The following is a 104,208-nucleotide window of genomic DNA, read 5'->3' as shown; positions in this document are numbered from 1 at the left end:
GGCCGCAACCATCCGCATGTCGAGATCGAGCTGTCGCCCGAACGCGCCGCCGCCGGCGACCACAGCCGCATCGCCTTCCGGCCGACAAAGTGGAAACTCTTCAGAGACAACAGAGAGCAGGCTGTAGAGGCAGAAATAGATGTGGGGCAGCGGGCGGCCGAGGAAGCCGGTGAAACCGTAGCCTTCGAACTTGCCCGCACGGGCACTTGACTTCATCACCGACCATACGCCGGCGAAGCGCGCTTGAGCTTCGCCGGCCGATTTCGGTTTGCTTCGATATGCGCTAAGCAGGGACGCCCGCGGCCGACAATGGCCTCGGAAACGGAGAGAAGCGCATGACGATCGTCGACGACCTGAAACAAGCCTTCGGCGATATCGTCCTGACAGGAACAGAGATTGGCGAACGCCATCGCAGTGACGCCAGCCTGACCGGCCGCGAACTGCCGAAGGCCGTTATCCGACCTACAAGCAGCGAAGAGATCGCCGAAGTCCTCCGCCTCTGCAACGAGAACGGCCGGGCAGTCGTCGTCCAGGGCGGCCTGACCGGGCTTGCCGGCGGCGCCAATGCCGGCAGCGACGCGGTGGTGATTTCGCTCGAACGTTTTACCGGCATCGAGGAGATCGACCCGCAGGCAGGAACCATGACGGTGCGCGCCGGCACGCCGCTCGAGGTTGCGCAACGCGCTGCAGAAGACGCCGGATTCCTGTTGCCCATCGATCTCGGTGCCCGCGGCTCCTGCCAGATCGGCGGCAATCTCGCCACCAATGCCGGCGGCATCCGTGTGCTTCGCTACGGCGTCACCCGTGACAACGTGCTCGGCCTCGAAGTCGTGCTGGCCGATGGGACTGTCATCTCGTCGCTCAACAAGATGATCAAGAACAACACCGGCTACGATCTCCGACAGTATTTCATCGGCTCCGAGGGAACGCTCGGCGTGATCACCCGCGCGGTCCTCCGTCTGCGGCCACTGCCAGCCGGCCGGCTGACGGCGCTCTGTGCCCTCGACAGCTTTGATAATGTGGTTGCCTTTCTCACACATTGCCAGCGCCGCCTGCCGGGGCTCTCGGCCTTCGAGGCCATGTGGCAGAACTATTTCCGCTTCAACGCAGAGGCGGAAAAGCAAAGGCTCTTTGATGAAATTCCGCCTTTCGCCGTGATCGTCGAACAGGATCTCCTGGGTGACGACAGCGAGCGCGATGCGTTCGAGGCCCTTCTCGGCGAAGCGCTCGAAGCCGGCATTATCAGCGACGCGCTGATTGCCCAGTCGGAGAAGGAAAGCCGCTCGTTCTGGAGCATCCGCGAGGGCCACGCGATGGACCAGTTGCTGCCGTCGCTCATCAATCTCGATGTCAGCCTGCCGATCGGCGATATCGGGCGCTTCGCCGAGGACTGCGGCAAGGCTCTTTCTGCGCGGTTCCCGGCCGCCCACGTCTCCTTCTTCGGCCATGTCGCCGACAGCAACCTGCACATCGCCTTCTCGCAACCGGACAGCGACGCGGAAACGCCGCACATCGTCGATGGCATCGTCTACGAGATCGTGCGGCGCTATCGCGGCTCGATCTCGGCCGAACACGGCATCGGCACGTTGAAGCGGGAATTCCTCGACCATTCGCGCAGTCCGGCGGAGCTCGATCTCATGCGCCGGATCAAGCTGGCGCTCGACCCGAACGGCATCCTCAATCCGGGTAAGGTGCTCTGAGAGTACGACTGGAGAAGAACGGCTCCCGGGAAGAACTCTCAATAAGTCGGTTCAGAGCCAGGAGGCGGGCGTTTTCGGCAAGCGCCCATCGGGATCAATCACCTTCAACTCTGCCCCCTCGCCTGAATTCCAGCGCCAGAGTGCGACGCAAGTACCGCCAGGTGACATGAAGGACGGGTAGATCAGGCCATCGAAGCCTCGATCGCTCAGCTCCCGCTGCAGGCGATGCGTCTCCGGCAGGAGGCCGCGATCAAGCGCATCGCGCCATTCGCAGCGGTGAATCTCCTCGGTGAGATCAAGCGCGGCAAGCGTTTCGACAACCGTCAGGTCGGCGAGCCGAGCGAAGCGCAGCTCAAGCTGCGCGATCAGCGCCGGATGCTGGACGAAACCCTGATTGTACTCGGCCCAGGCGGTCGAGAGTTCGCGGGCCGCATAGATTGTCGGCACACCCAGGGGATTCCACCGTCCGCCAAAGCGCGAAGCACCGTCGCCCGAGAGCGGCGCATGCGCCCAGCGCGGGACGTAGGCGCGCCACAGGCGCACCGGCTCGCTTCCTGCCATCAGGCGTAGACACCGGAACGTACGGCTTCGAGATAGGCGAGCACCTTGTCGGCCTTGCCTTCGCCGACAAGGTCATAGGCCGTCTTTCCGGCCCAGCCTGGGATCGGCTGGTGCTTGAACCAGATCACGGCGCGGCTGTCGTCCCCCGCCATCTCGCCGGCCATGGCGAGGATGCGCACGACGTTGCTCAACGCCGCATCGACCTTGCGGGCGCTGGATTTCGCCGTCAGCGTGTTGCGCGCGACCCCGATCAGCTTCGCTAGCTCCGCAAGCGTCACGCCGAGGCGATCGGAAACCAGCCTCGCGGAGAGGACGGACGAGTGGCTCTCGCCGTAGTGGGCGGCAGAAACATTGAAACTGACAGTCATGGCAGAATCCGAGCTCTTTTTGATCATCACGTAATCAAAATAAGCTCAAAAGGCGCCCATTTCAAGGAAAGCCTATTGCCGCCAGGATGGCTCGCGCTTGTCAAAGAAAGCGCCGACACCTTCGCGGGCCTCGTCGGATTCCCAGCAATCAGCAAGCTGCTCGATGGTCGCGGCAATGGTGTCCCCGGTGATCGGTGGTCCAAGCGAACGGGCCAACCGTTTGGCCCGACCGGTCGCCTCGGGCGCCACTGCCAGATAGGGCTCGATCTCCGCTTCGACCGCCGCATCCAGGGCATCTGCCGCAGCAACGACCGTGGCCAGCCCCAGGGCGCGCGCCTCCTCAGCGCCGAACAGGCGGGCGGACATGAACAACGGCCGCGCCTTGCCCTCGCCGATCCGGGCGACGACATAGGGGCTGATGGTGGCCGGGATCAGGCCGAGACGCGTCTCCGTCAAACCAAATTTGGCGTCGGCCGAAGCGACGGCCGCATCGCAGATGCTCATGAGGCCGACGCCGCCGCCAAAGGCGTTGCCATGCAGGCGGCCGATCACCGGCTTGGCGATCTCGTTCAGCGCCTTGAACATCATCGCCAGACGCGTCGCCTCGGCGACCCGCGTCGCCCGATCGGCATCGAACTGCTCACGCATCCAGCCGAGATCGCCGCCGGCGCAGAAGCTGCGGCCTTCGGCTTCCAGTATGACGGCCCGGACCGAGCGATCGTCCGAAAGCGAATGAGCGGCTTCGGTAAGTTCGCCGATCATCTTCGCCGAAAGCGCATTGTGCTTCTGCGGTAGTGCCAAAGTCAGCCGCGCGACTCCGCGTGCGTCGGTCGCGATCCGGATCGTTTCGAGGGTCATGATCTTGTCCTCAAGGTCCGCGCGAAAGCGGCGGCCTGTTCGAGCTTCGCCGTGTCGAGGCCAGTCGAGAACCCCTTGCCGGTGACGAAGGCGTTGACGGCGAGCGTGTCGACATTGCCGGCAGCTCCCGGCGCATAGGGACATCCGCCGAGACCGCCGGCCGAGGCATCGAAGACCCGCAAACCGCGGTCGAGCGCCACGGCGATATTTTCGAGCGCGCGGCCGCACGTATCATGGAAATGTCCGGCAAGCCGCTCGGACCGAATGCGCTCCAGCACTGCAGCCAGCATCGCGTCCACCGCCTCCGGTTTGCCGCGACCGATCGTGTCGCCAAGACTGATCTCATAGCAGCCGAGATCATCGAGCAGGCCGGCGACATCGGCGGCACTGGCCGGCGCGATCGCCCCCTCATAGGGGCATTCGACCACGCAACTGACATAGCCGCGCAGCAGAAGCCCGCGCTCACGGCAGGCGTCGGCAATCGGGCGAAACCGCGCGATGCTTTCGGCGATCGAGCAATTGATGTTCTTCTGCGAGAAGGTTTCGGAAGCGGAGGCGAAGATCGCCACCTCGTCGGCGCCAGCTTCAAGTGCTGCCTCAAGCCCGCGCATATTGGGAGTCAGCACGGCGTAGCGCGTACCGGGTCGCCTGACAATGCCGGCCATCACCTCGGCGGCGTCGGCCATCTGCGGCACCCATTTCGGGCTGACGAAGCTCGTCACCTCGATCCGCTCATAGCCGCAGTCGGATAGCAGATCGACGAGGCGGATCTTGTCGGCAGTCGCAACGATACGGCTTTCATTCTGCAGCCCGTCACGTGGCGCCATTTCGACGATCGTCACGTGCTCAGGCACCGCTCCGCTCATTCTGCGCTCTCCGGCTGGAGCATCACCAGCACGGCGCCGGCGCTCACCTGTTCGCCTTCACTGACCAGTACGCTCTCGACCACGCCGGCACGCGAGGCGGACAGCGTAAGCTCCATCTTCATCGCTTCCATGACGGCGAGCGCCTGCCCCTTTTCGACCGTATCACCGGGGCGGACCCGGACGAGCTTGACGATACCGGGCATCGGCGCCGACACCTCGTCGTCGGCCACCTCGCTGGAATGACCAGTGCCAAGCGCGTCGGGCAGGCGCAGGACGTAAGTGTCACCGTTGAGGAACAGGGTGATCTGCTCGCCTTCGCGCAGGAAGCGGAACTCATGCTGCGCTCCGGAGATCTCGGCGCGGGCGCCGTCGGTAAACCGGTCGAGGATCACCACAGGCAGAGCCGCCGTTCCGGTGTGGACCGCAAACTGGTCGCGGCCGCGGGCGGCGAGCGTCACAATCGCCCGGCCGCCTGCGTGCTCGATCGTGACGTTCCTGCTGGCGTCGCCCCAGATCTGCCAATGGCCGAGTGACGACCACGGATCGGCAGATCCATCCGGCAGCAGGGCGCCGGTGGAGACGATCGCCGCCAGCGCCAGCGCCGCATCGCTTGGCGCCTTCGTTGCCGTGAGCTGATCGATGGAACGGTCGATGAGGCCGGTATCGGGATGCCCGGCGCGAAAATCCGGCTCGGCGGCAAGACGCGCCAGAAAGTCGAGATTGGTGACCGTGCCGCCGATGCGGCACGCCCTCAATGCGCTTTCGAGCTTTGCCAGCGCTGCCGAACGGTTCGGGCCATGAACGATCAGCTTGGCGATCAGCGGATCATAGAATGGCGTGATCCGGTCGCCTTGCCGGACACCGGCATCGACACGCACGCCATCTTCCGGAAAGCTCAGCGTCGTCAGCCGCCCGGTCGCCGGCAGGAAGCCGCGAGATGGGTCTTCCGCATAGATGCGGGCTTCGAACGCCCAGCCGTCGATGCCGATCTCGCTCTGCCGTTTCGGCAGCGCTTCGCCGGCGGCGGCGCGCAACTGCCACTCGACGAGATCGATACCGGTGATCGCCTCCGTCACCGGATGCTCCACCTGCAAACGGGTGTTCATCTCCATGAAATAGAACTGGTCCGGCCAGAGCCCGTCCGTCACGTCAGCGATGAATTCGACGGTGCCGGCGCCGACATAGCCGATCGCCTGCGCTGCCCGAACCGCAGCATCGCCCATAGCGCGCCGCACTTCCGCGGTCATGCCGGGGGCCGGCGCTTCCTCGATCACTTTCTGGTGGCGGCGCTGCAGCGAGCAGTCGCGCTCGAAGAGGTGCAGGATATTGCCGTGCCGGTCGCCGAAGACCTGGACTTCGATATGCCGGGGTTTCGTCAGGTATTTCTCGATCAGCACCGAACCATCGCCGAAGGCGGCTTCCGCCTCACGGCGCGCCGCCTCGAGCGCGGCCGGAAACTCGGTGGCGCTGTCGACGCGCCGCATGCCCTTGCCGCCGCCGCCGGCGCGCGCCTTGATCAGCACCGGATAGCCGACATTCACGGCTTCTTCCGCGAGGAAGTCGGCATCCTGCCGCTCGCCGTGGTAACCGGGAACGACCGGCACGCCGGACTGCTCCATCAGCGCCTTGGCGGCATCCTTCAGACCCATGGCGCGGATCGCCCGCGCGGATGGCCCGACGAAGGTGATCCCGGCCGCCTCGACGGCGTCGGCGAAATCGGCATTCTCCGAGAGGAAACCATATCCCGGGTGGATCGCATCCGCACCGACCGCGCGTGCGGCAGCGATGATGCGCTCGGCCGACAGATAGCTTTCGAGGGCCGGGGCTGAGCCGATGCGGATCGCTTCGTCGGCAAGTGCCACGTGCAGCGCGCCGACATCAGCATCGGAATAGACGGCGACCGTGCGAATGCCGAGGCGCTTGGCGGTACGCATCACCCGGCAGGCGATCTCACCGCGATTGGCAATCAGGAGTTTGGAAAACATCGGCATCCTCGGCCCCTATCGCGCAGCGATCACATCGATTTCGAGCAACCAGCCGGCATCGAAAATGCCGGCGATCGCCACGGTCATGGCGGGTGCGAGCGCGCCCAGATATTCCTGGCGGGCAGCACGGTTGGCCATGGTGTACTGGCGGTCGGCAAGCAGGACCGTCACCTTGACGATGTCGGACTTCGTCATACCCGCCGCCGTCAGCTGGGCGTCAATGTTCGCCCAGACCTGGCGCGCCTGCGCCTCGAAACCCTCCGGCAATGCGTCTTCGGCCGTCAGCGGCACCTGGCCGCTGACAAAGAGCAGGCGCTCGAAATCTTCAAGGCGCACGGCCTGCGAATAGCCGCCGCGCGGTTGAGGTGCATTCTTGGCGTTGATGTTCTCGCGCTTCATCAGCTCATCCCTACATCCTGAAGAGGCCGAAGCGCGTGTCTTCGATCGGCGCGTTGAGCGCTGCCGAAAGCGACAGGCCCAGCACATCGCGCGTCTTGCGCGGATCGACGACACCGTCGTCCCAAAGTCTTGCCGAGGCATAGAGCGGATGGCTCTGGCGCTCGAAGAGATCGAGGATCGGCTGGCGGAAACGCGCCTCCTCCTCTTCGCTCCAGGGCGTGCCCGCCCGCTTCAGCGCCTCGCTGCGCACCGTCGTCAACACACCGGCCGCCTGTTCGCCGCCCATGACAGAGATACGGCTGTTCGGCCAAGTCCAGAGGAAGCGCGGCGAAAAGGCGCGGCCGCACATGCCGTAATTGCCCGCGCCGAAGGAGCCGCCGACGAGCATGGTCACCTTCGGTACCCGCGCCGTCGCCACCGCCGTCACCAGCTTGGCGCCGTGCTTGGCTATGCCTTCCGTCTCGTACTTCCGCCCGACCATGAAGCCGGTGATGTTCTGCAGGAACACGAGCGGAATTTTGCGCTGGGCACAGAGCTCGACGAAATGCGCGCCCTTCAGTGCGGATTCGGAGAACAGCACGCCGTTGTTGGCGATGATGCCGACCGGAATGCCATGGACATGGGCGAAGCCGCAGACGAGCGTCGTACCGTAGCGCGCCTTGAACTCGTCGAAACGGGAGCCGTCGACGACGCGGGCGATGACCTCGCGGATATCGTAGGGCGTGCGCAGATCGGAAGGCACGATGCCGGCAATTTCGTGCGGATCGTAGAGCGGCGGTTCAGATGCCGTGAGTTCGACCGACAGCGGCTTGTGCCGGTTGAGCGCGGCGACAGCCCGACGCGCCAGCGCCAGCGCGTGGGCGTCGTCACGCGCCAAGTGATCGGCCACGCCGGAAAGGCGGGTATGCACATCGGCGCCGCCGAGATCCTCCGCCGAGACCACCTCGCCGGTCGCCGCCCTGACGAGCGGCGGGCCGGCGAGAAAGATCGTACCCTGGCCCTCGACGATGATCGTTTCGTCGGACATCGCCGGCACGTAGGCGCCGCCGGCTGTGCACGATCCCATCACCACAGCGATCTGTGGAATGCCGGCAGCCGACATGTTGGCCTGGTTGTAGAAGATCCGGCCGAAGTGATCCCTGTCCGGGAAAACCTCGTCCTGGTTCGGCAGATTGGCGCCGCCGGAGTCAACGAGATAGATGCAAGGCAGATGGTTTTCCGCGGCGATCTCCTGCGCGCGCAGGTGCTTCTTCACCGTCAGCGGATAGTAGGTACCGCCTTTGACCGTCGGATCGTTGCAGACGATCATGCATTCGCGGCCCGACACCCGGCCGATGCCGGTGATCAGTCCGGCCGCCGGCGCATCGCCATTGTACATGCCGTGCGCGGCCGTCATGCCGACTTCGAGGAACGGCGTTGCGGGATCGATGAGATTGGCCACCCGGTCGCGCGGCAGAAGCTTGCCTCGACTGACATGGCGCTCGCGCGCGGTTTCGCCGCCGCCGCCGGCCGCAAGCTTCACAGCCTCCTCGACCGTCACGATCGCCTCGGCCATGGCCGCCTGATTGGCCCTGAACGTTTCGGAGGACGGTGAGATGTGAGATTTCAGAACGGTCATGAGGTCCTCATAGGATCGAGTTCGGCCGCTTTCGTCTCATCCCGCTCTAGCTCGTCTCGGTGAACAGTTCCCGGCCGATCAGCATGCGGCGGATCTCGCTGGTGCCTGCACCGATCTCGTAGAGCTTGGCGTCGCGCAGCAGACGACCCGCCGGGTAGTCGTTGGTATAACCGTTGCCGCCCAGCGCCTGGATCGCCTCGAGCGCGAGCGCCGTCGCCTTCTCGGCCGCGTAGAGGATGCAACCCGCCGCATCCTTGCGCGTCGTCTCGCCACGATCGCAGGCGGCTGCCACCGCATAGACATAGGCGCGTGCCGCATTTGCCGTCACATACATGTCCGCGAGCTTGCCCTGCATCAGCTGGAATTCGCCGATCGCCTGGCCGAACTGCTTGCGCTCATGCAGATAGGGGACGACGACATCAAGGCAAGCGGCCATGATACCGAGGGGACCGGCCGACAGCACCACGCGCTCGTAGTCGAGCCCGGACATCAAAACCCGGACGCCGCCGCCGATGGTGCCGAGCACGTTTTCCTCGGGCACCTCGCAGTCTTTAAAGATCAGCTCGCAGGTGTTGGAACCGCGCATGCCGAGCTTGTCGAGCTTCTGGCCGGTGGAAAATCCGGCATAGCCTTTTTCGACCAGGAATGCGGTGATGCCGCGCGGACCGGCCGCCGGATCGGTCTTGGCATAGACGACGAGCACGTCGGCGTCGGGGCCATTGGTGATCCACATCTTGTTGCCGTTGAGCACATAGCGGTCACCGCGCTTGTCGGCCCTCAGCGTCATCGAGACGACGTCCGAGCCGGCGCCGGGCTCCGACATCGCAAGCGCGCCGACAAATTCGCCGGAGATCAGCTTCGGCAGGTAACGCGCCTTCTGGTCGTCATTGCCGTTGCGGTTGATCTGGTTGACGCAAAGATTGGAGTGGGCGCCGTAGCTGAGGCCGACCGAGGCCGACGCGCGGCTGATCTCCTCCATCGCCACACAATGGGCGAGATAGCCCATGCCGGCACCGCCATGCTCCTCGCCAGCGGTGATGCCGAGCAGGCCGAGTTCGCCCATCTCGCGCCAGAGCTGCATCGGAAACGCGTTGTTGCGATCGGTTTCATCCGCCAATGGCGCGATGCGGTCCATTGCGAAGCGCCGCACGCTCTCGCGCAATGCGTCGATGTCCTCGCCAAGTGCGAAGCTCAATCCGCCCTGAAACATGTTTATCCTCCCATCGTGCCTGCCGCGCGGTCTCCTCCCACAGCGGCCGTACGATAACGCTCCATCCTCTACGCGGATCGCGGCGAATGCAATGATATCAACGCCGCGACATGGTCGGACGATAGCACCGCGTTCCGCTAATTTCCTTCCAAAGAGGGGCGAAGCCAAGCACGATATGAAAATCCGGAGGCGCCCACCGATTGCATCCTGTGCGTGAGGCGGTCACCGGGCGCTCGCGCGCCACGTCCGTTTTGGATCGTACCACGCTCAGGTGCCCCCCCAATTCGCAAGTCCCACAAGCTGAGCGAGCACCTCATTGATCACGGCCTGCGTCGGAGGCTCGATGTCCACGGTTACGGTCAAAGGCTCGCCGACAGGGTCTTCTAGCGTCGCGAGCTGCGTGTCGAGCAGAGAGGCGGGCATGAAATGTCCCGTTCGGCGCTGCATCCGCCCGACAAGAACATCGCGATCGCCGTGGAGATAGACAAAAGCAATGGACCTGCCGGCGCTCTCGCGCAGCAGATCGCGATAACTGCGCTTCAGCGCCGAGCAGGAGACGACTACCGGCGCATCACTCGACGCGAGCTGTCGGCCGATCTCCTTCAGCCACGGCCAGCGGTCCGCATCGGCGAGCGGAATACCCGCCGACATCTTGCGGATGTTTTCCTCCGGATGCAGCGCATCACCCTCGACGAAGCGGTAACCGCAGGCAGCTGCGATAGCCTCACCGACCGAGGTCTTGCCGGTACCGGATACACCCATCACCACGATGGAACCGGGAAATGCCAGGCGGACAACAGCCTCGGACGCGTGATCGTTCGACATGGCCTTGCTCCTTGCATCTGCCGCGCTCGCTCTCCCTGATACCGTCGCGGCACCGGGTGAACAAGGCGGCTCATGCAAGTCTCAGACGATGTCTCAAACTGCAGCACGGGGGCGGGCGACGTCGTTGACGCCCTCGCCATCCGGTGCCTGGCCGTAGCTCATGCGACGCATCTGGGCGATGACCCGCTCCATCTCGTCATCGGGAAGGACCGGCGGCTCGCCGAGCGTCAACGCCTGGACATACATGCGCGATAGAGTCTCGATCTCGATGGCCAGCCACAGGGCGGATTCGAGCGTTTTGCCGAGTGAGATCTGGCCGTGCTGGCCAAGCAGGCAGGCAACGCGGTCCTTGAGCGCCACCAGCGCGTTGTCGGAGAGCGCCTGGGTGCCGAAGGTCGCATATTCGGCACAGCGGATCGTCGTGCCACCGGCAATGCCGGTCATGTAGTGGAAACTGGGAATGGTCTTGTGATGGCAGGCAAGCGTCGTCGCATAGACCGAATGGCAATGCAGCACGACGTTGATATCCGTGCGTTCCCTCAGGATATCACGGTGGAAGCGCCATTCCGACGAAGGACGAAGGCCAACATAGGTGCCGTCGAAATCCATCTCGACAAGATCTTCGGGCTGCATCGTCTCATAGGGCAGCGACGAGGGCGTGATCAGGAAACCCGTATCGGTGCGCAGCGAAATGTTGCCCGCAGTGCCCTGGTTGATGCCGCTCGAATTCATCCGCCGGCAGATGTCCACCATCTCGCGGCGGAACGACAGCGTGTCTGTCTTGGTCATCGATATGTCCTTTCGAAGTCGCGAGTGAAACTGTTGTTGTGCCCGGTGCGCGCCCGGGCCCGCCATTGCGACGCATAGACGGCGACAGCTGGCGAAAGATGCGAAACGTCGCCCGGATCGGCGAGCGAGAGCGGAGCCGGACGCTGGCGCTGGCCTTCGCTTGCAAGCAGTGCGGCGCCGGAGGCCACGCCGTAGGCATCGAGATTGAAGCGCACCCGCCGGTTTGGCATGAGCGCCGCAACGAGGCGGGCATAGAGGGGATCGCGCAGGAAGCTTCCGTCGAGCACGACCAGCGGCCCCGGCCCCAACGCCTCGACGCATTCCGTGGTCAGCAGGGAACAGTAAAGCAGCGCCAGCGCCTTGCGCTCGACCGGCGTCTCCGGCGGTGGCCCGTTGATGCGGCCGCGGCCGGCGCTTCCCGGAAAGAGACCGTCGTCGTCGCCGAAGGACGGCAGCGCCATGGTACGTCTGGCAATCAGGCCGAGCACGACATCGTCGGGCACCGGGGCCGCTGGAGGTGCGCTGCCCGCCACGTGCGAAAACTCGCGCCCGCCCATGGTGAGCACGCCGCCGAGCGGTTTGCCGAAGACGTCGCTGTTCAGCGTCATGCCGCGGTGCTCGTCGAGCCGGTCGAGGGCCGTGCGGCCGCAAAAGCCGACGATCCAGGTCCCGGTCGAAACGACGATGAAATCGGTCAAGCCGGCCGCGTGATAACGATAGTGATTGAGACTGCTGTCGTGGCCGCCCGCCAGCACCCGCAGTCCGTCCCGCAGCCCGTGGCGGCGGGCAAGCTCCGGACGCACAGGGCCGAGGACCTGCCAGGCGTCGGCGAAATCCGGCATCAACCGCTGCCAGCTGCGAGTGGTAACAATGGGCGCAAAGCGGCGTTCGGCAACGTTCCAGAGATGCGACTGTGCGCCGAGGAAGCTCGCCTCGGATACCGCAACGCCCGACAGGCGCCACGCCCAATACTGCGGCAGGCCCAGATACCAGCACGCAGCATCGACAGCACCCGGCGCGTGCTCCTGCATCCAAAAGAGCTGGCGCGCCTGATGGGTGGCGCTGTGCATCATCGCGCTGCCGCGGTCGAAGAAGGAACCGGCAAGCGGCGCGTAGCCTTGCCGGATCGCCTCCGGCAAGGGCTGCTCGTAATCGATCATCGGCAGGGCGGCACCAGCCGTCGCATCGGGGTCATCGCCGACGAGGACGCCGCCAGAGCCATGACCGGCGGCGACGAAGGTTTGCAGCGGATGACGGCTGGCAAGCGCTTCAAGGTTAGAGAAGATCCATTCGGAGAGGCTTGCGAGATCGTGATGTCGCCAGGGCGGACCGGGCAGCACCGGGTTGGCCACACTCAGCGTTTCCAGGACGACGCCATCGACCGTGACCGCGTTCAGCTTCACATTGGTCTTGCCGACATCGAGCACGGCCACCGCACCGGCTTCCTCGTCTGCCGCGACTGACATGCTGCGACCCTCCCGTCCTAACCCAAACGCACGCGGAGGCGCTTTAGATCAAACCGTATTGTTTGGCCTTGTTGCGCAGGAACGGCAGGCCGTTGCCCATGACCTCTTCCTCGTCCTTTGCGACAGGACGCCAGACGGCGAGGCCATAGGCCACCTCCGGCGGCATGTTGATGAAGCTCTCCATCGCGAGGCCGCCCTTGAAGCCGATGGCGGCAAGCGTCGCGAAGATCTCGTCCCAGGCGCAATTGCCGTAGCCGGGCGTGCCGCGATCGCTCTCGGAGAGATGGATGTATTTGATAAAATCGCGCGCATCGAGAATGCCGGTGCCGATGCCCTTCTCCTCGATGTTCATGTGATAGGTGTCGAGGTGGACGAAGACGTTATCGGCGCCGACCCGCTTGATCATGTCGACTGCCTGCCAGCCGGTGTTGATCAGGTGGTTCTCGTACCGGTTGACCGCCTCGACGCCGAGCTCGATGCCGCGCGTCTTCGCATGCTTGGCGGCTACCGTCAGTACGCGAGCGATGTTGTCGTATTCGGCCTCAGTCGGCGGCACGCCGGTACGCTCGCCGATGCCGCCATAGATGACGCCTGACAGCGCCTCGCCGCCAAGATCGGCCGTCTTGTCGATCGCCACCTTCAGGTGCTCGATCGCCGCATCGGGGCGGACGGATGCCCAGGCGTGCTCGGGCAGACCAAGCGAGCAGACGGCGCGCAGCTTGTTCTTCACCAAGAGTGCCTTGGTGTGGGCGGTGTCGACCACCGGCGGATTGAGCATCGGGATCTCGATGAAATCGACGCCGTATTTCACCGCCGCGGCGACGGCGCGCTCGGCACCGGGACGATCCCAATTCATGGTCCACATGCTCGTATGGACGCCAAAACCCTGCATGGTCACGTTTCCTTTCTGACAAATGAAATCTTGAACTTGGTGGCCACGAAGCGCAGCACCATGACGCCGGCAAGCAGCAGCCCCCAGACGGCGGTCGCCAGATGCTGGTTGGCACCGATGAGGTTGAGGCCGGAGGAAAGAAGCTGGAGCACAACCAGCGCGACGAAGACGGGAATGACCCGGCCAAAGCCGCCGAACGGATTGACGCCACCGAGGAAGCAGGCAAGCACGGTGATCAGCAGGTAGCTTTCGCCGTGGCCGATACGCACGGAGTTGAAGCGCGCCAGCATGATGATGCCGGCGATCGCACACATGGCGCCCGAGAGCGCATAGACGAGCACGATCACCTTGCGCGTGTTGATGCCGGAATAGCGTGTCGCCTCGAGGTTGGAACCGATCATGTAGGTGTTGAATCCGAGCTTGGTGCGGGAAAGCAGCACGTGCCAGGCGAGCACGCAGACGATGAAGGCGATGAGCGGGATCGGCAGCCCGAGGAACGAGCCATGGCCAAGCGGGCCGAGGAAGGCTGGAAAGCCGGAGACATCGCCGCCGCGCGTCAGGAACTCGCCGAGGCCGCGCAGGAAGATCATCATCGACAGCGAAACAAGGATCGGGTGAGCGCGCGTAAAGGCGATCACCAACCCCATGACGACGCCGCTCACTGCCCCGACGAGGATCGCCAGAACCGAACCGAGCAGGAAGGCGCCGAGACCCGCATCCACCCCGCCATTCGCTTGCAGGACCCAGGCGAGCGTCAGCCCGGCGATGTTGGCGGTAAACGTGATCGCAAGATTGAGGCCGCCAGTCAGGATCGGCAGCAGCATGGCGAGCGTCAGAAGCCCAAGTTCGGGAAGCTGGAAGGCGACTGAGCCGAAGGTGGCGGCACTGAGGAACTGCGGCGAGGCAATGCCGAAGACCAGCATGACGGCGAGGAAAGCCAGTCCTGGTCCCGCCATTTCCGGCCCAAGCAGGTTCTTTATGCGATCGACAACCGCGCTCATCGTCCGGTCCCCTTCTGGGTGAGGAAGGGCAACAGCCGTTCGATGCTGGTGTTGGAGAGCGTGATCGCGACCAGGATGATGGCGCCGATGATCATCTTGAAGGCGAAAGGCGAGACGCCCATCAGGTTGAGGCCGTTCTGCGTGATCGAGATCAGGAGCACGCCGAGCACGCAGCCGAGTACCGAGCCCTTGCCGCCGCCAAGGCGAGCGCCTCCAAGGACGACTGCCGCGAGCACATCGAGTTCGCGACCATAGAGTGCATTCGGTACCACCTCCTGCGCGTAGTGAGCCTGGATGAGGCCGCCGATGCCGGCCATCAGGCCAAGCCAGCCGAAGGCGATGAACTGCATGGCGCCGATGTTGATGCCGAAGCGGCGGGCGCCTTCTGGATTGTCGCCGAAGGCGTAGAGTTGGCGGCCGGTGGTGGTGCGGGTGATCAGTACCCAGGTGGCAATGACGCAGATCGCCATCACCAGCACCGGCAGGGTGATCTCGATCCAGGTTCCATCAGGCATCTCGCGTTCGAACAGGACGACGCGGTCCGTCAGCCAGTCCGGCAGGTCATAGATCGACACGCCTTTGGTGAAGAACATCAACAGGCCGAAATAGATGTTGAAGGTGGAGATCGTCGCCACGATCGAGATCACCCGGAAGCGGTGGATCAGGAAGGCGTTGACGGCACCAAGCAGGACGCCGATCGACCCGGCGATCAACAGCCCCGAGACCCAGCCGCCGCCACCGATCCAGCCGAGCGCGATCGCCGTACCGTACTGCACCACGGACGCTGCGACGGCGAAGGAAATATCGATGCCGCCGGCAATCAGCACCACGAGCAGCCCGACGGCGAAGATGATGTTGACCGAGCTGATGTTGAGCAGGTCGAAGGCGTTGCCGAGCGAGAAGAAGTTGGCCGTCGTGACCGATAGAACGGCGCAGATCGCGATGATGACGCCCAGTAAGGACACTTCGGTCGCATGGGTACGGACGAAGCTAGGCATAGACAGCTCCTTCGATATCACCGAGCGAAGATGTGCGCGGATCATAGCTGCCGACGATGCGGCCCTGCGCCATGTGCAGAACGCGGTCGGCGTTGAAATAGACCTCAGGCACCTCGTCGGAGATCAGGATGATCGCGAGCCCGCTCTCAGCCAATCGGGCGACGATGTCGAAGATGCCGGCGCGCGCGCCAACGTCGACGCCGACGGTCGGAGCGTCGAGGATCAAAAGCTTCGGATCGGTTGCCAGCCACTTGGCGATTGCCACACGCTGCTGGTTGCCACCGGAAAGGGTCGAGATCGCATCCTGCTGGAGGCCGATCTTGACGCCGAGATCGGCGATCCAGCGGCCGACAAGGCTGCGCTTGCGCTCTTCCGAGAGCAGGCCGCCGGAGAGGACCTTATCGAGCGAGCTGATGACGAGATTGTCGGCGATCGGCTGCGGCTGAATGAGACCGAGCGAGAGCCGGTCCTCCGAGAGATAGGCGACGCCCGCCTCGATCGCGTCGCGGTTCGAGGAGAAGCGGATCGGCTTGCCCTCGATCGAAATCGAACCCGATGCAGGCTTCAGCATACCGAAGAGCGTCAGCGCCAGTTCCGTGCGCCCGGAACCAAGCAGCCCGGTAATCCCGAGTGTCTCGCCACGGCGCACGGTCAGCGAGATATCTTCGAACTGGCCAGGGCGCGACAGTCCCTTCACATCGAGCACGGCCGGCTGCCCATCGCGCGACTTCGCACGCACCTGCTGGTCGAAGGTCTTGCCGGTCATCAGCTCGGTGATGCGCGATTGGGTCATGCTGGCGGCGGGGTAGACGCCGACCAGTGCGCCATCGCGCAGCACCGTAATCCGGCTTGAGATCTCCAGCACTTCGGCAAGCCGATGGCTGACGAAGACGACGGCGACGCCGGAGGCGGAAAGACCGCGAACGATATCGAGCAGGTGATCGGTTTCCGATTGGGTCAGCGATGCGGTCGGCTCGTCCATGAAGACGAGCTTCGCTTCGCCGACGAGAGCCCGGGCGATCGCCACGATCTGGCGCTGGGCGATTGCGTATTCCTTGAGTGGCAGATCGACGTCGAGCGTCACGCCGAGGCGGGCGAGCGCATCCTTCGCGATCTGGCGCATGCGGCCGTAGTCGACAAGCTTCGGCCAGCGACCGAGCACCGTCTGGAAGGCGATATTCTCGGCAACGCTCATCTCCGGGAAGAGCGCCAGATCCTGCCAGATCACCTGGATGCCGCGGTCCTGCGCCGTCACCGGCGACATGTGGGAGTAGGTTTCGCCATCGAACTCGATCGAAGCGCCATCGGCGGGGCGATAGACGCCGGTGATGATCTTGATCAGCGTGCTCTTGCCGCAGCCGTTTTCGCCGGCAAGGCAATGAACTTCGCCCGGGCGCACGTCGAAGCTCACATTCTTGAGCGCTCGGACGCCACCGAAAGTCATGTTGATGTCGCGCAGGGACAAAAGCGGCCTTTCGCCTCCTCCCGCGGTCGCAAGCTGGTGCATGTGTCTGTGCCCGTAAATCACGTTAAGTTGGAGCGGGATGCGGGCGGAAAACCGCAAACACGTTTCCTCAGCCCGCTCCTGTACCGTTGAAGGGACTTGCCAGGCCGGCCGGAGCCGGCCCAGCAGCCGGGAGAACCCTTAAACTTTGGACCTCAGAGGCCCATGGCCGCGAGATCCGCGACCGTCTCCTTGTTGATCGGCACCAGTTGGTCGACGATGATATTGCGGTTCTCGAAGTCGGGCTTGACCTTGCCGAGACCTTCGATCTCGTCGCCGTCCTTGACCTCCTCGCCCTTCATCAACTTGTCGGCAAGGGTGACGAAAACTTCGCCCGCCTGCTTCGGATTCCACATGAAGCCGCCTGAAATCGCGTCGGACTTCACCAGCTTCTGGCCCTGGCCGGGTGAGAAGGGACCGAGCACGAAGATCTCGCCGACCTTGCGGCGTTCTTCGACGGCGCGGCCAGCGCCGATCGGACCCTGGCTGCCGAAGGCGAGGAAGCCTTTCAGGTTTGGATGGGCGGAGATCAGGTCGAGTGCGGTCGACCGGCTCTTATCGACGTCTTCAGCAACGCCGTAGCGGTCGCCGACCAGCATCATCTCCGGATAGTTCTTCTTGATGTAGGCGATCGCCGCATCGGCCCAGGCATTGTGCAACGGCACGGTCAGCGAGCCGACGAAGACGGCATATTCGCCCTTGCCGCCCATCTTCTCGGCAAGCAGCTTGCCATGCGCCTCACCGAAGCCGGTCGAGGATGCCAGCTCGAAGTCCCAGTCGGCACCCTTCTGGCTCGGCGATTCATGGGTGATGACGATGATGCCTTTTTCCTTGGCCTTAGTGAGCACCGGCTCGAGCACCTTGGCATCGTTCGGCACCACGCCGATCACCTTCACGCCTTGTGCAATGAGGTCTTCGATGGCGCGCACCTGCAGCGCCGGGTCGGCGCTGGTCGGGCCGACCATGAAGGCGTCGATGCCGAGCTTCTGGCCGCGCTCCTTGATGCCCGCTTCCATGGCGTTGAACCAGGGGATACCACCGATCTTGACTACGACGCCGACCTTGCCGGCATCTTGAGCAAAGGCAGCCGCAGAGCTGGCAAGCGCCATCGATGTCGCCAGGGCGGCGACGAGAATATTCCTGATCATGTCTCTCCTCCACTCGTTCCCAAGAAGGAACGCGCCCGGTCGCCATCTAAGCGCCGGCCTCCAGTTTCAAACCATCACTGGCGAAGTGCTTCCTCGCCTCCCTGACAGCCGCCTCCTCAGACGGCACCAACAAATTGCACAATCGATATTTCTTGTTTGCACAATCGATGGTGCAAGAACTATTGTGCAGACTTAATCTTTCGTCAAGGGGAAATCGGCACTAAAACGATCAAGGGAGAAAACGATGACCAGCAGCAGCAAAAAGAAAGCGACGATCTACGACCTGTCGGTGTTGTCGGGGAGTTCACCCTCAACCGTAAGTGCAGTCCTGAACGGCACCTGGCAGAAGCGCCGGATCAAGGAAAGCACGGCGGAACTGATCCGCAACCTCGCTGAAACGCATCAGTATACGGCCAACCGCCAGGCGCGTGGTTTGCGCAGCTCGCGCTCGGGCCTGATCGGCCTGCTCTTACCGATCCACGACAACCGCTATTTCTCGTCGATGGCGCAAACCTTCGAGGCGCATGTCAGAAGCAAGGGACAGTGCCCAATCGTCGTCAGCGCCAGCCGCGATCCGAAGGAGGAGCGCAAGACCGCGGAGACGCTGATCTCCTATTCGATCGATGAACTCTTCATCTGTGGCGCCACGGATCCCGATGGCGTGCACGAGGTCTGCGAGGCGGCCGGCCTCAAGCACATCAACATCGACCTGCCCGGCACCAAGGTTCCTTCGGTCATCAGCGACAACTACGAGGGCGGACGGATGCTGACGGAGGCGATCATCCGTCACTTCCAAGCAACGGGCCCGCTGGAACCGCATGAACTCTACCTCTTCGGCGGCCGCAACGACCATGCCAGCCGAGAGCGTATTCGCGGGTTCCGCGCCGTCAAAAACGAACTGCTCGGCGCCGATCCGGACGAATGCATCCAGCCGACCGGTTATGCGCCGAACAATGCCAGGCTTGCCTTCGAGGCCTTCTACGAAAAGCACGGCAAACTGCCGCGCGGCCTCTTCGTCAACTCGTCGATCAACTTCGAAGGCCTGCTGCGCTTCATGGCAGGACATCCGCACGAGAACTTCGCCGACCTCGTCGTGGGCTGCTACGATTACGATCCCTTCGCATCCTTCCTGCCCTTCCCCGTCATCATGATCCGCCAGGACGTCGAGGGCATGATCACCAAAGCCTTCGACGTCATCGAGGAGGCCCGGCCCCAGCCGCGGATCCACCTCATCCAGCCCGAACTGGTGCAGCCGCGAACGGCGCTGACCGGCCCGCTCGATGCACTAAAGGACATCGAATAGGCCGCCCGACCAGTGCTTTCTCAGCCAACAGCACTTCTAAACAACAAAATCATCTGTACAGGCCACTAAATTCCACGTATTAATTGGCAATGGATGCGATTGACAGAAAAATCATCGAAATTCTCGCTGAAGATGCGAGGCGGTCGCTGACTGACATCGGCGCTGCGGTGGAGCTTTCGCCCTCCGCCGTCAACGAGCGCATTCGTCGGCTCGTCGCCAATGGCGTGATCCGAAACTTCACGCTGGAAGTCGACCATCGCGCGCTTGGCCTCGACGTGCTTGCCTTCGTCTGGGTCGGCCTGGCGCCCGATGCGGACGAGGCGGCGTTCCGCGCCTTCATGGCCGATCATCCGGCCGTGGCCGAATGCCATCACGTCACTGGCGCCTGGTCCTATTGCGTCAAGGTCCGGATGCCGTCGCTCGGCGATCTTGAGCCGTTCCTTGCCGAACTGAAGCGCCAGCGGTTCCTGGCGCGAAGCGAAACGGTGATCGCGCTGTCGACCGTGCGGGAAAGCCTGGCAACGACTGCATCGCGCGCCTGAACGGACGCGTAAAGACTGCTGAAACATTTTTGAACTGCCGCACATGTTCCATCCTTGATCTGGATGGATTGAGCCATGCCGCGGCCGGAGCCCTATGCCCATGTCTACATTGTTGTTTGGAAAAAGCCTCCTGGTCGGTCTCGCGGTCGCGGCCCCACTCGGCCCCATCGGAGCGCTCTGCATCAACCGTACGCTGGAGCGCGGCTTCTGGGCGGGCGTCGCCGGTGGGCTGGGAACAGCCGCCGCCGATGCCACCTATGCAGCGCTTGCCGCGATCGGTTTCGCCGCCTTTGCGGCGGTGCTTTCCATGATCGCAACACCGCTCGGCCTCGCCGGCGGACTGTTCATGATCTGGCTCGGCTGGAGCGGATTGCGGCCGAAACCGGTGACGGCCGCGGCCGACGTCGGCGGACGCGATCTGGTCCGCACGACCATCGCCACCTTTTTCCTGACGATGACCAGCCCGGCGACAATCCTCTCCTTCGCTGCGATCTTTGCCGGCCTCGGCCTTGCCGAAGCAGGCGATGCGTTGAGCGCCGCCATCGTCGTCGTGGGCGTCTTCCTAGGCTCGCTCGGCTGGTGGTTCTTCTTGAGCGGCGGGGTGGCGATTGCCCGAACACGGCTGCCGGACAGCTTCGTCGCCTGGGTGTCGCGCCTCTCCGGCCTGGTCCTAATTTCCTTTGGGATCATCGCCATCGCCGCCGCCGCCGAGGGGTTGGTCTAGAACAATTGGCGCAGCCTACCCGGCGCGCCAACGACTTGCAGCCTGGCCGTTTCTCATCAAGTCGCGGGCTTCACGGCCTCCACGTGCCACCACTTGGGCCGTGCGGAACGGTAGCTGTGAACGGCCGGGATCAAGTCGGCGGAATTCGTCTTGTCGAAGATGCCGAGTAGTAAGGCAACGACCGGTGCATCGTCGATCGCCCCAATGCTGCTGCCACAGGCCGGGCAGAAGGCGCGGCTGGAATAGTCGGACGAGCGGTAGACCGAAGGGGTACCGCCCGGACCGGTCCACGCAATCACGTCCTTGTCGAATTCGACCCACGCCAACGTCAGCGCGTCCGAATGGCGCTGGCACGTCATGCATGAACACGTGTGCGGCTTGCGGGGCGCTCCTTTGGCCTCGAAACGGATCGCTCCGCAGAGGCAGCCTCCGGTGAAAAGCGGTTTTTTCTTCCCAGAGGCAACGGTCGACATAGGCCAATCTCCAGCCGTGATTCGACTTACGCCACCGTACGTTGTGTCAACCGCTAAAGAAAAGCCGAGGGTCGCGGGCGAAATGCGCCCGGTTCAATAGAACCAGGCGCCGATGTCGCGAAACGCCCGCTTGCTCTGGTCGCGTCGGTTGCCCTCGGGCGCAGCCTTGCCGTCGGCAACGGGAAGACGGAAACCGAAGGGCTCGGACGGCACCCCACCACGATCGCACCAATAGGCATCGAGATCAGCCATCATCATCTTCCGTCGCTTGCGGCGACGGCGATTGATCACATGCCTTTCGTTCGAAACCGCATGGATTGAGGCCGTGTGGCCTTCCGCCACCAGCCCCTGGAGGACGAGCAGTGCCGCATCCTTGGGGCGCAGACCGCCAAGATCGCGTGTTGCCGTTATCAGCGCTCGTTTCGCGTCTTCGCCCTTCGGCCCCTGCATGCCGCCCATCGCAAGGCTGTATGTATCGTCGTTACAGCGGACGAAGACGAAACCGACCGTGCAAAGCGTGTATTCGTCACTCTGACGACGAAGCCGGATTGCGAAGGCGCCTTCGTGGCGGGCACCGCAATGATCCGCCAATTGCAGCTGAATGCGATAGTTTTCGCTGCGACCGGAGACCGTTCCCATCTCCAGCGTGCCACCGCGCCAGAGCGCCATCAGCGAGCGGCGCGAGAGGACTTCGCTTGCAACGTCGAAATGATTGAGCATCAATTCGAGCCGCTCTGGCGAGGATGCACCGTGCAGGAAGAAGGTCGGGATCGACTTGCGCACGAGATCGTCGTGCGGCAGCCCCAGACGATAGCGTTCGCCGAACTCGCCGAGAAAGGCGATCCAGCGCGCCGTAAGCAAGGGGTGGCGCACAAATCGCATCGAAAAGACGACGGCGCGTTTCAGGCTCACCCGGAGGCCGAGCTTCAGGACGTGACCCAGGATCGATACCTTGGCTTGCGACCGATCTCTGACGACCGGCCCAGAAACCGAGCGTCCGGAAGACGATAGCGGCTCACCGCCAAACGTTGTACTATCCTGAGATGACAACCGTAGATCGACGCTGTATTCCTGCCTGATTTCCAGGGACATGGTGCAATCCTTGAGAGCAAACTCTGCCGGCCGGATTATTCGGCCAGCCTCGGTTTGCCCGTGGACTGTCAAGGATTTGCGGAGAAGTGGTCGGCAATTGAGCGCGGTACCTGCGGGCCGGGCGCGACGTCCGGAGGAGCTGACGCCCTCCGCGCTCGGCGCCAGGAAGCGGCACTGCCGGCGCCGGGCCTTAGGCTGGGATGGCGCGCGGCAGGACGATCGTGATCACGGCGCCACCGCCGGCGCGGGACGCGAATTCCAGCCGCCCGCCATGCGCCTTGGCGATCGCCTGCACCACGGAGAGACCGAGACCGGTGCCTCCCGTTGCCCGCGACCGCGAGGCATCGCCGCGCCAGAAAAGATCGATCGAATGGGTCGAGACATCGTCCGGCAGTCCTGGACCGCGATCCAGCAACCGGATGAAGGCCTCGTCAGCGCCGCGTCGGCCCGTCTCGCACCGCAATACCCCGCCACTGGCTGCGTAACGCGTGGCGTTCTCGATCAGCGCCAGCAGAGCCTGGCGCAGGCGTTGCGAATCTCCCGAGACCCGGACCGGTTCCAGCGCCGTCTCGACCGACATTCCGGCGGAGCCCAGCAAGGTGCAGGACGCGCCGAGAACCTGGGAGGCCTCGGCAGCGAGATCGACCGATTGACACTGGGTGACCAGCTTCTGGCCGGCGGCGAGCGAAAGGGTGCGCAAGTCCTCGACCAGGGCGGAAAGCCCCTCCACCTGGAGCAAGAGTTGCTGGATCCTCTCCTGTTCGAGAGGAAAGACGCCGTCGGCCATGCCCTGAAGGTTGCCCTGAAGGATCGTCAGCGGCGTGCGCAACTCGTGGGCGACCGCCATCGTGTTGAAACGCAGTCGGCTTTCCATGTTTTCGAGCTCGGCCGCCAGTTCGTCGAAGGTCTTCACGAGCGTTGCCACCTCCTTGGCACCCTTGCGGATCGATCCGACGCGCACGGCGAAATCGCCCGCCCTGAGATTCTGCGTCGCCTGGGCGAGCACCTCGAGCGGCCGGCTGATCTTGCGCGCCAGCCAGTAGCCGACGAGACCGCAAAAGGTCACCGCGGTCGCCCCGAAGCCGAGGATGATTTTGTCCACCTCCCAGTTTGCCCACTCCTCGAGTTCGGGCATGGTCGAAAGCAGTTTCTGCAGCGATTCCTGGCTCGGCAGCTTGCCGGAATTGAAATCGGTATAGGCCTGAGCCGCTTCCGGCGGCATCCGCTCCAAGAGCCGCGCCTCCAGCCGCGGCTCCATGTAGTCGACGCCGGCATAGATGATGAACACGCTGATGATGAGCAGGACGATCGTCACCAGGGCCGTGAGAATGCCGAGGGGCAAGCGCGAGAGGCTGATCTTCATCTTGGCTCCACGAAGCGATAGCCGACACCGCGAACGGCACTGAAAAGACCGCTGGCGCCCAGATCCTCGAGCTTGCGCCTGAGATTGGCGATATGGGTATCGACCGTTCGGGCCAGCGCATCGCTGTCCGGCAGGCAGGCGTCGAGGATATCGGCGCGCTCGAAGGCATGCGTCGGGCGGCGGATCATGTGGGCGAGGATGCGGAATTCGCTGAGCGTCAGCGGCAGCGAGTGGCGGCGGCCGCTCTTCTCGACGAAGGCGACATGGGCATCGAGATCGACTTCCACGTTCTCGAAGCGGAGCACCGTCGCGCCGGCGCCGTTGCGGGTGCGCCGGAGCACCGCGTTGACGCGCGCCACCACCTCCTGGGGGTTGAACGGCTTGACCACATAGTCGTCGGCGCCGAGCCGCAGGCCGGTCAGCCGGTCGAGATCCTCGGCCAGCGCCGTGACCATGATGACCGGTGTATTGCCCTCACGTCGAAGCCGGGCGAGGACTTCGAAGCCGTCGAGCTTCGGCATGCGCACGTCGAGCAATACCAGGTCGGGCGACAGCACCGCATGATGCGTCAGCGCCGTCTCGCCATCGGCGGCACGTACCGTCCGGAAACCATCGCGCACCAGATAGGCGTCGAGTATCTGCGCGATCTCCGGCTCGTCCTCCGCCAAAAGGATGAGACCCTTGTCGACCATAAAGCAACTCCCTGGCCCGATGTTGTGATCAGCAGCTTATGGGCTGAATAGATTCGAGTTGCAATTCGCCCGCACAGCACTGCCGCCCTTTACCTGGCCTTCCGGATAGAGCCCCCGACAAATCTCCGCTGTTTCTTGACAATCGGCACCGAGGCGTCCGGCACACTGATAGGTGGCGCCGCCCGCCATCAACCAAAAGGTGTAGTCAAAAACCGCCCGGCTCTGCGCGTCAAGCTCTCCCTGATCCTCCACTTAGCCTTGACAAAGCAGAGCAAATGTCCGGCCCGCACACACCGACAATCTGCGAGCGACCGGCATGCCCAGCCTCTTTCCCTCCACAGTAGTATCTTCAAACAGCATCCGATGGTTGCGCGCGAGCCCACGTCAATGGACTGGGCAAGCCCGTGCCCGCGTTAACGATCAGCCCATCGCCGTTGCTGGCGCGCTGACCATTTGCGCGGCTTTTGTCTTTATGGCCTTTCCCGGTATCGATCTCGTCGTTTCGCGCTGGGCGGCGTCCGCGGCAGGTGATTTCCCGCTTTCCCGAGAGCCCGCGCTCAGGGCACTTCGCGACTTCAATCGCGTCCTGTCCTTCTGCATTCTGCCCTGCGTCCTGGCGCTGTTAATCATGCAGGCGATTGCACCGCGCCGCCGATTACTGCGGCCGCACAAGGCACTGTTCTTTCTCACCTACTACGCCATGGGCCCCGGGCTGCTCATCCAGGCCCTGAAGCGGCTGATCGGCCGCGCCCGCCCCTACGACATCACGGATTTCGGTGGCACCCTGCCGTTCACGCCCGCCTGGCAAGTCTCAAGCGCCTGTTCGCGCAGCTGTTCCTTCGCGTCCGGCGAATCCGCAACGGCGATTGCCCTCATAGCACTCGCGCTGCTTCTGCCCCTTCAGTGGCGACGCCTGGCGATCATCGCGCTCATCCCGCTGATCCTCGCCTTCTCGCTCAACCGGATCGTGTTTGGTGCTCACTTCCTCTCCGACGTCGTGCTCGCCTGGCTGTTGATGCTGTGGCTGATGACGTGGCTCTGGGCGGTCTTCGCCGACAATGGCGAACGCATCGATGCCGCCTTCCAACGGCTCGGGCGGCGGCGAAATCCGTAGACCCGCAGCCGACGCTCTACATCCGTTTCAGCTCGGAAAGACCAGCTCGACGGTCGTTCCCCTCCCCGGTTGGGAGAGGATACGGGCGTCGCCCCCGCTTTGCCGGACGAAGCCATAGACGACGGCGAGCCCGAGACCGGCACCGCCCTCCTCGTCGCGCGTGGTGAAATACGGCTCGAACGCCTTGTCCACGGCCTCCGGAGACATGCCGATCCCCTCATCGGCGACGGCGACGACGACATCGGCGTCAATGCTGGCAGCACGGATCAGGATCGTCCCGCCCTGAGGCATCGCGGCGGCGGCATTGAGGCAGAGATTGAGGATCGCCTGCTCGAAGAGGGCGGCATCGAGATGCACATTGGGCAGGCCGTCGGCGATTTCGAAGGCGAGACGGCATCTTTCCCCGACGGCGATTTCCAGCACATCCGCCATGCCACGCAACACCGCGCCGACCTCGAGTGCGCCCGGCTGGATCGGGTGCTGGCTGCCAACGGACAACATGCTGCTGGCAAGCGAACGCCCGCGATCGGCCGCCTTGCGAATGCGGGCGATGTGACGCTTCTGCCGATCGTTGAAACCGGTATCCCGTTCCAGCAGCCCCAGGCTGCCGGTGATGATGCCGATCATGTTGCCGACCTCGTGGCTCACCTGGTGCGTCATGCGCATGATGCCATCCAGCCGCTGGGCCTTTGCCGCTTCAGCCTCCTGCCGATCCATGTCGGTCACGTCCCGCGCCAGCAACACGATGCCGCGATCGGGTTGCCGCGACAGCGAAACCTCTGTCACGCGGCCCGCGTCGGAGCGATGCCGCAGCACAAGTCGGTCGCCGAGCGTGCCGGTTTCCCGATCGGCGGGCAGCATTGCCGGGTCGATCTCGGGCATCGGGCTCACGAAATTGCGAAGCGGCAGCTTCCGTGCCGAGCCCGGCCAGCCGACGAGCTCCATGACGCGACGGTTCATCGTGATTGGTTTGCCGCTGGGATCGAAGAGCGCGATGCCTTCGTTCATGTTGCGAAAGGTAGAGCGGATGGTGCGTGCGGCGGCCTCGGCCGTACGTCGGAGCCGCGAGACACGCTCGACGCTTTCGCGAAAGGCACTGAAGGCTTCGAGCAGCCGGACGAGCTCGGTCTCCGTCCCCTTGTAGGTCGGCGTATCGACGTCCCGGCGCCCCTCCGCAAGAGCGTTCATGCCGTTGGACAGCGACACGATGCCTCGCGACACGCGCATGACCGAGCGAATGGAGAAGATCGCCATGACAAGCACGAGCAGCGCAGCGACGGCGACGATGACGAGCAGGCGGCTCAGAGCATTCGAGGTCGAAACGAGATCGTCGTTGAGGCCGCGGGCGACGGCCTCACTCTGTGTTTCTGTCGCATGCGAGAGGTCGCGCGAAACGGTGTGCAATCGCGAGACGGCCGCGCGAATGGCGAACATCTCCAGGAGATATTGGGTCTGCGCTTCGAAGACCCGTTCATAGGGCGCGAGTTCGGTAGCGGAAACCCGGATATCCGGCGCCGCATGCTCAAGGCGCGGCACCGTTTCGGCAATATAGCGGCGGCGCAATTCGCCGAGCTGGAACAGGCTGTCGGAGTTGGATGCCGATTGCACAATCCCATTGAGGCGGCGGCGGAAATCGGCATCGGCCATGCCGCTGCCGGTCGCGATCTCGCCAAGCGCGGCTGCCGCTTCGGCCTTGTGCTGCTGCGCCGATTCCGCGTCGCCGGCGAGCGTCATCGTCTGCGTGCGGATGGTCTCCAGAAGCTCGACGATATGCCCGCTGGCAAAACCTTTGACCGCCGCATCGCCGTTCTGCGGCGCCATGGCGCGCAACAGCGCATCGACCTGCGCGACCACCGAGCGGCTTTCGCTCGAAACCCGGTAGGGCGAAGTGGCGTTCATCAGAAACGGCGCGCTCGACACAAGATCGGAAACCTGGCGCGACACGAGCGAGGCCTTGGCAAGGCTGGTGAACGCCTGCAGCCCGTAGGCCGCCATCTCGTCGCGCGCCCGTTGCAGACCAAAAACTGCGACCGTCGCAAGGCCGAAGACGAGCACGCAGATGAAGGCGATAGCGAACGGGAGCCGGAAGGCAATCGACGAAAGAAAAGGGCGAACGATCACGGCTTCGACTCGCCGTCGTCGGTATCGAGCACGTATCCCTTGCCGCGTCTCGTCTTGATGTGGCGCGGCAGGTCCGGATTCCGCTCGATCTTGCGCCGGAGCCGGAGCACGAGCACATCGACGTTGCGGTCGATGTAGCGGTCGCTTTCGGCGCCGAGGCGGTCGAGTATCTGCGCGCGGCCGACGGGCGTGTTCGGTGTTTCCGCGAGGATTTCCAGAAGAGCGAACTCGGCGCTCGTCAGCGACCTCGAAGGATCGTTCAGGCAAATCGCCCGGCGGCTCCTGAGATCGATCGACCAGTCGCCGAGCTTCATCGATGCCGGCTCGGTCTCACGCTCGCTTTCCCGCTCCGGCTTGAGCGAGGGATAGGTGCGGCGTAGGACGGCCTTGATGCGCGCCGTCAACTCGATCGGCTCGAACGGCTTGACGACATAATCGTCCGCCGCCGTCTCCAATCCCAGCACCCGGTCCGCAGCACTGCCTGCCGCCGTCACCATGACGATGCCGATATTGGTGCGTGCCCGCAGCCTCTGCGCAAAGGTGCGGCCCGAAGTGCCCGGCAAGTTGTGGTCGACAAGCACGAGATGCACCGCCTCGCGCGCCAGGACATTGGCCGCCGCCTCCGCCGACGGCGCGGTCAGGGGTAGCCAACCTTCTGCCTCCACCAGATCGGAAATAAGCTCCGCCATGTCCGGATCGTCCTCGACGATCAGAATCCGTATCCTCTCACTCAGCATGCACGTCCTCCCGCCCCCATCATAGGCGGGGCCGTCCCAATGTTCAAAGCAGCTCACATTATGTGATTTGTCATATTTGTAATCTTTGTAATTTTGAAACCGCGGAGAGCGCCCAAGGCTGTAAGAACGGTAACCATTCTCCGATTGCGGCAGGCGGGGAATATCGACATCCTGACTGCGGAGATTGGAACGGCAGCGTTCCAAATGGGAGGACATCGTGAGAGGCATCACCGCTATCGGCGGGTGCGTGGCCCTGTGGCTGTGCACCGCCACAACAGGCATGACGGCGCCGGCACTCACCGTGCTGTGCGGTGTCGACGAAGCGTGGTGCGCGACGATGAAGACGGCGTTCGAGACGAAGTCCGGCCTCGAAATCTCGATGACCCGCAAGAGCACCGGCGACATCCTCAACCAGCTGCGGGCCGAGAAAGACGCGCCGACCGTCGATGTCTGGTGGGGCGGCACGGGCGACACCCATCTGCAGGCCGGATCCGAGAACCTGCTCGAACCCTACAAGCCGGCGCATGAACGCGACATGCTGCCCTGGGCGCAGAACTTCTTCGCCATTTCCGGCGGCCGTTCGGCGGGTATCTATGCCGGGGCGCTTGGCTTTGCCTACAATGCCGATCTTCTGCATGCGCTGAAGCTGCCAGCACCGACCTGCTGGAAGGATCTTGCGGACAACGCCTATCGCGGCCGCATCCGCAGCGGCAATCCGAATTCCTCCGGCACCGCTTTCACCACGCTTGCAACCCTTGTACAGCTTTTCGGCGAAGACGAAGCCTTCCGTTTCCTGTCCGCGCTCAATCGCAACATCGACCAATACACGACGGCCGGCTCCGCTCCGGTGAAGGCGGCGGCGCGCGGCGAAACGCTGATCGGCATTTCCTTCATGCACGACGCCGTCACGCAGAAGCAGGCGGGCTCGCCCCTCGTTATCGTCGCACCCTGCGAGGGCACCGGCTACGAGATCGGCGCCGTCAGCATCGTCAAGGGTGCTCGGCATCTGGAGGCCGCGAAAAGCTTCGTCGATTTCGCCTTGAGCCCGGAGGGTCAGGGTACGGGGGCGGCCTCCGGACAGAACCAGGTGCCGTCCAATGCGCGCTCGAACCTGCCGCTCGCCGCACCCGATATCTCGATGATCAAAATGGTGGATTACGACTTCGCCACCTTCGGCTCGCCGGAAGAACGAAGTCGATTGCTCAAAAGGTTCGACGCGGAGATCACCACGACGAACTGACCGGGCCGAATAAACTTGAGCGAGATGCGAGCGGAAAACCGCACAGACTTATCCTCATCTCGCTCCAGCAAACCACAAATCCGAAACCGTGAACGTGCTGCCCGGCGGGCAGGCCGATGGCCGCGCCGTGTCTCGTTCGCGCCCGCATAAACCAAGGCAACAGGAGGATGCCCCAATGAAAACAACGACCCTTTCCCTCATGCTTTTTGCCGGCACGGCGCTCGCCGCGCTGCCGGCTCAAGCCGCCGGCAGCCTCAACCTCATCTGCTCGGCAGACGTGGTGATCTGCGAGCAGATGACCGGCGATTTCCAGAAGGAGACCGGCATCAAGGTCAACATGGTTCGCCTGTCGTCCGGCGAGACCTATGCCAAGATCCGCGCCGAAGCCCGCAACCCGAAGACCGATATCTGGTGGGCCGGCACCGGCGACCCGCATCTGCAGGCGGCCTCCGATGGCCTGACGCTCGAATACAAGTCGCCGTTGCTCGATCAGCTTCAGGATTGGGCGAAGAAGCAGGCTGAAGGCTCGGGCTATCGCACGGTCGGCGTCTATGCCGGCGCGCTCGGCTGGGGCTACAACACCGAGATCTTCTCAAAGAAGGGCCTGAAGGAACCGAAGTGCTGGGCCGACCTGCTCGACGCCTCGCTGAAGGGCGAGATCCAGATGGCGAACCCGAACTCTTCCGGCACCGCCTATACCGCGCTCGCCTCGTTGGTGCAGATCATGGGCGAGGACCAGGCCTTCGACTATCTGAAGAAGCTCAACGGCAACATTGCGCAATATACCAAGTCGGGTTCCGCACCGGTGAAGGCGGCGGCGCGCGGCGAAGCCGGCCTCGGCATCGTCTTCATGCACGACGCCGTCGCCCAGACCGCCGAAGGCTTCCCGGTCAAGTCGATCGCGCCCTGCGAAGGCACCGGCTACGAGATCGGCTCGATGTCGATCATTCGCGGCGCCAAGAACCTGGACAATGCCAAGGCCTGGTATGACTGGGCTCTGAAGCCCGACGTGCAGTCGCGCATGAAGGAGGCCAAGTCCTTCCAGCTCCCGTCCAACAAATCGGCCGAAGTGCCGAAGGAAGCACCGAAGTTCGAGGACATCAAGCTGATCGACTACGACTTCGCCACTTTCGGCGACGCCGAGAAGCGCAAGGCGCTGCTTGAGCGCTGGGATCGCGAAGTGGGCGCAAGCGCCAACTGATCGCAGGATCAGCCGGCCGGAAAAGCGATCCGGCCGGCACCGCCTGGCATAGACGCCCGGTTGCCGGCTCCGGCCTTTGATCGGGACGGCCCAACGGCACACCATTTTCATCTCAAATCACGCGAGGACCGTCATGGAACATCGCAACCGCAGGCTCGACTTGACACTCGGGCTCGGACTGGCCGCTTTCCTGCTGGTCCCCTGGTATGGCATCGAAGGTGGCTTCTTCGGCCTTGGATGGCTCGCCAGCTTCCCATTCGACCCCGCCGTCGCCCCCGGCCTGGCACAGATCTTCGCCCATGGCCGCGCCTGGCTTGGCGTGGCGTTTCTGCTCTTGGCCGTCTCGGCGGCAGCACGCTTTATCCGCGACCCTGGCCGCCGCGGATTGGTGCTCGCGATCGCCGGCGCCGCCGGTGTCGTTTTTCTCGCGCTTCAGGGACTGGCGATCGGTTTCACCGGCTGGACCTGGACGATCACCGAGGCCCTGTTCGGCCCTCTCTCCGACGGTCAACCCTCGATGGGCGCCGGCGCCGTGATCGCGGCACTCACCTTCGTGTTGCTCTTCGCCTTCGGGCTTGCGGAGCGTGGCGTGCTCAAGGGGGACGCCTTCATCGTTGCGGCGATTTCGCTGCTCGTTTCCCTGGTCATCGTCTTCGTCTTCTATCCGGTCGGCAGCATGTTCGCAGCTTCCGTCCAGGATTTCGACGGCTCGTTCAAGCCTGACGGTTTCATTCGCAACATCCAGGACGGCTCGATCTGGAGCCTGGGCTGCGTCATCGGCGAAGGCCGCTGCGGCGTCGCCTGGCGCACCCTGTGGCTGGCGCTGATGACCGCATCAGGCTCGACGCTCCTTGGCCTTGCCTTCGCGCTTGTGGCCACCCGCACGCGCTTTCCCTTCAAGAAGGGCATGCGGCTCCTGACTATCCTGCCGATCATTACCCCGCCCTTCGTCATCGGCCTGGCGCTGACGCTGCTCTTCGGCCGCGCCGGCGTCGTCACCGAGTTTCTGTCCGATGCCTTCGGCATCGAGCCCGGCCGCTGGCTCTACGGCCTTACCGGCATCTGGATCGCCCAGGTCCTCTCCTTCACGCCGATCTCCTTCCTCGTGCTGATCGGCGTCGTCGAAGGCGTCAGCCCATCGATGGAAGAGGCGTCGCAGACGCTCCGCGCCGATCGCTGGCGCACCTTCTGGAACGTCTCGCTGCCGCTGATGAAGCCCGGCCTCGCCAACGCCTTCCTCATCGGCTTCATCGAAAGCATGGCCGATTTTGGCAACCCGCTAGTGCTCGGCGGTAGCCACGGCGTGCTCTCGACCGAAATCTTCTTCGCCGTCGTCGGCGCCCAGAACGATCCGTCCCGCGCAGCGGTTCTCGCAATCATTCTGCTCTGCTTCACGCTTTCCGCCTTCCTGGCTCAGCGCTACTGGCTCGCCGGCAAGAACTATTCGACCGTCACCGGCAAGGGCGACTCCGGCGCCCACAGCGCGCTTCCACGCTCGCTGTCGATCGGCGTCCACGCCATCGTCATCCCCTGGATGATCTTCACCGTCGTCGTCTACGGCATGATCCTCTTCGGCGGTTTCGTGAAGACCTGGGGCCTCGACAACTCGTTGACCCTCGACCACTACGCCAAGGCTTTCTCGATTTCCGTCGTAGACGGCGCGATTGCCTGGACCGGTGTTGCCTGGAATTCCTTCTGGACGACCATGGAGATTTCGCTGCTCGCCGCACCGCTGACGGCACTCGTCGGGCTGCTGACGGCCTACCTCATCGTGCGCCAGCGCTTTGCCGGCCGTGATGTCTTCGAGTTCGCGCTGATGCTGAGCTTTGCCATTCCCGGCACCGTCATCGGCATCAGCTACATCATCGCCTTCAACCTGCCGCCGCTCGAAATGACCGGCACGGCACTGATCCTCGTCGCCTGCTTCGTCTTCCGCAACATGCCGGTTGGCGTGCGCGGCGGCATAGCGGCGATGAGCCAGCTCGACAAGAGCCTCGACGAGGCGTCGCTGACGCTTCGGGCAACCAGCTTCCGCACGCTGCGCAAGGTCATCCTGCCGCTCTTGCGGCCGGCGATCGTCGCAGCGCTCGTCTATTCCTTCGTCCGGGCGATCACCTCGATCAGCGCGGTCGTCTTCCTCGTCAGCGCCGAATACAACATGGCCACTGCCTATATCGTCGGCCTTGTCGAAAACGGCGAGTTCGGTGTTGCGATCGCCTATTCCTCGGCCCTCATCCTGGTGATGATCACCGTCATCACCAGCCTGCAACTCCTCGTCGGCGAACGCAAACTGAGGCGCGAAAACCGCGTCCTCGGTGCCGCCCCCGCCCGTCCAGCCGCCACCACCATCTCCCAGGAGAAAACCGCATGAGCACCCACATGAGCACCCCGCGCACCGGCTCGGTCGTCTTTCAGAACGTGCGCAAGCAGTTCGACGCCTTCACTGCAATCCACGACCTGTCGCTCACCATCGAGCCCGGTACACTCGTGACCCTGCTTGGGCCTTCCGGCTGCGGCAAGACGACAACGCTGCGCATGCTTGCCGGCCTCGAGCACCCCTCCGCCGGCAAGATCCTGATCGGTGGCAAGGACGTGACCATGCTTCCGGCCAACGAGCGCGACGTCTCGATGGTGTTCCAGTCCTATGCGCTCTTCCCGCACATGTCGGCGCTCGACAATGTCGCCTATGGCCTTGAATCCTCCGGCATCAAGAAGAAGGAGGCGCGCGAGCGCGCCGAGGAAGGCCTGCAGCTCGTCGGCCTGGGCGGCCTCGGACAAAGGCTCCCGGCGGAGCTCTCCGGCGGACAGCAGCAACGTGTCGCCGTCGCCCGCGCCCTCGTGCTCGAACCGCAAGTGCTGCTGCTGGACGAGCCGCTGTCGAACCTCGATGCGCGCCTGCGCCGCAAGGTGCGCACGGAAATCCGCGAGTTGCAGCAGCGGCTCGGCTTCACCGCCGTCTACGTCACCCACGACCAGGATGAGGCGCTTGCCGTTTCCGACCGCATCATCGTCATGAAGGATGGTGCGATCGCGCAGGAAGGAGCACCACGCGATCTCTACGAGACGCCCGCCTCCACCTTCATCGCCGACTTCATGGGCGAGGCCAATGTGCTGCCTTGCGAGGTCACCGCCGCCGAAGCCGGTCAGGCGACGATCCGCATCGGCGGCCTCGAACATCGGCTGCCCTCGAAGACCGCTCGGCCAGGGCCGTCGAAGCTTGCAGTGCGTCCCAATGCGGTGACCCTGACGCCGGCCAAGGGCGCAGCACTTTCCGGCACGATCAGCAGCGCTGCCTATCTCGGCGGCCATGTCGAATACGAGGTCGAAACGGCTACCGGCCTCCTGTTCGTTGTCGATCAGGCGGTCGAGGACATGTTATCTCCGGCAACGGAGGTCGCGATCGGTTTCCGCAACCGGGGCCTCGCTTTGATTGACGCATGACTTTTTACAACTGGATACGAGAAGGACACTTGCATGACTGCTGAAATTGCCGGCCTCGACGCCCGGTTCGCGCTTGCCAAATCCATGGCCGAGGAGGCCGGTCGGCTCGCCTACGACTATTTCCTGAAGCGGGAAACGCTTGTCATCGAAACCAAGCGCGACGCGCACGACGTCGTCTCGATCGCCGATCGCAACGTCGAGACGCTGATCCGCGACAAGATCGCCGCCGCGTTTCCGGATGATGGCGTGCTTGGCGAGGAGCATGGTCTTCTCGACGGCACATCCGGCTTCACCTGGGTGCTCGATCCGATCGACGGTACCACGCCCTTCGTCAACGGCATGCCGAACTGGTGCGTCTCGATCGCCGTCGTGCATGCGGAGAAGCCCGTCATCGGCGTGATCCACGCGCCCTGCCATCAGGAAGTCTACGCGGCGGCAACGGGCCGCGGCGCGACGCTGAACGGCAAGCCGCTTCGCCTCGACGACACGCGCACGATCCGCAACGCCGTCACCGGGCTTGGCGCCAACGATCAGGTGAAACCCGGCGAGATGGGTGCCATCGTCGAGCGTCTGCTTTCGAATGGCGGCAACTTCATGCGCAACGGCTCCGGTGCGCTGATGATCGCCTATGTCGCCGCCGGTCGCCTCGTCGGTTACTACGAGCCCTATATGCATGCCTGGGATTGCCTCGGTGGCTACTGCCTGGTGAACGAAGCCGGCGGCTGGACATTGCCCTTCCCGACGCGCGGCGAGGCTTTGACGCATTGGTCTCCGGTCTTGGCGGCTGCGCCCGGCGCAGTCGACGACCTCATGAAGGTCGCCAATCTTGAAGCGGCGGCGGCCTGAGCGCCTTCGCGGCGCTCACGTTTGACCGGGCGGCTTGTCGGCCTTTAGCCCGAACAGGCGGCCGAGCTCCATGGGGAACGGGAAGATGACAGTTGAATTCTTCTCGCCCGCAAGGACGTTGAGCGTGCTCAGATAGCGCAGTTGCATCGCCTGAGGCTGCTTGGACAGGATCTCGGCAGCCTCGAGCAGCTTGGCGGCAGCCTGCTGCTCGCCCTCGGCATTGATCACCTTGGCGCGCCGTTCGCGCTCGGCCTCGGCCTGGCGGGCGATCGCGCGGATCATGCTCTCGTTGATGTCGACATGTTTGATTTCCACGGTCGCGACCTTGATGCCCCAGGCATCCGTCTGACTGTCGAGGATCTTCTGGATGTCTTCGTTCAGCCGGTCCCGCTCCGCCAGCATCTCGTCGAGATCGTGTTTGCCGAGCACCGAGCGCAGGGTGGTCTGCGCCAGCTGGCTGGTCGCCATCATGAAGTCTTCGACCTGGATCGTCGATTTTTCCGCATCGATGACCCGGAAATAGATCACGGCGCTGACCCGAACTGAAACGTTGTCATGGGAGATCACGTCCTGGCTCGGCACGTCCAGCACCCGGGTCCTGAGATCGACCCGCACCATCTGCTGCACATAGGGCACCAGCAGGATCAGCCCCGGTCCCTTGACGCCGGTGAACCGCCCGAGCGTGAAGATCACCCCGCGCTCGTATTCACGCAGGATCCGGATCGAATAGGCGATAACGAGAATGACAAGCACCAACAACGCGGCAAGAGGAGCGAGGCTCCCAAACATGTCCATGACCATTCCTCCATTCCGGACGCTTTCGCCTGCGCCCATAGGACCCGCGGAGCGCTATGCCTTTTGACCTTCGCGCACCACTTCGAGCGTCAGTCCGTTCCGCCCGACAACCTTCACATCTTCACCTCTCGACAGCGTTTCCGTGCTCACCGCCTGCCAGCGTTCGCCATGGGCGATGACGTAGCCGGCGGCGCCTGTCCAACTATCGACCTTGCCCGCAATCCCGATCATCTGTTCGCCGCCGGTCACCACCGCGTGGTGGCGTGAGCTGAAGGCCAGCCGTGCGACCAGCAGGCTGAAGCCGAAGCTTGCGACGGCAAGCGCCGCCAGCACGGACCAGGAGACCTGCAGGCCCGGCGTATCCGTGTCGAAGAGGATTGCCGCGCCCAGAACCAGTGAAACGCTGCCACCGGCGCCGAGCACGCCGAAAGACGGCGAATGCGCCTCGGCAACCATCAGGCCGATGCCAAGCAGGATCAGTCCGATGCCGGCGTAGCTGACGGGTAGCACCGAAAGCGCATAGAGCCCAAGCAACAGGCTGATGCCGCCGATGGTGCCCGGCGCCACCGACCCCGGAGACAGGAACTCGAAGATCAAACCGTAAATGCCGATCATCATCAGGATGACCGCGATATTGGGATCGGTAACGACCGAAAGCAGCCTGGTGCGCCAGTCGGGCACGAAGTCCTCGACGGCAAGCGCCGCCGTATCGAGCACGATCTCCTGTTGCCCCGCTTGCACGGAGCGCCCGTTTGCCTGCTGCAAGAGATCGGCGACGGTGGCGGCGGTGAAATCGACGACCTTCTCCCTGACGGCCGCTTCGGCCGAGAGGCTTGCAGCCTCGCGCACCGCCTTCTCGGCCCAGTCGGCATTGCGCCCGCGCAGTTCGGCCAGTCCTCGGATATAGGCCACGGCATCATTGACGAGCTTCGCCTCGGCGGCGTTCTGAGCCGCCGGCTGCTTGCCGCCGTCCTTGCTGGTATCGCCATCCTTCCCCTGACCGAACATGTCACCACCGATCGCAATCGGCGTCGCCGCCCCGAGGTTCGTTCCCGGCGCCATGGCCGCGATGTGGCTGGCATAGAGGATATAGGTGCCGGCGCTCGCCGCACGCGCGCCGCTCGGCGCAACGTAGCTTGCAACGGGCACGGGGGAAGCGAGGATCGCGCGGATAATCTCGCGCATCGACGTGTCGAGACCTCCGGGTGTATCCATCTGCAAGACCACCAGCGGAAGGCGGCGCTGTTCCGCCTTCGTCAAGCCGCGCCTGACATATTCGGCCGTGGCCGGGCCGATGGCGCCGTTGACATGCAGCACCAAGGCGACCCGATCGTTTTCGGCCTGCGGCGAAGCTGGAAACGCGAATGACGAGATCAAAACAAACAACAGCGTGAGGATTCGCAACATCCGTCGTCAAAACCTCGCATGCCCGACGCCTCCGAAGAGGAGTCCATTCGAGAATAATAGCACAACACAAGGTTAGGACGAAGCGAGGTTGCTACTGCATCGGTTGGATCCTCGGAGCAACGAGGTCAGCCCTCCTTCCTGCTGCGACGTGATGACAAGTCCGGCGATCGGGGTTATCTGCTAGTCTCCTTTCGCAATGATGCGTCACTGCTTGAGCCTCCCCGATTTCGACCAGAACAGGATTCCCGGGTTTGGAGACGACCCTCTATCAGCCGATCAAGAGCTTTCTCGAAACCCGCGGCTACAGCGTCAAGGGCGAGATCGGCGGCTGCGACATGGTGGCGCTCAGCGATGACGAGCCGCCGCTTGTCGTCATCTGCGAGCTCAAGCTGAGCTTCAATCTCGAGCTGATCCTGCAGGCCGTCGACCGCGCCACCGCCGGCGACGAGGTGTGGATCGCCGCCCGTGTCTCGGCCAAAGGCAAGGGGCGGGAGAGCGATCGCCGGTTCCGCGATCTCTGCCGCAGGCTCGGATTCGGCATGCTGGCGGTCGCCGACAATGGCATGGTCGACGTCATTCTCGCAGCCTCCGCGGTAATGCCTCGCAAGAACAACAGGAAGCGGTCGCGCCTGATCAGCGAGCACCGCCGCCGCAAGGGCGACCCGACCGCCGGCGGTGCCACCCGTTCGCCGATCATGACCGCCTATCGGCAGCAGGCGCTTGCCTGTGCGGCCGCCCTGCAGAGCGGCCAGCAGCGCCCGCGCGACCTTCGCCCGGTCGCACCGGATGCCGCCAAGATCCTGCTCAGCAACGTCTATGGTTGGTTCGAGCGGATCGACCGCGGCATCTATGCCCTGACGGAGCTGGGAGCCGAGGCGCTTCGCCGCTGGCCGCCGAGCGAGGCGGCCACGACGCCGATCGTCGAGACATCCGAAGCATGACGCTCACCGGAGCCATCGTATGAACCCCGCCCTTCGTATCCTCTGTCTTGGTATTGCATGGCTGATGGTCGGGTTGGGTGTCATCGGCGCCTTCCTCCCCGTCCTGCCGACGACTCCGTTCTTGCTTTTGGCGGCGGGCCTCTTCGCTCGCGCTTCGCCGCGATTGGAGCAATGGCTGCTCAATCACCGCGTCTTCGGGGCCTCGCTGCGGCTATGGCGTGAAAAGGGCGCCATCTCCAAGCGCGCCAAAACCGGTGCGGTCAGCCTGATGGCCGCTAGCTTCGGACTCTTCGTTTTCTTCGGCAATCCAAGCCTGACGCTGGCCGCGATCGTCGCGGCGTCGATGGCGCTTCCTGCGCTGTTCATCCTGACGCGTCCGGCGGAGTAGCCATAAAGGCAGCGGGACAAGAACCTGCGCCGCCCACGCAGAAAAACAATACTTTTCTTCTCAGGAAATACTTGGTCGCGATCGAAAATGGCGAGCTCTTCTTAAGCATGCACTTCATGAGAGCGCGAATATTCATACTTAGTGTTTTTGTAAATCAAGATATATTTCGAACAACCCAAGAACAAAGTTGTACAAACGTGCAATCTTCAGAGCGAAGCGCTTTGCTCGGCTCTTTTGGCCGCCATTTTTCCGGCACCGCTACCGCAGCCATGCACCCGAGGCCGGCCGGGATACGCGGTCCTAGGCTGCACCGCTGGAACGTTTCATCGGTCGACGTCTGATGGCGCGAAAAGAGGATAGCACCGCGAATCTGGCGATTGGCGATTGACAAGCCGGTCGGGTTGGATCCATCTATTGCATTACAAAGGCAGCAATTCCTTAATAACGGAATACGTGGAGGAGCACATGCCTGACATGCTGGTGAGCTTGTATTCGCCGATCCTTGGCGAACTCGAGCGAAGAACCGAAACCGACAAGGCGACCATTCGGCCCGCCTTGCCGCCGGAAATGCGCCTGGTCATTGATTGGGTGCGGGAGAATTTCAGCGAGACCTGGGCAAGCGAGGTGGCTGTCGCCTTCACGCGCCGCCCCGTGGCATGCCTCATTGCCGTGGACGACGGCAAGCTGGTCGGCTTTGCCTGCTATGACACGACGGCGCCGGGCTTTTTCGGCCCGACGGGCGTCGATCCCGCAAGCCGTGGCAAGGGTATCGGCGTGGCGCTGCTCTCCAGTTGTCTCGACACCATGAAGACCCTTGGCCACGCCTATGCCTTCATCGGCGATGCCGGCCCCGTCGATTTCTACGCAAAGACCGTCGGCGCCGTGCCGATCCCGGCCCCCGACAAGGGGATCTACCAGGGCATGCTGCGCCGCCCTTCCAAGTAATTTCCACTATCGGAGCCTCCCAATGTCCTCGACCCCGCTTGCCCTCTTTGTCGGCATTCCCAATCCCACACTTTCCGACGACGAGTTCGCTCTGTTCCGCGAAACCAATCCGCTCGGCCTGTTCGTCGGCCGCCGCAACCAGCGCGAACCCGCGCAGACAAGGGCGCTGATCGAACGCTTTCGCGAAGCGGTTGGCCGCGAAGATGCCCCCGTCTTCACCGACCAGGAAGGCGGCCGCGTCCAGCATCTCGACGCCGGCCCCTGGCCGCTGTTTCGCTCCTTCGGCGAGTTCGCCGAGCTCGCCCGCCGCGATGTCGCCCTCGGCAAGAAGGCGCTTCGCCTTTCGAGCCAGGCCATGGGCACGATGATGAGCGAACTTGGTCTCACGAGCGGCTGCTCGCCGGTGCTCGACCTCGTTTTTGCAACCACCAGCTCGGTGATCGGCGCCCGCTCCTTCGGCGCCGATCCGGACTTCATCGCAGCGCTCGGCCGTGAGGTAGTCGATGGCCTGCTTGAGACCGGCAACATGCCGGTCATGAAGCACATCCCGGGCCACGGCCGGGCGACGCTCGATTCGCACAAGGAGCGGCCCATCGTCGATGCTTCGCGCGAGACGCTGACCGCTACCGACTTCAAGCCCTTCGTAGCACTTCGCGACACGCCCTGGGCCATGGTCGCCCATGTCGTCTATTCCGCTTTCGACAAGGAGCTGCCGGCATCCATCTCGCCGGTCATGCACGACGTCATCCGCAACAACATGGGCTACGACGGCGTTCTCGTTTCCGATTGCATCTTCATGGAATCGCTTCGCGGTACGCTGCCAGAGCGTGTCCGCCAGGTGCTCGACGCCGGTTTCGACATTGCGCTCCACAGCCACGGCACGCTCGCTGAAAGCGAAGCGGCAGCCAAGGCGGCAAGTCCGCTGACCGCCGCCGCCCAGAAGCGGATCGACGCCGGCAAGGCCCGTCTCGGCACGCTGAAGGTCGACGTGCGCGCGGCCCATGCGGAAGTCGAGGACATGTTCAACAGCGCCCTCGTCGCCTGACCAATCCGAAAATCAAAAGGGGAACTACCGTGAAAAAATCCATTCTCGGCGCAGCCACCGCGCTTGCCCTCCTCGCCGGCCCGGCGGCCGCCCAGACCGTGCTCACCGCCAACATCGAGCCGGCGACCACCTGGGTACGCAACTTCAACCCGTTCAATCAGACCTCGGCGCGCCAGAGCACGCTCGATTTCATCTACGAGCCGCTCGTCGTCTTCAATCGCTTCGACGGCAACAAGCCGGTCTTTCGCCTGGCTGAAAGCTTCAAGCTTGCCGACGACCTGAAGTCGATCGAGTTCAAGCTTCGGCCGAACCTGAAGTGGTCGGACGGCAAGCCGCTGACGGCGACCGACGTCAAGTTCACCTACGACTATCTGAAGAAGTTCCCGGCGCTTGATTTCGTCAGCATCTGGACCTTCATCACCGGCGTCGAGGCCGTGGATGCTGAGACGGTGCGCTTCATGCTCGCCAATCCGAGCTCGCTCGCAGCCGAGCAGCTGGCGCAGCTGCCGATCGTTCCGGAGCATGTCTGGAAGGACATCGCCGAGCCGGTGACCTTCGCCAACGAGACGCCCGTCGGCAGCGGCCCGCTGACCGAGATCCCGCGCTTTACCGGCCAGACCTACGACCAGTGCCGCAACCCGCATTATTGGGATGCCGCAACATTGAAGATCGACTGCGTGCGCTTCCCGCAGCTCGCCGACAACAACCAGATCCTGACGGCGACGGCCTCCGGCACGCTCGACTGGGGCGTTTCCTTCATCCCGGATATCGAGAACGTCTATGTCGCCAAGGACCCGGAGCACTATCACTTCTGGTACTCGCCAAGCAGCATGGTCGCCTTCCTGTTCAACCAGGAAACCGCGAACGAGAACAATCGTAAGGCCTTCAACGACGTGAAGTTCCGCCGCGCCGCCTCGATGGCGCTCGACCGCGGCACCATGGTTGACGTCGCCGGCTACGGCTATCCGACGCTCAACGAAGACCCGGCCGGCATGGGCGAACTTTACAAGAGCTGGGCCGATCCGTCGGTTGCGGCCGACTTCGGTAAATACGGCAAGTACGATGCCGACGCCGCCAAGGCGCTGCTCGACGAAGCCGGCTATGCCGACAAGGACGGCGACGGCTTCCGCGACAACCCGGATGGCAGCAAGATCGCCTTCTCGATCATTGTGCCGAGCTCCTGGACCGACTGGATCGACACGGTGACGATCGCGGCCGAAGGCCTGCAGGCGGTCGGCCTCGACGCCAAGATCGAGACGCCGGAAGAGGCTGTCTGGACCGGTAACCTCATCAACGGCACCTTCGACGCGGCGATCAACAGCCTGCCGGCATCGGCCTCGCCCTACTACCCTTACAAGCGCGCCTTCAGCGCTTCGGACAAGGGCAAGACCCGCTTCACCGCGCAGCGCTGGTTCAATCCGGACGTCGAGGCTCTGCTGACGGAGTTCACCCAGACCGCTGACCCGATCAAGCAGAAGGAAGCGATGAACAAGGCACAACGCGTCGTCGCCGAGAACATGCCCATGATGCCGGTATTCAACAACCCGAACTGGTACCAGTACAACACTAAGCGCTTCAAGGGCTGGGCGACGGCGGAAAACCCCTTCGTCAACCCGTCGATCACCCGCAACAACCCGGCGCGTCTCCTGCACCTGCTGGCGCTTGAACCGGTGAAGTAACCCGATCGCAGGCGCGGCGCTCTCACGGACGATGCTCCGGGAGGGCGCCTTGTCTTGATCCGGAAACAGTGGCGGACGCCCTTCGTCCGCCACGCGACCGTCCTGGCTTTTGCTCGTTCGGACGGTCCGACAAAAAGACAGCCCTGCCGCCTGACGCCCACATGCGGCGGCCGCAGTCGATGGAGTTCCCGATGGCCTTTCTGCTACGCCGCCTGTGCTTCTACCTGGCGGCCTTCGTCGCCGCGGCGACGATCAACTTCTTCCTGCCGCGGCTGATGCCCGGCGATCCGGTGCAGATCATGTTTTCGAGCGCCGGCGCCGAGTTGCCGCCCGAAAGCCTGCAGGCCCTGAAACTGACCTTCGGCTTCGTCGACGGCCCGCTCTGGCAGCAGTACCTCACCTATCTCGGCAGCATCTTCAGCGGCGATCTCGGTCGCTCGATCAAGTATTTCCCGCTGCCGGTGACGACGGTTCTCGGCAATGCGCTCGTCTGGACCGTGGGGCTGATGGGCACGGCGACGCTGGTAAGCTTCGCGCTCGGCACCTTCCTCGGCATTCTTGCCGCCTGGCGACGCGGCAGCCTCTTCGACGTCATCGTTTCCGTCGGCGCGATCTTCGCGACCTCGGTGCCGGCCGTCGTCACCTCGCTGATCGTCGTCTTCACCTTCGGCTTCACCCTCGGCTGGTTTCCGACCGGTTATGCCGCCGATCCGGCGCTCGATCCGGCTTTCTCGCTCACCTATTTCGGTAGCGTCATCTATCACGGCTTGCTGCCGATGCTGACGCTCTGCGCCGTTCTGACAGGCGGCTTCGCCGTGACCATGCGCAACAACATGATCAACCTGCTCGGCGAGGACTATATCGTCATGGCCCGCGCGAAGGGGCTTTCCGACACCCGCGTGATGCTCTGGTATGCCGCGCGCAACGCGCTGCTGCCGACCGTTTCGAGCCTTGCTATTGCCATCGGCACGGTGCTTGGCGGCTCGCTGGTGACCGAGGTCGTGTTCAACTACCCCGGTCTCGGCAACATTCTCTACCAGGCTATCCTCGCCCGCGATTACCCCGTCATCCAGGGACAGCTTCTGATCATGACCGCCACGATGCTCGTCGCCAACTTCGTCGTCGACATCAGCTATGTGCTGCTCGACCCGCGACTGAAGAGGGCTTGACATGAAGACCTCCTCCTTCCCGCTGATCCACAATCGCAAGGCCATGGTCGGCGCGCTGATCGTCGCCTTCATTCTGCTCGTGGCGATCGCCGCCCCGCTGCTGACTACCTACGACCCGAGCGCCCGCGTCGGCCGGCCGCACCAGGCGCCGTCGCTCGACCATTGGCTCGGAACCACCCGCATCGGCCAGGACGTCTTCGCACGCCTGATCTATGGCGCTCGTACCTCGCTTGCGGTCGGTTTCGGCGCCGGCCTTTTGATCACCGCCGTCGGCACCGCGCTCGGCATCATCGCCGGCTACCGCGGCGGCAAGGTCGACGAAGTCATCAGCTTCTTCACCAACATGGTGCTCGTCGTCCCAAACCTGCCGCTGCTGCTCGTGCTCGCCGCCTTCATCGGCCAGGCGAGCCCGTGGGTCATCGCGCTTATTCTCGGCGGCACCTCTTGGGCCTGGGGCGCACGCGTCACCCGCGCCGAAACGCTCTCGGTCAAGCAGAAGGACTATGTGAAATCCGCCGAGATGATGGGTGAGCCGCGCTGGCGCATCATGACCTTCGAGATCTTCCCCAACTTGATTTCGATTGTCGGCATCAACTTCATCGGCAGCGTGATCTTTGCGATCATCACCCAGGCAACGCTCGAGTTCCTCGGCCTTGGCGATCCCAAGGTCGTTTCCTGGGGCACCATGCTCTATGGCGCCCAGAAGGCCTCTGCCCTTTCGGTCGGCGCCTGGTGGGACATCCTGACGCCCTGCTTCGCGCTCGCCTTCCTCGGCATTGGCCTGTCGCTGCTCAACTTCGCGGTCGATGAGATCGCCAATCCGCGGCTGCGCACCGGCAACCGCCTCGGCCGCTGGTCGGCCCTTATCCGTTCCGGGGAGGGCCGCCTGTGACAGCGCCATTGCTTTCGGTCAAAAACCTGACCATCGACTATATCGGCGAGACCAACGACTTCCGCGCCGTCGACGACGTCAGCTTCGACGTTGCGCCCGGGGAAGTCTTCGGCCTTGCCGGAGAATCCGGCTGCGGCAAGAGCACGATCGCCTTTGCCATTAGCCGGCTGCACAGGCCGCCGGCGCTGATCCGCAAGGAGAGCGCCATCCTGCTCGACGGCCGCAACGTGCTCGATCTCGACCATAAGGGCCTTGCCGATTTCCGCTGGCGCGAGGTGGCGATGGTGTTCCAGAGCGCGATGAACTCGCTGAACCCGGTGTTGCGCATCGAGCAGCAGTTCTACGACGTCTTGAAGACACATAAGGGCATAAGCCGGGCCGCTGCGCGTGACCGCACTGCAGAAATGCTGCGGCTCGTCGATATTTCGCCGGACCGGATGCGCGACTATCCGCACCAGTTTTCCGGCGGCATGCGCCAGCGCATCGTGATTGCCATCTGCCTGGCGCTCGATCCGCGCCTCATCGTCATGGACGAACCGACGACGGCGCTTGACGTCGTCGTTCAGCGCGAAATCCTGCAGCGCATCAACGAGCTCCGGCGCAAGCTCGGCTTCGCCGTGCTCTTCATCACCCACGACCTCGGGCTGATGGTGCAGTTCTGCGACCGCATCGGCATCATGCTTGCCGGCAAGCTGGTCGAACAGGGCACCGCCGACACCATCTACCGGACGCCCGAACACGACTACACGAAGAAGCTCTGGGCCTCCTTTCCCTCGCTGCATGGAGGCGTTCTTCGATGACCGGCACATCCGCACCCATTTTGACCTTGGACAAGGTCAGCAAGACCTTTGGCAACGGACCGGGCGCCGTGCGTGCCGCGCGGTCGATTTCTTTTTCGCTCCATACGGGACGGGCGCTCGCCGTCGTCGGCGAATCCGGCAGCGGTAAGACCACCTGCGCCCGCATCGCCATGCGCGAATACGAACCGAGCGAAGGGCGGCTGCTCTTCAAGGGCAAGCCCATCGTTTCAGCGGAAAGCAAGGAGAACGCCGACTATCGCCGATCGGTGCAGATGATCTTCCAGGATCCGTTCGCCTCGCTCAACCCGGCCCACACGATCGCCTATCATCTGAAGCGGCCGCTGATGCTGCATCGCCCCGACATCAAGGGCGCCGCAATCGCGGAGGAGATCAAGGCGCTCCTGCGGCAAGTGAAGCTCGATCCCGATATCGTCGCGCCGAAGTACCCGCACGAACTCTCGGGCGGTCAGCGCCAGCGCGTCAACATCGCCCGCGCACTCGCGGCAAAGCCCGAGGTCATCGTCGCCGACGAGCCGACCTCGATGCTCGACGTTTCCGTGCGCCTCGGCGTGCTCAATCTGCTCAGCGAAATGAAGCGCGAGATGAACCTCGGCCTGCTCTACATCACCCACGACATCGCGACCGCCCGCTATGTGGCCGAGGATATCGCGGTGATGTATGCCGGCCAGATCGTCGAATGGGGAAATACCGGCAAGGTCATCGACAATCCGGCCCATCCCTATACCAAGCTGTTGCTCTCGGCCGTTCCCGACCCCGACATCCGCTTCGACGATCCGAACGCGCAAGTCAGCGCCTCCGAGGCAGACGAGACACGCCGCCGCTCGGCAGCGACGCAAGAGTCGATTCGCGAAGTGGAACCCGATCATTTCGTGCGCGCGGTCTAAAGCTCGGAACCACGCGCGCATCGCTCCAAAACAAAAAACGCCCCGCAATCCGCAGGGCGTTTTTGTTTGTCGTCGCGAGAGGCGCGACATAGTCGAGTTTGCCCGGCGCCCTCGTATGCGCCGGGCAAGGGAAAATCAGGCGGCTTCGCGCTTTGCGACGTCGGTCGGCACTGTCGAGATCGTCTTCAGGATCTGCGAAGCGATCTGGTAGGGGTCGCCCTTGGAGTTCGGGCGGCGATCTTCGAGGTAACCGCGGTAACCGTTGTTGACGAAGCTATGCGGAACGCGGATCGAAGCGCCACGGTCAGCAACGCCGTAGCTGAACTGGTGGATCGAAGCGGTTTCGTGCTTGCCGGTCAGGCGCATGTGGTTATCAGGACCGTAGACGGCGATGTGGTCGGCGCGGGCTTCGGCAAAGGCAGCCATCAGGTTTTCGAAATAGTCCTTGCCGCCGACTGTGCGCATGTATTCGGTCGAGAAGTTGGCGTGCATGCCCGAGCCGTTCCAGTCGGTGTCGCCGAGCGGCTTGCAGTGGTATTCGACGTCGATGCCGTATTTTTCCGTCAGGCGCTGCAGCAGGTAGCGGGCGAGCCAGATTTCGTCGGCGGCCTTGCGCGAGCCCTTGCCGAACACCTGGAATTCCCACTGGCCCTTGGCGACTTCTGCGTTGATGCCTTCATGGTTGATGCCGGCAGCCAGGCAGATGTCGAGGTGCTCTTCGACGACCTTGCGGGCAACATCGCCGACATTGCTGAAACCGACGCCGCAGTAATAGGGGCCTTGCGGCGCGGGGAAGCCGGCTTCCGGGAAACCGAGCGGGCGGCCGTTCTGATAGAAGAAATACTCCTGCTCGAAGCCGAACCAGGCGCCTTCGTCGTCGAGGATGGAGGCGCGGGTGTTGGACGGATGCGGGGTCGTGCCATCGGGCATCATGACTTCGCAGAGAACCAGAACGCCGTTCTTGCGCTCCGGATCCGGATAAACGGCAACCGGCTTCAGAACGCAGTCAGAGCTGCTGCCTTCGGCCTGCATCGTCGAGGACCCGTCGAAGCCCCAGAACGGCAGCTGCTCAAGCGTCGGAAAAGCATCGAATTCCTTGATCAAGGTCTTGCCGCGCAGGTTCGGGGTGGGCTTGTAACCGTCGAGCCAGATGTATTCGAGCTTAAACTTTGTCATTTCGTTCTCTCACATGACGCCAGGAATGGCTGGGTTCCGAAGCGGCTGGGCAATCCAGATCGGCTGCCCGACGACCGATGCCCGTTGAGAAGCATTAATCGTGCCAACTCGGGTTCAACGCCGAAAATCCAGAGAAATTTGCCTTTGGTCGCAGGCAGGAGGCCCGGCGAGCAGAAGCAACAGCGCAAGGAAAAAGCGAGTTGCGCAAAAAATAGGCAAAACCTGCCCAACTCCGCGGCAAAGCAAAGTGGCAAGGCTGAGATCAACGGCCCTTCCCCAGCAATCGCCGGCGATTGCCTCTAAAACGAGCAATCGCCTTCAGCACTCCGGTCTGCTCAGCCTGCGCGCCCGACACCGCATTGGCGCATGATCAGGGGCAGAATTTCGAAAAGCCGCTCATCCTCGCATTGGGAGACGTTGAAGCGCATGAAGCCGTTGGCCGTGCCGGCATGGGAAAAGACGTTGCCGGGCGCCAGCACGATCTCCCGCTGTAGCGCCTTCTGTGCCACGTCGGCCGCATCGACACCATCGGGCAAACGGCACCAGAGGAACATCCCGGCCTGCGGCTCGATCCATGGCTTGATGCCGATGGCACCGAGCCGCGCCGCCGTCTCGCTCATGCCGCGCGCCAGACGCTGGCGCAGCGCCTCCATGTGCTTGCGATAACTGCCATCCTTGAGCATCGAAAAAACCAGCTCCGCCGCAAGGCTCGGCCCGCCGAAGGTGGTGGCGATCTTCAGGTCGATGAGCCCTTCGATCCAGTCGCGCGGCGCGGCGATGAAGCCGCAGCGCATCGAGGCGGAGAGGGTCTTGGAAAAGCTGCCGATCTGTACGACACGATCGAGCCCGTCGAAGGCGGCGAGCCGTGGCGCCGGCGTATGCTCGAAATCCGCGAAGATATCATCCTCGATGATCGTCAGCCCCGCCTGCTCGGCAAGCTTGAGCAGCCGATGGGCGACGACAGGAGAGAGTGTCGCGCCTGTCGGGTTATGGAGAGCGGAATTGGTGATGTAGAGCCGCGGCCGATGCGCCGCCAGCACCTCGGCGAATTTTTCCAGATCGGGCCCCGAGGGCGTATAGGGCACGCTCACCACCTCAGCCCGGTGGGCGCGCAGCAAGGCATGGAAATTGAAATAGCAGGGATCGTCGACCACGACCGTATCGCCGGGCTCGAGCAGGAAGCGACAGAGAAGGTCGATCGCCTGCGTTCCCGATTCCGTCAGGATGATCTGATCGGGTGACGCCTCGACCCCATGTTCGCCGAGACGTCGTGCCAGAAGCTGGCGCAGCGGCCGATGGCCAAGCGGCGTTCCATAGTCCGTCAGCCCGCTCGCCTCCAGCCTGGCTGCGGACTTGAGCGCGCGGCGGATTGCCGTCTCCGGCATCCAGCTCGGCGGCAACCAGCCGCAGCCCGGTTTCAGCACGTTGTCGCCCGTTTCCAGCGCCTGGCGCGATACCCAGAGCGGATCGACGGCCCGGTCGAGCCGCGGCCCAATCTCGGCCAGCGACAAGGGCGCCAGCGGCGCCGAGACAAAGAAACCCGCGCCCGGTTTCGAGCGAATGACGCCTTCCGCCACCAGCCGCTCATAGGCCTCGACGACGGTCGATTTGGAAACGCGCATGGTCTTGGCGAAGGCGCGGATGGACGGAAGCTTCGCGCCAGGTGTGAGAACGCGCCCCGAGATCCGCTGCCGGATCGTCGCCATAACGCCTTCAAGCAGCGTTTCGCTGCCAATCCCAAGCTCCTGCATCGTCATCCGTACTGCCCAAACATCCATTACAGTTTGACGAAACTGTACCGTATTGTCTCTGGAAAGACCACCCTCTGCGGCCGATACAGACGAAAAAGGAGAATGCGATGGACAAGACGGCAGACGGTTGGATGAGCGGTTTTCTCGGGGTGCTGATCTTCAGCGGATCATTACCTGCGACCCGTGTCGCAGTGATGGATTTCGATCCGGTGTTTCTGACGGTGGCGCGCGCGGCGATCGCCGGCCTGCTCGCGCTCGCGCTGCTTCTCATCTTCCGTCAGCCGCGCCCTGCGCGGGCCGATCTCGTTTCGCTGGCGATTGTCGCCTTCGGCGTCGTGCTCGGTTTCCCGCTTTTGACCGCCCTGGCCTTGCAGCACGTGACCTCGGCGCATCTGATCGTCTTCGTCGGCCTGCTGCCGTTGGCGACTGCGATCTTCGGCGTGTTGCGCGCCGGCGAGCGGCCACGCCCGGCTTTCTGGCTTTTTTCCTCCCTCGGCAGCGCCGCAGTGGTGGGCTTCGCGCTGGTCCAGGGCTTCGCCGCGTCGCCCATCGGCGACCTCCTGATGCTCGGCGCCATCATCCTCTGCGGCCTCGGCTACGCCGAGGGCGCCAGCCTCTCGCGCAAGCTTGGCGGCTGGCAGGTCATCTGCTGGGCGCTGGTCCTGTCGCTGCCGATCATGCTCGCGCTCACGCTCTTCACGCTGCCTTCCTCCTTCGCGACGGTCACGCATGGCGCCTGGACGGGCCTCGCTTATGTCTCGGTGTTCAGCATGCTCGTCGGCTTCGTCTTCTGGTATCGCGGCCTCGCGCTCGGCGGCGTTGCCGGCGTCGGCCAACTGCAGCTTCTGCAGCCCTTCTTCGGCCTGGCACTTGCAGCGACGCTTCTGGGAGAGCCGGTGAGCTGGGCCATGCTTGCAACCACCGGCGCCATCGTGGTCTGCGTCGCCGGCGCCAAGAAGTTCGCGAAATAGGCAGCTTCACACGTTAAGGGCGGTGCCGGCAGAGAAACGGCCTCGCCCGCTCTAAAGGCGGTCGAGCTTCAGCCGCTCGCCGAGCAGATCGAGAAAGTAACGGATTTTTGCCGAAGGGCTCCGCCCCTCGAGCCAAAGCGCGTGGATCGGCACCGGAGCGGGCTCAAAGTCTTCAAGGACGATTTCGACCTTGCCCGCGTCGATCAGGTGCTTGATCTGCCAGAGCGGAGAGTAGCCAAGGCCGAGACCTACCTCCACCGCCGAGTAGATCGTGTTCATCGAATTCGTGCGAAACGCGCCGGTGACTTTGACCGCACGAGCCCGACCGTCGATGGTGAACATCCAGGCGCCAGGTCGCTCGTCGCCCGTGCGCGTGACACAACGATGCTCGGCCAGTTCCAGCGGATGTGAAGGCCGACCGAAGCGCGCGAAATAGGAGGGCGAACCGAAGACGACCCGGCGAAGCGCACCCAGGCGTTTGCTTGTCAGTCCCGAATCCGCGAGATCCCCGATCCGCACCACGAGGTCGAGCCCGCTCCCGGCGAGGTCGACGAACGCATCGGAAAGGTCGAGGTCCACCTCGACCGCAGGATACTTCGCCATGTATTCGGCGATGATTGGCATCAGGAACCGCGGCGCAAACAGATTGGGCGCCCCGAGGCGCAGCACGCCTGACGGCTCGGACCGGCGCTGCGCCGCCTCCTCGCGCGCCTCGTGGATCTCCTCCACCGCCGGCTTGATGCGCTGATAGAAGCTCTCGCCCGCCTCGCTCGGCATCGAGCGGCGGGTCGTGCGATGCACCAGTTCAACACCGACGTCGTCCTCAAGCATGGCGAGCGACCGGCTGACGGTCTGGAGCGGGCGCCCCAGCCGTTTCGCAGCCGCCGTCAGGCTACCCTGTTCGACGATCGCCATAAAGGCTTCCAGATCTTCGATGCGGCTCATGCGATAATCCCGTTTTCCGGGAGAATAAATCACATTTCACGTCGATTGTCCGCCGCCTTGTGCCTCATTAGCTTGAAGTCATCACTTCTCGGCGGCACGAAAGGCAGACCCAGATGAACCAGCGCTCCAATACGATCCTCGTTGTCGGCGCCACCGGTCGCTTTGCCGGTCTCGTCGTTCCGGAACTGGCGCGGCGCGGCGCCAAGGTTCGCGCCCTGATCCGCGATGAGACGCATGGCGCGCTGGCGAAATCGCTGGGCGCATCCGAAATCGCGATCGGCGATCTGCGTGAGCGCGGCAGCCTCGACCGGGCACTCGAAGGCGCTGCCGGCGTCTTCCATATCGGGCCTGCCTTTGCCCCGGATGAAGCGGCGATGGGCGTGTCGATGGTCGATGCCGCCGTGCGTACCGGCGTCAGCAAGTTCGTCTTTTCCTCGGTCATCCAGCCGACCCATGTCCGGCTGAAGAACCATGCGGCCAAGATGCCGGTGGAGGACGCGCTCTATTCGTCACCGCTCGATTACACCATTCTGCATCCCGCGAACTTCATGCAGAACCTCCGCCCGGCCTGGCCAAGTGTGCTTGCAACCGGCACCTTCGCCGAGCCGTTCCCGACGACGGCGCGTATCGCCCGTGTCGATTACCGTGATGTTGCCGAAGTTGCGGCAATTGCATTGACCGAAGACCGCCTCGCCTATGCGACGCTCGAGCTCTGCGCCGACGGACGGCATAACCGCGAGGAAATCGCCCAGATGATGACCGGGGCGCTCGGGCGGCCGATCATTGCCGGAGACATCGGGTTTCACGAATGGGCAAAGCCGATCGCGGCCACATACACCGACCACCAGTTGGAACTGCTGGCCAAGGTGCATGCCCATTACTCGGATGTCGGTCTCGGTGGAAACAGCCTGACGCTCCGCGCGGCGCTTCAGCGCGAACCCCGCAGCCTTCTAAGCTTCATCCGCGAGTTGGCACGGGCCTCGCGGCAAGGTCCGTCCGGCGCCGTTCCTGCCGGCCGATAGCCACTCTCCTTCTCTTCAAAATCCCGGAGTATTCCTATGCCAAAGAAGCTTCCTCACCGGTACCAGCCGATCGTTATGCCGCTGGTTCTCTCAGCCCTGATGTCGGGCATCGTCTCCTTCGTCTCAACGGCCGCCGGCAATGGCTTTCAGCCCGACCTTCTCGCGCTGTGGGTAAGGGCTTGGGCCTTCTCCTGGCTCGTCGCGTTCCCGAGCCTGCTCGTTGCCCTCCCGGTGGTGCGCCGAATCGTGGCGGCGACCGTCGAGCCGCCGCGCAGCAACTGACACGCCTTTGCCGACTGCCTCATCGTCTCTCTGCCCGAGCCAGCTTTTCTGAAGCCACGGATGATTTTTAGGATACCTAAAAGCGATTGACAGGAAATTGGGCCGCGCCCTAGCTTGAGGAGAGACTATAAGGGGAACAGACAGTGACGACGGAACATGCCAGCGGCGCATCTACCGGCGAGGCAGAGGCGCCGTCGCTCGGCGATCGCCTGCGCCAACGGCGCAAGACGCTGAAGATGACCCTTCAGGAGGTCGCCGACGAGGCAGGCTTTTCCGTTGGTTTCATTTCGCAGATCGAGCGTGGCATCACCGTCCCGTCACTGACCTCGCTGATCGCCGTCTGCCGGACGCTGAAGGTCGAGGCGGGAAGCTTCCTCAACCCACCGAAGGTGGCGACACCGTTCACCCGCCGCGAACACCGGCCGATCTATGGGCTCGGCGGAGAACGCGGCAACGCGGTCTCCTACGAACGCCTCTCCGCGTCCTTCCCCGGCAATGTACTCAGAAGCACCATCATCCACGAACCGCCGGGCCACCGCAGCGAGCCGATGTCGCACGAGGGTGAAGAGATCTTCTTCATTCTCCAGGGGGCTTTGACGCTGGAGGTGGACGGCGAACGCATGGTGCTGGAAGCCGGCGATTCCGCCCACTTCCCTTCGCTGCGCACCCACACGATGTGGAACCACACGAAAGAGCCCACCACCATTCTGCACACCTGCACCATGGATGTGTTCGGCGACGGAGATCCGTCGGGAAGCCCTGCCGACAGCCTTGCGGTGACGCGGGCCGACAACCGGCTGACTGCCACCAGCAAGACGTGACCTTTAGGAGCGTCTGGGGCCCGACAGGTCGAGCCACCCAACGCTAAGGCAACAGCACCATGGCACCCGTCGTCCGGCGTCCCTCGAGCCGGCGATGCGCCTCGGCCGCCTCCGAAAGCGGCAGACGCGCGTGGACGGGGATCTTGACCGCGCCGCTCGCGACGACGTCGAAGAGATCCTTGCTCATGGCAAGCACGTCCTCGCGGCGTGCCAGGTGCGCCGGCAGCAGCGGCCACGTGGCGTAAAGCGATCCTTTTATCGCCAGCGTCGTGATGTCGAACGGCGGGATCGGGCCGGAGGCGGCACCGAAACTGACGAAGTGACCGAAGGGGCGCAGGCTGTCGAGAGAACCTTCGAATGTCGCCTTGCCGATGCCGTCGTAGACGACATCGACGCCCTCGCCTTTGGTGATCTCGCGGACATGGTCGGCGAAACCCGAACTGCTGTAGTCGATCACGTGGTCTGCGCCATTGGCCCGCGCCAGCCTGGCCTTTTCAGGTGAGCCTACGGTGCCGATGACCGTTGCGCCGAGGTGCTTCGCCCATTGCGTCAGGATAAGGCCGACGCCGCCGGCAGCCGCATGGACGAGGACGGTGTGGCCAGCTTCGACACGGAAGGTGCGGCGCAGGAGATATTGCGCCGTCAGGCCCTTCAGCATCATCGCCGCACCCGTCTCGAAGTCGATATCGTCAGGTAGATGCACGAGGAAATGGGCCGGCACATTGTGCTCTTGCGCGTAGGCGCCGAGCGCCTCGGCATAGGCGACCCGATCGCCGGGCTTGAAGCCTTCGACATCAGGCCCGACCGAGATCACCTCACCCGCCCCTTCCTTTCCGGGGATGAACGGCAGTTGCGGTGGCGGGTAGGAGCCGCGGCGCAGGTAGACGTCGACGAAGTTGACGCCGATCGCCCGGTTGCGCACCCGGACCTCGCCGGGGCCAGGTTCGCCGAGTTCGACGTTTTCATAGGCGAGCACGTCAGGCCCGCCGTGCTGATGCACGCGGATTGCTTTCATGGATTTGCTCCTCTGGTTGGGAATCGTGGCCGCAGGGCCGTGGCAGTGCCTAGTCGATGGTGGGTGCCGGCTTGCTCGTCTTGGGCATGCGGATCGAGCGCTCCTTTGTTCTCACACCTGATAAATAGCCACACGGCAGTTCCCCGTATAGACTGATATCGATGACAACAGAGTTCAAAGATTATGATATCTGATCGGATCGGCATCGACCTGCTGCGCGCCTTTGTGGCGGTCTGTCGACAAGGCAGCTTGAACCGCGTCGCTACCCAGACCGGCCGCACCCAATCGGCGCTCAGCATGCAGATGCGCCGGCTCGAAGATCTGCTCGGCCGCCAACTCTTCAACCGCACTGGTCGCGGCGTCGTGCCGACGCCCGAGGGCGAACTGTTCCTGGGATATGCGACCCGCATGCTGGCGCTCGGCGACGAAGCGGCCGCGCGGCTGCGACAGGCCGATCTCAGCGGTGGCGTGCGGGTCGGGCTTGCCGAGGAAGTGGCGACGACGGCGCTGCCCGAGGCTCTCGGGCGGCTGCGGCGCGGCTATTCGGAGATCCGGCTCGACGTGGTGGTGGAGCAGTGCGTAGCGCTCGGAAGGACCTGGCCCGAAGGTGAACTCGACATCATGGTCGTGCCGACCTCTGTGGTCACGGCCGACGCCCTCACCGCCTGGAACGTCGAACTGCAATGGGTCTGCGCCACGGACTATGCGTTCGACGAGACACGGCCGGTCGACCTCGTCGCCTTCGCAGCGCCCTGTCTTTGGCGCCGGCGCATGATCGAGACGCTGGCGGACCAGGGCCGGGAACACCGGATCACCTTTACGAGCCAGAGCATCACGGCGCTTCAAGCCGCAATCGAGAATGGGCTCGGCATCGGGTTGCTTCCACCAGAAGCCATGAGAGCGGGCACGATGCGGGCGCTCCCCGCTTCGTCAGGCGTTCCGAAGCCGCTTGCCGTCCAATACGGGCTTTTCGCCAGGGATCGCCGCACAGCCGTCGTCGATGCGGCGATCGGCGTGCTGCTCGAAGCCCTGCCGATCACATCAAGAACCTAGCGTTCCGTTGCCGCGTTGAAACGGCGAAAGGCGCGAACCGGTTGAAACACGCGGCTCCGGCTGGAGATCACGCGCCCCAGGTCGTCTCCAGCACGCGGATCCAGTTGCGGTGGCAGATCTTCGCAAGTGCGGCGTCGTCATAGCCGCGTGTGCGCAGGAGATCGACGAGCAGCGGCAGATCGGCCGCGCTGCGCATGGCGGCCGGGATCGTCGTGCCGTCGAAGTCCGAGCCGAGCGCGACGTGTTCGATGCCGATACGCTCGACGATGTAGTCGATGTGATCGGCGAGCAGCGTCAGCGGCGTATCCGGGTTCCTGACGCCGTCGGCGCGCAGGAACAGGACGCCGAAATTGATACCCGCGAGCCCGCCGGTATCCTTGATCGCGTCGAGCTGACGGTCCGTCAGGTTGCGGCTGTGCGGGCAGAGCGCATGAACGTTGGAATGCGACGCCACCAGGGGCGCCTGCGACAGCGCGGCGATATCCCAGAAGCCCTGCTCGTTCATGTGCGAGAGATCGAGCATGATCTTCAGCTCGTTGCTGGCGCGAACCAGATCCTTGCCGGCCTCGCTGAGGCCCGGACCGATATCGGGCGAAGAGGGAAAACGGAAAGGGACGCCATAGGCAAAGATGTTCGGCCGGCTCCAGACGGGACCAAGCGTGCGCAGGCCGGCGGCATGGAGCACATAGAGCGCGTCGAGATCGGCACCGACGGCCTCGATGCCCTCGATGTGCAGCACCGAGGCAAAGGCGCCCTTGGCCATGGCGTCGCGGATATCGGCAGCACTGCGGCAGATCTTCAGCCGCCCCTCGGACTGGCGCTCGATCCGCATCAACAGGCTCGCCATACCGAGAGTAGCTTCGAGAGCGGTTTCCCGATCGGGCGTCGCAAAGTCGCCGCTGCCGTCCTTGGCCAGGCCCGGCGAAGCCACGTAGACGGCACAGAGACCGCCGGCAAGGCCGCCCGTCTCCGCCTTGTCGAGATCGATGTGTCCGGTATCGGCGCCGTCGAGAAAGCGGCGTTCCGGCGCGCCGCCCGGCGAACGCCAAAGCCGCGACAGCACGTCGTTATGTCCGTCAAAGACCGGGATTTTCGCTTGGGTCGCCAATTCTGGATCGCCTTCTCAACCTGTTGTCCTGTGCGCGACTCATAGATAGTCGCGGACGGACCATAGACATTGGGTGCGGGAACCGCACCCTTTTTCCCTGCCGCCCTAGCCCAATGCAGCCATGCCGGGCAAATGCAAACCGTGCATAGGCCCTGCCGGAAATGGAATTGGCAGCGCATGCTGCTGTCGTGCTTAGTCAGAAAACGCGCGCGGCAACACCCCGCGAACAGGACGGAGAATGGACATGACGAAGCCGGCATCGCTGGATTGGCAAGCCGCCGAAGCAACCGCGAGACGCCTGACCAGACAATGGGCGGCGGACGAGCCGGGCGGCGGCGTCATCGGTTTCGACGCATCCGGAATCTGCTTTTCGCATGCGGGCGGCGTCGAGAGCCTCGCCACGTTTGCGCCGTTCACGGTCGACAGCGTCGTGCGTTATGCATCCCTCACCAAGCACGTCTTTTCGGCAATGGTGCTCGCGCACAGCGATCTGATAGGCCTCGACGATCCGCTCGGCCAACACCTTCAGGAATTGCGTTCGCCGCTTGCCGAAGTGACGGTTGGACAGGCGCTCGACATGAGCGGCGGCCTGCCGGATACACGCGAATGCCTGTCGCTACTGGGCCTTTCCGTCTACACGGAAACCAAGGCCGGAGCGCTGCTCGATTACATTTCGCGCCTTGAGCGGCTGAACTTCGCGGCAGGCACCGAGGTCTCCTATTCGAACACCGGCTATCGCCTCGTCGAAGCGGCGTTGGAGCGCAGGGGATTCGGCTTCGACGATTTCGTCCAGCGCGAGCTCTCAACGCCACTCGGTATCGCGCTGAAGGCGCCGGACGTCTGGAACGACCCGGTGAAGGACCTCGTTCCCGGCTATTGGCACTCCGGCGAAAGCTGGCAGCTTTCCGCCGCCGGCCTGCACATTTCCGCGTCGGGTAGCCTGACCGGCAGCGCTCGGGCGCTCGCCACTTGGCTGCAGGCCCTGCTCGGCGACGAAGGTCGCTTCGCCGGTCTTCTGCAGAAATTGCAGGCGACCCGGTTTCTTGCCGACGGGCGACCGACGGGTTACGGCCTGGGCCTGCGCAAGTCCTGGCTCGGCCCGCGTGAATTCGTCGGCCACGGCGGCTCACACCCCGGCTACAAGACCTATTTCCTGCTCGATCCCGAAACACACGCCGGCTTCGTCGTCGTTTCCAACCGCGAAGATACCAACGGTTACAAGATAGCGCTCGAAAGCATGGCGGGGCTCACCGGGCTCACACTACCGGCTCCCGTGACCGATCTCGGCGACGGTCTCTACGTGACGGAGACCGGCCCCTGGTGGATCGAGATCAAGGGCAGCACCTGCACCTATCTCGATGCCGACGAGACGCTCTATGACGACGGCGAAGGCTGGGTCTCGTCGCGCTCTGCCTCATCACCCCTGCGGCTTCGCCGGGATGGTTCCGCCCTTGTCGGCGAAGTCGGCCATGCCGCAAGGCGCTTCCTTCCGGCGGCGGCGCATGAGCCGGTTCCGGCGTCGCTTTCCGGTGTCTGGCACTCGGACGAGGGCGCGGAATTCACAATCGAGAACGGCACGGTCTTGATGGGCATCGGCCCTGTGCGTCAGGCCAGGACGCTCAATGCACTCGGCAACGGCCGCTTCCTGTTCACCTTGAACGACGGCCCGTGGGTCAAGCGCATCTGCCTGCATATGCTTGCGCCCGACCGCCTCGAACTGGTTTCGAGCCGCGCCCGCATGATCGAATATCGCCGCCGCGCCTGATTTTTCTTGATGACACGTGGGCGCTGCCGCAAAGAAGCCTGTCCCGCGGCGACTGGCTGAGCGGACTGGACTTCCGGAGTGCATGTCGTGGAAATCAAATGGCTTGAAGACTTTCTGGCACTCGCCAGCACGCTGAACTTCTCCAAGGCGGCGGACCAGCGTCACGTCACCCAATCCGCTTTCAGCCGCCGCATCCGGCAATTGGAGGCCTGGCTGGGCGCAACGCTCGTCGACCGGGCGACCTATCCTTCGCGCCTCACCGAAGCCGGCGTGAAATTCGTACCGGTGGCGCAGGAAACGCTGAAACAGCTTTATCAGGCGAGGCGCAATCTCCAGCAGGAAGAGGGCTCCGACGCCCGCACCATCAAGCTGACGGCGCTGCACACGCTCTCCTTCACCTTCTTTCCGGAGTGGATGAGCCGCGTCAACGCCAAGATCGGCCCGCTCTTCTCCAGGCTTCGTCCGGACTCCGGCAGCATGGAGGAGAACCTCAACTCGCTCGTGGACGGCGAATGCGACTTCCTGCTCACCTACGCACACACCCAGGTTCCGCACCTGCTCGACCCACAGGCCTTCGAGCATCGCGTGCTGGGTCATGAACGCATCCTTCCGGTCTCGGCCGCCAGCAAGACAGGTGCGCCAAAGCACCTACTCGAAGGCGGGGCGAAGCCCTTTCCGCATCTGAGCTACGAGAAGTTGTCCTTCTTCGGCCAACTCCTCGACGAGCTGATAAGCCCCAATTTGCCGCCGGCGCAAAGGGTGCACGAAGGCAGCATGTCCGTGGGATTGAAAGCCATGGCCGAAGCCGGCTGGGGCATCGCCTGGGTTCCCGAGAGCCTGATGACGGACGAATTGGCGAGCGGCTCCCTGGTCCGGGCAGCCGAGCCTCGCTGGGACATCAGCGTCGAGATCCGCCTCTATCGCGCCAGGGAGAACCGCCGCCCGATCGTCGGGCGTGTCTGGCAGAGCCTTGAGGCTGTCGCCTAGGCGACAACCCAGAAACGGCGCAACCTAGATCGCCGTCCGCCGTGCGTGCTCCAGATAGAGCTCGCGCAGACGCTTGACGATCGGGCCTGGTGCACCTGAGCCAACAGGCTTGCCGTCGATCCGGGTGATCGGCGCGACGAAATTCGAGGCGCTGGTCAGGCAGGCTTCGCGGGCGTTCAACGCCTCGTCGAGCGTGAACGGCCGTTCCTCCAGCGTCAGCCCCTGTTCGCGCGCCAGCGCCAGTGCGGCAAGCCGCGTGCAGCCCGGCAGCGTCGCCTGGCTGTTGCCGCGGGTGACGATGCGGTTGTCCTCGGTGATGATATAGGCGGTGGAGGAAGCGCCTTCGGTGACAAAGCCGTCTTCGATCATCCAGGCCTCGTCGCAGCCTTCGGCCTTAGCGATGCGCTTGGCGATCACCTGCGGCAGCAGGCACACGCTCTTGATGTCGCGGCGTGCCCAGCGCTGGTCGGGCACGGTCTTGATCGAAAGGCCTTTCTCCGTCGCAGCGACGCCCACCAGTGTCTTCTCCTGGGTGAAGAGCAGTAGCGTCGGCTTGATATCCTCCGAGAACAGGAAGTTCCGGTCTTCGGCGCCGCGGGTGAGCTGGAGGTAGACGATGCCTTCGACAAGATCGTTGTCTCGCACCAGCCGCTTTTCAATCGCGACGATCTCCTCGGTCGACACCGGCAGCGGCACATCGATTTCACGCGCCGAGCGTTCCAACCGGGCCATATGCGGCGCGCTGTCGATCAGCTTGCCGTCAAGAACAGCGGTCACCTCATAGATGCCATCGCCGAAGAGGAAGCCGCGATCGAAGATTGAGAGGCGCGCCTCGTTCTCCGGCAGAAACTCGCCGTTGAGATAGACTGTACGAATGGGCAGCTGGGGCATGGGGGCTCCGTAAGAGTTAGGTTTGGTGTGCAGCCGTGGATCGCCACACCGCTCGCGATCCAGGCGCAATGATCACGGCTCGCTCAGGGCGCGAAGCCTTTCGAGCGAGATCGCTTCGACCGTGCTCGGCTTGCCGTTCGCGGCGTTGAAGCCGTGCGTCGTTCGGGCCATGGTCAGCGAATTGAGGATGGCCTCCTCGGTTGCCTCGATGGCCGCCTCGAAGAGCGGCGACATCAGGTCGTTCGGAAGGTCCGGGTAATCCGCAATCGCTGCCCGCCGTGCCTTCGTTCGACGAACGGATGGCGCCGTCGAGAAGGCAAGCGCATAGTCGCCGGAGCCGTTGCTGAGTGCTGCCCCAGTGCGGGCAAGGCCGCCAAAGCCGCGCTCGGCGAGACGCTTGAGATTGCGCGCGGAGAGCGGCGCGTCGGTGGCGATTACGATGACGATGGATCCATCCCGGTCGTGTGCCGCCGGCGCATCATAGGCACGACCGCAGACGGTGAGCCGCCCGCCATAGTTGGATTGAACGAGCACGCCGAGCGTGAAGATTTCCCCGGCCGCGTTGACGCGGCGCGAACTGGTTCCGATGCCACCCTTGAGGCCGAAGGCCACCGTGCCGGCGCCGGCGCCGACAGCACCCTCCTCCACGGCACTAGTCTTCGCGGCGCCGAGGGCCGCGCCGATCTCGTCGATCGTCGGGCGGCCGGCACGAATGTCGTTGAGGCGGGAATCGTTGGTCTCGCCGACGACCGCGTTCAGCGACACGACCTTCTCGTTGCCCGGTTGCGCCAGCGTCCAGCGGTTGATTGCCTCGATGGCCCGTCCCGTCGCCAGCGTATTGGTGAGAACGACGGGTGTTTCCAGCTCACCGAGCTCCTCGACCTGGGTGGATCCTGCGAACTTGCCGAAGCCGTTGAGCACCGCAAGCGCCGCGGGCACCTTGCCCTGAAACAGGTTGCCGCCATGCGGCAGGATGGCGGTCGCGCCGGTGCGGATGCGATCCCCCTCGACGACGGTGGCATGACCGACCGCGACGCCCTCGACATCGGTAATGGCATTCAACGGGCCGGGTTCATAGACGCCCGGCCGGAAGCCGAGGTCCCGAAGTCGCAAGCATTTGATATCTACCATTTTTTCCGTCATTTCCTTGCCCGTCGACCCGATCGCGAAACAGACGTTTCGTCGCGGGGCACCCTACCTTTATCGTTGGCAAAACGGCATCTCAAAAATGGAATAGTTTCATGAGTAGCCTGCAACGCCGGCGGATACATCGACGGCCCGGGATCATGGCGCAAGGGCCGATCGCGCCGTCAAGTTCTGAGACGTCAGCGCGCGGCGCAGGTCACGAAGCGGCCTGCTCCATCGCCGAGGTGAGGCTTCGCGAATGACTTGGCGGTGCACCCATGATCTTGCGGAAGGCGCGGCTGAACGAGGCCTCGGAATCGTAGCCGAGGCGGTTGGCGACATGGGCCACGCGCTTTCCTTCACGCAGCCACTGATGCGCCTGGTGCATGCGCATGCGCGCCACGTAGCGGGCCGGCGTCTCGCCGACCGTATCGGCAAAGCGCTGGGCAAAACCCGAGCGCGATGCGCCCATGAGCTTTGCCAATTCCGGCACCGACCAGTCCTTGGTCGGATCGAGATGGATGGCGGCAAGAACGCGACCGACCTCCGGATGGCGGACCGCGGCCAGCCAGCCGGTCGCGGTGCCGCAGCCATGTTCTACCCAAGCACGGATGATCGTTGCGGTCAGCACGTCGGCAAGCCGCGCCAGGATGCCGCCGGAACCTACGCGCTGCATCGCCGCCTCGCGCGTCATGGTATCGAGCAGCGATGGGATCGACGGTTCGCTCGACGCGAGATCGCTCGTGCGCATGACGGACGGCATCAGCTGGAGGAGAGGATGCAGTCGGTCGACGTTGAACTGCATGACCGCGAAGAACAGAAGGTTCTGGCTGTCCGAATTGGGACATTGCACATCGACGATGCCGTCGCAAAGCTGCCGTTTCGGCAGATCGCGGATCGAGATCGCCGGAAGGCCGGGCTTGCTGGCAAGCACATGCGCGTCACCGCGCGGCAACAGCACAGCATCGCCCGGCGCAAGCTCCATCCAGGCGCCGTCGGGCGTTTGCAGATGGGCGGAACCGGATGCGAGAAAATGAAAACGCGCAGGTTCCTGCGCGGGATAGGAGGTTGCCCATGGCGCACAGGGCTGGCAACGCCCATATTCCACTCCGTCGAGCCTCAGGCCGCGCAGGATGTCAGTGAGCGCATCAGTCATGGACCACTCCAGCTTTGGACAAACGGCATAGTGTTTTGGATTTTCTAGCATAGAAACTCCAGTTGGCCATGCATATTTTCATCCGAACCACAATGGAGATGAAAGTCATGGATGGTATTGTCGCCAAGCCCACGGGACATGCGGATGAGCGAGAAAAGCCCTTGTGGGCGGCCGTCGTGTCCCTGTCGCTTGGGGTTTTTGGCTTGGTCACGGCGGAATTTCTGCCGGCAAGTCTTCTGACGCCGATGTCCGCCGATCTCGGCGTCACCGTCGGCGCGGCCGGTCAGTCGGTCACCACCACGGCCGTCGTCGCGGCCATCGCCGGTCCGGCGATCGTCGTCTACACCGGGCGCTTCGACCGGCGGAACGTCCTTCTGACCCTGACCGCCCTTCTGGTGATTTCGAGCCTGATCGCTGGTTTTGCCTCAAGTCTTCCGATGCTGCTTGTCGCGCGCTTGCTGCTCGGCATCGGGCTCGGCGGCTTCTGGGCGCTGTCGCTGGCGCTCGCCATGCGGCTCGTTCCCGCCCGGCTGATGCCGCGGGCGATGGCGATCATCATGTCGGGTGTGTCGATCGCGACGGTCTGCGCGGCCCCGGTCGGCGCCTGGATCGGCGCGACGCTCGGCTGGCGTTATGCCTTCCTGCTCGCTGCCGGCGTCGGCATCGTCACCTTCATCGTGCAGGCGCTGACGGTTCCCCGCCTTCCGCCTGTCGGGACGACCGGCCTCAACACGATCCTCAACGTACTGAAGCGTCCGGCGATCCGGCTCGGCCTTGCGACGATCCTCTTGGTCGTCACGGGTCACTTTGCCGGCTTCACCTATGTTCGCCCGTTCCTTGAGCAGGTGCCGCAGTTCGGTGTCGAGGCGATCACGGCGATCCTGCTCGCCTTCGGTATCGGCGGATTCTTCGGCAATATTGCCGGCGGGTTCCTGGCCGAGCGCAGCACGCGGCTGTCGATGATGTCGGCCGCAGCCGGCGTCGCTGTCACCACTCTGACGCTGGCGCTTGCCGGCGTACTGCCCGCCGTCGCCATTGTTGCCACGGCCGCCTGGGGCTTCGCGTTCGGCGCGCTGCCGGTCAGTGTGCAATCGTTCCTGAGCCGCGCCGCCGGCGACGAGGCCGAAGGTGCGGGAGCAGCAACGCTCACGACGTTCCAGATCGCCATTTCCACAGGCGCGATCCTCGGCGGCCTTCTCGTCGAACTTCAGGGACCCGCAGGCGTCTTCCTTTTCGCCGCGGTCGCAGCAATGCTCGGCACGTCGCTGGTCTCCGTCTATCGCGAACGGACGCTGCAGGCTGCGGAGTAGCCGACCAAGATCAGGGCGGGAGTGGCAACTCGCACCTGCGCCTGCCGGGCCTTAAGGGGTTCGGCAGGCAAGAAAAGTCAACATCCGGATCCGCTCTGGAGTATCAGTTCCCGGGAAGACGACGCTCCCTCCAGCTTGTCTTCGGCACCGCGTCGCCAATGGCGATGCTGAAGGAGGTCACTTCTGTCGCCTCTTCATTGACGACGCATTTGAAATCGACGTCGTACCAATTCGCTTTGCTCTGATAGGCTCCGCCGCTCGCGTCCATCCGGTTCTTCGAGATGAAGCCGCCTTTCGGTCCGAAGGGCACCAGCCCTTCCGGCGGGGTATCCGGTCGTTGGCTGCGGATCTGCTCCAGCGCCTCGAGATTGCACAGTTGCAGGATGCGCCTCTTGACCGGCAGGTTGATCAGCGCCTGTTTCACCCGCGGGTCAGCAATCGACTTTGCCGAGTACAGTTCTTTTGCTTCGGTCATCTTGCTCGGAACCGGCTTGAGTTCGACCTTTGCCGCAGCATCGGCCGGCTTTGCCTTTGCGGTCTCCTGTTCCGACTTGACCTCCTGCGGCTTGGCCTGAGGCGTTTCTTTTGGCTCAGGCTTCGCCTCGGCCACCGTCGAGGCGGCTTTTTCATCCGCCTTCTGTGTGGCGTTCTCGGATGACTTTGCGGGCACAGCCAGAGCCGACAGGGGTTTCGGCTCTTTCACCGGTTCCTTCTTCTCCGCCGGGGGCACCTTTGGCGGCTCGTCCGCTGGCTTTGCCTTGTCGTCCACCGCCTTTGCCGGCTCGGACGTTTCGGTCTTTTTTACCGTGTCCCGTGCAGCCGGCGGCAGCTCGGCCTCCTTGTTGTCCTGCTTGGTCTTGGCCATGGCGGAGGCGAAGGACTGCGGTAACTGCTGCGCCGGCCTGGGTTCCGGCTTCGACTTCGGCTCTGGCTTCGGTTGGGGCTTGGGCTTGGCTTGCGGCTTCGGTTGCTCGGCCTTCTTCTCTTCGCCCTTTTTCGGCCCTGCCTTCTTCTGTTCGGCCTTTTTCTCCTCCTTCGCCTCAGGGGGAGGAACGAGCTCAACGTTGACGGTCTGCTCTTTCGGAGGTTTCGGCAGTTCGAGCGGCAGATCGAACAACAGCAGAAAAACGACGATGAGATGCAGGGCGACCGATGTCGGCGCGCCCCATCCTACCCGTTTCCACCATTTTTCCGCAAAGAGCCGCATCGCCAACGAGATAAACCAATCGATCGGCGGAACCTAGGAACTTCCGCCGATCTCAACAAGAGGTACAGCCCTGGAGTGCACCGGGAGGCCCGGTCGCGCAGCTTCAGGCGAGCGGACCGCGCCGCCACGCGCGCAAGCCAACCACCCGCTTGTCAAAAACGTTCCCGGCGAAAACGAGGCGGCGAAATCTGTTTCGGGCCGCGCGTCAATTTCGCACAAAAATACCTATTATATAATTTCTATAGATTTAATTATTTCAGCACGCATCGGGCGCTTCTGCCGTGGATGCGCAGTGACATTCCTTTATGGCTTGGGGGCCTTCATGCAGCGACATTTCACTCACCGAAAACTTTTCACAAAAGCCTTTGCCGCGACGGCAGCGCTGGCGGCCGGCCTCATCGCCACGTCAGCGCTTGCCGGCGAAACGCTCGACAAGATCAAGGCGCGCGGCGTGATCAAGGTCGGCGTCGGTACCACGCCGGGTTTCTTCTCGCCCGATAGCAGCGGCCGCTGGCAGGGCTTCTTCGTCGATTTCGGCCGCGCCATCGCGATCACCGTCTTCAACGACGCCGAAAAGGTCGAGTTCACCAACTCCTCGCCGCAGCAGCGCCTGCCGGCGCTGCAGTCCGGAGAGTTCGACATCCTGCTTTCGGGCGTGACCCAGACCGTCAGCCGCGCCTTCAAGCTTGGCTTCCATTTCGGTCCTGTCGTTTTCTACGATGGCCAGGGCCTGCTGGTTCGCAAGGATCTTGGCGTCAGCAAGGGCGAGGAACTCGACGGCGCGACCATCGGCGTCCAGAGCGGCACGACCGGCGAGCTCAACATCGCCGACTTCTTCCGCAAGACGGGCAAGGCCTTCACGCCGGTCACGATCGAAGAAACCGGCGAGTTCCTGAAGGCGCTCGACAGCGGCCGTGTCGATGCGCTCACCCAGGACGCGACCGACCTTGCCGCTAAGCGCACGCAGCTTTCGAAGCCCGACGATTACGTGCTTCTGCCGGAGCGTCTGTCGAAGGAACCGCTGGCGCCGGCAATTCGCGCCGGTGACGACCAGTGGCTCGAAATCGTCAACTGGACCGTCTATGCGACGATCCAGGCCGAGGAATTCGGCATCACCAAGGACAATGTCGATACGTTCCTGAAGAGCGAGGACCCTGCGATCAAACGCTTCCTCGGCGTCGATCCCTCGCTTGGGGAAGCGATCGGCCTTGATCCGAAGTTCGCCTACAACATCGTCAAGACCGTCGGCAATTACGGCGAAATCTTCGAGCGCAACGTCGGCAAGGGCACGGCCCTTAACTTCGAACGCGGCTACAACCAGCCTTGGACCGCGGGCGGCCTCCTCTACTCGCCGCCGTTCCGCTGAGCCGCTTCATGGTTTTTCCCATGACACGCCATAGCCGACCGGGCCCTTCGGGGCCCGGACCTGTCTCGCGGCTGCGCACCTGGATCGGGCCGCTGCCACTGCTGCAAGGCCTGCTTTTCGTCGTCGTGCTCCTGCTCTTCGCATGCCTGGGTCAGAACACCGCCGACAGCATGCACCGCATGGGGCTGACGCCGGGCTTCGCCTTTCTCTCTCACCAGGCGAACTTCGAGATCGGCGAGAGTCTGCTCTCCTATTCCGCCGGCGACAGCTATGCCCGCGCGCTTGGCGCCGGCATTGCCAACACGATCAAGGTCGCGGTCGTCGGCTGCCTGCTTGCAACCGTGCTCGGCGTTGCGCTCGGCATCGCGCGACTCTCGGGCAACCTGCTGCTGGCCAGCTTCGTTCACTCCTATGTCGAGCTTTTGCGCAACACGCCGTTGTTGCTGCAACTCTTTCTCTGGAGCGCCATCATCCACGCGCTGCCGCCGCCGCGCGGCGCCTATTCTTTCCTCGGCAGCATCTATCTCAGCAATCGTGGCGTCTATCTTCCCTCGCTTTCGGTCGAAGGCTTGCCAGCGGTGGTCTGGCTTTCGGTGGTGGTGCTGGCTGTCCTCGCCGCGCTCGTCCTGTGCCGTCGCCTGTTTGCAGGCTCAGCCTTCTATCTGCCGAAGTCGGCCGGTGCTGCGCTCGGGGCGCTTGCCCTCTGCTACCTCACCCTCACCTCCCTAGGTTTCGCGGCCTCTGTCGAAATCCCCGCCAAGGGCGGCTTCAACATTCGCGGCGGCCTGTCGCTGACACCCGAGTTCGCAGCCCTGCTGATCGGCCTCGTCGTCAATGCCTCGGCCTCGATCTCCGAGATCGTGCGCAGCGGCATCCAGTCGGTAAAATCGGGTCAATGGGAGGCGGCCCGGGCGCTCGGGCTGAAACCCGCTCAGATCCTGCGCCTCGTCGTGCTGCCGCAGGCGCTTCGGGTGATTACGCCGCTAATGATTTCCAGCTTCCTGGATCTGACCAAGAATTCAAGCCTCGCGGTCGCGATCGGCTACCCGGACCTCGTCAGCGTCGCCAACACGACGGCGAATACGACAGGACAGGCGCTGGAGGCGATCATTATCATCGCCGCCGTCTACCTGACCATCAGCCTTGCGGTTTCGGCCGTCATGAACCTCTACAACCGCCGCGTGGTTCTGCGCGAGGAAGGAAAGCGATGAGCCAGATCGAACTTGCGCCGCCCGTCGCGCCCGACTGGCACCGTTGGCGCGACGGCCTCTTCAGCGGCTGGGCCAATGGCCTCGTCACGCTTGCCACGCTCGCGGCGATGCTCTGGCTCGCACTTCCCTTTTTCCGCTGGGCCGTCGTCGATGCCGTGTGGTCCGGCACGTCGGCCGATTGCGCAACAGAGACGGCCGGCGCCTGCTGGGCCTTCGTCGGTGCCAAGTTTCGATTCATGCTCTTCGCCTTCTTTCCGCCCCCGCTGCAATGGCGACCGGCGTTGGTGCTCACTCTCATCACGGCGCTGCTCACGGTCTCTGCCCTTCCCCGCTTCTGGAGCTTCCGCCTGGTACCGGTCTGGCTGCTGGCCCTTGTCGTGATCTGGCTGCTGATGGCGGGCACAGCCGGCATGGAACCGGTGTCGACCAATCATTGGGGCGGATTGCCGATCACGCTCACCGTCTCGATCGCCGGCCTCGCCTTCGCCTTCCCGATCGCGCTGCTGCTGGCGCTTGCCCGCCAATCGGACATGGGCATCGTGCGGTGCCTGGCAATTGCCTTCATCGAGGTGCTACGCGGCGTGCCGATGATCGCCGTTCTCTATGTCGCCATGCTGATCGTGCCGATGGCGCTGCCAAGCGGTGCTGCCATCGACAAGCTGCTGCGCGCCCAGATCGGCGTTACCCTGTTCTTCTCGGCTTATCTCGCCGAAGTCATCCGCGCCGGCCTGCAGGTGATCCCCTCCGGGCAGAAGGAGGCGGCCTTATCCCTTGGCCTCAGCCGGATCCAGATGCTGCGGCTGGTCGTGTTGCCGCAGGCGCTCATTGCCGTCATCCCGGCAATCGTCAACCTCTCGATCGGCATCGTGCTCAACACCTCGCTGCTCGCCGTCATCGGCATCTACGATCTCCTGAATGCCGCCAAGACTTCGGCGACCGACCCGATCTGGCTCGGCTTCTACAGCGAGGCCTATATCTTTGCGGCGCTGGTCTATTTCGCAATCTGCTTCACCGGTTCGCGCTACAGCCTCTGGCTCGAGCGGAAGCTCAACGCTTCCAATCGCCGCTGAGCGCACGTCGCGCGGGGTTGCGCGCCGCGCGCCGCCGGGCCAAGAGTGCGGCGACATGGAATCTGTGACCGGGCAAGCGCATGGGACAAAAGAACATCGCCATTGTGGGCGGCGGGCCAAGCGGGCTGATGGCGGCGCAGGGGTTGGCGGAGCGCGGCCACGCGATCACCGTCTACGACAACATGCCAACGGTCGCGCGCAAGTTCCTGCTCGCCGGAAAATCCGGCCTGAACATTACCCATGCCGAACCCTACGCCGTCTTTGCCGAACGCTTCGGTGACGCCTCGCCGCGGCTGCGCGCGGCGCTCGATGCCTTCACGCCCGACGAGATAAGGCAATGGGCGGCAGATCTCGGAACCGAAACCTTCGTCGGCTCGTCGGGGCGTGTGTTTCCGGAGGTCATGAAGGCGTCGCCGTTGCTGCGCGCTTGGCTCAAATCGCTGGAAGGTCGTGGGGTCCGGACCCTGACCCGACATCGTTGGACAGGCTTTGAGGGCAACGAGCTCGCCTTCGACACACCTGATGGCAAAAAGCTTGTGAGTGCCGATGCGACATTGCTCGCACTCGGCGGCGCGAGCTATCCCCGCCTCGGATCGGACGCCGGCTGGCTCCCTTGGCTGCAGGAGAAAGGTGTGGCCGTCGCCAGTTTCCAACCCGCCAATAGCGGCTTCGACGTCAACTGGAGCGAAACCTTCCGCGACCGCTTCTCGGGTGCCGCCCTCAAGGGTGTCACCGCCACATCCGCGGCCGGGACGGTTCCTGGTGAATTCGTCGTTTCGAGGAACGGCATCGAAGGCAGCCTTGTCTACGCCCATGCGGCCGCCCTCAGAGATCGGCTGGCGCGCGGCGAAGAGGCCGACCTGGTGGTCGATCTCACGCCGGGAAGAAGCGTTGCGAGACTGGAAAAGGACCTTGGCCGCCTCGACAGCAAGACCAGCTTCTCAAACCGCCTGCGCAAGGGAGCCGGGCTCGAAGGCGTGAAGGCCTCCCTGTTGCGCGAACTGGCGCCCGGAGCCGCCCGGATGGGTCCACCTGATCTCGCTGCCTTGATCAGGGCGCTGCCGATACCGCTGTTGCGCCCGCGGCCGATCGCCGAAGCTATCTCTTCGGCAGGCGGAGTTCAGTGGGATTCGATCGACGAAAGCTACATGCTGAAGGCACTGCCCGGCACCTTCGTTGCGGGAGAGATGATCGACTGGGAAGCGCCGACCGGGGGCTATTTGCTGACCGCCTGCTTCGCCACCGGCCGTGCCGCCGCCCGCGGCATCGACCGCTGGCTCAGCCGATAGATCGATAGACTTTCGCCGCACCCGGTAAAGGCGCGCGGCGAAAGGACTTGAAGGCGCCTTCAACAGGGGCGGCTTACTGGTCGTTCAGCACCAGACCCTTGGTCAGTTCCAGCGCCTGGCGCTCGAAGAGACCGCGGTAGATGCCGCCGTCGAGGCGGATCAGCGCGTCATGCGTGCCCTCTTCGGCGATCCGCCCATGATCGAACACCAGCAGCCGGTCGAGCGCCCGCACCGTCGACAGCCGGTGGGCGATCACCAGCGTCGTGCGTCCGAGCATCAGCCGCTCCATCGCCTGCTGGATCAGCACCTCCGATTCCGAGTCGAGGCTCGAGGTCGCCTCGTCGAGGATCAGGATCGGTGCGTCCGCCAGGAACGCACGGGCGATGGCGATGCGCTGCCGCTCGCCGCCCGAGAGCTTTACCCCGCGTTCGCCCACCAGTGTGCCGTAGCCCTTCGGCAGGGACGTGATGAAGTCGTGGGCGCTCGCGAGCTTCGCCGCCTTCTCGATCTCGCTCTGCGTGGCGTCCGGTCGCGCATAGGCGATATTCTCCGCCAGAGAGCGATGGAACAGGATTGGCTCCTGCTGGACGATCGCGATCTGCTGACGCAGCGACGTCTGCGCCACCGAAGCGATGTCCTGACCGTCGATCCGGATCTGCCCGGATTTCAGGTCGTGCAGACGCTGGATCAGCTTGACGAAGGTCGTCTTGCCCGAGCCCGAATGCCCGACAAGACCGACGCGCTCGCCCTCCCGGATCGTCACCGAGAACCGATCATAGAGCGGCTTGCGGTGTGCACCGTAGTGGAACGTGACATCCCTAAACTCGATGCGACCATCGGTGATCCGGATCGGCTTGGCGTCCGCCTTGTCCTCAATGCCGAGCGGCTGGCCATGGATGTCGACGAGCTCCTCCATGTCGTTGATCGAGCGCTGCAGGTTGCGGATATGCTGCCCGACTTCACGCAGGTAACCCTGCAGGATGAAGAACGAGGTGAGCACGAAGGTGATGTCACCGGCCGTTGCCTGCCCGCGCGACCATAATAGCAGTGCAAAGCCGATCACCGCCGCGCGCAGGATGAGCAGCATGGCCCCTTGCGTCGTGCCGTTGGTCGTGCCGCGTATCCAGGTGCGGCGCGTGCGGTCCCGCCACTTCGCAAGGACCTTGGCAAGACGTGCGTCCTCACGGCCTTCGGCGCCGAAACCCTTGACGACGATGTTGCAGCTCACCGCGTCGGCCAGCGCACCGCCGAGTTTTGTATCCCATCGGTTGGCAAGGCTCGCCATCGGCGCGACATAGCCAAGCGACAGGAGGATCGTCACGACGATGAAGACGATCGAGCCGATGCCGATGATGACGCCCATCATCGGCCAGTAGAACGACATCAGTACCGTCGAACCGACGAGCATCACGACGGACGGGAAGAGCGCGACCAGCAACGTGTCGTTCAACAGGTCGAGTGCCCACATGCCGCGCGTCACTTTGCGCACCGTCGAACCGGCAAAGCTGTTGGCGTGCCAGTCGGTCGAAAAGCGCTGGATGCGGTAGAACGCTGCCGACGCGATGTCGGCCATCATTTTGAGCGTCAGATCGGTGACGCCCAGGAAGGTGAAGTGCCTGAGTATGATCGCGCCCAGCGAGAGCGCCATCAGCATCCAGAATGCCGCGATCGCCGCATTCCAGGCAAGCTGATCGGCTGCCCCACCGGAGACGATGGCGTCGACAAGCCGGCCGGAATAGAGCGGCGTCAGGACGTCGGCGAGCGTCGACAGCAGAACCATGCCAAGGATGACGCTGATCCGCAGCGGCTGCCGCTTCCAATGGACCCAAGTAAAACCAAGAACGCTGCGGAACGCACCGCCGCGCAGATCGAAACGAGTAAAAGCCATAACGATTGCCCGATGCCCGTGCATCGGCCTCAAAACTGATTTAAAACGGAGTATGCCGAAAAAAGGAACCCAGCTTCCGATGCGGCATCATTGGTTTGGCAGCGTCCTCCGGGGAGGAAGGGCCATGGTCAGCGAAACGAACTCCGACCTGAAAAGACGGAAAGGCGAAGGTGCCCTTCTGCGTCCAGCTCAGAACTGTACGCCGCCCCGTAGGGAGAAAGAAAAAGCTGGCATCTTTTGAAACCTCCCTGATTGGTTGCCGGATGACGACCTATAGGCGAATCGGGCGCAACCGCCAAGTGCAGAAATCTTGCCATGGCGCCAATCGTCGCGGCTGCGGCCGGTTTGCAACAGTCGCTGGACGCAGATCGCGAACGTCGAGAACGCCGCGCCCTGCCGCGCGGCGTTCCAATCCTCGAGCAAGGTCAGCCCTTGCAATGCTCGGCGTGAGCCTTAGAAGCTCACCTTGAGCTTGGCGTTGACGCCGTGGTCGGAGACGCCCGACGCAATCTGCCCGGTGTAGTTGACGCCGAAGGTCGCGGCAGTTCGACGTCGCGATCATCTCCGTCAGCGGCATAGACCAGGACGGCGACGTCGGCGACGACGACCATGCCGAAGTCGCCGCCGTCTCGGCCGCCATGCAGCAAGCCGCGCGCGTGATCCTGGCGGTCGACAGCAGCAAGTTCGGCCGGCGCGCGCCGGTGCGCCTTGCCTCGCTTGCCGATATCGATGCGCTTGTGACCGATGAATTGCCGGACGGGCGTCTCGTCGCCTTGCTGCGCGAACATGGTGTCAGCATTCACTGCTAGCCGTGCCCCGTAGCTTGTCAGGTTTCCAGACGGGGGCTTGAAACTCTTACGGCGGCACCACACATAGACGTCAACGGATTGCCCGTGGAGCCCGAGGGATAACCGAAGGCTCCCGGCACGGCTCGCGCGAAAACGCTGACCACGGATGTACTGGCAGTGTGACGCAGCGAACGGGAAAAGGTCGGCCTTGCCGGCCTTTTTTGTTTGCGCCACCGCTTCGGCCCGATCGGAGGCTGGCCGGCGCTGCTACCAGCGGACGGCCAAACGCGCGCCAATGGCTCCAAGCAGCGTCAGGCCAAGGACCGCGATCGTGTACCAGGTCGCAACGAAGAGCGGCGAGTCATCGGGGCAGTGGGCCGCATAGAATGTCGCAGCGATGCCTCCGGCGGCAAGCCCCGCCAGCGCACCGGAAAACGCCGGCCGCGATGGTGCGCCGTGGCGCAGCGCCAGCAGGAAGAGCGCAAGGGGCGCCAAGCCGATCAGAGGAATGAAGGTCAGGCAAAGCAGGCTGTTGGTGCCGATCAGTTTTGCAGCCCAAGTATCAGACGGCAGGGCGATCAGCTCCAGCGCGACACCAACGAGCACCAGAACCGGCGCAATGCAGAGATAGGGCAGCAGCTTGCGCAACTCGGCTTCGGGCCAGGCGGCGACCCGCATCGCGGCAAAGGCCGCCGCCGCCAACGCAATGGTGACCACGAACTTGAACAGGAAGCGCAGCGTCTCGACAGCGGCGGCGATATCCGGCCGCGGCCCGAGCATCATGAAGAAGACGAGCCCGGCGAGCACGAGCGCCCCGCTTGCGGCGCCCAGCCACACGGTGTTCATGGACAATCCGGGCCGCCGGGTATCCGCTGCAAGAGCCTTGATGAGATCGTTCGTGTCCATGTCAGCTTCGTCCAAATCGGCGGGCGATTGCCGCAAGGCCGCGGTGAAGCGCCACGCGAACCGCCGTTTCGTTCATATCCAGTCTCTGCGCCGTTTCGGCGACCGTGCAGCCTTCGATCGAGATCGCGTTGACGACCGACCGTTGCCCGGGTGCGAGGCCCTCCAGCGCCCGGCCGATCTCCCAATCGCGAGCCTTTTCGGTTTCGACGCTCGCAAGAGTTTCTTCATATTCCTCGATGCCCACCGTCGGGCGGCGGGCCTGCCGCCGGACGGCATCGACGAATTTGTGCCTGGCGATCGCATGGAGCCAAGGGATAACAGGCGCATCGTCTCGCCAGGTATGACGCTTGACGTGCACCGCCAGCAGCGCCTCCTGGACGATATCCTCCGCATCGACGCCGCCGCCCACGGTCCACCGCCGCGCCCAACCGCGGATCACAGGCGCTGCATCGCGCAGGAAGTCGCCATAGGCCTTCTCGTCACCGGCCACGGCCTGGCGAAGCAGTCTTGCGAGATGTTCGTCGTCCGCGCCGCTCACCCGCGCCTTTCCTCCCCATTCGCTGATTCCAGGCGTTTGTTACACACTCATCCCAAATTCGCATGGGCAGCGCTGTCAAGCCGGCTGACATCATCGTGACCGCTCGCGAACGCATCACGAAAGCGTGTTGCCAACGTTATGTAACGTCCCCTGTCTCCGCGACGAAAGACCTGATGTGCGCCTGAGACAGGACGCACGGGATGAGTTCAACACGGAGATAGAATGATGTCCATGAAGTCCACGATCAGCAGCGCAATGCTCGCAAGCGCGGTTGCCGCCGCACTGTCGACGCTCGCGACCGCGGCACCGCTCACCGAAGCACAGGTCAAGAGCGCGATGGATGCGGGCAAGGAAAAGTGCTTCGGCGTCGCCCTCAAGGGTCACAACGATTGCGCCGCCGGACCGGGCACGACCTGCCAGGCCACGTCCACGGTCGACTATCAGGGCAACGCCTGGAAGTTCGTCGATGGCGGTACCTGCACAACCATGGAATTGCCTGACGGCCGCAAGGGTTCGCCGCAGCCGCTCGCCCGCGACATGCCGTCCTGATCCATCACAGAGCTGAACGGGAGCGGGCAACCGCTTCCCGTTCCGCACGGACGTTCACCAAACGGTGGTGAGCCAAGGCATGCAATCGCCCGCCACCGAACCCCACACGGGCATGGAACAGGATTGGCGATGAGCACTTCAACAGGATACGGCGGCCGGTTTGCCTTGGTGAGCCAGCGTCTGCCGAAACATGGAATCGTCGGGCTGGCGGGAACCAGCTTCAAGCACCAGCACCTGCCGGCGATCCTTGCCGACGATGCGCCGGGCGGTTTCTTCGAGGTTCACGCGGAAAACTACATGGGTGCCGGGGGCGCGCCGCATGCAGCACTTGCCCGGATCCGCGAGGACTTTCCAGTCTCGCTGCACGGCGTCTGCATGTCGATCGGCGGGCCGCAACCGCTGGACCAGACGCATCTCGCCCGGTTCAAGGACCTGATCGAACGCTACGAACCGGCCCTCGTCTCCGAGCATCTCGCTTGGTCGACCCACGAAACCACCTCCTACAACGACCTCTTGCCGCTGCCCTACACCGAGGCGACCGCCGCTCGCGTCGCCGATCATATCGACGAGGTCCAGGAGACGATCGGCCGCCGGCTGCTGCTCGAAAATCCCTCAACCTATGTCACCTTCCGGGAATCGACGATGAACGAGACGGCGTTCATTCGCGAACTGGTAAGACGCACCGGTTGCGGGCTGCTGCTCGACGTCAACAACGTCTTCGTCTCGGCCACCAACCAGGGTTACTCCGCGCTCGACTATCTCGGGGACTTTCCGCTGAAGCATGTCGGTGAGATCCATCTCGCCGGGCATGCGGAACAGCAGGACGACGAGGGCGAGTTGTTGCTGATCGACAGCCATAACGGGCCGGTCGCCGATGCCGTCTGGAAACTCTATGAGCTGGTCATCGCCCGGACCGGCCCCATCCCGACGCTGATCGAATGGGACAGCGCCATTCCCGACTGGCCGGTGCTGAAGCGCGAGGCCACGGCCGCACAACGGATCCTCGACCGCCATGCGCAGGTGACGTCACGGGAGAAGTTCCGTGCAAGCGCCTAGCAGAATACCCACCGCGCCCGTTGGCGCCGCCGGCAGTTATGTCGCCCGCTTCGTGCCGCCGCTTCTTGATCCGGAACAGCAGACGCCGGCGCTGGTCTCCGGCCCGAACGGCAAGGCGGCGGTCAAGCGCTTCAACGTCTACCGCAACAACGTCACCGTCAGCCTGATCGAGGCGCTGGCGGCGACCTTTCCGGCGACTGAGCGTATCACCGGCGAAACCTTCTTTCGCGCCATGGCGCGTTTTCATGTGCGAGAAACGCCACCGACCTCGCCGCTGCTCTTCGAGTACGGCCGGGACTTTCCCGATTTCATTGCCCGCTATGAGTACGGGCAATCGATGCCCTGGCTTGCCGATGTGGCGCGGATCGAACGCGCCTGGCTCGATGCCTATCACGCCGCCGATAGGCCGGCGCTGACGCCCGATGCTCTCGCCGCCGTTCCGCCGAACCGGCTCGGCGACGCCGTCTTCGAGGCGCACCCGGCGACCCGGATCGTCCGTTCCGACTATCCGGCCGTAACCATCTTTGCCGTCAACCGGGCGAGCGGACCGGTCGACCGCATCGAGACCTTGGCGCCGGAAAGCGCGCTGATCACCCGCCCGGAACTGGAGGTGGCTGTCCGCAACCTCACACCCGGAGCCGACATTCTGCTCGTCCGGTTGCTGTCTGGCGTTCCCCTGGCCACGGCGGCAACGGAAGCAGCAAGCCAGTATCCCTCGCTCGACCTTGCCGCCGTCATCGCAACGGCGCTCGAGGCCGGCGCCTTTTCGGCCATTCATTACGGAGGATGAAACCATGATGTCCGCATCCAGCTCCCGAAACAGCGTCAATGCCACCGACCTGTCGCACTGGGCCCGCCGTGCGAACCGGGCGGTCGGCGCGCTCGCTCCTCTCTGGCTCGCGCAACTCGTCCTGCGCTTTGGCCTGGCGGTGCCGTTCTTCCGGTCCGGCATGAGCAAGTGGGACGGCTTCCTACAGTTGAACGACGTCGCCGTGCTGCTCTTCAGGTCGGAGTTCCAGCTGCATCTTCCCGGCGGGCCCTACCCCTATCCGGCGCCAGCCGCCATGGCCTTTACCGCGGGTTCGGCCGAGATCCTTCTGCCGATCCTGCTGGTGTTCGGTCTGGCAACCCGCTTTGCCGCACTCGGCCTGCTGGTGATGACCGCAGTGGTACAGCTGACCGTGCCGGATGGCTGGCCCATCCACATCACCTGGGCGGCGATGGCACTCGGCCTCATGGCCTCCGGTCCCGGCAAGCTGTCACTTGACCACCTGCTCTGCGCCTGGCGCGGAGACCCCTACAAAAGCTGAGCCCATTCCGGCGCCCGCATCACCTGCGTGCGCCAAACCTGATCCCCACGGCAGCATCGACGGCGGCGTGCGAATATCATCGCACGCCACCGTCGCGGTTTTCAAGATTCGCAGACATTAAGTCCAATATAGACATTTTAGTCTACACGTGATTTAAGGGCGGTTCCTGAAGAAAGGGAAGGCCGTGAACCCCGAACTCCGCCCGCATATCCTAGTCTGCGACGCGATTGCCTTGCTGTTCCAGCCCTATGCCGAAGTCGTGCTGCACGATCTCGCAACCGAAACCGTCATCCATATCGCAGGGAATTTCTCCAAGCGGGAAATCGGCGAACCCTCGCTGCTCAGCGAGATCGGTTTCAAGGAAGCGGACGGGATCATCGGCCCCTACGAGAAGGTCAATTGGGACGGCCGCTCGATCAAGTCGATCAGCGCCGTGCTGCGCGATATGACCAACAAGGCGATCGGTGTGCTCTGCATCAACGCCGATGTCTCAGACTTCCACGCGGCGCTCCGCACGCTCAACGCGCTTGTCCGCGTGCCGGTCACCGACAAGCCGGAGAGCCTGTTCAAGGAGGACTGGCACGAGCGCGTCAACGAGTATGTCCAGCAATGGACGGCGTCCCGCAGGCTGACGATCTCGGCCATGAGCCGGACCGACAAGCAGGCGCTGGTGATCGCCCTTTCCTCCGATGGTGCCTTCGGCGGCAAGAACGCCGCCTCCTACATCTCCCGCATCCTCGGCATGGGCCGGGCGACCGTCTACAAATATCTGAGCGGGGGCAGCGCACCATGATCGTCATCGACCGCGAAAAACTCGCGAGCCTGCCCTTGCTGACACTCGCGGCCCCGGCGATCAGCGACGCCTATATTGCCGTGACCGATGGCCGCGCCAACCTGCCGCCGGTCAGCTACCTGCCGCTCAACGGCCGCAATGCCGATTGCCATATCAAGTACGGCTACATCGAAGGCGATCCGATCTTCGTCGTGAAGATCGCGTCCGGTTTCTATGACAACCCGACCAGGGGGCTGCCATCCAGCAACGGCATGATGGTTGCAATCTCCGCCGAGACCGGAGACGTGGTCGCGGTGCTCGACGACAAGGGCTTGCTGACCGATCTGCGCACCGGCATCGGCGGTGCCATCGCGACCATGGCCTTGTGGCGCAGCGACACCCGCTCGGTCGGGATCGTCGGCACCGGCACGCAGGCGCGTATCCAGATCCGCGCGCTCGCCGCGCTCTCGGATCGAAAACTTCATTTCACCGTCTGGGGACGGTCACCGGAAAAGATAGCCGCAGTACGAGCCGATCTTGCGGACCTTGATCTTTCCATCGAGGCGACAACCGACTTGGAAGCGCTGTGCCGCCAATCCGATGCGATCGTGACGACGACACCCTCGAAAGAGCCGCTGATCCGGTCGGACTGGATAGCTCCCGGCACGCACATCACCGCCATGGGTGCGGATGCGCCGGGCAAGCAGGAGCTCGACATCGCGCTCGTTGCCCGCGCCGATCGGCTTTTCGTCGATCTCTCCGAGCAATGCCTAGATCACGGCGAATTCTCCGCCGCTGCGCGGGCAGGATCGATCGGCGAAGGCCACTGCGTGGCGCTCGGTGCAGTGCTTTCCGGTGCAACACAAGGCCGAGGCTCGGACCAGGACATCACCATCGCCGACCTGACGGGGATCGCGACGCAGGACATCGCCATCGCCCGAACCGTCCTCGATGAACTCGGCCTGCTCGGGCGTATGGAAGGAACAACACCGTGAACACCAATATCTTCGAAACAGCAGCTCGCTCCGTCCAGGCGCGCCAGCGCATTCGTCCGTTCATCTATGAGACGCCGCTGATCCCCTCGCGCGCAGTCGGACGGCAAACATCCTCGACTGTGCTGTTCAAGGCGGAGAACCTGCAGCTGACCGGCTCCTTCAAGATCCGAGGTGCCATCAGCAAGATGACGTCGCTGCCGCGGGATCAGCGGGTGATTACCGCCTCCTCCGGCAACCACGGCATCGGTGCTGCCCATGCGGCAAGCGCGATCGGTCAGAAGCTGACCGTCGTCTTGCCCGAGATCGTCAAGGCGGCGAAGCTCGAACGCATCCGCTCCTATGGCATCGATGTCATTCTCCACGGCGGCGAAACAGGGCTCGCCGAACAGGAAGCCCAGCGGCTGGCCGCATCGGACAAGCGTGTCTACGTCTCGCCTTACAACGATCGTGAGATCATCGCCGGACAGGGAACCATTGCGCTCGAACTGCTGGAACAGGCCGAACGCATCGACAATGTCTTCGTCGCCATGGGCGGCGGCGGGCTGATCAGCGGCATCGGCTCGGTGCTGAAGAGTTTCAGCCCGCACACCCGCGTCATCGGCGTTTCCGCCGCGAACTCGGCGGCGCTCGCCGTGTCGATGAGAGCCGGCCGCGTCGTCGAAACCGATCATCTCGACACGCTCGCCGAAGCGGTCGCCGGTGGTCTCGATGAAGACAGCGTGACGCTTGGGCTATCGATGGCCGTCATCGATGAGGTCGTGACCTGCACGGAAGCGGAGATCGAAGCGTCGATGCGCGACCTGCTTCTGGACGAGCATATGCTGGTCGAAGGGGCTGCAGCCCTCGCGCTCGCCGGCTTCCGCCAGGTCGCCGAAAAATACGCCGGCCAGACCAATGTCGTGCTGCTCTGCGGCGGCAATGTCGATGGCGCGAGCATGCTGCCTACATTGCTTCGCTAGGCGACGACCAGCGTCAAAGGCTGACCCGCTCGACGTAATAGCGCGGGATCTTCACCCGATCCCGATCGCGATAGAAGTCGATGCAGAAATCGACGAAGGCCTTGAAGCGTTTCGACACGTGCCGGCGGCGCGAATAGATGAGGTTGATCGCCGTCTGCGGCGAGCGCCAGTCGCGAAGCACCGGTTCCAGCAGGCCGGCCTGCCGCTCGGTCTCGACGAAGAAGTCAGGCAGGTAGGCGATGCCCTCGCCTGCCACCGCGAAATACTTGATCGTCCAGTAGTCGTTGGTGGTGCAGGTGGCTGCTGGTAGCAGGTCCACCTCGTCCTCGCCAGGCCTCGTCAGGTACCAGGATTGCAGCCGCGTCGGCTGGCGGAAGACGAGGCCGCGATGACCGGCAAGTTCGTCCGGGTTTTCCGGCTGTCCGTGGCGGGCGATGTATTGCGGACTGGCGAAGAGACCATAGGACGAGACCGAAAGCCGCCGGCTGATGTAATCCACATCCGACGGCTCGCCCCAGTGGAAGATACCGTCGAGCGCCTGTTCGGTGACATCGGAAAACGGCCGACGCGAGGAGAGAAAGACGACGTCGAGATTGACCTGGGGATACTGCTGGCGAAAGGCGTAGAGCAGTTCCGACGTGATCGTCGTGCCGAATTCGCCTGTCGAGCCGACCCTCAGCGTGCCTGCCACCTCCTGGCGCATCTCCGCCATCGCGGTTGCCGCATCGTCACAATTCGACTGGATGAGCCGTGCATAGCGCAGGAATTCGGCGCCCGCATCGGTCACATGCAGCTGGTGCCCCTCGCGCACGAAGAGCTCGATGCCGAACTCGTCCTCCAACTGACGGATCTTGTGGCTGAGCGTCGACTTAGGCAGCCGATGCCGCCTGGAAGCCGCTGAAATCGAACGGGAATCCGCAACCTTTACGAAGCAGTCGATAAGCGAGAGATCCATATTTCGTCCAAAATCTTGGATGATATGTCCAGAAATTAGCCTATTTCGGCCCATTGTGCAAACGGATGGGAATTGGGAATATTCACTGGAGCTAAGGGAGAAGAGGTTCCAGTGAGCGATATCAGAGAATTCATTCGCGCCGCATCAGGCACCGGCGGCAAGGCAACGCTGGCGATCCGGGGCGGTCGCCTCGTCAATGTCGTCTCGGAGGAAATCTATCAGGCCGACGTCGCCATTTATGGCGAACGCATCATCGCCGTCGGCGACATCTCCGACTATATCGGCCCTGAGACCAAGATCGTCGACGCCACGGGCAAATATCTCGCGCCGGGCATGATCGACGGGCATCTGCATGTCGAATGCTCGAAGATGTCGCTGACGAGCTTTGCCAAGGCCGTCGTTCCGCTCGGCACGACCTCGATCGTCACCGGCCTCGACCAGATCATCGTCGTCGGCGGGCCGGCTGCGGCACGCGAGTTCCTCGATGAAGCCAAGCAGACGCCGCTGAAAGTCTTCTGGGGCGCGCCCTGCAAGACGCCCTACACCATGCCGCGCTCGACCGTCGGCCACTACTTCAGCCCAGCCGACCACCAGGCGACACACCACTGGCCGGAATGCGTCGGCATCTGGGAGACGGTGCGCGAGTTCATCCAGGAAGAAGACGCCGACGTGCTGGCGGCGCTTGAACTCGCCGAGAAGAGCCGACTGCCGGTGCTTGGCTGCTGCCCGATGACGCGCGGCGCACGGCTTAACGGCTACCAGCAATCCGGCGTTCGCGCCGATCACGAAAGCTACACGCCGGAAGAGATGCTCGAAAAGCTGCGGGCCGGCATGCATGTCGTTGTGCGTGAATCCTCGATCTCCCATTTCCTCGCCGACAACCTGCGCATCGTCACGGAAATGGGCGTGAAGGCGCTGCGGCGCATCAGCTTCTGCACCGACGACGTGGTGGCAAGCGACATCCTCAAGCGCGGCCATCTCGACAACATGGTGCGCATGGCGATCGCCATAGGCATTTCGCCGATGGCAGCAATCCAGATGGCAACGATCAATGGGGCCGATGCGCTCAGGATCGACGACAAGGTGGGTTCGATCTCGCCCGGCCGCGCCGCCGACATCCTGCTCGTCAACGACCTGCGCGATTTCAACATCGAGACGGTCGTCGCCAAGGGCGAAGTGGTCGCCCGTGACGGCAAGATGGCGATCGAGCTGACGCCGCCGGTGCGCAGCGTTGCCCTGCTCAACTCCGTCAAGGTCGCACAGCTTCAGCCCGGCGACCTCAAGGTCGCCTATGACGGCGCCGGCGACACGGCCGAGGCGTTGGCGATCGCCGTCACGCCGGAAAAGATCTTCGTGCGCACCCGTCGCGACGTGACCCTTGCCGTCAAGGACGGCCAGGTCTTCGCCGACCCCCAGAAGGACGTCCAGTATGTCACCGTGGTCGAACGTTACGGCAAGACCCGCAACCGCCCGGTCGCCTTCACCTCCGGCTTCGGCTTGCGCGAAGGCGCGATTGCCAGCTCGACCGCGCCCGATGACAACAACATCATCTGCATCGGCGCCGACCTCGAAGACATGCGCGTCGCCATCAACCACCTGATCGCCAACAATGGCGGCCAGGTCGTGGTCAGGAACGGCAAGGTCGAGGCCTTCCTGCACCTACCGATCGGCGGCATCGTCTCCGACATCGAACCGGCCGAGATGGCGGCGCTGGAAGACCAACTCGACGATGCGGCCCGAGCCCTCGGGTGCCCGCTGCCCTGGCCTTTCATGTACATGTTCGTGCTGCAGATCACGGCAATTCCGGAATACGCGATCACCGACCTTGGCGTCGTCGATTGCGTGGGCTTGAAGGTGATCTCGCCGTTTTCGCCCGCAAGCGGAGACGAGCGCGCGGAAGCTGCGGAATAATGCTCAAGGAGGGGGCCGGTCATGCCGGCCCCCTCCGTCGTTTCAAAAAACGGGAACAAAATGAACATTCAGAACAAGTCCGTGGAGGCGGCACCTAGCCCGGGGGGATCCTGGCTTCACGCGCTTCTCCACCGCTACTTCCAGATCTCACGCTTCGGCTCCACCGTCCGTACCGAAATCCTTGCAGGGCTTACGACGTTTCTCGCAGCCTCCTACGTGATCGTCGTCAATCCATCGATCCTTGCGCATGCCGGCATTCCGTTTTCGGCAGGGGTGACGGCGACGGTGCTCGTCAGCTTCATCGGCAGCTGCGCCATGGGGCTTTATGCGCGCAGCCCCATTCTGGTGGCGCCCGGCATGGGCATCAATGCGCTCTTTGCCTACACCATGGTGGTCGGCGCCAAGGTGCCGCTCGAAGTCGCACTCGGCTGCGTCTTCTGGGCCGGCGTGCTCTTTACCGTCATGGCGTTCTTCAATCTGCGCCAGACGATCATCGAGGCGATCCCGGTCGATCTGCGCTATGGCATCGCCTGCGGCATCGGCCTCTTCATCGCGCTGATCGGCCTGGAAAACGCCAAGTTCATCGTCGCCAATCCCGATACGATCGTCGGCCTGACGCAGTTCAACCCGGTGACGCTCACCTTCATCGCCGGCTTTGTGTTGACGGTCGCGCTGGTGGTGCGGCGGGTTCCTGGCGCGATGATGGCCGGCATGATCCTGACCACGATCCTCGCGATCCCGATCGGCCGCTGGTGGGGCGACGGCAGCGCGTTTTGGCCGGAGGCGCCTGATGTGCACACGCTGGTCAATTGGAGCGGTTTCTCCGCCGCACCGGATTTCAGCTTCGTTGGCCAGATCGATCTCCTGGGCGCGCTGAACCTGATCTACCTGCCCTTCATCTTCGTCTTCCTGTTCACCAATTTCATCGAGGCGCTGTCCACCTTCCTCGGCCTTGCCGAAGCCGCCGACCTCAAGGACGAGACCGGCATGCCGCGAAACATCCGCGAATCGATGCATGTCGATGCGATCGCAGCACTGATCTCGGCGCCGCTCGGCACCAGCCCGGCCACGGTCTATCTCGAATCCGGCGCCGGCATCCAGCAAGGCGGCCGGACCGGCCTCGTCGCGCTGGTTGCGGGCTTGCTCTTCCTGCCCTTCCTCTTCCTGTCGCCGCTCTTGTCGCTGGTGCCTGCGGTTGCGACAGCACCTGTCCTGATCCTGACCGGGCTCTTCATGTCCGAGCCGATCAGCAACATCCGCTGGAACGCGCTCGATGAGGCGATCCCGGCGTTCCTCGCGATCGTGTTGATCCCGCTCACCTTCTCGATCACGCTCGGCCTGTCGCTTGCGATCATCGCCTATGTGCTGATCAAGCTGGTCTGCGGCCGGGCCGGCGATGTAAGACCGGTCATGTGGTTCGTCGCGCTGCTTGCCGCAGCGCTCGTCGCCCAGACCCAGTAACTCAGCAAATCCTTCGGCGCCCCCATTGATGGAAGGGCGCCGACATCGCCCATTCGAAGGAAACTGTCATGCTTCAATCCTGGTCGAGAACCGCACCCGAACTGGTCGACGTTGCCATGGGCCGCAAGCCGGCCGATCTCGTGATCCGCAATGGAAAATGGGTCAACGTCTATTCCGGCGAGATCATTCCCGGCACCGATATCGCCGTCAAAGCTGGCCGCTTCGCCTATGTCGGCCCGGACGCCGGCCACACGATCGGCGCCGACACCAAGGTCGTCGATGCGAACGGCCGCTACCTGGTGCCCGGCCTCTGCGACGCCCACATGCATGTCGAAAGCGGTCTCGTCACCGTCACCGAATTTGCCCGCGCGGTGATCCCGCACGGAACGACCACCATGTTCATCGACCCGCACGAGATTGCCAACGTGCTCGGCCTCGATGGCGTCCGGCTGATGAACGAGGAAGCGCAGAGCCTGCCGGTCAACGTGCTCGTCCAGGTGCCGAGCTGCGTGCCGAGCGCGCCGGGCCTTGAGACCGCCGGCGCCGAGCTTTCCGCTCAAGATGTCGCCGAGGCGCTCGCCTGGCCGAACGTCATCGGCCTTGGCGAAATGATGAACTTCCCCGGTGTCGCCGGCAACGATCCGAAGATGATGGCCGAGATCGCCGCGACCCAGGATGCGCGGCTGACCGTCGGTGGGCACTATGCCTCGCCGCATCTCGGCCGCGAATTCCACGCTTATGCCGCCGGCGGCCCGGCCGACGACCACGAAGGCACGACGGTGGACGACGCGATCGCCCGCGTTCGCCAGGGCATGCGCGCCATGCTGCGCCTCGGCTCGGCCTGGTACGACGTTGCCGCACAGATCAAGGCCGTCACCGAATCCGGCCTCGATCCGCGCAATTTCCTGCTCTGCACCGACGACAGCCATTCCGGCACGCTAGTTCATGACGGACACATGAACCGCGTGGTGCGCCACGCGATCGCACAGGGGCTGAAGCCGATCACCGCCATCCAGATGGCAACGCTCAACACCGCCCAGCATTTCGGCCTGGAGCGCGAGCTCGGATCGATCGCGCCGGGCCGGCGGGCGGACCTGATCGTCACCTCCGACCTTGCCGGCCTGCCGATCGAGATGGTGTTTGCCCGCGGCGAACTCATGGCCGAAGGCGGGACGCTGGTGCGCGACATCCCGGCCTATGTCTATCCGGAAAGCGCCCGCAACACCGTCCATCTCGGCCGGATGCTGGCCGCCGCGGATTTCGACATCCCGTCCAATGCACGCGCTACAAGGGCGCGGGTGAACGTGATCGGCGTCGTCGAAAACCAGGCGCCGACGCGCGCGCTCGAGGCCGAGGTCGCAATCGAAAACGGCTTCGTGCAGATGGATAGGGCCAACGATATCTGCCAGATCGCGCTCGTCGAACGCCACCGCGGCACCGGGGACGTCGTCAACGCCTTCGTCTCCGGCTTCGGCTACGGCAGCGATTGCGCGATCGCCAGCACGGTCGCGCATGACAGCCACCACATGATCGTCGTCGGCACGAACAAGGCGGACATGGCCAAGGCCGCCAACCGACTACACGAGGTCGGCGGCGGCATCGTCGTCATCAAGGAAGGCCGCGAGCTGGCTCTGGTCGAACTTCCCGTTGCCGGCCTGATGTCGGATCAGCGGGCGGAGATCGTCGCCGAGAAGGCCGCGACCATCGTCGAGGCGATGCGCGCCTGCGGCTGCCACTTGAACAACGCCTACATGCAGCACTCGCTGCTGGCCCTCGTCGTCATTCCGGAACTCAGGATTTCGGACAAGGGCCTGATCGACGTCCGGACCTTCCAGAAGACCGACGTGATCTTGAGCACGCACTGACCCGCTCCAAGGAATCGGCCGGCTGATACAGGCGGCCAATCCCTGAGCGCGCGAGGCGCCGAACTGCCCTTCCGAACCGGGGATGGAGGAAGAACAGTCCCCCAATCCCCCGGTTTCTTCGTTTATGGTTAACCCGCGCCTGAGAGAGACGTTCCTTCCGTTTGCCCATCCAAATCAGCCGTTCGTCGACCCTAGGCAGGACACCCTTGTGCCGCAAAGCGTGCTCCAAGCGGCTGTCCTGCAATGGGATCGCGGCTGAAACAGCTTTCGGCTTCCCGTCGAAACGGCGCCAAATTGCATGCAATGATGGTAAATGATAAAAGAATGATCTTATATACAACCGTGCAGGGCAACGGCACCGCGCCGGAGCCCGCCATGTTCCGAAACGAGGTTTCCACAGGTAGTTTTCGGCGCGCGGCAAGGGCATTGACCCGGATACGTCACGCGGTAGCTTTGGAGAAGGACGAACCACGCCGAAGTGCCGCGCGTGCAGTGTCTGCGGGAGGCGGGACCGCTTGCTGTCCCCGGGCGAGTTCGCAACAGAAAGGAAAAGGCAAGTATGCAGGACACTGATGCAACCTTGTCTGCTTCAGCTTCAGTGCAAGATCCGGGCGCGGCCAACGCCGATGAAATCCTCTCGTTCTATGACGAGGCCTTCCATCTGACGAGCGCTTCGCCGGCGCTCCAGGAAACCTACGAAGTCGGCACGCTGGTCGATGCGACGTTGTGGCATCTCTATCCCGAACTGCTTGCTCCCGCCTCCAAGGCGGCAGTCGAGTCCGTGATCGCGCACGGTGTGCCCCGCAGCGTCGAAGTCATCGACGCAACCACCAAATCCCGGCGCACGCTTCTGGTCTTCCGCGCCTTGCGCGGCATTGGCGTGCTCGAAACGGGTGGCCGCTCGACGCGCCGCGAGGTCGGCAGCCATGGCGAAAGCGAAAGGGCGCTGCTTCTCCACCAGGCGACGCACGATGTGCTGACGGGCCTGCCCAATCGCCGGCAGTTCAGCGACGACCTGCAAAACATCCTGCCGACGCCGCGCGAAAAGCTGGCACTGATGCAGATCGACCTCGACGACTTCAAGCCGGTCAACGACACGCTCGGCCACGGCGCCGGCGACGCCGTGCTCAAGATGGCGGCGGAGCGCATCCGTGGCGCTCTTCGCGACGGCGAGGTCGCCTATCGCCTTGCGGGCGACGAGTTCGCCGTTATCCAACGCCACAGCGACCAGCCGACGGATGCCGAATATCTGGCGGAAGCCTTGATCCAGGCGTTCAATGAACCCTTTACGATCGACGGCATTGCGGTCTTCGTCGGCGCCAGCATCGGGATCGCCATCGCCCCCAACGATGGCAACGAGATCGAGCAGCTGATGAAGGCCGCGGACATCGCGCTCTATGCTGCAAAAAAGGACGGCCGCGGCCGGTCGAAGACCTTCAGCCGCTCGATGCTGATCGTGCTGGAACAGCGGGAGATGCTACGTCGCAGCCTGCGCACGGCGCTTCAGGACAGGCAGTTTTCCATCGAATACCAGCCACTCGTCGAACCGCCGTTCTCGATCGTCGGATTTGAGGCGCTGGTGCGCTGGCACCATCCGCTGGTGGGTGTCATCCCCCCCAATGTCTTCATTCCCATGGCGGAAGCCGACGGGCTGATGAACGAGATCGGCCAATGGGTGCTGGAAGAGGCGTGCCGGCAGGCCGCAACCTGGCCGTCGCACTTCACCGTCGCCGTCAATCTTTCGCCGGCCGAATTCCTGCGGGAGGGGCTGACGGACCGGATCGCCCAAGCGATCGACATGGCGGGCCTCAGGGCCGACCGGCTTGAATTGGAAGTCACCGAATCGGTCCTGCTCGAGCGCACGACCAACAACCTGGACACGCTGAATACCCTGAACGTGCTGGGTATCCAGATTTCGCTCGACGATTTCGGCACCTTCTACTCGTCGCTCAGCTACCTCAAGAACTTCCCTTTCGATACGATCAAGATCGACCGCTACTTCATCAAGGACCTCGAGAGCGACGAAAAAAGCCAGACGATCGTTCGGTCGATCATCGGGCTTGCGCATGGCCTCGGCATGCGCGTCACCGCCGAAGGCGTGGAAACGGTCGGGCAGGCGGTCTGGCTGCGGAAAGAGGGGTGCGACCGGCTGCAAGGTTACTTCCTGGGCATGCCGATGCCGGCGGGCGCCATTGGCGCCTATCTTCGCCGCTCGTCGGCTATGGCAACGCTCTAGGCGCATCCGTGCGTTGCGCGGCGGGACGCGCGGCGCAAAACCTGGGTTGTTCACGTGCAAAATCCGGGGGTTGCGTGGTTAGAAATCATTATAGAAAGTGCCGTATGGCCGTGGCAGAGTTCGGGCGGAGGACATTGCTGCATGGGTGCAAGTGTCAATAAGACCACGGGGACGGCTTTCGAGCCCTTGCTGCAGTTCGATATGGAGATGGAGATATTTCTGTCGGACTGGCAGCACTGCGATCATGTTTCGAGCTACCTCGCCCGCATGATCAGCCACAACAGAACCGATCCGGTGCGGCATTCGAACTTCTTCTCCTCCGCTTTGAACGAGCTTCTCGAAGTTTCGTTTCGCGGCGGCACGACCGACGGAAAGATCGGCCTGTCGATCTATCGCCAAGGCGTCACGGAACGGGTTCAGCTCAGTTTTCCATGCCCGCCTGGTCAGGCGCGCTTCTATCGCGAAGCCGTATCGAGAACCCGCGAGAGCGACGCCGAGGCCCGTTATCTCGATGCCATTTCCAACGATCTCGCCCCGAGCCGGGAATCGGTGCTGCTGGACCTGGCCGTCAACTATGACGCCCGCCTTCGGCTCGACGAGGACGCGGCTTCGGCAATCACCCTGGTGGTGGATTTGCCTCTTGAAGGAATGGTGAGTTGATCGCGGCGGGCCTTACTCAGCGCTTCAAAGTCGCCTTCGATCCGAACAGCCAGGTCTTCTCGCTCGCCGGAACGATCAGGCCGCGATCGATCGATGAGATCGCCGAGAGCATTCATGCGCTCAGGGAAGCGATCGATGCGGTGAAGGGCGTTCTCTATATCGACGTGAAGCGCCTCATCCAGATGAACAACACGGCCTTCCAGGCCTTTATCCGGGTCGCCCTCGATGCCTGTCGGGAACGGTCGGACCTGCGCCTGATCGTCGTCACCTCCAGCGTCGTCGGCTGGACGACGCGCATGTTCCGGCATTTGAGCACGATCGAGCCACAGATCTCCGTCGAGGTCTACGATTCGATGTTCTATCCCGGCCAGAGCTTCGTCGAGGACACCAGCTTCATTCCGATCCTGCGGACGCAAACGAAGATGACCTGGCGCCATGAGCGAGACATCCTGCCGCGGCACGGCATGCGGCCCGGCATCGCCATGGCCGATATCTGCTGCGGCATCGGTGACTTCGCCGTTCTGGTGCAGAAGGAATTTGAACCGGGGCGGATCGTGGCACTCGATCATTCGCGGGCAAGCCTCGCCTATGCGCGCAAGGTGGCCGCCGACTTCGGCGTCACCGGCATCGAATACACTTTCGGCGATGCGTCGGAGATGCTGATCGAGGATAACCAGTTCGACTTCGTGACCTGCCGCCACTCGCTGCAGATCTTCAATCAGCCGGAACTCCTGCTGAAGGAGCTTTACCGGATCTGCAAGCCCGGTGGACGCGTCTATATCACCAACGAAAAGAACTCGCACTGCCTCGGCGAGCCGCGGGCAAACAGCATCCAGTGGACCTACACGGAGGTCGCCAAACTGTTCAGCCATTTCGAGATGGATGTGGAACTCGGACCGAAGAGCCGGCGCTATCTGGCCGAAGCGGGTTTTGACGACATCCTCGTCGAGTCCTTCATGGTGACCAATCTTGACGGCGACCCGCAGGACTTCGCCGACATGATCGCCGCCTGGGAAAATGTCTATGCAGGCGAAATGGCGGTCAAGCGCGGTGACCCGCCCGAGTTCATCGAGCGCTTCCGCCAGGGCTTCCGGGACCATATCTTTGCGGCGCTGCATCCCAAGGGCTATGCCGGCTGGCCGATCTGGGCCGCTTCCGGACGGAAGCCGCTATGAGCGCCGTCGACGAACAACGCCGCCGGTTCGGGCTCCGATCGTTTCGCGCCAAATTCGTCCTGGTGGTCGGCGGCGCCGTGCTCTTCGATCTCCTCGTCACCGGCGGCCTCGCGCTCTGGAACGTTCAGAGGCTTTCGCGCGATGCCGCGACAGAGGTAGGACAGGGCCTGGAAAAGGCCAACCAGGACTATATTCGGTCCTATGCGGAATCGACTGTCGCACGCGTCAACCTGCTTATCGGCCAAGTGCATACCGACGTCGGCACGCTGGCGGGTGTCCTGCAGGGGCAAATCGACCACCCGGCACGAGAAACCGAAGTTGGCGACGCCTTGGCGCGCGCAGCACCCGGCGCAATCTCGGTAGCGTACGACGCCAAGGGCGGCTGGGCACAGAACCTGCCCGGAGCCCCATCGGTCGTCAGCGTCTGGGGATATCTTCTCGGGCCCGACCATCGCCCGCTGCCGGAAGTCCAGGCCGACATCGAAAACAGCGCCGTGCTCGACCTCGTCGCACCGAGCCTGCTCGCAAGCGGCAGCTCCAAGCTGCAGATGTACTACATCGGTCCGCGCGAACGACCGATCTTCAGAACCGCGCCCTATACGGAGCAGGCGCAGACCTTCGATCGCCTCTATCCCGGCCACAACCAGGCGGAATTCTGGACATTCTTCTTTCCGGGTATCTACGAATCCTGGCAACAGTGGGCAGAGAACCCCGGCCTGCGGCCGGTACCGAACGACACCACCCAGACCGCCCCCTATACCGACGCGATCACCGGCAAGCTGATCGTCAGCTTCTTCCAGCCACTCTGGTCGCAGGATCGCAAGAGCGTTGCCGGTGCTGCCGGCGCCGATATCACACTCGATCAACTCGCCGAAGTGGTCGAGAACGTCAAGGTCGCCGACAGCGGCTTCGGCTTCCTGGCGATGTCTGATGGCAATGTGCTTGCCATCAATCCGGTTGGCGAAAAGGTCATCGGCCTGCAACGATCGAGCGATACCGGCGGGCAAGGCGTCACCGGACTCGAGCGTTCGCTGCGTCGCAGCGTACAGCCAGCGATCGCAGACCTGCCGCTCGGCGTCGACGGCGCCATTCAGCGCGTGCTGCTCGACGAGGCCGGCGAGAAAGTGCCTTATCTCATTCTCCTGAAGCAGCTCGAGCCCGAGAATTTCTGGCTGTCCGGCCCCGTCCGCCGCGAGACCATGTCGCTCGGCATCGTGGTGCCCGAACGGGAAATCTACGCCTCGCTGTTTGCGGCGCAAGCGGGGATCTCCGAGGCGGCGAACCGGATCCTGATCTATCAGATCCTGGCCCTGCTCGCCTCGCTGCTGTTCGTCACCGCCGCGGTGTTCGGCATATCCAAGCGCGTGACCCGCGGCATCAGCGCCCTCGCCGGCGCGGCGACGCGCATCGAGGCGAAGGACTATTCCGTCCGCGTCCCAATTTCGACGCGCGACGAGGTCGGCGAAGCGGGCATTGCCTTCAACCGAATGGCGGAAGAGATCAGCTACCACACCGAGAACCTCGAAAACCTGGTAACCGAGCGCACGAGCCAGCTTGAGGACGCAAATCACCAGATTTCAGCACTGAACACGCAGTTGCGCAGTGAGAACCTGCGCCTTGGCGCCGAGCTTGCCGTCGCCAAGCAGATCCAGATGATGGTGCTGCCCAAGGCCAGCGAACTCGCGGAAATTGCCGACCTCGAAATCGCCGCCTATATGCGGCCTGCCGACGAGGTGGGCGGCGACTATTACGACGTGCTGCGCGACGGCGAACGGCTGAAGATCGGCATTGGCGACGTGACCGGCCACGGGCTTGAAAGCGGCGTGCTGATGCTGATGGTGCAGTCCGTCGCCCGGGCCTTGCAGGAGGCCGGCGACATGGACCCGCAAGAGTTCCTCAATCGCCTCAACCGCGCCATCTACAAGAACATCGTGCGAACCAACACCGACAAGCACCTGTCGCTGGCCTTCCTCGATTACGATGATGGCCGCATGACTCTGTCCGGACAGCACGAGGAACTGATCGTGGTGCGCGAGGGCGCCGAAATCGAACGGATCGACACGCTCGACCTCGGTCTGCCGATCGGCCTCGAACCGGACATTTCGGCTTTCGTCGCGACGCGCGAGATTTCCTTCAGCCGCGGCGACATGATCGTCCTGCACACCGACGGGGTGACTGAGGCGATGAACGCCAAGGGCGAGCTTTTCGGGATCGAACGGCTGTGCGAAAGCGCCCGGCAATTTTACGGCCACAGCGCCGAGGACGCCAAGGTGGGTATTCTCGAAGACCTGATGGCGCATATCGGCGAGCAGAAGATATATGACGACATCACGCTCGTCGTCATGAGACACAGGTGATCAGATGACCACGCTCTACGGACTGGCGGACCTGACGATTGGTGCCCACCAGAGAATGACGCGGCTACGCCTCTACGACGGGCCGCTCGATCTCAGCTGGAAGCATTGCGCCATGGCTTCGGATTTCGTCGCTGAACTCGCCGCGCTGCGATACCGCGCCTCACGCAGCACCTACAGGGAGGTACGGCACAATATCGGGTATCTCACCAACGAGTTGGTCGAGAACGCGGTGAAGTTCCGGGCGTCCGGCGAAATCGTCCTCGAAGCCGCTCTCGAAGCGAACAGCTTCCGCACGAAAGTGTCCAACGTGATCGACAACGAAGCGGCGGTGCGCTTCCAGCATCTGCTTTCCGAAATCGCTACCGGCGACCCCGGAGACCTTCTCATCGAGCGCATCGAGGCCAATGCATCCGGGCTTGGGAAAAGTGGCTCGGGGCTTGGTCTTTTGACACTGATGAGCGATTATGGTGTTCGTTTCGCTTGGGTTTTTGGTGCCCTCGGAGAAGATGGCGAAACCACGCTGGAGACCTATGCTTCCATTGCAGTCCCAGCCCTCTCGAACTGATGAGCCGATGAACATGGAAAACAAGGACGTAGAAGAGTATCGCGTTTGGTCCGAAGGCAACGACATCCATTTCGAAGGAACGATGCGGCTGCCGGGAACGGAAGCCTATGCCCCGATCTTCTCGACCGTCATGGGCGTGCTCGAAACCGAGCCTGAGCACATCACGATCGATCTGACCGAATTGCAGTTTCTGAACTCGTCAGGGATCAACCTGCTCGCCAAACTGACGATCGAGGCGCGCAACCGGCCGAACGTGCAATTGACGGTGCGCGGAACCTCCGAAATCCCGTGGCAATCGAAATCCTTGCCGAACCTCAAGAAACTGCATCCTGGCCTCGATCTCCGGCTCAACTGAGGTCGGCGGTCCGGCTGTATCGCGCCGGTTCAACGACAGAGCGCCGTGCGTTCAACTTTACGCATGAGGACGCTCTAGCACTTTGGTTCTATAGCATCTTTCCGCCTCCAGCGACTTCGCCGGAGAGCGGGATGCTGATGACATCAAGCCAGCATTTTTGGCACCTTGTCGACAAAGCGCGCTTCAGAGAAAGCTCGTGCCGCTCGCTGCCCCTGGCCGCCGCCGGGCCCCATTGACTCGCGCGTCAACTCGGCTTATCCATCAAATCATCTGATGACTTGATGAGCAGACGATGCAGCCGATCAATCGTACCAATCTCACCGAGAGCGCAGCCGAAAGCCTGCGAACGGAAATCCTCAGCGGCCGCTGGGCAGTCGGCGAGCGCATTCCGAACGAAACGGCACTCACCGAATTACTCGCCGTCAGCCGCGGCACCGTGCGTGAAGCCGTTCGGGTCCTGATCTCGAAGGGCCTTCTCGACGCCCGCCAGGGCTCCGGCACCTATGTCCGCTCAACCGTCGACACCTCGGGCGCGCTCGACCGGGTCAAGCGCACCGGTCTGCGCGACCAGTGGGAAGCACGCGCGGCACTCGACGTCGAGGCGGCGCGGCTGGCGGCACTCCGTCATACGCCGGAAGACCTCGAACGCATGTTCAAGCTGCTTGGCGCCCGCGGCACGGTGGCCGATGGAGGACGCGATGCCTTTGGCCAACGCGACATCGCCTTCCACAGATCGATCGTCGAGGCATCGGGCAACAAAGCGATCGTCGAGCTCTATGATTTCTTCACCTCGGCCATCCTCGAAACCATCCACTCGACCCTTCGTGGCGACCTTCCCGAACCGGACGACCGGGCGCATGCGGCGATCGTCGAGGCCATCGCGTCCGGTGATCCGGACCAGGCCGCGGCCTCCGCCCGGGCGTTCATGGCCCCCGTCCTCGCTGAACTTGATCGGCTTCTTACCCAATGAACCAGACTTTTCGTGACCCCCACAAGGCCGAGACCGCCGAGCCACTGGACCTCGAAGACCAGCTCATCGATGCCGAGGCCGACAGCCTGCCGGCGCCGCAACCGCCTGTCTTGAGCCGCAGCGCCCGTGTTCTTCTTGGCGTGAGCCTCGTCCTGATCGCCTTCAACCTGCGGCCACTGTTTTCGAGCCTCTCAGTGCTGCTGCCCGAGGTGATGCAGGCAAGCGGCCTGTCGACCGCAGGCGCCAGCGTACTCACCACCCTGCCGGTGCTTTGCCTCGGCATCTTCGCGCCGCTTGCGCCAAAACTCGCGCAACGTTTCGGCGCCGAGCGCACGCTTCTTGGCGTGCTGCTGCTTCTGACGCTCGGCACGGGCCTGCGCGGTGTTCAATCCGTGCCGCTGCTGTTCCTCGCGACCTTTACCGCCGGTGCGGCGATCGCGGTCGGCAACGTCCTCCTCCCAGGCCTCGTCAAGCGTGACTTCGCCGACCGGGCCGCGATGATGACGGGCCTCTACACTATGGCGCTCTGCGCCGGCGCGGCCAGTGCCGCCGGCCTCACTTTGTCGATCGAGCACCATGTCGCCGGCTCCTGGTCCGGCGCGCTCGCAGCCTGGGCGGTGCCAGCTCTGATCGTGCTCCTGATCTGGGCGCCACAGGCGCTGCGTGGCAAGGCGCAGGCCCGCCACAGCGGCTTCCGCGTTGTCGGCCTCTGGCGCGATCGCCTCGCCTGGCAGGTAACCCTGTTCATGGGGTTGCAGTCGGCACTGGCCTATTGCGTCTTCGGCTGGATGGCGCCGATCCTTCGCGAGCGCGGCCTTGATGCCGCAACCGCCGGCGCGGTCGTCTCGGCCTCGATCATGATGCAGGTCGTCACCTGCCTGCTCGTGCCGTCTTTTGCCGTCCGCCGCCGGGACCAGCGCGCCGTCTGCGTGACACTCGCCGCCGCTGCCGTCATTGCCCTCATCGGCATCCTTTTCGCGCCGCTGTCGACGGTGCTCGTCTGGGCCGTTCTTCAAGGTATCGGCCAAGGTGGCCTGATTGCCGCGGCGATGACCCTCATCGTGCTGCGCTCGCCCGACTCCCATGTCGCAGCCCATCTCTCGGGCATGGCCCAGGGCGTCGGATACGTGCTCGCCGCCATCGGCCCGCTGCTCGTCGGCTTCATCCGCAGCTGGACCGGCAGCTTTGCGGCCAGCTCCATTCTCTTCATCGCCCTTGGCATCGGCGTGGCGATCATGGGCGTGGGCGCCGGCCGGGCGCTGCATGTCGGCGCACGAACGGCCAGGATCGACGATCGCTAAGACGGGCGCAGCCGTCCTCGAAATGAAAGCTCAACTCGATAGGGCTCCACCTCTCCGGTGGAGCCCTTTCTCGTCGATCTCAGTGCACTGCTTCACGCCGCAGCGACCGCCTGCTGATAGCGCGGTGCGGGCCGGAAGGTGAGCGCGATCAGGAACGCCCCGAGACCGATGCCCCAGGAGCCGACATAGAGCCAGGTATAGCTGGCCAGCGCATCATAGATCATGCCGCCGGCAATCGGTCCCGTCGCCATGCCGAGGCTGCCGGCCATGGCCGTTCCGCCGATGACCGTTCCCATCATCCGCAGGGGGAAATTCTCGCGGGCAAGCACGGCATAAAGCGGCATGACGCCGGCATAGATGAAGCCGAACAGGGCGGCGACAGCGTAGAATGAGCCGAGCCCCGCGGCGAAGACATAGGCCAGTGCCCCAAAAGCCTGCGCCAGCAGCCCGAGAACCAGCACGCGCTTTGCCTCGAAGCGGTCGCCGAGCAGGCCGAAGACGACGCGGCCGCCCATGCCAGCGAGCCCCTCGACACTGTAGATCGACACAGCCGCCATCACGGGGATACCGCACGTGATGGCGTAGCTCACCGTGTGAAAGATCGGGCCGGAATGCGTTGCGCAGCAGAAGAAGTTGGTGAGCAGCAGGATAATGAAGAGCGGCGATTTCAGCACCTGGCTCGTCGTCATCGTCGATTGCGCCTCTTCCTCAGGAGAGGCCGCGGCAGCACCGACAGCAAGTGCCGGCGCCTGGCGAACGAGAAGCGACACCGGGATCATGATGACCGCGACGACGACGGCGATGATCTGCAGTGCAGTTCTCCAGTCGTAGCCGGAAACCAGCCATGCCGCGAACGGCGACATGGTCATCGGCGCCATGCCCATGCCGGCCGAAACGAGCGAAACGGCGAGGCTCCGGTGCGTATCGAACCAGCCGGTAACGCAGGCCATCATCGGCGCGAAGATCGCCGCAGTGGCGGTGCCGACGACGACGCCGAAGACGACCTGGAAGGCGATCAGCGAGGTCGCCCAGCTGGCCGCCATCAGGCTGGCGGCCAGAAGCACCGAGCCGATGAGCACGATCGGCCGCGCACCCCAGCGATCGGAGAGACTGCCCCAGGCAATGCTGGCGAAAGCCATCGCCAGGAAGCCGATGGTCATGGCACTGGAGACCCCGGTGACGGACCAGCCGGTATCCCGCGAGATCGGCAGCAGGAAAACAGGAAGTGAGAACATGGCGCCGATCGCCAAGCAGCCAAGCAGGCCGCCAGCCGCCACGATCACCCAACGATAAAACGAATTGCTCATTGCAATCTCCTTGGTGGCGCCCGACTGCCGGCAGCGCCGATAACGTGCAAACTGATCGCGCAGCAGGTTTGGAAGTGCAGAGCACCTCCTCTTGCTGGTTCCTGTAAGACGCAAGCGCCAGCGGAAAGCCGACACCGAAATTTGCAGAATTTTGTAACTATTGCAGGTTCGCCTGGGCGTCGCTCGCGGCATGCCTTCAATCCGTTTGGATCCAACCCACTTGATTGTGCCTCGAAGGTCCTCTCTGTTGTCCCGTGCCGTTCGAGCAATAGATAGAGGCCTAAGCACTGTTGGGGGAGTGACAAGTGTGACGGGATTTCGATGGATTCGCTGATTACCGCGGCAGGCCAGGCGCTGGCCGCTGGTGACCTGCTCGGCGTGCTGAAGCGGGTCGCCTTGCGCGACGACCCGCCGGCGCTGGCGCTCCGCGGCATCGCGATGGCTCAGCTCGGAGATCTCGGCCGCGCCAAGACGCTGTTGAAGGCGGCGGCGCGCGGCTTCGGCCCGAAGGAGGCCGTGGCCCGCGCGCGATGCCTCGTTGCCGAAGCGGAGATCGCCATCGTCTCGCGCGATCTCTCCTGGCCGATGAAGGCGCTCGACGCAGCCCGCGCGACGCTCGAAGATCATGGCGACCACCTCAATGCCGCGCACGCCCGCAATCTCGGCGCCCGCCGTCTGCTGCTGATCGGCCGTCTCGACGAGGCCGAACAGATGCTTGCCGGTGTCGATCCAGGCCGGCTGACACCGCCGGCGAGAGCCACGCACGAGCTCGCGATTGCCGGCATCGCCGTTCGACGATTACAAACCGCTTCGGCGGCCAGCGCCTTCGCCCGGGCGGCTGAAGCGGCGCGAGCAACCGGCATAGCGGCGCTGGTCGCGGAAGTCGAAGGCGCAGCGCTTGTCCTGAAGACGCCGGCGGCCCGGCTTCTGACCAGGGGAGACGAGCGCCTGCTGCTGCTCGACGACGTCGAAGCCCTGTTCAACTCGGGTACCCTGGTGGTCGATGCGTGCCGAAACATCGTCCGGCGCGAAGCCTCCGCCGTTTCGCTTGCAACGCGGCCAGTGCTCTTCGCTCTGGCGCGTGCTCTCGCAGAGGCGTGGCCGGCCGATGTCTCGCGGCGTGCCTTGCTCGCCCGTGCCTTCGGCGCGAAACATGTCGACGAATCCCACCGGGCACGACTGAGGGTCGAGATCGGCCGGCTTCGCGACGAACTCCGCGCTTTCGCGGATATCAGCGCGACCAGCGACGGCTTCCGGCTGGCTCCGCGTGGCGACCACGCGGTCGTGGTGCTTGCACCGCCGGTCGACGATCGGCATGCGGCGATGCTGGCGCTTCTTGGCGACGGCGAGGCATGGTCGAGCTCCGCTCTCGCCATCGCGCTCGACGCCAGCCCGCGCACAGTGCAACGGGCGCTCGAAGACCTCTCCTCGGAAGGCAAGGTGCTGCCGGTTGGCCACGGGCGGGCGCGACGCTGGGTGATCCCGCCCGTGCCGACATTCCCGACAGTCTTGTTACTCCCCGGTCCACTGCCAAGCGATTAGGATTGAGACCATGAAACGATCCGAAGCCGAAATCCTCCGCGAATATGGCCCCTTCCCTGGCGCCGACCACATCCATGGCGTCACCTTCGACGGCCGGAACATCTGGTTTGCCTCCGGCGACAAGATCAATGCCCTCGATCCCGAAAGCGGGAACCCGGTGCGCTCGATCGATGTCGCGGCGCATGCCGGTACCGCCTTTGACGGCAAGCACCTGTTCCAGATCGCCGAGGACCGCATCCAGAAGATCGATCCCGAGACCGGCCGCGTGCTGGCAACGATCCCGGCGCCGGGCGGCGGCGGCGATTCCGGCCTTGCCTGGGCGGAGGGAACCCTTTGGGTCGGGCAGCATCGGGGTCGGAGGATCCATCAGATCGATCCCGAAACCGGCGCAATCCTGCGCACCATCGAATCCAAGCGCGTCGTGACGGGCGTCACCTGGGTCGACGGGGAGCTCTGGCACGGCACCTGGGAAGGCGACGACAGCGACCTCAGGCGCATCGACCCCGAGACGGGGTCGGTGCTCGAGCGGATCGTGATGCCATCAGGCGCCGGTGTCTCGGGGCTGGAGTCCGATGGCGGCGAGCGCTTCTTCTGCGGCGGCGGCGGGAGCGGAACGATCCGGGCCGTCCGCCGGCCGAAGAAGCATGCTCCCTAGGTTCATCCCTCAGCGCAAGGTCTCCAGCCTGGCCGCTCGTCGAGCAAGCAGCTTGCAGCCAGCGCCAGCACCGCAAGCGCGAGGCCGAGTGCGCTGACGCCCGGCCAGGAGCCATAGCTCCAGGCGGCGAAGGAGAGAGCCGAGCCCGCCGCTCCCCCAAGAAACATGCTGGTCATGAAGACCGTGTTGATACGGCTGCGCGCCGCGGGCTCGAGCGCATAGATGATGTGCTGGTTGGCAATCAGCGCGACCTGGATGCCGATATCAAGCACGATGACCCCAACCACCAGTCCGGCGATCGAGGCCCAGGCTCCGAGTACGACCCAGGCAGCGAGCGTCAGAGCCGCCCCGAACCAGACGACGGACAGCGCACCCCGCCGATCCGCCACCCTGCCGGCGACCGGTGCCGCAAAGACGCCGATTGCCCCGACAATGCCGAACAGACCGGCGGCATCGGCGCCCAGATTGAAACGCGGCGTCGCAAGATAAAGCGCGAGCACGGTCCAGAATGCCGTAAAGGATGCGAAAAGCGCCGCCTGCACCATCGAAGCGAGACGGAGCGCGGGCTCGTGCCGCCAAAGAGTGGCGAGCGAGGCCAGGGCTTCGCGATAGGGCAAACGCAATGCCGGGCGCAGATCCGGCAAGGTCCGAAACATCAGGAACGAAGCTGCTAGTGCGAGCGGCACACTTGCCCAGAACATCTCGCGCCAGCCGGCATGGGCCCCGACAAATCCGGAGACCGTGCGGCTGAGCAGGATGCCGGTCAAAACGCCGGCCATGACCGTGCCGATCGCCGCCCCGCGTTTGTCAGGCGTGGACAACATCGCAGCGATCGGGACGATCTGCTGCGCGACGGTGGCGCTGGCCCCAAGCAGCACCGAGGCGGCGATCAGCAAGAATGGCGACGGGGCCAAAGCAGCGGCGGTCGCTGCTATCGCGATCGCCAGGAACTGCCCGACGATCAAACGTCTCCGCCGGACGATATCGCCGAGCGGCAGCAGAAGCAGCAGCCCGAGCGCGTAGCCGAGTTGCGTCGCCGTCGGAAGCAGGCCGACGACCGTCTCGCCAGGAAACTCGGCCTCGATGAGCCCCAGCAATGGCTGATTGTAGTAGATGTTTGCGACCGCGATGCCGCTGGCGACGGCCATGGCGTAGAGGCGGGTTCGACCGAGGCCGGAATGCGCCGTTTCGTGGGTAACCATTTCACTTGCCCTTCTCACTGGAGAGATGGGCTTGATCTATCGCCTTATCGAAATTCGCTGTAGTGTCGCCATAATACATAGCAGTATATCGGATTTCGATACAATGAACTTCGACGAAGTCCTCGTCTTCACCGCAGCGGCAAGCGGCGGCAGCCTCGCCGAGGCCGCGCGGCGGCTTGGCATCTCCCCCATGATCGCGACCCGGCGGCTCGCCTCCTTGGAGCAGGCGCTTGGCGTCCGGCTGATGCACCGCACGACCCGGTCCCTGTCGCTGACGCCAGAGGGCGAAACCTTTCTGCCCTATGCCCAGGATCTGCTCGAAACCGAACAGCAGGCGCGAACGCTCCTGAGGGGTGACGGCGACGGAGCGACCGGTCTCCTGCGCATCTCGGCGCCGGTTGCCTTCTCGATCAAGCTGATTGCTCCGCTCATGCCTTCGCTGCTTGATGATCACCCGGGGCTCAAGGTCTCGCTCGATATGAGCGACACAATGCCTGACCTGGTGGCGTCGGGCATCGATCTGGCGATCCGCATCGCGCGTTTGAAGGATAGCAGTTTGATCGCCAAGAAACTGGCCGAAAACCCGCGTTCCCTCGTCGTCTCCCCATCCTATGTCGAAAAGCATGGGAGCCCGCGGACCAGTGGCGATCTCATCAATCATCAATGCCTGCCGCTGCACGGCGTCAGCCATTGGACCTTTCTGAGCGCCGGGGTCGAGAGGCATGTGCGGCTGCAGAGCCGCTTTTCGTCGACAAGCATCGAAGGATGCCATGCGGCCTGCCTCGCTGGTGCCGGCATCACCCTGCTCTCCGACTGGAATATCGCCGACGATCTCGATGCAGGTCGGCTGATACGCATTCGCCTCGAAGATGCGGCGCCCGAGACATTGGCGATCTGGGCCGTCTACCCGACGACGAAGCTTGTCGCACCCAAGGTACGCGTCTTCATCGACCGGTTGATGGGGGCACTTGGCAAAACCGCGAAGGGAAACGCCTGAACGACAGAACCCGCACCGCGATCAACACGGTGCGGGCACCAAGATTTGTCCCGGCACGGTCCGCGGTAACCGAGACGCCGCGGATCATGCCAGCCCTTTAGGCCTTGATGAAGGCAAGCAGGTCAGGATTGATGACATCGGCATGGGTCGTCAGCATTCCATGTGGATACCCTTCATAGACCTTGAGGGTGCCGTTCTTCAGGAGCTTGACGGCAAGCCGCGCCGAATCGTCGATCGGAACGATCTGATCGTCGTCGCCATGCATGACCAGCGTCGGCACATCGATCGCCTTGAGGTCCTCGGTGAAGTCGGTTTCCGAGAAAGCCTTGATGCCCTCGTAATGCGCCTTGGCGCTGCCCATCATGCCCTGCCGCCACCAGTTCTGGATGACGCCTTCCGATGTTTCAGTCCCCGGTCGGTTGAAGCCGTAGAAGGGACCCGCTGGAACATCGCGGAAGAACTGAGCGCGATTGGCGGCAAGCGCGGAACGGAAGCCATCGAATACCTCGATCGGCAGGCCACCGGGATTGTTCGCGGTCCTCACCATGATCGGCGGAACGGCACCGACCATGATCAGCTTGGCGACCCGTCCCGCACCGTGGCGTGCAACGTAAGCCGCCGCCTCGCCGCCACCCGTGGAGTGACCGATGTGGACGGCATCACTGAGTTCGAGCTTGAGGACCAGTGCCGCGACGTCCTTCGCATAGTGCGCGATATCATGACCTTCGCTCACCTGTGTAGAGCGCCCATGACCGCGGCGGTCGTGAGCAATGACGCGATAGCCCTTGTTGACGAAATAGAGCATCTGCGCGTCCCAATCGTCTGCCGACAACGGCCAGCCATGGTGAAAGACGATTGGCTGGCCCGAGCCCCAATCCTTGTAGAAGATATCGACGCCGTCTTCAGTCCTGACGAAGTTTTCGGTCATGGGAACGGTTCCTTTGCTTGGGTTCTAGTGTTTGTATCTTCCTGGCACGTTCCGCGGCACCGGATGGACGCCATGGAACGCAACCCACGTCAACCGAGCTGCGGCCGGTTGATCGCGAGAAGGTGGTGTACGACCGGCGCCGCCGGCCCTTTGTGAAAACGACGAACGTCTTCCTGGACGTCGGCATCGGCCTTGGACACGCGCTTGTGCTGGCGCAGATGCTCGGCCCAGGATTCGACCATGAACCACTCAACCATGCGGCCGGTATCAGCCGCGTCCTCGGTCACGCCCCAGCCATAGGCGCCATCACGGCGGCGCTCGTGCGACAGACGGGCGAGCGCCTTCAGGAATTCGGAGCGGTCCGCCCTGTTGACCATGTATTCGATCAGCACAAGGACGGGGCCGCGGTCGTGTTCGACCGGCTCGCTGGTCAGCGGCTCCGGCCAATGGTTGGAGGGAATGAGGTCCGCCTCTCCCTTCGGCAATTTCATGGCGTGGAAGACGACGCCGACGCAGAGAAGGCCGATAGCCGCCGCCGAGAGGGTGAAGGGCACGCCGATCGCTTCGGCGATGGCGCCCCAGGCCAGGCTGCCGCCGGTCATCGCCCCGTTGAAGACGGTAAGATAGACGGCGAGCGTGCGCCCTCGCACCCAGTTCGGCAGGATCGCCTGCGCGGTGCTGTTGAGCGTCGTCAGCGCGGTGATCCAGGCGGCGCCGCAAACGAGCAAAGCGACAACCGCCACCCATTGCGCCGGCGCGAAGGAGAGCACGCCCATCACCGCGGCCGTGAGCACCGCGGAAAGCAAAAGCAGCCCGTCGGCATCCATCCGGGCGCGCAGGCGCGGCATCACCAGCGCGCCGCCGATCGCACCCGCGCCGACGGCACCGAGCAGGATGCCGTAGAAGCTGGCGCCACCGCCGAGAAGCTGGCGCGCGACCAACGGCAGCAGAGCCCAGATCGCGCTCGAAAATGCGAAGAACACGGCAGCACGCAGCAGGACCACATGCAGCTCGCGACTGGCGCGCGCGTAGCGTAGCCCCGCCCGGAAGGCGCCAAAGAAGCGTTCCGCGAGAACGTCGTCCTCCGATACACCGCGCCGCCACCACAGGAGCGCCGCGATCACGAAGACATAGCTGATGACATCGACGCCATAGGTGACGGCTGCGCCGGACCAGGCGAGCAGCAGGCCGCCAAGCGCCGGACCGATCGCGCGGGCGATGTTGATGCCGAGCGAATTCAACGCCACGGCGCCCTTGACGTCCTGCCGCGAGACGAGCTCAGGCACGATCGCCTGCCAGGTGGGGGCGACCAGTGCCGCCCCTATGCCGCCGACGAAGGTCAGCGCGATGAGCGAGCTCACGGACTGCAGGCCCGTGGCGGAGAGAAACAGCAGGCAGAGGCTCGTCAATGCGAGCAGAAATTGCACCAGGATCAGGAATTTGCGCCGATCGAGAATATCCGAGAGAACCCCGGCAGGAATGGCGAGCAAGAAGATCGGCAGCGTCGCCGCCGCCTGGACCATGGAAACGGCGGCCGGCGTCGCCGACAGGTCGGTAACGAGCCAGGAGCTGGCGACATCACGGATGAAACTGCCGGTATTGCCGATGATCGTCGCCACCCACAGGACCGCAAAGACCTTCTGCCGCAACGGCGCAAACGTCCCTGCGCCCTCCTTCGCTGCCGTCATTGCCCAGCCTTTCCTGCGGATGCCCGTTCAAGAAGATCGTAGCAGGCGACGAGCAGGAAGGCACCGCTGAGGCCGATATGCTCGAAGAAGCCGTTCGTCGCCATCGCACGCTCCATGCCGGGCGGAAGCTCCCAGAAGCGAAACGCAAGGAAGGTCGCGGCCAGCGTGAAGGCCGCAAGCGCACTGGCGGCCGCCCAGCGATAGAAACCTATGAGAATGAGGGCCGACATCAGAAGCTCGAAAACGATAACCCCGACTGCAAAGAGCGGCGCCGGATGCAGGCCAAAATGATCCATCTCGGCAAGCGCACCCGGAAAGTCGAAGATCTTCGTCAGCGGCCCCTGGATATAGGCCGAGCAAAGCGCCAACAGGCCGACGAAGACGATCCATCGCCCGGCGTGGCTTGGCCGCAGGCGGGCAGCGAGTTGTTTTTCGAGAGAAGACAGGCTCAGCATTTTGTTTCCTTGTTAGACGGTCTTCGACTTAACGGGCGGCTTGGCCGCCTTCATCGCGTTTGCGGCCATTTCGAATTGCCGAACGTGGTCCGCGAAATGCCCTTGTAATAGGCACCCGCCTTCGGCGGCGATTGGTTCACCACAACCTTCGCCCAGGAGGGTCGCTTGTTGTCTTTTGCGGGTGCACCATCGTCGCCGAGTGCCGCCGACGAAGTGATCAGGATGGAGGCTGCCAATGCGGCGGCGCCGACGATCGTTTTCATTTTGCGCCCTTCCACCGTCGTCACACGGCCCAGCA

The 104,208-nt window shown here is 63.7% G+C and carries 96 protein-coding genes and 1 pseudogene; 54 read left to right on the top strand and 43 right to left on the bottom strand.

Annotated features, from left to right (window positions below; genetic code table 11):
- Positions 1–210 (top strand): annotated as a pseudogene (locus IB265_RS37115) (hypothetical protein); the annotation flags it as partial.
- A gap of 125 nt (positions 211–335) precedes the next feature.
- The gene (locus IB265_RS33955) at positions 336–1,700 is read left to right on the top strand and encodes an FAD-binding oxidoreductase (RefSeq protein WP_057255525.1); all 1,365 of its coding nucleotides are present in this window, start codon (positions 336–338) and stop codon (positions 1,698–1,700) included.
- 51 nt (positions 1,701–1,751) lie between these two features.
- Here IB265_RS33955 and IB265_RS33950 read toward each other — a convergent pair whose 3' ends face one another.
- The 16 genes from IB265_RS33950 to IB265_RS33875 all read right to left on the bottom strand — a co-directional run bounded on the left by IB265_RS33950 (position 1,752) and on the right by IB265_RS33875 (position 18,188).
- Positions 1,752–2,261: an RES family NAD+ phosphorylase gene (locus tag IB265_RS33950; RefSeq protein WP_057255524.1), complete on the bottom strand. Its 510-nt coding sequence runs from the start codon at positions 2,259–2,261 to the stop codon at positions 1,752–1,754.
- Positions 2,261–2,629 (bottom strand): antitoxin Xre/MbcA/ParS toxin-binding domain-containing protein, encoded by a 369-nt coding sequence (locus IB265_RS33945; RefSeq protein WP_192495995.1) that lies wholly within the window; start codon positions 2,627–2,629, stop codon positions 2,261–2,263. Before IB265_RS33945 ends, IB265_RS33950 begins: the two co-directional genes overlap by 1 nt.
- Positions 2,630–2,701: 72 nt before the next feature.
- Positions 2,702–3,487: a crotonase/enoyl-CoA hydratase family protein gene (locus tag IB265_RS33940; RefSeq protein WP_057255523.1), complete on the bottom strand. Its 786-nt coding sequence runs from the start codon at positions 3,485–3,487 to the stop codon at positions 2,702–2,704.
- A complete protein-coding gene (locus tag IB265_RS33935; RefSeq protein WP_113132962.1) occupies positions 3,484–4,353 on the bottom strand; it encodes a hydroxymethylglutaryl-CoA lyase in 870 nt (289 codons plus the stop codon). Before IB265_RS33935 ends, IB265_RS33940 begins: the two co-directional genes overlap by 4 nt.
- The gene (locus IB265_RS33930; protein ID WP_057255521.1) at positions 4,350–6,338 is read right to left on the bottom strand and encodes an acetyl/propionyl/methylcrotonyl-CoA carboxylase subunit alpha; all 1,989 of its coding nucleotides are present in this window, start codon (positions 6,336–6,338) and stop codon (positions 4,350–4,352) included. Before IB265_RS33930 ends, IB265_RS33935 begins: the two co-directional genes overlap by 4 nt.
- 15 nt (positions 6,339–6,353) lie before the next feature.
- Positions 6,354–6,737 carry a RidA family protein gene (locus tag IB265_RS33925; protein WP_057255520.1) on the bottom strand — a complete coding sequence of 128 codons (384 nt, stop codon included), beginning with the start codon at positions 6,735–6,737 and terminating at the stop codon, positions 6,354–6,356.
- Positions 6,738–6,747: 10 nt separating this feature from the next.
- Complete coding sequence (locus IB265_RS33920; protein WP_057255519.1) at positions 6,748–8,355, bottom strand: carboxyl transferase domain-containing protein; 1,608 nt, start codon at positions 8,353–8,355, stop codon at positions 6,748–6,750.
- A 46-nt stretch (positions 8,356–8,401) separates the two neighbouring features.
- A complete protein-coding gene (locus IB265_RS33915; protein WP_057255518.1) occupies positions 8,402–9,565 on the bottom strand; it encodes an isovaleryl-CoA dehydrogenase in 1,164 nt (387 codons plus the stop codon).
- Positions 9,566–9,832: 267 nt separating this feature from the next.
- The gene (locus IB265_RS33910; RefSeq protein WP_057255517.1) at positions 9,833–10,390 is read right to left on the bottom strand and encodes a gluconokinase; all 558 of its coding nucleotides are present in this window, start codon (positions 10,388–10,390) and stop codon (positions 9,833–9,835) included.
- Between the two features lie 93 nt (positions 10,391–10,483).
- Positions 10,484–11,179: a class II aldolase/adducin family protein gene (locus tag IB265_RS33905; protein ID WP_057255516.1), complete on the bottom strand. Its 696-nt coding sequence runs from the start codon at positions 11,177–11,179 to the stop codon at positions 10,484–10,486.
- On the bottom strand, positions 11,176–12,645 hold the full coding sequence (locus IB265_RS33900; protein WP_192495994.1) for an FGGY family carbohydrate kinase: 1,470 nt from the start codon (positions 12,643–12,645) through the stop codon (positions 11,176–11,178). Before IB265_RS33900 ends, IB265_RS33905 begins: the two co-directional genes overlap by 4 nt.
- A 43-nt stretch (positions 12,646–12,688) precedes the next feature.
- Positions 12,689–13,537 (bottom strand): sugar phosphate isomerase/epimerase, encoded by an 849-nt coding sequence (locus tag IB265_RS33895; RefSeq protein WP_057255514.1) that lies wholly within the window; start codon positions 13,535–13,537, stop codon positions 12,689–12,691.
- A gap of 2 nt (positions 13,538–13,539) precedes the next feature.
- Positions 13,540–14,538 carry an ABC transporter permease gene (locus IB265_RS33890; protein ID WP_057255513.1) on the bottom strand — a complete coding sequence of 333 codons (999 nt, stop codon included), beginning with the start codon at positions 14,536–14,538 and terminating at the stop codon, positions 13,540–13,542.
- A complete protein-coding gene (locus tag IB265_RS33885; RefSeq protein ID WP_057255512.1) occupies positions 14,535–15,536 on the bottom strand; it encodes an ABC transporter permease in 1,002 nt (333 codons plus the stop codon). The genes IB265_RS33890 and IB265_RS33885 overlap by 4 nt, the downstream gene beginning before the upstream one ends.
- The gene (locus IB265_RS33880) at positions 15,529–17,043 is read right to left on the bottom strand and encodes a sugar ABC transporter ATP-binding protein (RefSeq protein ID WP_057255511.1); all 1,515 of its coding nucleotides are present in this window, start codon (positions 17,041–17,043) and stop codon (positions 15,529–15,531) included. The genes IB265_RS33885 and IB265_RS33880 overlap by 8 nt, the downstream gene beginning before the upstream one ends.
- A 152-nt stretch (positions 17,044–17,195) precedes the next feature.
- Positions 17,196–18,188 carry an autoinducer 2 ABC transporter substrate-binding protein gene (locus tag IB265_RS33875; protein ID WP_112994108.1) on the bottom strand — a complete coding sequence of 331 codons (993 nt, stop codon included), beginning with the start codon at positions 18,186–18,188 and terminating at the stop codon, positions 17,196–17,198.
- A 244-nt stretch (positions 18,189–18,432) separates the two neighbouring features.
- On the opposite strand from IB265_RS33875, the gene IB265_RS33870 reads away from it, so the two are divergent.
- The 3 genes from IB265_RS33870 to IB265_RS33860 all read left to right on the top strand — a co-directional run bounded on the left by IB265_RS33870 (position 18,433) and on the right by IB265_RS33860 (position 20,757).
- On the top strand, positions 18,433–19,491 hold the full coding sequence (locus IB265_RS33870) for a LacI family DNA-binding transcriptional regulator (RefSeq protein WP_113132966.1): 1,059 nt from the start codon (positions 18,433–18,435) through the stop codon (positions 19,489–19,491).
- A gap of 89 nt (positions 19,492–19,580) precedes the next feature.
- Positions 19,581–20,033, top strand: coding sequence for an Lrp/AsnC family transcriptional regulator (locus IB265_RS33865; protein WP_113132967.1), 453 nt, complete (start codon positions 19,581–19,583; stop codon positions 20,031–20,033).
- Positions 20,034–20,133: 100 nt separating this feature from the next.
- Positions 20,134–20,757, top strand: a complete 624-nt coding sequence (locus IB265_RS33860; protein ID WP_057255508.1) for a LysE family translocator — start codon at positions 20,134–20,136, stop codon at positions 20,755–20,757.
- A gap of 56 nt (positions 20,758–20,813) precedes the next feature.
- On the opposite strand, the gene IB265_RS33855 is transcribed toward IB265_RS33860, so the two are convergent.
- The 4 genes from IB265_RS33855 to IB265_RS33840 form a co-directional block, all read right to left on the bottom strand.
- The gene (locus IB265_RS33855; RefSeq protein WP_113132968.1) at positions 20,814–21,230 is read right to left on the bottom strand and encodes a GFA family protein; all 417 of its coding nucleotides are present in this window, start codon (positions 21,228–21,230) and stop codon (positions 20,814–20,816) included.
- 93 nt (positions 21,231–21,323) lie between these two features.
- Positions 21,324–22,322 (bottom strand): DUF535 family protein, encoded by a 999-nt coding sequence (locus IB265_RS33850; protein ID WP_082616268.1) that lies wholly within the window; start codon positions 22,320–22,322, stop codon positions 21,324–21,326.
- A gap of 190 nt (positions 22,323–22,512) precedes the next feature.
- Positions 22,513–23,685 (bottom strand): ATP-binding protein, encoded by a 1,173-nt coding sequence (locus IB265_RS33845; RefSeq protein WP_057255506.1) that lies wholly within the window; start codon positions 23,683–23,685, stop codon positions 22,513–22,515.
- On the bottom strand, positions 23,682–24,377 hold the full coding sequence (locus IB265_RS33840; protein WP_057255505.1) for a response regulator: 696 nt from the start codon (positions 24,375–24,377) through the stop codon (positions 23,682–23,684). Before IB265_RS33840 ends, IB265_RS33845 begins: the two co-directional genes overlap by 4 nt.
- Before the next feature lie 472 nt (positions 24,378–24,849).
- Here IB265_RS33840 and IB265_RS33835 point away from each other — a divergent pair, with 472 nt between their 5' ends.
- Positions 24,850–25,491 carry a phosphatase PAP2 family protein gene (locus IB265_RS33835; RefSeq protein ID WP_162733643.1) on the top strand — a complete coding sequence of 214 codons (642 nt, stop codon included), beginning with the start codon at positions 24,850–24,852 and terminating at the stop codon, positions 25,489–25,491.
- A gap of 27 nt (positions 25,492–25,518) precedes the next feature.
- Here the strand turns inward: IB265_RS33835 and IB265_RS33830 are convergent, their stop codons facing one another.
- Both IB265_RS33830 and IB265_RS33825 read right to left on the bottom strand, forming a co-directional pair.
- On the bottom strand, positions 25,519–27,612 hold the full coding sequence (locus IB265_RS33830) for a nitrogen regulation protein NR(II) (protein WP_057255503.1): 2,094 nt from the start codon (positions 27,610–27,612) through the stop codon (positions 25,519–25,521).
- Positions 27,609–28,349 (bottom strand): response regulator, encoded by a 741-nt coding sequence (locus IB265_RS33825; protein WP_057255502.1) that lies wholly within the window; start codon positions 28,347–28,349, stop codon positions 27,609–27,611. The genes IB265_RS33830 and IB265_RS33825 overlap by 4 nt, the downstream gene beginning before the upstream one ends.
- Positions 28,350–28,596: 247 nt before the next feature.
- On the opposite strand from IB265_RS33825, the gene IB265_RS33820 reads away from it, so the two are divergent.
- The 5 genes from IB265_RS33820 (at position 28,597) to IB265_RS33800 (ending at position 35,077) form a co-directional block, all read left to right on the top strand.
- Entirely contained in the window at positions 28,597–29,589 is a 993-nt protein-coding gene (locus IB265_RS33820; protein WP_192495998.1) for an ABC transporter substrate-binding protein, read from the top strand.
- Between the two features lie 175 nt (positions 29,590–29,764).
- Positions 29,765–30,790, top strand: a complete 1,026-nt coding sequence (locus IB265_RS33815) for an ABC transporter substrate-binding protein (protein ID WP_113132972.1) — start codon at positions 29,765–29,767, stop codon at positions 30,788–30,790.
- 133 nt (positions 30,791–30,923) lie between these two features.
- On the top strand, positions 30,924–33,161 hold the full coding sequence (locus IB265_RS33810) for an iron ABC transporter permease (protein ID WP_192495993.1): 2,238 nt from the start codon (positions 30,924–30,926) through the stop codon (positions 33,159–33,161).
- A gap of 8 nt (positions 33,162–33,169) precedes the next feature.
- The gene (locus tag IB265_RS33805; protein WP_113132986.1) at positions 33,170–34,231 is read left to right on the top strand and encodes an ABC transporter ATP-binding protein; all 1,062 of its coding nucleotides are present in this window, start codon (positions 33,170–33,172) and stop codon (positions 34,229–34,231) included.
- A 33-nt stretch (positions 34,232–34,264) separates the two neighbouring features.
- On the top strand, positions 34,265–35,077 hold the full coding sequence (locus IB265_RS33800) for an inositol monophosphatase family protein (RefSeq protein ID WP_113132974.1): 813 nt from the start codon (positions 34,265–34,267) through the stop codon (positions 35,075–35,077).
- Positions 35,078–35,092: 15 nt separating this feature from the next.
- Here the strand turns inward: IB265_RS33800 and IB265_RS33795 are convergent, their stop codons facing one another.
- Complete coding sequence (locus tag IB265_RS33795) at positions 35,093–35,872, bottom strand: slipin family protein (protein WP_057255497.1); 780 nt, start codon at positions 35,870–35,872, stop codon at positions 35,093–35,095.
- A 54-nt stretch (positions 35,873–35,926) separates the two neighbouring features.
- Positions 35,927–37,279 (bottom strand): nodulation protein NfeD, encoded by a 1,353-nt coding sequence (locus IB265_RS33790; RefSeq protein ID WP_057255496.1) that lies wholly within the window; start codon positions 37,277–37,279, stop codon positions 35,927–35,929.
- Between the two features lie 251 nt (positions 37,280–37,530).
- Here IB265_RS33790 and IB265_RS33785 point away from each other — a divergent pair, with 251 nt between their 5' ends.
- From IB265_RS33785 to IB265_RS33745, 9 genes are all read left to right on the top strand, one after another.
- A complete protein-coding gene (locus IB265_RS33785) occupies positions 37,531–38,220 on the top strand; it encodes a DUF2161 domain-containing phosphodiesterase (RefSeq protein WP_112994105.1) in 690 nt (229 codons plus the stop codon).
- A 19-nt stretch (positions 38,221–38,239) separates the two neighbouring features.
- On the top strand, positions 38,240–38,608 hold the full coding sequence (locus IB265_RS33780) for a YbaN family protein (RefSeq protein ID WP_057255494.1): 369 nt from the start codon (positions 38,240–38,242) through the stop codon (positions 38,606–38,608).
- 465 nt (positions 38,609–39,073) lie between these two features.
- Positions 39,074–39,553: a GNAT family N-acetyltransferase gene (locus tag IB265_RS33775; RefSeq protein ID WP_057255493.1), complete on the top strand. Its 480-nt coding sequence runs from the start codon at positions 39,074–39,076 to the stop codon at positions 39,551–39,553.
- Between the two features lie 22 nt (positions 39,554–39,575).
- Positions 39,576–40,598 (top strand): glycoside hydrolase family 3 N-terminal domain-containing protein, encoded by a 1,023-nt coding sequence (locus tag IB265_RS33770; protein ID WP_112994104.1) that lies wholly within the window; start codon positions 39,576–39,578, stop codon positions 40,596–40,598.
- Between the two features lie 29 nt (positions 40,599–40,627).
- Positions 40,628–42,277: an ABC transporter substrate-binding protein gene (locus IB265_RS33765; RefSeq protein ID WP_112994103.1), complete on the top strand. Its 1,650-nt coding sequence runs from the start codon at positions 40,628–40,630 to the stop codon at positions 42,275–42,277.
- A 191-nt stretch (positions 42,278–42,468) separates the two neighbouring features.
- Positions 42,469–43,446 carry an ABC transporter permease gene (locus tag IB265_RS33760; RefSeq protein WP_057255563.1) on the top strand — a complete coding sequence of 326 codons (978 nt, stop codon included), beginning with the start codon at positions 42,469–42,471 and terminating at the stop codon, positions 43,444–43,446.
- A 1-nt stretch (position 43,447) separates the two neighbouring features.
- On the top strand, positions 43,448–44,338 hold the full coding sequence (locus tag IB265_RS33755; protein WP_057255491.1) for an ABC transporter permease: 891 nt from the start codon (positions 43,448–43,450) through the stop codon (positions 44,336–44,338).
- The gene (locus IB265_RS33750) at positions 44,335–45,138 is read left to right on the top strand and encodes an ABC transporter ATP-binding protein (RefSeq protein ID WP_057255490.1); all 804 of its coding nucleotides are present in this window, start codon (positions 44,335–44,337) and stop codon (positions 45,136–45,138) included. The genes IB265_RS33755 and IB265_RS33750 overlap by 4 nt, the downstream gene beginning before the upstream one ends.
- Positions 45,135–46,043 (top strand): ABC transporter ATP-binding protein, encoded by a 909-nt coding sequence (locus IB265_RS33745; RefSeq protein ID WP_113132975.1) that lies wholly within the window; start codon positions 45,135–45,137, stop codon positions 46,041–46,043. Before IB265_RS33750 ends, IB265_RS33745 begins: the two co-directional genes overlap by 4 nt.
- Before the next feature lie 135 nt (positions 46,044–46,178).
- On the opposite strand, the gene IB265_RS33740 is transcribed toward IB265_RS33745, so the two are convergent.
- A complete protein-coding gene (locus IB265_RS33740; RefSeq protein WP_112994101.1) occupies positions 46,179–47,219 on the bottom strand; it encodes a glutamine synthetase beta-grasp domain-containing protein in 1,041 nt (346 codons plus the stop codon).
- 335 nt (positions 47,220–47,554) lie between these two features.
- Complete coding sequence (locus tag IB265_RS33735) at positions 47,555–48,997, bottom strand: PLP-dependent aminotransferase family protein (RefSeq protein WP_112994100.1); 1,443 nt, start codon at positions 48,995–48,997, stop codon at positions 47,555–47,557.
- 80 nt (positions 48,998–49,077) lie between these two features.
- On the opposite strand from IB265_RS33735, the gene IB265_RS33730 reads away from it, so the two are divergent.
- Positions 49,078–49,941: a DMT family transporter gene (locus IB265_RS33730; protein ID WP_112994099.1), complete on the top strand. Its 864-nt coding sequence runs from the start codon at positions 49,078–49,080 to the stop codon at positions 49,939–49,941.
- Between the two features lie 51 nt (positions 49,942–49,992).
- Here IB265_RS33730 and IB265_RS33725 read toward each other — a convergent pair whose 3' ends face one another.
- On the bottom strand, positions 49,993–50,886 hold the full coding sequence (locus IB265_RS33725) for a LysR family transcriptional regulator (RefSeq protein ID WP_057255485.1): 894 nt from the start codon (positions 50,884–50,886) through the stop codon (positions 49,993–49,995).
- A 113-nt stretch (positions 50,887–50,999) separates the two neighbouring features.
- Here IB265_RS33725 and IB265_RS33720 point away from each other — a divergent pair, with 113 nt between their 5' ends.
- From IB265_RS33720 to IB265_RS33710, 3 genes are all read left to right on the top strand, one after another.
- Positions 51,000–51,908 (top strand): NmrA family NAD(P)-binding protein, encoded by a 909-nt coding sequence (locus IB265_RS33720; protein WP_113132976.1) that lies wholly within the window; start codon positions 51,000–51,002, stop codon positions 51,906–51,908.
- Positions 51,909–51,944: 36 nt separating this feature from the next.
- On the top strand, positions 51,945–52,190 hold the full coding sequence (locus tag IB265_RS33715; RefSeq protein ID WP_112994098.1) for a DUF2798 domain-containing protein: 246 nt from the start codon (positions 51,945–51,947) through the stop codon (positions 52,188–52,190).
- 143 nt (positions 52,191–52,333) lie between these two features.
- Positions 52,334–53,011 carry a helix-turn-helix domain-containing protein gene (locus tag IB265_RS33710; protein ID WP_210334667.1) on the top strand — a complete coding sequence of 226 codons (678 nt, stop codon included), beginning with the start codon at positions 52,334–52,336 and terminating at the stop codon, positions 53,009–53,011.
- Positions 53,012–53,054: 43 nt separating this feature from the next.
- Here the strand turns inward: IB265_RS33710 and IB265_RS33705 are convergent, their stop codons facing one another.
- Entirely contained in the window at positions 53,055–54,026 is a 972-nt protein-coding gene (locus IB265_RS33705) for a quinone oxidoreductase (RefSeq protein ID WP_112994097.1), read from the bottom strand.
- A gap of 183 nt (positions 54,027–54,209) precedes the next feature.
- Between IB265_RS33705 and IB265_RS33700 the strand changes: the two genes are divergently transcribed.
- A complete protein-coding gene (locus IB265_RS33700; RefSeq protein WP_192495992.1) occupies positions 54,210–55,079 on the top strand; it encodes a LysR family transcriptional regulator in 870 nt (289 codons plus the stop codon).
- A 67-nt stretch (positions 55,080–55,146) separates the two neighbouring features.
- On the opposite strand, the gene IB265_RS33695 is transcribed toward IB265_RS33700, so the two are convergent.
- Positions 55,147–56,187, bottom strand: a complete 1,041-nt coding sequence (locus IB265_RS33695; protein WP_192495991.1) for a dipeptidase — start codon at positions 56,185–56,187, stop codon at positions 55,147–55,149.
- Positions 56,188–56,431: 244 nt separating this feature from the next.
- Here IB265_RS33695 and IB265_RS33690 point away from each other — a divergent pair, with 244 nt between their 5' ends.
- Both IB265_RS33690 and IB265_RS33685 read left to right on the top strand, forming a co-directional pair.
- The gene (locus tag IB265_RS33690; protein ID WP_192495990.1) at positions 56,432–57,952 is read left to right on the top strand and encodes a serine hydrolase; all 1,521 of its coding nucleotides are present in this window, start codon (positions 56,432–56,434) and stop codon (positions 57,950–57,952) included.
- Between the two features lie 87 nt (positions 57,953–58,039).
- Positions 58,040–58,939, top strand: coding sequence for a LysR family transcriptional regulator (locus tag IB265_RS33685; protein WP_192495989.1), 900 nt, complete (start codon positions 58,040–58,042; stop codon positions 58,937–58,939).
- Between the two features lie 24 nt (positions 58,940–58,963).
- Here IB265_RS33685 and IB265_RS33680 read toward each other — a convergent pair whose 3' ends face one another.
- From IB265_RS33680 to IB265_RS33670, 3 genes are all read right to left on the bottom strand, one after another.
- Positions 58,964–59,830 (bottom strand): D-amino-acid transaminase, encoded by an 867-nt coding sequence (locus tag IB265_RS33680; protein WP_112994092.1) that lies wholly within the window; start codon positions 59,828–59,830, stop codon positions 58,964–58,966.
- Between the two features lie 72 nt (positions 59,831–59,902).
- Positions 59,903–60,961: a P1 family peptidase gene (locus IB265_RS33675; protein WP_112994091.1), complete on the bottom strand. Its 1,059-nt coding sequence runs from the start codon at positions 60,959–60,961 to the stop codon at positions 59,903–59,905.
- Positions 60,962–61,172: 211 nt separating this feature from the next.
- Complete coding sequence (locus IB265_RS33670; protein WP_112994090.1) at positions 61,173–62,111, bottom strand: AraC family transcriptional regulator; 939 nt, start codon at positions 62,109–62,111, stop codon at positions 61,173–61,175.
- Positions 62,112–62,218: 107 nt separating this feature from the next.
- Between IB265_RS33670 and IB265_RS33665 the strand changes: the two genes are divergently transcribed.
- A complete protein-coding gene (locus IB265_RS33665; protein WP_057255475.1) occupies positions 62,219–63,421 on the top strand; it encodes an MFS transporter in 1,203 nt (400 codons plus the stop codon).
- 103 nt (positions 63,422–63,524) lie between these two features.
- On the opposite strand, the gene IB265_RS33660 is transcribed toward IB265_RS33665, so the two are convergent.
- A complete protein-coding gene (locus IB265_RS33660) occupies positions 63,525–64,628 on the bottom strand; it encodes a DUF930 domain-containing protein (protein ID WP_063891504.1) in 1,104 nt (367 codons plus the stop codon).
- Between the two features lie 322 nt (positions 64,629–64,950).
- Here IB265_RS33660 and IB265_RS33655 point away from each other — a divergent pair, with 322 nt between their 5' ends.
- The 4 genes from IB265_RS33655 to IB265_RS33640 all read left to right on the top strand — a co-directional run bounded on the left by IB265_RS33655 (position 64,951) and on the right by IB265_RS33640 (position 69,564).
- Positions 64,951–65,994, top strand: a complete 1,044-nt coding sequence (locus IB265_RS33655) for an amino acid ABC transporter substrate-binding protein (RefSeq protein WP_057255473.1) — start codon at positions 64,951–64,953, stop codon at positions 65,992–65,994.
- A gap of 20 nt (positions 65,995–66,014) precedes the next feature.
- Complete coding sequence (locus IB265_RS33650; RefSeq protein ID WP_192495988.1) at positions 66,015–67,205, top strand: amino acid ABC transporter permease; 1,191 nt, start codon at positions 66,015–66,017, stop codon at positions 67,203–67,205.
- Complete coding sequence (locus IB265_RS33645) at positions 67,202–68,275, top strand: amino acid ABC transporter permease (protein WP_057255472.1); 1,074 nt, start codon at positions 67,202–67,204, stop codon at positions 68,273–68,275. Before IB265_RS33650 ends, IB265_RS33645 begins: the two co-directional genes overlap by 4 nt.
- An 80-nt stretch (positions 68,276–68,355) precedes the next feature.
- Positions 68,356–69,564, top strand: a complete 1,209-nt coding sequence (locus IB265_RS33640) for a TIGR03862 family flavoprotein (RefSeq protein ID WP_057255471.1) — start codon at positions 68,356–68,358, stop codon at positions 69,562–69,564.
- Between the two features lie 73 nt (positions 69,565–69,637).
- Here IB265_RS33640 and IB265_RS33635 read toward each other — a convergent pair whose 3' ends face one another.
- Positions 69,638–71,452: an ABC transporter ATP-binding protein gene (locus IB265_RS33635; protein WP_112994089.1), complete on the bottom strand. Its 1,815-nt coding sequence runs from the start codon at positions 71,450–71,452 to the stop codon at positions 69,638–69,640.
- Between the two features lie 557 nt (positions 71,453–72,009).
- Between IB265_RS33635 and IB265_RS33630 the strand changes: the two genes are divergently transcribed.
- Positions 72,010–72,261 (top strand): DeoR/GlpR family DNA-binding transcription regulator, encoded by a 252-nt coding sequence (locus IB265_RS33630; protein ID WP_082616260.1) that lies wholly within the window; start codon positions 72,010–72,012, stop codon positions 72,259–72,261.
- Between the two features lie 246 nt (positions 72,262–72,507).
- Here the strand turns inward: IB265_RS33630 and IB265_RS33625 are convergent, their stop codons facing one another.
- Both IB265_RS33625 and IB265_RS33620 read right to left on the bottom strand, forming a co-directional pair.
- On the bottom strand, positions 72,508–73,146 hold the full coding sequence (locus tag IB265_RS33625) for an NrsF family protein (RefSeq protein WP_112994088.1): 639 nt from the start codon (positions 73,144–73,146) through the stop codon (positions 72,508–72,510).
- Between the two features lies 1 nt (position 73,147).
- Positions 73,148–73,684 (bottom strand): sigma-70 family RNA polymerase sigma factor, encoded by a 537-nt coding sequence (locus tag IB265_RS33620; protein WP_112994087.1) that lies wholly within the window; start codon positions 73,682–73,684, stop codon positions 73,148–73,150.
- 225 nt (positions 73,685–73,909) lie between these two features.
- Between IB265_RS33620 and IB265_RS33615 the strand changes: the two genes are divergently transcribed.
- The 7 genes from IB265_RS33615 to IB265_RS33585 all read left to right on the top strand — a co-directional run bounded on the left by IB265_RS33615 (position 73,910) and on the right by IB265_RS33585 (position 79,325).
- Positions 73,910–74,233 carry a DUF2282 domain-containing protein gene (locus IB265_RS33615; RefSeq protein WP_058323170.1) on the top strand — a complete coding sequence of 108 codons (324 nt, stop codon included), beginning with the start codon at positions 73,910–73,912 and terminating at the stop codon, positions 74,231–74,233.
- 129 nt (positions 74,234–74,362) lie between these two features.
- Positions 74,363–75,289: a DUF692 family multinuclear iron-containing protein gene (locus tag IB265_RS33610; protein WP_192495987.1), complete on the top strand. Its 927-nt coding sequence runs from the start codon at positions 74,363–74,365 to the stop codon at positions 75,287–75,289.
- Positions 75,276–76,079 carry a putative DNA-binding domain-containing protein gene (locus tag IB265_RS33605; protein ID WP_375293106.1) on the top strand — a complete coding sequence of 268 codons (804 nt, stop codon included), beginning with the start codon at positions 75,276–75,278 and terminating at the stop codon, positions 76,077–76,079. The genes IB265_RS33610 and IB265_RS33605 overlap by 14 nt, the downstream gene beginning before the upstream one ends.
- Positions 76,080–76,086: 7 nt before the next feature.
- A complete protein-coding gene (locus IB265_RS33600) occupies positions 76,087–76,599 on the top strand; it encodes a DoxX family protein (RefSeq protein ID WP_112994115.1) in 513 nt (170 codons plus the stop codon).
- A 184-nt stretch (positions 76,600–76,783) separates the two neighbouring features.
- Positions 76,784–77,392 (top strand): transcriptional regulator, encoded by a 609-nt coding sequence (locus IB265_RS33595; RefSeq protein ID WP_112994085.1) that lies wholly within the window; start codon positions 76,784–76,786, stop codon positions 77,390–77,392.
- Positions 77,389–78,366 carry an ornithine cyclodeaminase family protein gene (locus IB265_RS33590; RefSeq protein WP_112994084.1) on the top strand — a complete coding sequence of 326 codons (978 nt, stop codon included), beginning with the start codon at positions 77,389–77,391 and terminating at the stop codon, positions 78,364–78,366. Before IB265_RS33595 ends, IB265_RS33590 begins: the two co-directional genes overlap by 4 nt.
- Positions 78,363–79,325: a pyridoxal-phosphate dependent enzyme gene (locus IB265_RS33585; protein WP_113132978.1), complete on the top strand. Its 963-nt coding sequence runs from the start codon at positions 78,363–78,365 to the stop codon at positions 79,323–79,325. Before IB265_RS33590 ends, IB265_RS33585 begins: the two co-directional genes overlap by 4 nt.
- Before the next feature lie 13 nt (positions 79,326–79,338).
- Here IB265_RS33585 and IB265_RS33580 read toward each other — a convergent pair whose 3' ends face one another.
- Complete coding sequence (locus IB265_RS33580; RefSeq protein WP_057255461.1) at positions 79,339–80,280, bottom strand: LysR family transcriptional regulator; 942 nt, start codon at positions 80,278–80,280, stop codon at positions 79,339–79,341.
- A 111-nt stretch (positions 80,281–80,391) separates the two neighbouring features.
- On the opposite strand from IB265_RS33580, the gene IB265_RS33575 reads away from it, so the two are divergent.
- From IB265_RS33575 to IB265_RS33525, 11 genes are all read left to right on the top strand, one after another.
- Positions 80,392–82,191, top strand: a complete 1,800-nt coding sequence (locus tag IB265_RS33575; protein WP_112994082.1) for an adenine deaminase — start codon at positions 80,392–80,394, stop codon at positions 82,189–82,191.
- A 60-nt stretch (positions 82,192–82,251) separates the two neighbouring features.
- The gene (locus IB265_RS33570) at positions 82,252–83,652 is read left to right on the top strand and encodes an NCS2 family permease (RefSeq protein ID WP_112994081.1); all 1,401 of its coding nucleotides are present in this window, start codon (positions 82,252–82,254) and stop codon (positions 83,650–83,652) included.
- A gap of 68 nt (positions 83,653–83,720) precedes the next feature.
- A complete protein-coding gene (ade, locus tag IB265_RS33565; protein WP_112994080.1) occupies positions 83,721–85,517 on the top strand; it encodes an adenine deaminase in 1,797 nt (598 codons plus the stop codon).
- A 559-nt stretch (positions 85,518–86,076) separates the two neighbouring features.
- Complete coding sequence (locus tag IB265_RS33560; protein WP_065376615.1) at positions 86,077–87,753, top strand: bifunctional diguanylate cyclase/phosphodiesterase; 1,677 nt, start codon at positions 86,077–86,079, stop codon at positions 87,751–87,753.
- Between the two features lie 141 nt (positions 87,754–87,894).
- Positions 87,895–88,413: a hypothetical protein gene (locus IB265_RS33555; RefSeq protein ID WP_058323161.1), complete on the top strand. Its 519-nt coding sequence runs from the start codon at positions 87,895–87,897 to the stop codon at positions 88,411–88,413.
- Positions 88,410–89,588: a class I SAM-dependent methyltransferase gene (locus IB265_RS33550; protein WP_065376614.1), complete on the top strand. Its 1,179-nt coding sequence runs from the start codon at positions 88,410–88,412 to the stop codon at positions 89,586–89,588. Before IB265_RS33555 ends, IB265_RS33550 begins: the two co-directional genes overlap by 4 nt.
- A complete protein-coding gene (locus IB265_RS33545; protein WP_112994079.1) occupies positions 89,585–91,945 on the top strand; it encodes a SpoIIE family protein phosphatase in 2,361 nt (786 codons plus the stop codon). Before IB265_RS33550 ends, IB265_RS33545 begins: the two co-directional genes overlap by 4 nt.
- Positions 91,946–91,949: 4 nt before the next feature.
- A complete protein-coding gene (locus IB265_RS33540; RefSeq protein ID WP_112994078.1) occupies positions 91,950–92,510 on the top strand; it encodes an ATP-binding protein in 561 nt (186 codons plus the stop codon).
- Between the two features lie 13 nt (positions 92,511–92,523).
- Positions 92,524–92,865, top strand: coding sequence for an STAS domain-containing protein (locus IB265_RS33535; RefSeq protein ID WP_057255452.1), 342 nt, complete (start codon positions 92,524–92,526; stop codon positions 92,863–92,865).
- A 292-nt stretch (positions 92,866–93,157) separates the two neighbouring features.
- Positions 93,158–93,835 (top strand): FadR/GntR family transcriptional regulator, encoded by a 678-nt coding sequence (locus tag IB265_RS33530; RefSeq protein ID WP_192495986.1) that lies wholly within the window; start codon positions 93,158–93,160, stop codon positions 93,833–93,835.
- Positions 93,832–95,136 carry an MFS transporter gene (locus IB265_RS33525; protein ID WP_192495985.1) on the top strand — a complete coding sequence of 435 codons (1,305 nt, stop codon included), beginning with the start codon at positions 93,832–93,834 and terminating at the stop codon, positions 95,134–95,136. The genes IB265_RS33530 and IB265_RS33525 overlap by 4 nt, the downstream gene beginning before the upstream one ends.
- A gap of 92 nt (positions 95,137–95,228) precedes the next feature.
- Here IB265_RS33525 and IB265_RS33520 read toward each other — a convergent pair whose 3' ends face one another.
- Positions 95,229–96,443, bottom strand: a complete 1,215-nt coding sequence (locus IB265_RS33520) for an MFS transporter (RefSeq protein WP_192495984.1) — start codon at positions 96,441–96,443, stop codon at positions 95,229–95,231.
- Between the two features lie 321 nt (positions 96,444–96,764).
- Between IB265_RS33520 and IB265_RS33515 the strand changes: the two genes are divergently transcribed.
- Positions 96,765–97,985: a helix-turn-helix domain-containing protein gene (locus IB265_RS33515; RefSeq protein WP_192495983.1), complete on the top strand. Its 1,221-nt coding sequence runs from the start codon at positions 96,765–96,767 to the stop codon at positions 97,983–97,985.
- Between the two features lie 10 nt (positions 97,986–97,995).
- Complete coding sequence (locus IB265_RS33510) at positions 97,996–98,640, top strand: PQQ-binding-like beta-propeller repeat protein (RefSeq protein WP_192495982.1); 645 nt, start codon at positions 97,996–97,998, stop codon at positions 98,638–98,640.
- 2 nt (positions 98,641–98,642) lie between these two features.
- Here the strand turns inward: IB265_RS33510 and IB265_RS33505 are convergent, their stop codons facing one another.
- On the bottom strand, positions 98,643–99,842 hold the full coding sequence (locus tag IB265_RS33505) for an MFS transporter (RefSeq protein ID WP_192495981.1): 1,200 nt from the start codon (positions 99,840–99,842) through the stop codon (positions 98,643–98,645).
- Positions 99,843–99,945: 103 nt separating this feature from the next.
- Here IB265_RS33505 and IB265_RS33500 point away from each other — a divergent pair, with 103 nt between their 5' ends.
- Positions 99,946–100,839, top strand: a complete 894-nt coding sequence (locus IB265_RS33500; protein WP_192495980.1) for a LysR family transcriptional regulator — start codon at positions 99,946–99,948, stop codon at positions 100,837–100,839.
- A 97-nt stretch (positions 100,840–100,936) separates the two neighbouring features.
- Here the strand turns inward: IB265_RS33500 and IB265_RS33495 are convergent, their stop codons facing one another.
- From IB265_RS33495 to IB265_RS33480, 4 genes are all read right to left on the bottom strand, one after another.
- On the bottom strand, positions 100,937–101,767 hold the full coding sequence (locus IB265_RS33495; RefSeq protein ID WP_192495979.1) for an alpha/beta fold hydrolase: 831 nt from the start codon (positions 101,765–101,767) through the stop codon (positions 100,937–100,939).
- Between the two features lie 89 nt (positions 101,768–101,856).
- Positions 101,857–103,455 carry an MFS transporter gene (locus IB265_RS33490; RefSeq protein WP_192495978.1) on the bottom strand — a complete coding sequence of 533 codons (1,599 nt, stop codon included), beginning with the start codon at positions 103,453–103,455 and terminating at the stop codon, positions 101,857–101,859.
- A complete protein-coding gene (locus IB265_RS33485) occupies positions 103,452–103,910 on the bottom strand; it encodes a DoxX family protein (protein WP_192495977.1) in 459 nt (152 codons plus the stop codon). Before IB265_RS33485 ends, IB265_RS33490 begins: the two co-directional genes overlap by 4 nt.
- 50 nt (positions 103,911–103,960) lie before the next feature.
- On the bottom strand, positions 103,961–104,208 hold a 248-nt coding region (locus IB265_RS33480; RefSeq protein WP_210334666.1), incomplete at its 5' end, for a hypothetical protein.

The organism is Ensifer sp. ENS10 (assembly GCF_014852025.1).
Taxonomy (GTDB): domain Bacteria; phylum Pseudomonadota; class Alphaproteobacteria; order Rhizobiales; family Rhizobiaceae; genus Ensifer.
The sequence above is the reverse complement of the archived record's forward strand: the minus strand, read 5'-3'. Positions and strand labels throughout refer to the sequence as shown.

What these genes read in the sequence shown, in the direction of transcription:
- IB265_RS33955 (WP_057255525.1), top strand. Translation starts at nt 336, where the DNA reads ATGACGATCGTCGACGACCTGAAACAAGCCTTCGGCGATATCGTCCTG.
- IB265_RS33950 (WP_057255524.1), bottom strand. Translation starts at nt 2,261, where the DNA reads ATGGCAGGAAGCGAGCCGGTGCGCCTGTGGCGCGCCTACGTCCCGCGC.
- IB265_RS33945 (WP_192495995.1), bottom strand. Translation starts at nt 2,629, where the DNA reads ATGACTGTCAGTTTCAATGTTTCTGCCGCCCACTACGGCGAGAGCCAC.
- IB265_RS33940 (WP_057255523.1), bottom strand. Translation starts at nt 3,487, where the DNA reads ATGACCCTCGAAACGATCCGGATCGCGACCGACGCACGCGGAGTCGCG.
- IB265_RS33935 (WP_113132962.1), bottom strand. Translation starts at nt 4,353, where the DNA reads ATGAGCGGAGCGGTGCCTGAGCACGTGACGATCGTCGAAATGGCGCCA.
- IB265_RS33930 (WP_057255521.1), bottom strand. Translation starts at nt 6,338, where the DNA reads ATGTTTTCCAAACTCCTGATTGCCAATCGCGGTGAGATCGCCTGCCGG.
- IB265_RS33925 (WP_057255520.1), bottom strand. Translation starts at nt 6,737, where the DNA reads ATGAAGCGCGAGAACATCAACGCCAAGAATGCACCTCAACCGCGCGGC.
- IB265_RS33920 (WP_057255519.1), bottom strand. Translation starts at nt 8,355, where the DNA reads ATGACCGTTCTGAAATCTCACATCTCACCGTCCTCCGAAACGTTCAGG.
- IB265_RS33915 (WP_057255518.1), bottom strand. Translation starts at nt 9,565, where the DNA reads ATGTTTCAGGGCGGATTGAGCTTCGCACTTGGCGAGGACATCGACGCA.
- IB265_RS33910 (WP_057255517.1), bottom strand. Translation starts at nt 10,390, where the DNA reads ATGTCGAACGATCACGCGTCCGAGGCTGTTGTCCGCCTGGCATTTCCC.
- IB265_RS33905 (WP_057255516.1), bottom strand. Translation starts at nt 11,179, where the DNA reads ATGACCAAGACAGACACGCTGTCGTTCCGCCGCGAGATGGTGGACATC.
- IB265_RS33900 (WP_192495994.1), bottom strand. Translation starts at nt 12,645, where the DNA reads ATGTCAGTCGCGGCAGACGAGGAAGCCGGTGCGGTGGCCGTGCTCGAT.
- IB265_RS33895 (WP_057255514.1), bottom strand. Translation starts at nt 13,537, where the DNA reads ATGCAGGGTTTTGGCGTCCATACGAGCATGTGGACCATGAATTGGGAT.
- IB265_RS33890 (WP_057255513.1), bottom strand. Translation starts at nt 14,538, where the DNA reads ATGAGCGCGGTTGTCGATCGCATAAAGAACCTGCTTGGGCCGGAAATG.
- IB265_RS33885 (WP_057255512.1), bottom strand. Translation starts at nt 15,536, where the DNA reads ATGCCTAGCTTCGTCCGTACCCATGCGACCGAAGTGTCCTTACTGGGC.
- IB265_RS33880 (WP_057255511.1), bottom strand. Translation starts at nt 17,043, where the DNA reads ATGCACCAGCTTGCGACCGCGGGAGGAGGCGAAAGGCCGCTTTTGTCC.
- IB265_RS33875 (WP_112994108.1), bottom strand. Translation starts at nt 18,188, where the DNA reads ATGATCAGGAATATTCTCGTCGCCGCCCTGGCGACATCGATGGCGCTT.
- IB265_RS33870 (WP_113132966.1), top strand. Translation starts at nt 18,433, where the DNA reads ATGACCAGCAGCAGCAAAAAGAAAGCGACGATCTACGACCTGTCGGTG.
- IB265_RS33865 (WP_113132967.1), top strand. Translation starts at nt 19,581, where the DNA reads ATGGATGCGATTGACAGAAAAATCATCGAAATTCTCGCTGAAGATGCG.
- IB265_RS33860 (WP_057255508.1), top strand. Translation starts at nt 20,134, where the DNA reads ATGTCTACATTGTTGTTTGGAAAAAGCCTCCTGGTCGGTCTCGCGGTC.
- IB265_RS33855 (WP_113132968.1), bottom strand. Translation starts at nt 21,230, where the DNA reads ATGTCGACCGTTGCCTCTGGGAAGAAAAAACCGCTTTTCACCGGAGGC.
- IB265_RS33850 (WP_082616268.1), bottom strand. Translation starts at nt 22,322, where the DNA reads ATGTCCCTGGAAATCAGGCAGGAATACAGCGTCGATCTACGGTTGTCA.
- IB265_RS33845 (WP_057255506.1), bottom strand. Translation starts at nt 23,685, where the DNA reads ATGAAGATCAGCCTCTCGCGCTTGCCCCTCGGCATTCTCACGGCCCTG.
- IB265_RS33840 (WP_057255505.1), bottom strand. Translation starts at nt 24,377, where the DNA reads ATGGTCGACAAGGGTCTCATCCTTTTGGCGGAGGACGAGCCGGAGATC.
- IB265_RS33835 (WP_162733643.1), top strand. Translation starts at nt 24,850, where the DNA reads ATGGCCTTTCCCGGTATCGATCTCGTCGTTTCGCGCTGGGCGGCGTCC.
- IB265_RS33825 (WP_057255502.1), bottom strand. Translation starts at nt 28,349, where the DNA reads ATGCTGAGTGAGAGGATACGGATTCTGATCGTCGAGGACGATCCGGAC.
- IB265_RS33815 (WP_113132972.1), top strand. Translation starts at nt 29,765, where the DNA reads ATGAAAACAACGACCCTTTCCCTCATGCTTTTTGCCGGCACGGCGCTC.
- IB265_RS33810 (WP_192495993.1), top strand. Translation starts at nt 30,924, where the DNA reads ATGGAACATCGCAACCGCAGGCTCGACTTGACACTCGGGCTCGGACTG.
- IB265_RS33805 (WP_113132986.1), top strand. Translation starts at nt 33,170, where the DNA reads ATGAGCACCCCGCGCACCGGCTCGGTCGTCTTTCAGAACGTGCGCAAG.
- IB265_RS33800 (WP_113132974.1), top strand. Translation starts at nt 34,265, where the DNA reads ATGACTGCTGAAATTGCCGGCCTCGACGCCCGGTTCGCGCTTGCCAAA.
- IB265_RS33795 (WP_057255497.1), bottom strand. Translation starts at nt 35,872, where the DNA reads ATGGACATGTTTGGGAGCCTCGCTCCTCTTGCCGCGTTGTTGGTGCTT.
- IB265_RS33790 (WP_057255496.1), bottom strand. Translation starts at nt 37,279, where the DNA reads ATGTTGCGAATCCTCACGCTGTTGTTTGTTTTGATCTCGTCATTCGCG.
- IB265_RS33780 (WP_057255494.1), top strand. Translation starts at nt 38,240, where the DNA reads ATGAACCCCGCCCTTCGTATCCTCTGTCTTGGTATTGCATGGCTGATG.
- IB265_RS33775 (WP_057255493.1), top strand. Translation starts at nt 39,074, where the DNA reads ATGCCTGACATGCTGGTGAGCTTGTATTCGCCGATCCTTGGCGAACTC.
- IB265_RS33770 (WP_112994104.1), top strand. Translation starts at nt 39,576, where the DNA reads ATGTCCTCGACCCCGCTTGCCCTCTTTGTCGGCATTCCCAATCCCACA.
- IB265_RS33760 (WP_057255563.1), top strand. Translation starts at nt 42,469, where the DNA reads ATGGCCTTTCTGCTACGCCGCCTGTGCTTCTACCTGGCGGCCTTCGTC.
- IB265_RS33755 (WP_057255491.1), top strand. Translation starts at nt 43,448, where the DNA reads ATGAAGACCTCCTCCTTCCCGCTGATCCACAATCGCAAGGCCATGGTC.
- IB265_RS33745 (WP_113132975.1), top strand. Translation starts at nt 45,135, where the DNA reads ATGACCGGCACATCCGCACCCATTTTGACCTTGGACAAGGTCAGCAAG.
- IB265_RS33740 (WP_112994101.1), bottom strand. Translation starts at nt 47,219, where the DNA reads ATGACAAAGTTTAAGCTCGAATACATCTGGCTCGACGGTTACAAGCCC.
- IB265_RS33735 (WP_112994100.1), bottom strand. Translation starts at nt 48,997, where the DNA reads ATGGATGTTTGGGCAGTACGGATGACGATGCAGGAGCTTGGGATTGGC.
- IB265_RS33730 (WP_112994099.1), top strand. Translation starts at nt 49,078, where the DNA reads ATGGACAAGACGGCAGACGGTTGGATGAGCGGTTTTCTCGGGGTGCTG.
- IB265_RS33725 (WP_057255485.1), bottom strand. Translation starts at nt 50,886, where the DNA reads ATGAGCCGCATCGAAGATCTGGAAGCCTTTATGGCGATCGTCGAACAG.
- IB265_RS33720 (WP_113132976.1), top strand. Translation starts at nt 51,000, where the DNA reads ATGAACCAGCGCTCCAATACGATCCTCGTTGTCGGCGCCACCGGTCGC.
- IB265_RS33715 (WP_112994098.1), top strand. Translation starts at nt 51,945, where the DNA reads ATGCCAAAGAAGCTTCCTCACCGGTACCAGCCGATCGTTATGCCGCTG.
- IB265_RS33705 (WP_112994097.1), bottom strand. Translation starts at nt 54,026, where the DNA reads ATGAAAGCAATCCGCGTGCATCAGCACGGCGGGCCTGACGTGCTCGCC.
- IB265_RS33700 (WP_192495992.1), top strand. Translation starts at nt 54,210, where the DNA reads ATGATATCTGATCGGATCGGCATCGACCTGCTGCGCGCCTTTGTGGCG.
- IB265_RS33690 (WP_192495990.1), top strand. Translation starts at nt 56,432, where the DNA reads ATGACGAAGCCGGCATCGCTGGATTGGCAAGCCGCCGAAGCAACCGCG.
- IB265_RS33680 (WP_112994092.1), bottom strand. Translation starts at nt 59,830, where the DNA reads ATGCCCCAGCTGCCCATTCGTACAGTCTATCTCAACGGCGAGTTTCTG.
- IB265_RS33675 (WP_112994091.1), bottom strand. Translation starts at nt 60,961, where the DNA reads ATGGTAGATATCAAATGCTTGCGACTTCGGGACCTCGGCTTCCGGCCG.
- IB265_RS33670 (WP_112994090.1), bottom strand. Translation starts at nt 62,111, where the DNA reads ATGACTGATGCGCTCACTGACATCCTGCGCGGCCTGAGGCTCGACGGA.
- IB265_RS33665 (WP_057255475.1), top strand. Translation starts at nt 62,219, where the DNA reads ATGGATGGTATTGTCGCCAAGCCCACGGGACATGCGGATGAGCGAGAA.
- IB265_RS33660 (WP_063891504.1), bottom strand. Translation starts at nt 64,628, where the DNA reads ATGCGGCTCTTTGCGGAAAAATGGTGGAAACGGGTAGGATGGGGCGCG.
- IB265_RS33655 (WP_057255473.1), top strand. Translation starts at nt 64,951, where the DNA reads ATGCAGCGACATTTCACTCACCGAAAACTTTTCACAAAAGCCTTTGCC.
- IB265_RS33650 (WP_192495988.1), top strand. Translation starts at nt 66,015, where the DNA reads ATGACACGCCATAGCCGACCGGGCCCTTCGGGGCCCGGACCTGTCTCG.
- IB265_RS33645 (WP_057255472.1), top strand. Translation starts at nt 67,202, where the DNA reads ATGAGCCAGATCGAACTTGCGCCGCCCGTCGCGCCCGACTGGCACCGT.
- IB265_RS33640 (WP_057255471.1), top strand. Translation starts at nt 68,356, where the DNA reads ATGGGACAAAAGAACATCGCCATTGTGGGCGGCGGGCCAAGCGGGCTG.
- IB265_RS33635 (WP_112994089.1), bottom strand. Translation starts at nt 71,452, where the DNA reads ATGGCTTTTACTCGTTTCGATCTGCGCGGCGGTGCGTTCCGCAGCGTT.
- IB265_RS33625 (WP_112994088.1), bottom strand. Translation starts at nt 73,146, where the DNA reads ATGGACACGAACGATCTCATCAAGGCTCTTGCAGCGGATACCCGGCGG.
- IB265_RS33615 (WP_058323170.1), top strand. Translation starts at nt 73,910, where the DNA reads ATGTCCATGAAGTCCACGATCAGCAGCGCAATGCTCGCAAGCGCGGTT.
- IB265_RS33610 (WP_192495987.1), top strand. Translation starts at nt 74,363, where the DNA reads ATGAGCACTTCAACAGGATACGGCGGCCGGTTTGCCTTGGTGAGCCAG.
- IB265_RS33600 (WP_112994115.1), top strand. Translation starts at nt 76,087, where the DNA reads ATGTCCGCATCCAGCTCCCGAAACAGCGTCAATGCCACCGACCTGTCG.
- IB265_RS33590 (WP_112994084.1), top strand. Translation starts at nt 77,389, where the DNA reads ATGATCGTCATCGACCGCGAAAAACTCGCGAGCCTGCCCTTGCTGACA.
- IB265_RS33580 (WP_057255461.1), bottom strand. Translation starts at nt 80,280, where the DNA reads ATGGATCTCTCGCTTATCGACTGCTTCGTAAAGGTTGCGGATTCCCGT.
- IB265_RS33570 (WP_112994081.1), top strand. Translation starts at nt 82,252, where the DNA reads ATGAACATTCAGAACAAGTCCGTGGAGGCGGCACCTAGCCCGGGGGGA.
- ade (WP_112994080.1), top strand. Translation starts at nt 83,721, where the DNA reads ATGCTTCAATCCTGGTCGAGAACCGCACCCGAACTGGTCGACGTTGCC.
- IB265_RS33560 (WP_065376615.1), top strand. Translation starts at nt 86,077, where the DNA reads ATGCAGGACACTGATGCAACCTTGTCTGCTTCAGCTTCAGTGCAAGAT.
- IB265_RS33555 (WP_058323161.1), top strand. Translation starts at nt 87,895, where the DNA reads ATGGGTGCAAGTGTCAATAAGACCACGGGGACGGCTTTCGAGCCCTTG.
- IB265_RS33545 (WP_112994079.1), top strand. Translation starts at nt 89,585, where the DNA reads ATGAGCGCCGTCGACGAACAACGCCGCCGGTTCGGGCTCCGATCGTTT.
- IB265_RS33540 (WP_112994078.1), top strand. Translation starts at nt 91,950, where the DNA reads ATGACCACGCTCTACGGACTGGCGGACCTGACGATTGGTGCCCACCAG.
- IB265_RS33535 (WP_057255452.1), top strand. Translation starts at nt 92,524, where the DNA reads ATGGAAAACAAGGACGTAGAAGAGTATCGCGTTTGGTCCGAAGGCAAC.
- IB265_RS33530 (WP_192495986.1), top strand. Translation starts at nt 93,158, where the DNA reads ATGCAGCCGATCAATCGTACCAATCTCACCGAGAGCGCAGCCGAAAGC.
- IB265_RS33525 (WP_192495985.1), top strand. Translation starts at nt 93,832, where the DNA reads ATGAACCAGACTTTTCGTGACCCCCACAAGGCCGAGACCGCCGAGCCA.
- IB265_RS33520 (WP_192495984.1), bottom strand. Translation starts at nt 96,443, where the DNA reads ATGAGCAATTCGTTTTATCGTTGGGTGATCGTGGCGGCTGGCGGCCTG.
- IB265_RS33515 (WP_192495983.1), top strand. Translation starts at nt 96,765, where the DNA reads ATGGATTCGCTGATTACCGCGGCAGGCCAGGCGCTGGCCGCTGGTGAC.
- IB265_RS33510 (WP_192495982.1), top strand. Translation starts at nt 97,996, where the DNA reads ATGAAACGATCCGAAGCCGAAATCCTCCGCGAATATGGCCCCTTCCCT.
- IB265_RS33505 (WP_192495981.1), bottom strand. Translation starts at nt 99,842, where the DNA reads ATGGTTACCCACGAAACGGCGCATTCCGGCCTCGGTCGAACCCGCCTC.
- IB265_RS33500 (WP_192495980.1), top strand. Translation starts at nt 99,946, where the DNA reads ATGAACTTCGACGAAGTCCTCGTCTTCACCGCAGCGGCAAGCGGCGGC.
- IB265_RS33495 (WP_192495979.1), bottom strand. Translation starts at nt 101,767, where the DNA reads ATGACCGAAAACTTCGTCAGGACTGAAGACGGCGTCGATATCTTCTAC.
- IB265_RS33490 (WP_192495978.1), bottom strand. Translation starts at nt 103,455, where the DNA reads ATGACGGCAGCGAAGGAGGGCGCAGGGACGTTTGCGCCGTTGCGGCAG.
- IB265_RS33485 (WP_192495977.1), bottom strand. Translation starts at nt 103,910, where the DNA reads ATGCTGAGCCTGTCTTCTCTCGAAAAACAACTCGCTGCCCGCCTGCGG.